This is a genomic window from Streptomyces sp. NPDC055955 (assembly GCF_042270245.1).
GTDB lineage: Bacteria > Actinomycetota > Actinomycetes > Streptomycetales > Streptomycetaceae > Streptomyces.
The window spans coordinates 115,344-229,900 of sequence record NZ_JBHJYS010000015.1; the positions used below are offsets into that span (position 1 = coordinate 115,344).

Here is a 114,557-nt window from a genome sequence, read left to right on the forward strand (position 1 = left end):
CGCTCGGCGGGGTCATCGCCGGCCAGCTCGGCGACAAGCGCGGCCGCAAGCCCATGCTGGTCCTCGCCCTGACCCTGATGGGCCTCGCCACCACGGGCATCGGCCTGCTCCCCACGTACGACACGATCGGCGTGGCCGCGCCGATCCTCCTCGTCGCCCTGCGGGTCGTGCAGGGCCTCGCCGTGGGCGCCCAGTGGGGCGGCGCGATGCTGATGGCCACCGAGTACGCCCCCGAGGGCAAGCGCGGCCTCTACGGCAGCCTCGTCCAACTCGGCGTCCCGATCGGCGTGGTGACCGCCAACACCGTCTTCCTCGTCGCCGGCGCCCTCACCAGCGACAGCGCCTTCACCGCGTGGGGCTGGCGGCTCCCGTTCCTGGTGGGCCTGCTCGTCCTGGCGCTGGCCTGGTACATCCACGCGAGGGTCGAGGAGACCCCCGAGTTCAAGGCGGCCGAAGCGGAACTGGCGAAGGCGGAGGCGGACCGCTCCCGCTCCCCGCTGCGCAGGATCCTGCGCGAACACCTCGGCACGGTGTTCCTGGCGGGCGGCTCCTTCGCCGTGAACACCGCGACGTTCTACATCATCATCACGGGAGTCCTCGACTACACGACCCGTGAACTCGGCATGAAGCGCGAGGCCGTCCTGACCGTCTCGCTGTGCATCAGCCTCACCCAGCTCGCCCTGATCCCCGCGTCGGCGGTCCTTTCGGACCGCATCGGCCGACTGCGGATCTACGCACTCGGCGCGGCGGGCCTCGTCGTGTGGGCCGTGCCGATGTTCCTGCTCATCGACACGGGCTCGCTGCTCTGGCTGGCCGTCGGAACGTTCGTCACCAGCTGCTTCCTGAGCATCATGTACGGGCCGCAGGCCGCCCTGTTCGCGGAGCTGTTCACCGCGGAGATGCGCTACACCGGCGCCTCGCTCGGCTACCAGATCGCCGCGGTGTTCGGTGGCGGACTCGCGCCGTTCGTAATGGTGCTGCTCCTGGAGGCGACCGGCACGTCGATGGCCGTCTCCGGCTACATCATCGGGCTCGGCGTGATCGCCCTGGTGTCCATCAAGGTGCTTGCGGGGCGGGCGGCTGCGCGCTGAGTGCCGCGATCGGCTCCGGCGCCGTGGGTGCCGGAGCCGATGTCCGCAGTCCGGGGAAGGACCGGGCCGCCGCCAGGAAGGCGAACGTCGTCAGGACGAACGGCCAGGTGAACGTGTGCCCGCCGGACGGCGCGAACAGCGCGGCCAGGGCCGGCGTCGCGGCCGTCGCGGTGAACGCGCCCACCACGGCGTACCCGAGCGTGCGCGGCCCCGCCTCCAGGAACACCCCGCACAGGGCCAGGGTCACGAGGATCGCGTTGTAGCCCATGGTCCCGTCCGCGATCTGGGCGGCGGGAGCGCCGAGCGCCCACGCCGAGAGGATTCCGACGAGGCTGCCCACGCACGCAACGGCGGCGGCCCTGCGGCTCGCGACGAGGAGCGCGGCGAGCACCAGCGCGCCGACGTACCACTGCGGCATGAAGAAGATCTCGGCGAAGCCGGTGAGGAACCCGTGCCACAGGTCGGAGAAGCCGACCGAGGTCGACCCGGTCGCCATGCTCGCCAGGGCCGCGAGGCTGTCGCCCTGGTGCCAGATCCGTTCGAATCCCGGTGCCGCGGTGGTCATCGCGCTCGCGAGGAGGCAGTAGGGGAGCGTCAGCGACGGCAGGTTCCACACGCCGAGCAGATTGACGACGGCCGCGGTGACGACGGTGACGACGACGCAGCCGGCCGCCGCGAGCAGCGCGGTCGACAGATGGTCGGCGCCCAGGAACACCGCGAAACACAGCGCCGTGAGGCAGGCGTTGAACCCTTCGAGCCCTGTCGACACGCGCTCGTGGTCCGCGCCGAGGAGCCGAGAGGTGGCCGTGCCGAGCGCCGTTCCGGCGATCGCGTAGAGCCCGAACTCCCACCCCGCCGCGAACAGCGCCACGGCGAAGAGCAGTCCGGCCGGGACGCTGGACAGAAAGGCGACCTGAGCCTGCCCCCGCATGACCTGAACGCCGAATCGCCTACAACCCGCACCCCAGGTAAGGGCTGATTCGCCAGGAGTTGGGCCGTTCTTGGCCTGCCGCATCCCGTGCTCCCGTGTTACGTCCCTGTTTCACCGAACAGAACGGAGGCACTTTACAGACATCCCCTGAAGTCCGGAAGAAGGGGCCTATCACGGCAGGAAGCCCCCTCCCGGCCGGAGCGGCGCCGGTGCCTCGATCTCCGGGTGTCGTCGGTGCAGTGGCTCTGTCCTGGTCTCCGGGTGTCGTTGGCGCAGTGATTCCGTCCTGGTCCCGAGGGTGTCGTTGGTGCAGCGATTCCGTCCCGATCTCCGGGTGTCGCCGGCGCAGTGACTCCGCCCTGATCCTCGGTCGCCGCTAGCGCAGTGACTCCGCCCCGATCCCCAGGGCGTCGCCGAACGCCCGCTCCCCGTCCGGCGTGACCATCACGGCCCGCTCGGACCCGATCCGCACGACCCAGCCCGCGTCGAACGCGTGGCTGCACAGCGCCGCGCCCGCCGTCCCCGCGAGATGCGGTCGGCGCTCGGTCCAGTCCAGGCACGCCCGTGCCATGGGGCGGCGCCCCGACCGCTCGAGCCCGATCCCCAACGTCCCGAACAGGTCCACCCCTTGTGCGGTCAGCGCAAACCCCGTATCGGTGCTCAGGTCCCCGCGCCGGACCAGCGCGTCCGTGAGCGCGATGCCGAGGCGGCCCGCGAGATGGTCGTAACAGGTGCGCCCGCGCGCCATCGCGTCCCGCGCGCTCACCGCCCGCAGCGTCGCCGGCCGCTCCCCGCCGTCCGGCGCCGCGTACGCCGCGAGTTCCTCGACGAGCCCGGCCACGCGCGCGTCCGCGAGCCGTACATAGCGGTGGCGCCCCTGACGCTCCTCGGCGAGCAGGCCCCCCGCGACGAGCTTGCCCAGATGCTCGCTCGCGGTCGAGGCGGCCACCCCCGAGTGCCGCGCCAGCTCACCGGCGGTCCACGCCCGCCCGTCGAGCAGGGCGAGCAGGCAGGCCGCGCGGGTCTCGTCGGCCATGAGTGCGGCGAGTGCGGCGAGGCGCGGTGCGCCGGGTTCCCTGGACTTCATGGGTCAAGCATGCGCCCGGCACGGTTCGGTGGCGGCCGAAACGTCAGCGCAGCGCCGCGACCTGCTCGTACTGCTGCGTGAGCCCGTCGAGGAGTGCCCGCAGGCCCGTCTCGAAGGCCCGCTCGTCGATCAGCTCCTGGCGGTCGGCGAGCAGGTGCGCCTGGCCGAGGTGCGGGTAGTCGGCGGGGTCGTACGCCGTCTCGTCGTCGACGAAGCCCCCCGCGAAGGAGCCGAGTGCGGAGCCCGTCACGAAGTACCGCATGAGCGCGCCGATCGACGTGGCCTGCGCCGGGGGCCAGCCCGCGTCCACCATCGAGCCGAACACGGCGTCGGCGAGCCGGAGTCCCGCGGGCCTGCGACCGGGCCCCTGGGCGAGCACGGGAACGATGTTCGGGTGCGCGAGGAGGGCCGCCCGGTAGGACACTGCCCAGTCGTGCAGGGAGGTGCGCCAGTCGCGCCCGTCCGCGGGGTCGAACATCGACAGGTCGACCTGCGCGCTCACCGCGTCGGCGACCGCCTCCAGGATCTGGTCCTTGGTGCGGAAGTGGTTGTAGAGCGAGGGGCCGCTCACGCCCAGCTCGGCGGCGAGCCGCCGTGTCGAGACGGCCGCGAGGCCCTCGGCGTCGACGAGAGAGAGCGCCGCCGTGACGATGCGGTCTCTGCTCAGGAGGGGCTTGCGCGGTCGGGCCATGCGGCACATAGTAGGGCTGTCAGTCGAAAACTAGCAGTGCTAATTTAGTGCTCATTCACTTATGCCTGAGGTGTGGTCCATGAATCTGGAGCTCAGCGAGGAGCAGGCCGCCGTGCGGCAGCTCGCCAGGGACTTCGTGGCGCGCGAGATCACCCCGAACGTCGTCGGCTGGGACCGTGCCGAGGAGGTCGACCGCGGCATCGTCAAGAAGCTCGGCGACGTCGGCTTCCTGGGCCTGACCATCGACGAGGAGTACGGCGGCTCGGGCGGCGACCACCTCGCGTACTGCCTGGTCACGGAGGAGCTGGGGCGCGGCGACTCGTCCGTGCGCGGCATCGTCTCCGTCTCGCTCGGCCTGGTCACCAAGACGATCCAGTCCTACGGGAGCGACGAGCAGAAGCGTCGGTGGCTGCCGCGCCTCACGGCCGGCGAGGCCCTCGGCTGCTTCGGGCTCACCGAGCCCGGCACCGGCTCCGACGCGGGCAACCTCACCACCCGGGCGGTGCGTGACGGCGACGACTACGTGATCAACGGCTCCAAGATGTTCATCACGAACGGCACCTGGGCCGACGTCGTCCTCCTCTTCGCCCGCTCCACCGACGCGCCCGGGCACAAGGGCGTCACCGCCTTCCTCGTTCCCACGGACGCCCCCGGCCTCACCCGCCGCACCATCCACGGCAAGCTCGGTCTGCGCGGCCAGGCCACCGCCGAGCTGGTCCTCGAGGACGTCCGCGTACCCGCCTCCGCGATGCTCGGTCCCGAGGGCAAGGGCTTCTCCGTCGCCATGTCGGCGCTCGCCAAGGGGCGTATGTCCGTGGCCGCGGGCTGCGTGGGCATCGCGCAGGCCGCGCTCGACGCCGCCGTGGGATTCGCGGCGGAGCGCGAGCAGTTCGGCAAGTCCATCGCCTCGTACCAGCTGGTGCAGGAGCTGATCAGCGACATCTCCGTCGACGTGGACGCCGCGCGCATGCTGACCTGGCGCGTCGCCGACCTCATCGACCGCGGCGAGGACTTCGCGACCGCCGCCTCCACGGCGAAGCTCTTCGCCTCCGAGGCCGCGGTGCGCTGTGCGAACAACGCCCTCCAGGTCTTCGGCGGCTACGGCTACATCGACGAGTACCCGGTCGGCAAACTCCTGCGCGACGCCCGCGTCATGACCCTCTACGAGGGCACCAGCCAGATCCAGAAGCTCATCATCGGCCGCGCGCTCACCGGCGTATCGGCCTTCTGAGGCCGGGCTGTCGAGCCGGACCTCCGGGCCCGGCTTCTGAGTACGTTTCTGAGTACGCGAGCGGATGGGGGTGCGCCCCCGTCCGCTCCATGCTGTCGCCCATGAGTGACACACCGGTCAAGCACAGGACCACCAACGCCTTCTACGGACAGGCCGTCGCCTCCTTCGCGCTCGCGCTCGTGGCGACCGCCGTCGGGGTCTACCGCATCGACGCCAGCGGCTGGGTGCGCGGCTTCCTCGCCATCGCCGTCCTCTATCTGACGACCTCCGCGTTCACCCTCGCCAAGGTCATCCGGGACCGTCAGGAGGTCGATCAGGTCGTCAGCCGTATCGACCAGGCCCGCATCGACAAGATCCTCGCCGAACACGACCCTTTCAAGCCCGTCGTCTGACGTACGGAGCTAAGCGCTCGCTCAGCTCTAGGGGTATGGTGTGCGTCCTGTCCACGGGAGGATGTGAGCGAGCGATGAGCGCGGAGCGGCACGGCCAGAACGAAGCTGCCACGGACGACATGTCCTGGGCCGAGGTCACCCCGGACGCGGCCAGGCGGCTGCTGATCGCCGCCGTCCAGGCGTTCGCGGAGCGCGGCTACCACGCGACCACCACCCGGGACATCGCCGGCCGGGCCGGCATGAGCCCGGCCGCGCTCTACATCCACTACCGGACCAAGGAGGACCTGCTCCTGCGCATCAGCCGCATCGGCCACGAGAAGGCCCTGGAGATCCTCAAGGACGCGGCCGCCGAGGACGGCACCGCCTCCGAGCGGCTTTCCGAGGCCGTACGGTCCTTCGTCCGCTGGCACGCGGCACGCCATCTGACGGCGCGCGTCGTGCAGTACGAGCTGGACTCGCTCGGCGAGGAGCACCGGCCGGAGATCGTGGCCCTGCGCCGCGAGAGCGACGCGACCGTGCGCGAGATCATCAACGACGGTGTGAAAGCGGGGGAGTTCGACGTCCCCGACGTCCCGGGCACCACGCTGGCCGTGCTGTCGCTCTGTATCGACGTGGCCCGCTGGTTCAACACGGAGGGCCGCCGGACGCCCGACGAGGTCGGCGCGCTGTACGCCGACCTCGTCCTGCGGATGGTGGGGGCCCGGGTTTCCTGACCCCGCGGGGCTCAGAGGTAGTAGCGGGACACCGACTCGGCGACGCACACGGGCTTGTCGCCCCCGTCACGCTCCACGGTGAAGGCGACCGAGACCTGGACGCCGCCGGGCACGTCGTCGACACCGGTGATCTTCGCGGTGGCGCGCAGCCGGGAGCCGACCGGCACCGGAGCGGGGAAACGGACCTTGTTCGTCCCGTAGTTCACGCCCATCTTCATGCCGTCGACCGTGATCAGCTGCGGCCCGAAGAGGGGGAGCAGCGACAGGGTCAGATAACCGTGCGCGATCGTCGTGCCGAACGGCCCGTCCTTGGCGCGCTCGGGGTCGACATGGATCCACTGGTGGTCACCCGTGGCGTCCGCGAACTGGTCGATCCGCTTCTGCTCGATCTCGACCCAGTCGCTGTACCCCAGCTGTTCGCCCACCGCCGAGCGCAGCTCGTCGACCGTCGCGAAAACCCTCGGCTCTGCCATGTCCTGGCCTCCCATGTACGCACCGTGTGCGGATGTCTCAGGTGGATGTCTAAGCGCTTGCTCAGCATGCTAGGGCGGGAGACCTCTGTCAACGACGGCGGCATCCGGCCAGTAGTCTCGGCACGGTGCCCCAGATTCCCGTGAAGATCCACGAACTCACCGTCGGTCAGCTGTCGGCGCGCAGCGGAGCCGCCGTCTCGGCCCTGCACTTCTACGAGGCCAAGGGTCTGATCAGCAGCCGCCGCACGACGGGCAACCAGCGCCGCTACCAGCGCGACACCCTGCGCAGGGTCGCGTTCATCCGCGCCGCGCAGCGCGTCGGCATCCCGCTCGCCACGATCCGTGACGCGCTGTCCGAGCTGCCCGAGGGGCGCACCCCGACCCGCGAGGACTGGGCACACCTCTCCGAGGCCTGGCGTTCCGAACTGGACCAGCGCATCACCCAGCTGGGGCGGCTGCGCGACCACCTGACCGACTGCATCGGATGCGGCTGTCTGTCCCTGGAGAACTGTGTCCTGTCGAACCCGGACGACGTGTTCGGCGAGCGTCTCACCGGATCCCGCCTCATGAAGGAGAACCGGGACGGCGCCTGAGGGCCCGCCGCTCAGCGGGGCGCGGAGACCAGCCCCGACTCGTAGGCGATGATCACCAGTTGGACCCGGTCCCGGGCGCCCAGTTTGGTGAACAGGCGCGCCACGTGCGACTTGGTCGTGGCCACGGTGATGTGGAGCTCGTCGGCGATCTCGCTGTTCGACCGGCCGAGCCCCACCAGGGTGAGCACCTCGCGCTCCCGCTCGGTGATGCCCTCGACCGCACGCGGCGCGCGGGCGGGGGACGGCTCGGGGCGGCCCACGAAGTCCGCGATCAGGCGGCGCGTGATCCCCGGCGCGATCAGCGCGTCCCCGGCGGCGACGACCCGGATCGCGGCGAGGATGTCGTCGAGCGCCATGTCCTTGACCGCGAAGCCGCTCGCGCCGGCGCGCAGCGCGCCGTAGACGTAGTCGTCCTCGTCGAAGGTCGTCAGCACCAGCACACGGGTCGCCCCCGGGCCCGAGGTGACCAGGCCCGTGGCCTCGATCCCGTCCATGCCCGGCATCCGGATGTCCATCACGATCACATCGGGGCTGACCTCCCGCGCCAGCCGGACGGCCTCCTCGCCGCTCGCGGCCTCCCCGACGACCTCCAGATCAGGGGTGTCGGCGATGAGGACGCGCAGCCCGGAGCGTACGAGCGGCTGGTCGTCGGCGAGCACCACGCGCACGGTCATCGGGCGTCCGCCCCGGCCACGGAGGCGTCGTCCGGCGTCGTGGACGTCGGTTCCGGCAGAGGCAGCCGTGCCGCCACCCGGAAGCCTCCCTCGGGCCGTGGCCCCGCGCTGAACTCCCCGTGCAGCAGCGCCACCCGCTCCCGCATCCCGGTGATCCCGAACCCCACGCCCGGCCCCGCGCCCCGCATCCCGCGCCCCTCGTCGACGATCTCCACGGACAGCTCATCCTCCCCGAATCCGACGGTCACCCGGCACCCCCCGGCGCCCGAGTGCCGCACCACGTTCGTCAGCGACTCCTGCACGATCCGGTACGCCGACAGGCCGATGTCGGGCGGCAGTTGACGCTGTCGGCCACTCCGGCGCAGGTCGACCTCGACGCCCGCGTCCGCGGTCGTGGCGGCCAGACGTTCCAGGTCGCCGAGATCCGGTGCGGGGCCGTAGGGCGCCGCGCCGGGCTCGGCCGAGGGGCCCGACCTGCGCAGCGCGACCAGCGTGCGCCGCAGTCCCGACAGGGTCTCCCTGCTGGTGGCCTCGATGGCGCTCAGGGCGGCCCGCGCCTCCAGCGGCTGCGTCTCGATGACGCGGCTGCCGACGCCGGCCTGGATCGCGATGATGCCGATGCTGTGCGCGACCTGGTCGTGCAACTCGCGGGCGATCCGCAGCCGTTCGGCCGTGATCGCCTCGGCCACCTCGTGCGAACGCAGCTCCGTCGCGTGCCGCCGGCGCTCGCGGCCGAGAAGGCCCACGACGCAGGCGGTGACCAGGGCCAGGAGGGCGATCGTCCCGATCACGACGAGATTGCCGGGCCCGCTCGTGAAGCCGAGGATCGTCAGGCACTGCGTGAGGAACGTGAGGGAGACGGCGACCACCGACGCCCGCAGGGTACGGGTCGCGACGACGTACCCGAGCGTGCTGTCCACGGCGGCGAACGGCACGAACCACTGAGGGCCGTGGAACTTGGCCGCCGGCGGCAGGAGGGCGGTGACGAGCAGCATCATGACCAGGGCGGCCAGGGGCCTGCGCCGGATCACGCCGACGAGCAGGACCGTCGCGAGCGCCGAGCCGCAGGCCGGGAGGACGCCGGGCGCCCGCGGGTCGGCGCTGACCGCGGGGAGCAGCGCCATGAACGGATACAGGCCCGCGCCGATCCAGGTCAGGACGGAGCGGGAGCGCCCGGACATGCGCTGGAGCGGCGAGGGTGTCGAGGTGGCGTCCACACCGGGATCGTAGGCGCGCCGCCCGCTGCGGGCATGGGCCCACGGGCTGCATCCCACGGGTGGACACCGCCTCCGGTGAGGGCCGCCCACGGGCCGATGCGCGCCCCGCCCCCGCACCGGCACCGTTGCCCTCGTGATCGAAGTCAGCGAACTCACCAAGCGGTACGGCGACAAGACCGCCGTCGACCACCTCTCCTTCACCGTCCGGCCGGGCCGGGTCACCGGCTTCCTCGGCCCCAACGGCGCGGGCAAGACGACCACCATGCGGATGCTCCTCGGCCTGGATTCGCCCACGGCCGGCACCGCGACCATCGGCGGCGTCCCCTTCCGCACCCACCCACGCGGCCTGCGCCACGTCGGCGCCCTGCTCGACGCCCAGCAGGTCCACGGCGGGCGCAGCGCCACCGCGCACCTCGGCGCCCTGGCCCGCGGCAACCGCATCCCGGCGAGCCGTGTGGGCGAGGTGCTCGCCGAGGTGGGCCTGACCGAGGCGGCCGGGCGCCGCATCGGCGGGTTCTCGCTCGGCATGAAGCAACGGCTCGGCATCGCTGCGGCACTGCTCGGCGACCCTCCTGTGCTGATGTTCGACGAGCCGATCAACGGCATGGACCCGGAGGGTGTGCTCTGGGTACGCGGGCTCTTTCGCCGCCTGGCCGCCGAGGGACGCACCGTCTTCCTCTCCAGCCATCTGATGACGGAGATGGAGAGCACCGCGGACCAGCTCGTCGTGATCGGACGGGGCCGTCTCGTCGCCGCCGAGTCCGTGAGGGAGTTCGCGGCCCGCAGCACGCGCTTCAGCGTGCTGGTCGCGACGCCGCGGGCCGACGAGCTGACGGCCGTCCTCACGGCGGCCGGCGCGTCCGTCGCGCCGCACGGGCCGCCGGACGCGGCCAGGCTCGCCGTGACCGGACTGCCCGCCGAGCGCATCGGAGCGCTCGCCCTCGAGCACCGGATCACGCTGCACGAGCTGACCAACCGGACGGCCTCGCTGGAGGAGGCGTTCATGGAACTCACCGCCGACAGCGTCGAGTACCTGTCGGGAGACGCGGGAAAGGCGGGCCGGTCCTGATGACGAGCACGACTCCCCACACCACTGCCCCCACGTGCGCCGCCGTCGCGGGCGCACCACCCGCCCGCTTCCTCGACCTCGTGGCCGCCGAGTGGATCAAGGTACGGTCGCTGCGCTCCACACCCTGGGTGATCGTCCTGGTCACGCTGGTCGTGACCGGTGTCGCCGCGGCCCGCGCACTCGCCGACTACAACAACTTCCCCTCCTACGACGCCCTTACCCGACGGGAGCACCCGTTCTCGCTGGGCGACGCCTTTCCGGCAGAGGCGTATCTGACGCTGATGCTCGCCGCCGTGGCCGTCGGCGCGATCGCCACGGTCAGTGAGTACGGCAGCGGCCTCATCCGCACCACCACGGTGGCCGTCCCCGCGCGCGGCGCCGTGGTCCTCGCCAAGGCCGTGGTGCAGGCCGTCCTGTGGACCGTGGTCGGTGCGCTCGTCGCCCTCTGCTCGTTCTTCGTCGCCCAGGCGATCCTCGGCGGGCGGGACGCCGCGATCCCGCTCAGCGACCCCGACGCGCTGCGGGCGTTCGCGGCCTCCGCGCTGCTCGCCCCGGTGTGCGCGCTCGTCGGCCTCGGCCTGGGCGTCCTGATCCGGCACAGCGCCACCACCGTGGTCGCGGGCTCCTTCGTCCTGCTCCTGCTGCCGGTGTTCTTCTCGTCCCGCAAGCCGCTGTCCGCCGCTTTCGCCAACGCGATGGTGCGCAACGCGTGGCAGCGCCTGGCCCAGATCTACGGAACGCCGGTCGAGGCGTACAACGGGGCCACGGTCGCCGGGAGTTGGACCGTGTTCGTCCTGTGGCCGCTGGTCGCGCTCGCCCTGGCGCTGGTCGTCGTGCGGCGCCGCGACGTGTGACCGTAGCCGTCCGCCACCGACTCCGGGCGTCCGCATGTCTTCACCCGCAGGGGAGTTGGGGATGAATGAGGCAGGACGGCAGGACGGATCACGGGGAGGCGCGTATGGGACTCGCCATCTGCTCGCTGAAGTACGAGGCGGCACGCTCGGGCCCGCAGAAGATCACCTATGACCGCGACGGCTACCACCTCGTCCGCTTTCCCTACGGGGCGGGCGAGGAGTCGTACGACCCCTGGAAGATGCACGACCCGCCGAAGGGGTCCACGTACCCGGACGCCCACTCGGGTCTGATCCGGCCGAGTCACGACGGGTGGGGCACCCTGTCCGCGCTGGTCTTCTGGGAGCCGGACTCCGGACCGCGCGAGTTCAGGGCACGCTTCGTGCGCGACCCGCTCGCCGGTTCGACGGGCTACGACTCGACCGCCACGACGGACTCCGCGCCGACCGGCGGCGGTCAGTACCGGTCGTACACCTGGCAGATGTTCGTGCACCCGGGAACCCCGGTCGGCCTGAAGATCTCGGTGCGCGGCGCGGGTGACGCGCTGATCCGTACGCCGCTGGTCCTCGCCGAGTTCAAGCTGGCCGTCCAGACGGACGTGATCACACCGAAGGGCTGAGCCAGGCGAGTGGACCGGGGGTGCGGCTCATGGGCGGCACCCCCGTGCTCACACAGTCGTGCTCGTGCCGATGCGCTTCACGCCGGGACAAGGGCCCGTGCCCGCCAGGCTCCGGCCAGGGACGCGGGGGTGAGGACGGGACGCGGCACCACGATGCCGCAGTGGGTGCAGACCGGTCCTGACGACGGTTCGTGCGCCAGGTCGTGCTCCCAGCGCAGTGCCGTGCCGGTGCAGACGGGACAGGTCGTGCCGGGCTCGCGCTCCAGGGCCGCGATCAGCCGGTTCAGAACCTCCGCGAGCGGCTCGGAGGGATGCACCATCGGGTCGTCGCACCAGGCGACTCCGAAGCCGCCCCAGGTCAGCCGGTGCCAGTCGTCGACCGTGCCCGGTCTGCGCAGCCCGTCGTGCTTCTCCTTGCGGCGGCGCTCCGCGAACTGCGTCTCGTACGCGAGCCAGACCGCCCGCGCCTCCTCGAGCTCGTCGAGCGCGGCCGTCAGCCGCGCCGGCTCGGGGGACCGGTCCTCGGGGTCGAACCCGGCCCGCGAGCACAGGTGGTCCCAGGTCGCCCGGTGCCCGTAAGGGGCAAATCGCTCCAGGCACTTGCGCAGCGAGTACCGCCGCAGTGCCAGATCATTGCGCGGGTCGCGCGCCTGTCTCGCCAGACTCCGGAATCCGGCCATCGCCCTGCACCTCCGTCACACGTACATGTACTTCGGCGTCGTCGTCGAACGGACGTCGCTGAATAGACGTATCGACACTCGATTCGGATCCATGCCACTCCATCCGATTTCCGATGGACTCCATCAGCGGCACCTCCTGGGGCCCGTTCGCCCCAGGGGGTCGCGTGTGGCGATTCCGAAAAGGTGACGCATGTTCATCTCCAGTCGGCTGTCTACCGCCGGTAACCTCCGGCGCACCATCGTCGGGAGGATCAGGCATGCGACGGCGCACCCCACGAACCACCCAGCACAGAAGCCTCCGTAGAACGCTCGGCAGTACGGCCGCCACCGCGGTGTTCGTCCTCACGGCCGGGCTCCTGTCCCCGGCCGGCGAGGCCTTGGCCGCGGAGCCGCCACCGGCGCCCGACTACTGCGCGGGCCGGTGCGCGGACATCCTGCCGCCCGGCGCGAACGGCAGCGCCACGCTGGCCGAGATACTCGGCCACCGGCTCCTCGGCACCCAGCCCGCCCACGCCGACGATCAACTCGGCCCCTACGACGCGCTCTCCGCCGGGTACCCGTCCCTGACGGACGACACCCTCACCCAGTTCTTCAACGACTCCTCCTTCGGGGTCCCCGATGGTCAGGTCGGTTCCGTCACGCGCCCCCGCGACGATGTGACGATCACCCGTGACAAGAAGAACGGTGTACCCCACGTCAAAGGTTCCACGCGCTACGGAACTGAGTTCGGCGCCGGTTACGCCGCAGGTCAGGACCGGCTCTGGCTGATCGACCTGTTCCGGCACATCGGCCGCGGCGAGCTCACGTCGTTCGCGGGCGGTGCCCTCGCCAACCAGGGACTCGAGCAGGAGTTCTGGCCGCAGGCCCCGTACACCGAGCAGGACCTGGAGAAGCAGGTCGAGTACATCAAGACCACCCAGGGGGCCCGTGGCGAGCAGGCCATGGACGACGCGCAGGCCTACATCGACGGGCTCAACGCCTATCGCGAGAAGGCGAAGAACGGCCGCTACTTCCCCGGCGAGTACGTCCTGACCGGCAAGATCGACGCGATCACGAACATGGGCGAGATCCAGCCGTTCAAGGTGACCGACATGATCGCGCTCGCCTCCGTGGTCGGCGGTCTCTTCGGAGGAGGCGGCGGGGGAGAGGTCGGCCAGGCCCTCTCGCTCCTGTCCGCGCAGCAGAAGTACGGCGTGGAGCGGGGCACCGAGGTCTGGGAGTCCTTCCGCGGACGCGACGACCCCGAGGCCGTGACGACCATCCACGACGGCACGAGCTTCCCCTACGGCGCCAAGCCCGAGAACCCGCGCGGCGAGGCGCTGCCCGACAAGGGCACCGTCGAGAGCGAACCCCTCGTCCACGACCGTGAGGGCTCGGCCGAGCCGGCCGAGGCGGGACGCAGGACCCCGGTCGAGGCACCGGCGAAGCTCAAGCCGCTCCAGGGTATGTACGACAAGGGCGTGCTGCCCGCGGACATGTTCAGGAACTCCGACTCGAAGAAGGGCATGTCCAACGCCCTCCTCGTCTCCGGCAAGCACACCGCGTCCGGCCACCCGGTCGCCGTGTTCGGCCCGCAGACCGGGTACTTCGCCCCGCAGCTGCTGATGATGCAGGAGCTCCAGGGCCCGGGCATCAGCGCGCGCGGCGTCTCGTTCGCGGGCGTCGGCATGTACATCCAGCTCGGCCGCGGCCAGGACTACGCCTGGTCGGCGACCTCGGCGGGCCAGGACATCACGGACACGTACGCCGTGGAGCTGTGCGAGCCGGACGGTGCGACGCCCACCCGGCGGTCCACGAACTACCTGTACCGCGGTACCTGCACCCCCATGGAGAAGCTGGAGAAGAAGAACGCCTGGAAGCCGACCCTCGCCGACTCCACGGCGGCCGGCTCCTACCGGATGCAGGTCTTCCGCACCAAGTACGGCATCGTCACGCACCGTGCGACGGTCGGCGGCAAGCCCGTCGCGTACACCTCACTGCGCTCGACGTACCGGCACGAGGCCGACTCCATCGTCGGGTTCCAGATGCTGAACGACCCCTCGTACGTGAAGGACGCGGCGACCTTCGAGAAGGCCGTGCAGCACATCAGCTACGCCTTCAACTGGTTCTACGCCGACTCGCGCGACATCGCGTACTACAACAGCGGCGCCAACCCGGTGCGCGCGGCCGGTGTCGACGCCTCCTTCCCGGTGAAGGCCGAAAAGGCCTACGAGTGGCGGGACTTCGATCCGACGGACAACACGGCCGCATACACGCCGCCCTCCCAGCACCCGAACTCCGTCGACCAGGACTACTACGTCTCCTGGAACAACAAGCAGGCCAAGGGGTTCGGCGCCGCCAACTTCAGCCTCGGCGCCGTGCACCGGGCCGACCTGCTCGACGGACGCGTGAAGCGGCTCGTCGCCGAGGGCGGCGTCACCAGGGCCTCGCTCACCCAGGCCATGGAGGAGGCCGCTCTCACGGATCTGCGGGGCGAGCAGGTGCTGCCCGAGATCCTCGAGGTCATGCGCAGCAAGCCCGTCGACGACCCCGCCCTGAACAAGGCCGTGCAGCAGTTGGAGGCCTGGCGCAAGGCAGGCGCCCAGCGCAATCAGACGTCGGCCGGTTCGCACGCCTACGCGCATCCGGACGCCGTACGCATCATGGACGCCTGGTGGCCGCTCCTGGTGAAGGCCGAGTTCGAGCCCGGCCTCGGCGGCGACCTGTACGGGGCGCTCACCGGCGAACTGACCGTCGACGAGTCGCCGTCCGCCGGCCACGGTCCGACCGGCGCGCACGCGGGATCGTCGTTCCAGTACGGCTGGTGGGGCTATGTGGACAAGGACCTGCGCACGGTCCTCGGGCAGCAGGTGAAGGGCAGGCTCGGCGCCGCCTACTGCGGCGGCGGCACGCTCGACGCCTGCCGCGACGTCCTGCTCGCCACGCTCGCGCAGGCGGCCGCGAAGCCCGCCGCCGAGGTCTACCCCGGCGACGACGCGTGCAAGGCCGGCGACCAGTGGTGCTCGGACACGATCATCCACCGGGCTCTCGGCGGCATCACGCACCGAGGCATCCAGTGGCAGAACCGTCCGACGTACCAGCAGGTCGTCGAATTCCCTGCGCACCGGCCGTAGTCCGGCCGCTTCCATGGGGCACGCACACGCGTGCCCCATGGAGGTCAGCCCAGTTCGCGCTCCCGCGTCTCCGGCAGGGCGAGGACGCAGAGCAGGGAGACGACGGCCATCGCGCTGACGTACCAGCCCACCGAGGCCGAGCCGAACTCGCCCTGGAGCCGCGTCGCCACGAGCGGCGACACCGCGCCGCCGAGCACCCCGCCCAGGTTGTAGGCGAAGGACGCCCCGGAGTAGCGCACGCGCACCCCGAACAGCTCCGGCAGATACGCGCCCATCGGGCCGTACACGACACCCATGCAGAACAGCGCGCCGCCCAGGGCGAGCGCGATCAGCACGGGCTGCTCGGTGTCCATGAGCGGGAAGAGGGCCAGGCCCCAGACCACCGCGAGCCCGGCGCCGGCCAGCACGAGTCGGCGGCGCCCGCCCGCGTCGGAGCGGGTCGCTGCCAGCCAGGTGCCCGCCGCGAGGAAGAGGCAGGCGACGAGCGAGACCGCGAGCATCGTGCTGCGCGGGACGCCGAGGGTCGTCGTGCCGTAGGCCAGGCAGTACGTGGTCGCGGTGTAGAAGAGCCCGTACGCGACGACCATGCCGCCCGCGCCGAGCAGGATCTCGCGGGGGTGCCGCCTGAAGACCTCCAGCGCAGGGGCCCTGCTCGCTTCCTGCTCCTTCATCACCTTGGCGAACACCGGCGTCTCACTGATCTTCAGCCGCACGAAGAGGCCGACGGCGACCAGCAGGAAGGAGAGCAGGAACGGCACGCGCCAGCCCCACGAGTGGAACGCCTCGTCGTCGAGCGTCGTCGACAGGATCCAGAAGATGCCGGTCGCCGCGAAGAAGCCGACGGACGGGCCGAGTTGGGGGAACGCCGCGAAGAGACCGCGCTTGCCGCGCGGCGCGTGTTCCACGGCGAGCAGCGCCGCCCCGCCCCACTCGCCGCCGAGGCCCACGCCTTGGAGGAAGCGCAGCAGCACGAGCAGCAGCGGCGCCCACACGCCCAGGGTGCCGTACCCGGGCAGCAGGCCGACGCACGCCGTCGACAGGCCCATCAGGAGCAGCGAGGCGACGAGGACGGACTTGCGGCCGACGCGGTCGCCGAAGTGGCCGAACAGGAGCGAGCCGATGGGCCGGGCCGCGAAGGCCACCGCGTAGGTCGAGAAGGACGCGAGGGTCGCGTTGAGGGAGGAGAGGTTCGGGAAGAACGCCTCGTTGAGGACGAGGGCGGCGGCCGTTCCGTAGACGTAGAAGTCGTAGAACTCGATCGCGGTCCCGATGAAACTGGCGACGGCCACGCGGCGCAGGCTCTCGGGGCTGTCCCCGTCAGAATCCGCGCCGGTGACCGTGTTCTGCCTGGTGGAGTCGTCTTTGAGCACGTACTGCACTGTGGTTGTACGTGTACATGGCAGTCAATACGTGGAATGGGTCGTCCCGTATCGCGAGACGTCACGGGACGACGGGTCCTACTTGTACGTCAGATAGCGGCTGCGCACCGCGCGGAACGCCGCGAGTTCGCCCTGCCAGGCCGCGACCACCTCGTCCGTGGACGCCCCCGCGTCGATCATCGTCCGGACCTGGGTGGACCCAGTGAGCTTGTCGATCCAGTTGTCCGAGCGCCAGGCGAAGTCGCTCCAGGACTTCTTTGCCGTCACCAGCAGGGCGATGCCGGTGCGTACGGGGTCGTACGCGGCCCGGTCCCTGACATGGACCTGCACGCCGCCGATCGTCTTGCCCTGGAACTTGGAGAAGGTCGGCGCGAAGTACGCCTCGCGGAAGTCCACGCCGGGCAGGCGCAGTTCATTGGCGGCGGCCGCCCACCGCCCGTCGAGGCCCTCGGCGCCGAGCAGTTCGAAGGGGCGGGTCGTGCCGCGGCCCTCGGAGAGGTTCGTGCCCTCGAACAGGCAGGTGCCCGAGTAGACGAGCGCGGTGTCGGGCGTCGGCATGTTCGGGCTCGGCGGCACCCAGGGCAGCCCCGACGCGTCGTAGAAGTCGCGCCGCTTCCAGCCCGTCATCAGGACCGTCTCCAGCTCGACGGGCTTCGCGAGGTACTCGCCGTTGAACAGGCGCGCCAGCTCGGTGACCGTCATCCCGTGGGCCTGGGAGATCTCGCGGCGGCCGACGAACGTCGCGAACTCCTTGTGCAGGACGGGTCCGTAGGCGTTCCGGCCGGTCACCGGGTTGGGGCGGTCGAGCACCACGAACCTCTTGCCCGCGAGCTGCGCGGCCTCCATGCAGTCGTAGAGCGTCCAGATGTATGTGTAGAAGCGGGCGCCCGCGTCCTGGATGTCGAAGACGACCGTGTCGACACCGGAGGCGGTGAAGACGTCCGCCAGCGCCTGACCACTCTTCAAATAGGTGTCGTAGACGGGCAGTCCGGTCGCCGGGTCGTCGTACCGTCCCTCCGATCCGCCCGCCTGCGCCGTGCCGCGGAAGCCGTGCTCGGGTCCGAACACCGCGGTCAGCTTCACGCGTTCGTCGGCGTGCATCACGTCGACGATGTGCTGGACGTTGCGCGTGACCCCGGTCGGGTTCGTCACGAAGCCGACCTTCTGCCCGGCGAGGATCCGGTATCCGTCGGCCGCGAGCCGTTCGAAACCGGTGCGGAGCTTGCCGCCGTCCTTCTCCGCGGCGAGCGCGGGGGACGCCGCTCCCGCCGTGGCGGCCACCGCCGAGGCGGTGGTGGCGGCGAGCAGGCTCCGTCTGGACACGTTCATGTGGTGACCTCCGAGATCGCGGAAGGTGGCATGTGCACGCACGCTAGCGTGCGCCGCGTCCCCGCGGAACGAAGCCGACAGCCGACACCTCTTCCGTTGAGCTGACCGACTGCTTAGTCTGTGACCGGAAGTCGAGTCAAGGGAGACCGATGGTGGACAGCCTGCACGGCACGGGGGTCGTCGTCACCGGCGCGGGAGGCGGCATCGGAGCCGCACTCGCCCGCCGCTTCGCCGCTTCGGGAGCGCGCGTCGTCGTGAACGACCTGGACGCGGGGAAGGCCAAGGCGGTCGCGGACGAGATCGGCGCCACGGCCGTCCCGGGCGACGCCTCCGAGATCGTGCCCGAGGCGCTGGACGCCCTGGACGGCACCGTGGACGTCTACTGCGCCAACGCGGGGCTCGCCTCCGGCGGCACCGAGGACGCCGACGAGCAGATCTGGGCCGACGCCTGGGACGTCAACGTCATGGCCCACGTCCGCGCCGCGAGGGCCCTGCTGCCCGGCTGGCTGGAGCGCGGCAGCGGCCGCTTCGTCTCCACCGTCTCCGCGGCCGGACTGCTCACGATGGTCGGCGCCGCGCCCTACAGCGTCACCAAGCACGGCGCGTACGCCTTCGCCGAGTGGCTCTCCCTCACCTACCGGCACCGCGGGATCAAGGTCCACGCGATCTGCCCGCAGGGCGTGCGTACGGACATGCTCACCGCCTCCGGATCGGCCGGGGAGCTCGTCCTCGCGCCGACCGCGATCGAGCCCGAGGACGTCGCCGACGCGCTCTTCGCGGGCATGGCGCAGGACCGTTTCCTGATCCTCCCGCACCCCGAGGTCGCCGGGTACTACGCGGCGCGGGCCGCGACGCCCGACCGCTGGCTGTCGAACATGAACCACATCCAGCAGAAGTGGGAGGCGGCACAGAAGTGAGCTCCTCGATCTATGCGGCCATGCCCTGGCTCGGGCAGCTCTCCGAGGCACAGCGGGCCCCGGTCACCCCGGCCGAGTCCGTGCTGCACGCATTCCGCGCCGCGGTCCGCACGGCCCCCGACCGCACCGCCGTCGCCTACTTCGACGGCCGCCTCAGCTACCGCGAGCTCGACGAACTCAGCGACTCCGTTGCCGGGCACCTCGCCGCGCGCGGCCTCGAACGCGGCGACCGCGCCGCCCTCATGCTGCAGAACTCCCCGCACTTCGTGATCGGCCTGCTCGCCGCCTACAAGGCCGGCGCCACCGTCGTCCCGGTCAACCCGATGTACAAGTCGGGCGAGGTCACCCACGTCCTGCACGACGCCGACGTGACCGCCCTCATCTGCTCGGACCGGGCCTGGGAGGCGTATCTGCGCGAGACCGCCGCGGACTCGCCGGTACGGATCGTGCTCACCGCCTGCGAGCTGGACCTCCAGACGCGGGGTGACGAACGGGTCCTGAAGTTCGAGCGCGTCGAACCGCAGGCCGAGGACGCCGACGACCTCCTGGCGGTCGCCCGCGCGGGCCATGCGGCGCCCGAGGGCCGCGACCCGGGCCCGGACGACATCGCGCTCATCAGCTACACCTCCGGCACCAGCGGCACGCCCAAGGGCGCCACGAACCTGCACCGCAACATCACGTACAACGCCGAGCGCCAGCGCACCGGACTCGGCATCCCCGAAGGCGGTACGTACTTCGGGCTCGCCCCGCTCTTCCACATCACGGGCATGGTCTGCGAGCTGGTCTCCTCCTTCGCGAACACCGGCACCCTCGTCCTCGCGTACCGCTTCGAGGCGGGCGTCGTCCTGGACGCGTTCGCCGAGCACCGGCCCGCCTACACCGTGGGTCCCTCGACCGCGTTCATGGCGCTCGCCGCGCACCCGGCCGCGACCCGCGAGCACTTCGCCTCCTTCCGGTCGATCTCGTCCGGCGGCGCGCCGGTGCCGCCCGCCCTCGTGGAGAAGTTCCGGGCCGGCTTCGGCCCCTACATCCACAACGGCTACGGCCTCACCGAGTGCACCGCGCCCTGCGCCTCCGTGCCGCCCGGCAAGGAAGCCCCCGTAGACCCCGTCTCGGGCACCCTCGCCGTCGGCGTCCCCGGTCCCGAGAGCGTCGTGCGGATCGTGGACGACCTCGGCCAGGAGGTGCCCTTCGGCGAGCAGGGCGAGATCGCCGTGCGCGGCCCCCAGGTCGTCCCCGGCTACTGGAAGCGCCCCGAGGCCACCGCCGAGTCGTTCCCGGACGGTGAACTGCGCACCGGGGACATCGGCTTCATGGACGCCGACGGCTGGCTCTACGTCGTCGACCGCAAGAAGGACATGATCAACGCCTCCGGCTTCAAGGTCTGGCCCCGCGAGGTGGAGGACGTCCTCTACACCCACGACGCCGTGCGCGAGGCCGCGGTCGTGGGTGTCCCCGACCCCTATCGCGGGGAGACGGTCAGGGCGTACGTGAGTCTGCGCCCGGGCGCCTCGGTGGGTCCGGACGACCTGTCCGCCTACTGCAAGGAGCGGCTCGCCGCGTACAAGTACCCGCGCGAGGTGGAGATCCTGCCCGAGCTGCCGAAGACGACAAGTGGGAAGATCCTCCGGCGGGAACTGCGTTCCCGTACACAGAACAGCTGATCGCAGGAGAAAGGCAGGTGGCGGCAGTGCCCAGGACGTCGGACGGAGACGGTACGCCCGTCCCTCAGAGGCTGCTCGCCGCCGCCACCCGGCTCTTCGCCGAGCGCGGTTACGACCGCACCTCGGTGCAGGAGATCGTCGAGGCGGCCGGCGTCACCAAGGGCGCGCTCTACCACTACTTCGGCTCGAAGGACGACCTGCTGCACGAGGTGTACGCGCGAGTGCTCCGCGTGCAGCAGGAGCGCCTCGACGCGTTCGCGGACGCCGACGCTCCTGTGGAGCAGCGGCTGCGCGACGCCGCCGCCGACGTGGTCGTCACGACCATCGAGAACCTCGACGACGCCTCGATCTTCTTCCGCTCCATGCAGCACCTCAGCCCGGAGAAGAACAAGCAGGTGCGGGCCGAGCGGCGGCGCTACCACGAGCGGTTCAGGGCCCTGATCGAGGAGGGGCAGCAGTCCGGCGTGTTCTCCACGGCCACGCCCGCCGACCTGGTGGTCGACTACCACTTCGGGTCGGTGCACCATCTCTCCACCTGGTACCGCCCGGGCGGCCCGCTCGCCCCGCAGGAGGTCGCGGACCACCTGGCGGACCTGCTGCTGCGCGCACTGCGTCCCTGACGCCGCTCGGGCCCGGACACACGGCCAGGGCCCCCGCACTCACGCCGAGTGCGGGGGCCCTTCGCCGTCCCGCGGTCACCGCGGCACTGCGCGCGGTCGTCAGTGGTCGTCCCAGTGGCCGTCGTGCCGCGCGTGCCGGTGACCGTCGTGGACGTAGTCGACGTGATCGCCGTGGGTGACGGCCTGGTGCCCGCAGTCCTTGCCGTGCTGGTGCTCGTGGCCCTGGTGCGTGGTGTGTGCGCCGGGCTCGCACTCGTCCCAGTGGCCGTTGTGCTCGGCGTGCAGATGCCCCTCGTGCGCGTAGTCGACGTGGTCGCCGTGCGGCACCGCCGTGTGGCCGCAGCCCTCGCCGTGGGTGTGCTCGTGGACAGGGTGTTCCTGGTGGAGAGTGGTCATGGAGCCAGGCTAGCCGGAAATGCCCGAATCATTATGATATGGAACCATTGCGCCTGTTCCTGTGACCTTCGCAAGGAGTACGTCGGATGAAGGCGATCACCTACAGCGGCTACGGCGGTCCCGAGGTGCTCGAGTACGGGGAGGCGCGCGATCCCAAGGTGGGGCCCGACTCCGTCCTGGTGAAGGTCAGGGCCGCGGCGGTGAACCCCGTCGACTGGAAGGCCCGCGAGGGATACCTCGACCCGGTGCTGGAGGCCGTCTTCCCGGTGATCCCCGGCTGGGACGTGTCCGGCGTCGTGGTCCAGCCCGGCGCCTCCGTCACCGAGTTCGTCCCCGGCGACGAGGTGATCGGCTACGTGAGGGAGGACTTCCTGTCCCGCGGGACGTTCGCCGAGTACGTGGCCGCGCCCGTGCGCACCCTGGCCCGCAAGCCCCGGAACCTGACCTACGAGGAGGCCGCCGGGCTGCCGCTCGCCGGGCTCACCGCCTACCAGGTCCTGACCGGCGCCCTCGCCGTGCAGGAGGGCGACGTGCTGCTCGTCCACGCGGCGGCCGGCGGCGTCGGGTCGATCGCGGTCCAGCTGGGCCGCCACCTCGGCGCCCGGGTCATCGGCACGGCGAGCGAGCGCAACCACGACTTCCTGCGGGAGCTGGGCGCCGAACCGATCACGTACGGGGAAGGCCTCGCCGAACGCGTGCGGGCTCTCGCGCCGGAGGGCGTGGACGCCGTGTTCGACACGGTGGGCGGGGAGGCCCTGAAGGTGTCCGCGGACCTGCTCGCGCCGGGCGGCCGGCTCGCGTCCATCGCGGACGCCTCGGTCGTCGACCTGGGCGGCCGCTACGCCTTCGTGCGCCCCGACGCCGCCGACCTCGCGCGCCTCGCGGACCTCGCGGAACAGGACGTGGTCACGGTGCACGTCGACGAGACGTTCCCGCTGGAGCGGGCCGCCGACGCCCAGCGGCTGAGCGCCGAGGGCCGCACCAGGGGCAAGATCGTGGTCACCGTGCCGTGGACCGACTGACCGACTGAGCGGTGGCGCGCGATCGGCGACCGTCCGGCACCGCGTACCGGCGTCACACCACCAGCGCCACGGCGAACGCGGCCAGCGCCACCGAGCAGGCCACCGCCACGACGGCCGCCCGCAGGGGCAGCACCGGCGGCCGGGCCTCGTGCAACGCCAGATCGCGGATACGGCGGTGCGCCACCGCCAGGAACCCCAGCCACGCCACGAAGCACAGGGCGGCGCCCAGCGCACCGAGGGCGTCGGCGCCGCCGCTCAGTGTCGCCTTGGCCGCGAGGATCGCCGCCACGGTGCACGACAGCGTCGTCCGCCGCCAGGCGAGCCGCGTCCGCGCGGGCTGGAGCCCCGGATCGCGGTCGGCGGCCGCCGCGCCGTCCGGCCCGTCGCCGGGAGGTTCCGACGGGCCGCTCACCCCGCCCACCCGGCCAGCACGACCACCACCATCGCGACGGCCACCAGCGCCACGAGCACGCTCAGCAGAGCCGGGAACCGTGAGACGGGCAGGTCCTCGCCCCGCCGCATCGCCCGCTCGCAGCGCACCCAGTGGCTGACCGCCCGCAGGGAGCACAGGGCGCCCGCCGCGAGCAGGGCGAGCGCGAGACCGGCCCGCCAGGCCCAGCGCAGGTCCGGCAGGAACTGGTCCACGGCGAACCCGCCGCCGATCAGCGCGAGCGCCGTGCGCAGCCAGGCCAGGAACGTGCGCTCGTTGGCCAGCGAGAACCGGTAGTCGGGCGTATCGCCGTCGTCCCGCACCCGCTCGGGCGCGAACCAGAGGCGGACACCGCGCACAAATTCGATCACGGGGCGACCCTATCCGGGCGGCCGCGGCAGGCCCGTGGCGCCTGCGCGGTAGGCCCGCAGCCGCTCGTACGCGTCGAGCCCGTCGGGCACCCACGGCCACTCGGGAAGCCGTCGCTCCAGCTCCTCGTCGGTCAGGAAGTCGTGCCAGGCCACCTCCTCGGCCTGCGGGTTCACGGGCAGCTCGCAGCGCACCTCGTACAGGTACGACCACCACGTCCGGCCCGCCCCGCCGTCGTACAGGAACTTGAACAGGGGCTCGGGGCGGGGCAGCCCGAAGACGCCGAGCTCCTCCTCCGCCTCGCGCAGCGCCGCGTCGTCGTAGGACTCCCCGGCGCCCACGACGCCGCCGACGAACATGTCGTACAGGGACGGGAACACCAGCTTCGTCGGCGTGCGGCGGTGCACGAAGATCCGGCCGGCGCCGTCCCTGGCCTGGATGAACACGCACCGGTGGCGCAGTCCGCGGGCGTAGGCCTCACCGCGCGGGGCCTGCCCGACGACCCGGTCGTGCTCGTCGACGATGTCGAGGACTTCCGCCGCCGGATCCGGGGTGTCGGCGGCGTGCGGGGGATCGGTGGGAGGGGTCATGCGCCCATGAGACCAGACCCGGCAGAATCCCGGCGGCTCAGACCCCGACGCCTGCCCGGTCTCCCTCCCGAGGGCCCGTGGTCGGCATCGCCGGATGCATCCCGAGCAGCACGATCCCCGCCACGATCGCCGTGAGCCCGGTCGCCTGCCAGGCGAGCGCCCCGGCGTCCGTGCGCAGTTGGTCGCCCATGAAGCCGACGCCGCACGCGATGCCCGCGAGCGGCTGCGCGGCCGTCAGCGCGGGCAGCGACATCCGCAGCGGCGCCATCTCGAAGGCGCTCTGCACCAGGATCAGCCCCGTGACGCCGAGCGCCAGGACCCCGTACGGCTGCCAGCTGGTGAGCAGCTCGCCCCAGCCGCCCGACGAGAACAGCTGCCCGCTCATCCGCGTCAGCGCGTCCTGCACCCCGTAGAGGAGCCCGGCCGCCACGCCCAGCAGGACCGGGGCCGCGCTCATCCGTGACTTCTTCGCGTACGCGGTGAGCAGCAGCGCGCCGCCCACCATCAGGCCGATGATCAGCCAGCGCCGCAGCGGGTCGGTGACCGCGTCGCCGCTGCGTGGCTCGCCCGCCACGATGAAGGCCGTCACCCCGCCCGCGAGCAGGGCCAGGCCTGACCAGCCCTGTTTGCCCAGGGGCTGGCGGGTCTGGTGGCGCGAGAGGGCGAGCGCGAAGAGGAGGTTGGTCGCGAGCAGCGGTTCGACGAGGGAGATCTCCCCGTTGCCCAGCGCGATCGCGCCGAGCACCATGCCGCACACCATGAAACCTATGCCGCCCAGCCAGCGGGGCACCCGTACGAGGTCGAGCAGCAGGCGCGGCGACAGGAAGTCGTTCAGCGGGGCGTGCTGCGCCGCGTTCTGCTGGAGCACGAATCCGATACCCAGACAGAAGGCCGCGGAGACGGCGAGGACGAGTACGAGAACCGACACGCTGCGCACCTCGAGAATGCAGGTATCAAGATCGGCCATGGGCGGGTCGTTGCACGGGTGTAAGGCCGACGATAGCGCCCCGCGGCACGGGCTGCCCCGCGAGTGACCCGGTCGACGAGGTTGACGCCGCCCACCCCCGTACCCAAGATCTGACCCACCGGTAACTTTCGAGAGGGACGGATCCCAATGACGACGTACGACGCGGACGTGATCGTGATCGGGGCGGGCCTCGCCGGGCTCGCCGCGGTGGCGGAACTCGTGGACGCGGGCCGCAAGGTGATCCTCCTGGACCAGGAGCCGGAGCAGTCCATCGGCGGGCAGGCGCACTGGTCCTTCGGCGGCCTCTTCTTCGTCGACTCGCCCGAGCAGCGCCGTCTGCGGATCAAGGACAGCCACGCGCTCGCGCTCCAGGACTGGATGGGTACCGCAGGCTTCGACCGCCCCGAGGACCACTGGCCGCGCAAGTGGGCCGAGGCGTACGTCGACTTCGCCGCGGGCGAGAAGCGGTCCTGGCTGCACCGGCAGGGCGTCCGGTTCTTCCCCGTGGTCGGCTGGGCGGAGCGCGGCGGCTACGACGCGAACGGGCACGGGAACTCGGTGCCGCGCTTCCACATCACCTGGGGAACCGGCCCCGGCCTCGTCGCGCCGTTCGAGCGCCGGGTCAGGGAGGGGGTGGCGCGCGGTCTGGTCGAGCTGAAGTTCCGCCACCGGGTGACCGGCCTGTCCCGCAGCGCCGGCGCCGTCGACACCGTCACCGGCGAGATCCTCGAACCGTCGTCCATCGAGCGCGGCCAGGGCAGCAGCCGTACGGTCACGGGCTCCTTCGAGCTCAGGGCGCAGGCGGTGATCGTCACCTCCGGCGGCATCGGCGGAAATCACGACCTCGTCCGCGCGAACTGGCCCGAGCGCCTCGGGACCCCGCCCGAGAAGATGCTCTCCGGCGTGCCCGCGCACGTCGACGGCCTGATGCTCGGGATCACGGAGAACGCCGGCGCGCACTTCATCAACCGCGACCGCATGTGGCACTACACCGAGGGCATCGAGAACTGGAACCCCATCTGGGACAAGCACGGCATCCGCATCCTGCCGGGCCCGTCCTCGCTCTGGCTCGACGCGCGCGGCGAGCGTCTGCCCGTGCCGCTCTTCCCCGGCTTCGACACCCTCGGCACCCTCGACCACATCATGAAGACCGGGTACGGCTACACGTGGTTCGTGCTCAACCAGCGCATCATCGGCAAGGAGTTCACCCTCAGTGGCTCCGAGCAGAACCCCGACCTGACCGGGAAGTCCGTGCGCGGAGTCGTCGACCGAGCCCGTGCCGACGTGCCGGCGCCCGTCAAGGCGTTCATGGAGCACGGCGCCGACTTCGTCATCGAGAAGGACCTCCCGGCCCTGGTGCGCGGCATGAACGCCCTCGCCGAGAAGGCGTCGGGTCCGCTGATCGACGAGGCCGCGCTGCGCAGCACCCTCGTCGCCCGTGACCGCGAGATCGCCAACCCCTTCACCAAGGACCTCCAGGTGACCGCCATCCGCGGCACCCGCAAGTTCCTCGGCGACCGGCTCATCCGCACCGCGGCGCCGCACCGCATCCTCGACCCGAAGGCGGGCCCGCTGGTCGCGGTGCGCCTCAACATACTCACCCGCAAGTCCCTCGGCGGCCTGGAGACCGACCTGTCCTCGCGCGTCCTGACCGAGGGCGGAGAGCCGCTGCCGGGCGTGTACGCGGCGGGGGAGGCGGCCGGGTTCGGCGGCGGGGGAGTGCACGGCTACCGCTCCCTCGAAGGGACCTTCCTCGGCGGCTGCCTCTTCTCGGGCCGCACGGCGGGCCGCGCCGCGGCCGCCGCGACCGGCTGAATCCCGCCTTGACGGCGCCCCGGACCCTGCTTCGCGGTGCGGGGCGCTGTCTCGTGTCACCCGTTCAACTGCCCAGTTCAGAACGGTAATTGGAGGATCGCGAGGGTGAACTCGGAGGATTGTGAAACGAGTTGGTGAAGACCATCCCTTGGTCGGCTCTTGACTCGGAGCGCCCGGTACCGCTTTGCTGTGCGTGATCACCTCAAGCAAGCCGCGTCGTAGAGGATTTCCTGCGGTGCCCCCACCCCCGCCACCACTCGGGCGTGCCCGTAAGCGGGCCGCTCCCCCGTTCGACTCCGCGCTCGACGACAGCGACCTCGTCGCCGCCCGCGCGGCCCTCGCTCAGGGGCGCTGGACCGAGGTCAGGGAACTGATCTCGGCCACCGGCGACGACTGGGACCGCCGCGGCCACCGCATCGTCGTCCTCGCCGAGGAACCGACGACCACCGCATGGGTCAGGGACTGGCGGCTCGCCGAGCCCGAGTCCGCGGACGCGGCTGTCCTCCTCGCCCTCGCCGCCGTGCAGCGCGCCCGGATCGGCAAGACGCGCCCCGACAAGGCCCGCGACGCCTGCCGCGACGCGGCGGCCCTCGTGCCCGCCGACCCCACGCCCTGGCTCGGACTCCTGCTCCTGGAAAGGGACATGGGCCGCGAGGAGGACGTCGTCCGCCTCTTCGACGAGATCCGCCACCGCCACGCCGAGCACCACCACGCCCACCACCTGATGGTCGCGAGGCTCGCCGAACGCCGCCCCGACGCGGGCCAGGACCCCCTGCACGAGGTGTACGACTTCGCGTCCTGGGCCGCCGAACAGGCGGGCCCCGGCTCACCGCTCGCCGTCCTCCCCGTGGTCGCGCACGCCGAGCGCTACCGGGTCCTCGCCGCCGCCGGCAGCGAACCGCCCGACCCCAAGGCGTCCGGACACTGGACGGGCCGCCGCGCCCGCCTCGTGATGAAGGCGGCCTTCGACTGGTGGCTCGAATGGGGCACTCCGGAGCGCCCCGCCCATCCACGCGGCCGCGTCGACCTGAACTTCCTCGCCCACGCCAAGTCCTGCGAGGGCAGGCCCGCGGAGGCCGCCGCGCTGTTCCACCGCATCGGCCGGCACGCCACCGCCGCCCCCTGGTCGTACCCGGACCGCGATCCGCACGAAGCCTTCCGTGCCGCGCGCGGTGCCGCGCTCGGCACGGCCTAGGGCGACGCCCCGGGAAACCCGGACACCCGCACCACCAGCGCTCATCCACAGGGAAGGGACAACCCCGCCATGACGACGGGCAGTTCGAGCACGAGCGAGACGGCACGACCCCCCGAGTCCGATGCGGGGATCAGCACCTTCAAGGGGCAGGACAGCGCCCTGCGCGCCGGCCGCCTCGGCACGGCGGGCCTGCTCCTGTCCGTGCTGGCCGCGACGGGCCCGCTCATGGTGGTCGCCGGCGTCATGCCCACCACGTTCGCCGTGATGGGCGTCGTCGGGCAGCCGCTGCTCTTCCTCATCCTGGGCGTCGTCCTCGCCCTGTTCAGCGTCGGCTACGCCGAGATGAGCCGGCACGTCCACAACGCCGGCGCCTTCTACGCGTACATATCCCGCGGCCTCGGCCCGACCGCCGGCGCGGGCGCCGCCCTGGTCGCGCTCGTCGCCTACAGCGTCCTCCAGGTCGGCATCTACGGGATGTTCGGCTTCGAGGTGTCCAACCTCTGCGCCACCTATCTCGACCTGAGCATCGCCTGGTGGATCCCGGCGCTGGTGGCCGTGCTCGCCGTCGGCGCGCTCGCCCTGCTGAAGATCGACGTGAACGCGCGCGTGCTCGGCGTCCTCCTGCTCGTCGAGGTCGCGCTCGTCGTCGTCTTCGACGTCGCGGCGATCGGCGACCCGGCGAAGGAGGGCCTGTCGCTGCACGCCTTCAACCCGCAGACCCTCACCGGCGCGGGCGTCGGCACCGCCCTGTGCTTCTGCATCGCCGCCTTCACCGGCTTCGAGCAGGCGCCCGTGTACGCGGAGGAGACCAGCCGCCCGCACATCCTCGTGCCGCGCGTGATGTTCATGGCCGTCGGCTTCGTCGCCGTCTTCTTCGCCATCAGCTCCTGGGCGCTCACCGTCGCCGCCGGACCCTCCGCGATCATCCCGACCGCGCAGAAGCAGAGCGCGGGGCTGATGTTCTTCCTGACGGAGAGCAGGCTCGGGGGCACGTTCACCGACATCGTCCATGTCCTGTTCGTCACCGGCATGTTCGCGGCGCTCCTCAGCTTCCACAACGTCGTCTCGCGCTACGCCTTCGCCATGGGCCGTGAGGGCCTGCTGCCCGCCGCCTTCGGCCGCACCAACAGCTCCAGCGGCGCGCCCGGCACCGGCTCCCTGCTCCAGACCGCCCTCTCCCTGATCGTCGTCGTGGCCTTCGCGGTCACCGACGACGGCAAGGCGGGCGACCCGACGGCGCCCGTGCTCAAGCTCTTCACCTGGGGCGGCAACGTCGGCGCGCTCGGCATCATCCTGCTGATGGCCGCCGCCTCGCTGGCCGTGATCGTCTTCTTCGTCAGGCGCGGTGCCGCGGGCGCCCAGATCTGGCGTCTGATCGCGTCGGGGATCGCCGGGATCGCGCTGCTCGTCATCGCGTTCTACACGGTCAAGGACTTCGACGTCCTCGTCGGCTCGGGCCCCGGCTCCTCCCTCAACTGGGTGCTGCCCGGCATCATCGCGCTCGCCGCCGTCATCGGCCTCGTCCACGGCGTCGTCCTGCGCGGGCGGAACCCCGAGGCACACGCCGGGATCGGCCTCGGCAACGAGGCCTTCCAGCTGGAGAAGGCGGCCGGCGTGCCCGCCGAGAAGTGACAGAACGCTGACGAACACCCGTGGCCTCTGGCCCCCGGAGGCCACGGGTGCTCGAATCAGTGTGTGAACCCGGAAGAACCCGTACCGCCCGAACGGGACGAGCAGCACGGCGCGCCCGTCGGCCGCCGCCTCGTCCTCGGCATGCTCGGACTCGGCGCCCTCGGCGTCGCCGCCGCGCCCACCCTCCAGCGCGGCCTCGAATCCTTCCTCGGCAGCGCCGCGGACAAGGACCCCACCGGCCTGACGGACCTCCTGCCGAACGGCGGCGGCTTCCGCTACTACTCGGTCGCCTCCTCCGTCCCGCACAGATCGGCCGCCGACTACCGTCTCACCGTCGACGGCCTCGTCGACCGGCCCACCACCTACACGCTCCCCGCGCTGCGGGCGCTCCCGCAGACCCGGCTCGTGCGCGACGTCCAGTGCGTCACCGGGTGGCGCGTGCCGGAGACCCCCTTCGAGGGCGTACGCCTGTCCAGCATCCTCGACGCGGCCGGGGTCCGGCCCTCGGCCAAGGCGCTGCGGCTCACCTGTTTCGACGGCACCTACAGCGAGAGCCTCACACTGCCGCAGGCCCGCCGCGCCGACGTGCTCGTCGCGCTGCGCATGCAGGACAAGCCCCTCGGCCACACCCACGGCGGGCCTGTGCGGCTCTACGTCGGCCCCATGTACTTCTACAAGTCGGCGAAATGGCTGTCCGGCATCACCGTCACCGACCGCGTCGAACCCGGCTACTGGGAGAACCGCGGCTACGACGTGGACGCGTGGGTCGGCCGCTCGAACGGACGCGACGATGAACCCACCCACTGAACTCCCGGCGCGGGTAAGGCGCTTCACCCGCTTTGAGACCTGGGTCCACTGGTCCATGGCGGCCCTCATGGGCCTGTGCGTCCTGACGGCGGCCTGCCTGTACGTACCCCGGTTCGCGGAGCTCGTCGGCCGCCGCGAACTCGTGGTCAGGCTCCACGAGTGGTCCGGTCTCCTGCTGCCCGCGCCCTACCTCGCCGGCCTCGCGTCCCGCGCCTTCCGCGCCGACCTGCGCCGCCTGAACCGCTTCGTCGCGCACGACCGCACCTGGCTGCGCTCCGCCCTGCGCCGCTCGGGCCCGAGGCCCGCGGGCAAGTTCAACGCGGGCCAGAAGCTGTACGCGGGCTGGCTCGCGGGCGCGGTCCTGGTGATGCTCGGCACCGGCCTGCTCATGTGGTTCACCTCCGTCGCGCCCCTGACCTGGCGCACGGGCAGCACCTTCGTGCACGACTGGCTGTCCCTCGCCCTCGGCATCGTGGTCGCCGGGCACATCGCGAAGGCGTGGGCGGATCCCGAGGCACGGCTCGGGATGCGGACCGGGTTCGTGGGGAGGGAGTGGGCCGAGCGCGAGCACGGCGAATGGCTGCCGTGACGGCGCCGTGTCACGCGCCCGCGCCGAAGTCCAGGAGGACCTTGCACGCTCGCGAGCGGTCCGCGGCCAGGGCGAACGCCGACTCCGCGGCCGCCACCGGGACCACCGCGCTGATCAGCTCCGCGAGCTCTGGCCGCTCGGCGAGCAGGCGCAGCGCGTCGTCGAACTCCGTGTCGAAGCGGAACGCCCCGCGCAGCTCGATCTCCCGGCCGACCACGAGGTTCCCCGCGAACGGGCTCTGCCCCGGCGGCAGCATCCCCAGCTGGACGACCACACCGCCGCGCCGCACATGGCGCAGGCAGCTGTCGAGCCCGGCGGCCACGCCCGACGCCTCGACAGCGGCGTCGGCCTCGTCGGGCCAGCCCTGATCGGCCGGGTCGTCGGCGCGTACGAGGGTGTCGGCGCCGGCGGCCCGCGCGTGACGGAGGGCTTCGGGGAGGAGGTCGGTGGCGGTCACATGGGCCGCCCCGGCGGCCTTGGCGGCTGCGACGACGAGGCAGCCGATCGGGCCCGCACCGGTCACCAGGACGTGCCGGCCCGCGACCGGGCCCGCCCGGCGCACCGCGTGCAGCGCCACCGCGAGGGGCTCGGCGAGGGCGGCCCGGTCGAGCGGAAGCCCGTCGGGCACGGCCCTCAACTGACCGGCGGGGACGGCGATCCGGGCGGCGAACCCGCCCTGGACGTGCGGGGTGCGGGCCGCGCTGCCCAGGTAGCGGGTGTCACGGCACACCTGACGCCTCCCGTCCGCGCACTCGGGGCAGGTCCCGCAGGGGGTGGCCGGGTGCACGGCGACGGCCGTGCCGGGCGCGGGACCGGTGGCAGCGTCCCCGTACGACAGGACCGTGCCCACGACCTCGTGGCCGAGCAGCATGGGTTCCTGGAGCCGGAAGTCGCCGACGCCGCCATGGCGCCAGTAGTGCAGGTCCGACCCGCACACCCCGCCGTAGCGGACGGCGACGAGCGCCTGGCCCGGGCCGGGTTCGGGAGAGGGCAGTTCGTCGACGCGCAGATCTCCCGCGCCGTGGATCACGCAGCCCAGCATCAGGTCTCCTCCAGCCATGGGGTCTTCTAGAGAACGCTCGTCATGCCGCCGTCGACGTAGAGGATCTGCCCGCTGACGAAGTCGGACGCGGGGGAGGCCAGGAACAGGGTGCCGCCGACGAGGTCGTCGGTGCGGCCCCAGCGGCCCGCCGGAGTCCTGCGGCGGACCCAGGCGCTGAACTCCTCGTCGCGGACGAGCGGTTCGGTCAGCTCGGTCTCGATGTAGCCGGGGCCGAGCCCGTTGACCTGGACCCCGGAAGGGCCCCAGTCGGCGCACATGCCCTTGGTGAGCATCTTCAGGGCGCCCTTGGTGGCGGCGTAGGGCGCGATGCCGGGCCGCACGACCTCGCTCTGCAGCGAGCAGATGTTGATGATCTTTCCGTGACCGCGTTCCACCATGCCGCGGGCCGCCTCACGGCCCACGAGGAACGCGCTCGTCAGATTGGTGTTCAGGACCCGGTGCCAGTCGGCGTCGGTGAACTCCAGGAGCGGGGCGCGCAGCTGCATGCCCGCGTTGTTGACGAGGATGTCGAGCGGACCCACCCGCTCTTCGACCCCGGCGACCCCGGCGGCGACGGACGGTCCGTCCGTGACGTCGAACGCCGCGGTGTGGACCGGGCCGAGCCCGGACAGCCGCTCGGCCGCGCCCGTGAGGGCGGACTCGTCACGTCCGTTGAGGACGACGGTCGCGCCGGCCTCCAGGAGGCCGCGGGCCAGGGCGAACCCGATCCCGCGGCTGGAACCGGTCACCAGGGCCGTGCGGCCGCCTATGTCGAAGAGGGGGTGGGTCATCGCTCAGTACTCCAGTCGCTCCGGAGGGAGTCAGATCATGAGGCGGTCGGACGACTGAGGCCGCTAGATGACCAGGGACAGCAGCAGCACCAGGCCACCGGCGACGACCGAGATGATCGTCTCCATGACGGACCAGGTCTTGATGGTCTGACCCACGTCCAGGCCGAAGTACTCCTTCACCAGCCAGAAGCCCGCGTCGTTCACGTGGCTGAAGAAGAGCGAGCCGGCGCCGATCGCGAGGACCAGCAGGGCCGTGTGCGCGGTCGACATGTCGGCCGCGAGCGGCGCCACGAGGCCGGCCGCCGAGATGGTCGCGACGGTGGCGGAGCCCGTGGCGAGGCGTATGACGACCGCGATCAGCCAGGCGAGCAGCAGGGCCGGGATCGCCCAGTCCTTGGAGATGTCGAGGACCATCTGGCCCACGCCCGAGTCGATGAGGGTCTGCTTGAAGCCGCCGCCCGCGCCGACGATGAGGAGGACGCCCGCGATCGGGGCGAGCGACTTCTCGACGGTGGAGGACAGCCGGTCCTTGGTGAACCCGGCCGCGCGGCCCAGCGTGAACATGCCGACGATCACGGCGGCGAGCAGGGCGATCAGCGGCGAACCGATGACGTCGAAGACGCGCTGCACAGTGTGCTCGGGCTTGTCCACGACGATGTCGACGAGTGCCTTGGCGAGCATCAGGACGACGGGGAGCAGGATCGTGGCGACGGCCGCGCGGAAGCTGGGACGCTTCTCCAGGTCGTCGCTGGCGCGCGCCGGGGTCATCTTGTCCGGGGCCTGGACGTCCACCCAGCGGGCGGCGACCTTCGAGAACAGCGGACCGGCGATGATCACCGTCGGGATGGCGATGAGGACACCCAGGGCGAGCGTGACGCCGAGGTTGGCATGGACGGCGTCGATCGCGACGAGCGGGCCGGGGTGCGGCGGGATCAGGCCGTGCATGACCGACAGGCCGGCGAGGGCCGGGATGCCGATGCGCATCACCGAGTAGTTGCCGCGCTTGGCGACCATCAGGACGACCGGGATCAGCAGCACGATGCCGACCTCGAAGAACAGCGGCAGCCCGATCACCGAGGCGATCAGGACCATCGCCCACGGCATGGCGCGCCCGCCCGCCTTGGCGAGGATCGTGTCGACGATCTGGTCGGCGCCGCCCGAGTCGGCGAGCAGCTTGCCCAGGATCGCGCCCAGCGCGATCAGCACACCCACACCGGCCACCGTGGAACCGAGGCCCGTGGTGAAGCTGACGATGGTCTTGTCGAGGGGGGCGCCCGCGAAGGCTCCCAGGGCCAGAGAACCGATGGTCAGCGCCAGGAAGGCGTGGACCCGGAACTTCGTGATGAGCACAACGATGACAGCGATGCCCGCGAGGACGGCGATCCCCAGCTGGGCGTGGCCCGCCGAGGTGATCGGTTCGACGGCATCCGCTGCCAGCGTCTCGACGCTGAGACTGGTCACGGTTCTTCCTTGGTGTGGGTGGGGACTTCTGGAACTGCTTCAGCGCCGGGCGCTGGGGGACTAGGACACGCCTTCGAGGTCGGCGAGGGCCGCGACGGCCCGCTGCGTGATCTCCTCGGGGCTGCCCGACACATCGACGTCGACGCCCGCCTCGTCCGCCGCGAGCGGCTGGAGCGTGGCGAACTGCGAGTCCAGCAGGGCCGTGGGCATGAAGTGCCCCTGGCGGTGCGACATCCGGTCCTCGATCAGGGCACGGTCACCCGTGAGGTGGACGAACACGACCCCGGGGGCCTCGGCCCTGAGCCGGTCGCGATAGCTGCGCTTGAGGGCGGAGCTGCTGACGACGCCGCCGAGTCCCGCCCGTCCGTGCGCCCACTCGCCGATGGCGTCGAGCCACGGCCAGCGGTCGTCGTCGGTCAGGGGGGTGCCGGCCGACATCTTGGCGATGTTCGCCGGCGGGTGGAAGTCGTCGCCCTCGGCGTACGGGACGCCAAGCTTGTCTGCGAGCAGGGGGCCGATCGTGGTCTTGCCGGTCCCTGCTACGCCCATGACTACGACGACGTGGGGGGTACGTCGTGTCTTCATCGCGTCCTCGCTGTCTTCTTCGACATCGCTGTGTCACGACACTGAAACCTGAATGGTCGGACAAATTCAAGAGACTGTGACATAAAAGTCTGACTTTTTATTCCGCCGACCCGCCTCGTACGCTGACGTCATGACCACACAGGGCCGGGGGCTGCACGCCCACGTACTGGAGAACCTCGGCCCCGCCATCACCGCCGGGGAGTACCCGCCGGGCAGCGTGCTGCGCACGGACGAGCTGGCCCAGCGGTACGAGGTGTCACGTTCGGTCATGCGGGAGGCCGTACGGGTGCTCGAGTCGATGCACCTCGTGGAGTCCCGGCGCCGGGTCGGCGTGACCGTCCGGCCCACGGAGGAGTGGAACGTCTACGACCCGCAGGTCATCCGCTGGCGGCTGGCCGGCGCGGACCGGCCGCGGCAGCTGCGCTCCCTCACGGTGCTGCGTTCCGCGGTCGAGCCGGTCGCGGCCGGACTCGCCGCGACGCACGCCACGGCCGAGCAGTGCGCGGCGCTCACCGAGTGCGCGCTCGGCATGGTCGCCACGTCACGCGGCCAGCAGCTGGAGGCGTACCTCGTCCACGACATCGAGTTCCACCGGGTCGTCCTGAACGCGTCGGGCAACGAGATGTTCGCCCGGCTCGGTGACGTGGTCGCGGAGGTCCTCGCGGGACGCACGCACCACCAGGTGATGTTCGAGGACCCGGACCCGGCGGCCGTGTCACTCCATGTGCAGGTCGCCGAGGCCGTCCGCGAGGGGGACGCGGCCCGCGCGGAGGCGCTCACGCGCGAGATCGCGGTGGGCGCGCTCGAGGAACTGGACATCCTCGCGCCCTGAGCGCGTGGGCGCGCCCCAGGGTCTCTCGTGCGGATCACGCCGGGCTCGCGGGTGCCGGCGCCGCGCCCCGCGGCGAGGCACGGCGCCGGCACCCGCTCCCTGATCCGCCCTGATCCGGACGCAGGGCCCTAGTCGATGAAGTCGCCGTCGACGTACACCCATGCGCCGTCGAGCCGTATGAACCTGCTGCGCTCGTGCAGCGAGCCGGGCCGTCCGCCGTCGGTGTAGCGGGCCCGGAACGTCACGGTGCCGGTGTTGTGGAAGGCCGAACCCTCGGTCGTCCCCAGGATCTCCAGACCGGTCCACTTCATGCCCGGCTCGAAGGTGACGGCAGGGGGCCGGGTGGCCGGGTGCCAGGTCCGCAGCAGATACGCGGCGTCCTTGACGGCGAAGGCGCAGTAGCGGGACCGCATCAGGGCCTCGGCGGTAGGCGCGTTCGCCCCTCCGGAGTGATACCGGCCGCAGCAGGCGTCGTACGCGGAGGGGAGCCCGCAGGGGCAGGTGGGGGCGGGGCGTGACATGCGGACGATTCAACCAGCTCCGCCGCCGGTCACCCGGCCCCCACCCCCGTCATGGCGTCACGGTCAGTGCCGCGCCCCGCGTGCGGTCCGACGAGGGTCCCGTCTCGATCGAGAACGCGCCGGGCTCCACGGCGAGGTCCAGGTCGCGGCCGACCGAGGCGAGCACCTCGGCGTCGACGGCGAACACGGCCTCGGCGCTCCCGCCGGGCTCCAGGTCGAGCCGTACGAAACCCCGCAGTTCCCGCACGCGCGGCCACGACGTACCGCCCGACACCCGGCGCACATACAGCTGCACCGTCTCGCGCACGGGCCGCGTCCCGGTGTTCGTCACCGTGACGGAGCACGTCGTGCCGGGTTCACCGGCCGTGACCGTGGAGTGCGCGAGGCGGGGTTCCGCGTACGCGACCGTCGAGTAGGACAGGCCGTGGCCGAAGGAATGCCGCGCGCAGACGCTCTGGTCCACGTAGCCGCGGTATCCGTGGTCCTTGGCGTTGTAGAAGACCGGCAGTTGCGCGGCGGACCGCGGCACCGACACCGGGAGCCGGCCCGCCGGCGACGCGGTCCCGAACAGGACGTCGGCCACCGCCCGTCCGCCCCACGGTCCCGGATACCAGGCGCACAGCACGCCCTTCACCTTCCCCGTGAGGTCGGGCAGCGCGTGCGGGCGGCCCTGGACGAGGACCACGACGACCGGGGTGCCCGTCGCCGCCACCGCGTCGAGCAGCGCCGACTGTCCCTCGGGCAGCCGCAGATCGGCCAGGTCGACGCCTTCGCCGCAGGTCATGCCGACCGGGTTCCCCGAGGCGACGACGGCCGCCCCGTTGGCCTCGAAGCGCGTGTCGGCCTCGCGGGCGCTCGAACCGCCGAGGACGAGCACGGCCACGTCCGACGACGCGGCCAGCGCGACCGCCTCCGGCACGCCGGAGAGATCGCCGCCGACGAGCTCGCAGCCGCGCGCGTAGGCCACTTCGGAGCCGGGAGCGGCCCCCGCCCGGATCCCGTCGAGCACGGTGACGCCCGAGCCGGGCCGCTGCGGCGCGGTGTAGTCCCCGATCTGGCCGGGAACGGAGTCCGCCCCGGGACCCACGACCGCGATGCGGCGCGGGGAAGGGCCGAGCGGCAGCGTCACCCCGTCGTGTTCCAGGAGCACGATCGACTCCCGGGCCACACGTTCGCTCAACTCCCTCACATCACAGGGCTGTTCCGGTTCCCCGGCGTAGGGCCGCTCGAAGAGGCCGAGGCGGAACTTGAGCGCGAGGACGCGCTCCACCGCCGTGTCGACGGTCTCCTCCGCCACGAGCCCCCGCTCGACGGCCTCCCCGAGTCGCGGGAAACAGCCGTCCCACAGGCTAAGATCCGTGCCCGCCGCCAGGGCGAGCGCGCCCGCCGCCGCGGGATCGCCGGCCAGCTGCGTCAGCCGGTCGAGCGCGCCCCCGTCCGCCATCACGATGCCGTCGAACCCCCAGCGCTCCCGCAGGAGTTCGGTCAGGAGGTACCGGCTCGCCGCGCACGGCAGGCCGTCGAACTCGTTGTACGCCGCCATCACGCCCGCGGCGCCCTCGCGGACCCCCGCCCGCGCCGCGGCCAGGTGGATCTCGTGCAGCTCGCGGGCGCCCAGCTCGGTCGCCGCGCTGTTGCGCCCGCCGATCGAGGAACCCTGGCCCGCGAAGTGCTTGAGCACCACCCCGATCCCGGCCCGCCGCATGCCCCGTACGAGTGCCTGTGTGAACCGGGCCGCCAGATAGGGGTCCTCGCCGAAGCACTCCTCGGCCCGGCCCCAGCGCGGGTCGCGGACGAGGTCGAGCGCCGACACCAGGGCCAGATGGCCGCCCCTGGCGCGCAGTTCGGCCGCCGCCGCGGCCGCCGCCTCCTCGTAGAGGTCCGGGTCCCACGTCGAGCCGACGGCCAGGTTGACCGGCAGGACGGTGCCGTCGAGAGCCTGGTGGCCGTGCGGGACCTCCTCGACCAGGAGCACCGGGATGCCGAGGCGCGTCCGCTCGACCATGTGCCGCTGGACCGCGTCCGCGACGCCCGCCGCGTCCGCCGCCGTGATCCCGTCGGCGAAGGTCACCCCGGACCACGGGTCCGCACGCTGCAACCCGTACAGGGCGCCCATGCCGTCGTACGCGGCGACCTCGGAGCGGAACGCGTCCGTGAGCCGGTGGCCCGAGCCGGTGCGCTCGTACGCGTGCCAGCCGTACATCCGCTGGTTGAGCTGCCCGACCTTCTCGGTGAGGGTCATCCGGCCCAGCAGGTCCCGCACGCGCTCGCGCACGGGGGCCGCGGGATCGCGGTACAGCGGCTCGCTCATCGCAGTTCCAGAACGCGCACGCCGTACGGGTCCAGGGTGACGTCCGTGACGGGCTCGCCCGTCCCCGTGTCGTGCAGTTTCCCGTCCGCCTGCGGACACACCGCCACCTCCTGTCCGGACTGGCTCACCAGCCACACGAACCGCCGCCCGTCCTCGTGGACCAGTACATCGGCCGACACGAACGGGCTCTCGACCGTCACGGGCCGTGCCACACCGGCGACCTCGGCCAGCGCCGCGTACAGCCGGTGCGTCTGCTCCGGGTTGACGTGCGCCGTGCGGGCCGCCATGTGCTCCAGCGGATACGTCGCGAGGACGGTGCGCCCGAGGCCCGTGGCCCGTGACAGCAGTGCGGGGCGGCCGTGCGCGTCGACGGCGACGACCTCCGCGTCGCGCGCCTCGACCGGCAGGTACGCCCGGCTGTCCTCGTTGCCCGCGACGGGGAAACGCAGGGTCTCACCGGCCCTGATGCCCCCGAAGTCCTTCGTGAACGTCATCTCCAGGACGTCGTCCTCGATCGGCTCGGCCACCCCGTACGACAGTTGCATCTCGACCCCGAACAGCCCGTCCAGGTCGTCGAACCACGGTCCGCGCGTCCCGGGGTGCTCGCCCGAGCAGAAGGACAGATAGACCGTCGCCCCCTCGGCGGCCCGCCGTGCCAGTGCGCGCCGGGCGCGCGTCGTCAACTGCCTTGTGGCGGGCAGGAGATAGAGCGCGACGTCCTCGCTGATGCCGTCCGCCTCCCGGGTGAGACCCACCGCCAGGTCCGCGGCGCGCGCCGCGACGTACCCCTGGTGGAGCGAGGTGAAGATGAGCGGGCGGTCTGCGGGGCGGCTGTACGGGTAGCCACGCTCCAGGAACGCGGGCACGACCAGCGCGGCCCCGGCGTCCGAGCGGCGGCAGCGCGCGAAGTCGACCTGCTCCAGCACCGTGGCGAAGGCGGCGAGTTCGACGAGGGGTGCCTTCGGGGCGCCCGCGCTGTCCGTGATGCCGAAGTGCATCTCGAAGGGGTGGTGGTCGTAGGGGGAACGGTCCCACAGGTCGTCGTAGTCCGTGTTGTTCCAGGCGACCCAGCCCGTCGCGCCGCCGAGCAGTGAGTTGTGCAGGGTCTGGCGGTAGTACACGCCCGCGTTCTCGGCGGAGACCGTGTCCGTCGACAGACCGAACTCCTCCAGGACCACCGGCTGCCCCGTGACGGACGCGAGCTCGCACTCGAACGCGGCCCGGTAGTGCTGGCGCGGCCGGTCCGTGTCGGAGCGGTAGACGTGCGGGCCCACGAAGTCGACGTACTCGGCGGTGTCCCGCAGCGAGAAGCCGTTGTCGCGGCCCGTCACCTCGATGCCCCACGCCCCGTCGCCCAGGGAGACCGGCTGGGTGCCGCCGGCCGCGCGCACCGCGTTGCACATGGCCTGCGCCCACGCCGTGACGACGTCGCTGGAGGGCGGGTCGACCTGGTAGATCCGCCCGTAGCCCGGCATCTCGTTGGTGATCAGCCAGCCCGTGACCGCCGGGTGGTCCTTGAAACGGCGCGTCATCTGCGACACGAACCACGCCTGCCGGCCGACCATCCACACGTCCTCGTACAGGTCCCGGTTCCCGCGCCAGGCCGGATCCCAGTTCTCGCCGGACATGTGACCGACGATGAACGTCGGTACGGTGCCCATGCCCGCCTCGGTGTGCGCGTCGAGGAAGTCGCGGAAGCGCTCGCACAACTCCTCGTCGATCCGGTGCGGTTCGGGGTGGAAGTCGGGCCAGTAGAAGAACGACCGGGTCATGTTCAGGCCGTGCTCGCGCAGCACCGCCAGTTCCTCGCGCACCGTCTTCGGCTCGTAGTCGCGCCACATCAGCGGGCCGCCCGTGCGGGACCAGAAGTTGGCGCCGAGCCAGGGCAGGACGGCGGAGTCGTGGGTGAGGTGGGCGCTGTGGCGTCGCATGGTGGTACCTAGCTCCGTTGAAATGCGGGATCTAACAGGGGGTCGCGGGGCCGGTCGACTCGCGGACGACCAGGTGCGGGCGCCCTTCGAGCGGTGTCTCGGGGACGTCCTCGCCGCACCGGGCGAGCAGCAGGCGCGCGGCGGCCGCGCCGACCCGCTGCACCTGCTGGTCGACGGTCGTCAGGCGCGGGTGCAGCCAGCGGCCGAGGGGAAGGTTGTCGTAGCCGACGACGGACAGGTCCCGGGGCACGGCGAGGCCGGCCCGCTGCGCGGTGCCGATGCCGCACACGGCCATCGAGTCGTTGGCGTACACGATCGCGGTCGGACGCTCGGCGCGCCCGATGAGATCCTCGGTCGCGGCGACGGCGGCCGACTCCGAGAAGTCGGTGCTCAGGACGGCGGCGGGACGGAGCCCGGCGAGTTCGAGTGTCTCCTCGAAGACCGTGCGGCGCAGCCAGGTGTGCTGGAGCTCGGCGGGTCCGGCGACGTACGCGATGCGCCGGTGGCCGAGCCCGAGCAGGTGGTCGACGGCCTCGTGGACGCCCGCCCCCTGGTTGCCGAGCCCGACGGTGGGCACGGACGCCTCCGGGTCGGGCGCGCCGAGCAGTACCGACGGGAGGCCGATACGGCGCAGCAGGGCCGGGCGCGGGTCGTCGGCCCGCGCGTCCGTCAGGACGGCGCCGTCGACCCGGCCCTCCGAGGCGAGCCGCTCGTAGAGCGCGCTCTCCTCGTCGACACCGGCGACGAGATGCAGGAGCAGACCGTAGCCGCGCGGCGCCAACTCGCCCTCTATACCGGTGATCAGCTCGCTGAAGTGCGGGTCGGCCCCGAGCACGTCGGTGGGCCTGCGCACGACGAGCGCGAGGGTGCGGGTACGCGCGCTGCGCAGCGCCGAGGCGGACGCGCTCGGCGACCAGCCGAGCTCCGCCGCCGCGTCGAGGATCCGCCGCCGGGTCGGCTCGGCGAGCCGGCCCTTCTCGTTGAAGGCCTGCGACACGGCGGCCGTCGACACCCCCGCCGCGGCCGCCACCGCCTTGATGGTCGGACGACCGGTCGGCCGTTTCGGTCGGGTCCCGCTCACATCTTCACCGCCCCACTGACGAGTGCCTGCTGCATCCGCTTCTGGAGCACCGTATAGACGATCCACACCGGCACGAGGGTGAGGACGGTTCCCGCGGTCAGGACCCCGTAGTCCGTCCCGGTGATGGACTTCAGCGTGGGCAGCGCCACCTGGACCGTGCGCTGCGCCGGGTCCGGGCCGATGATGACGAGCGAGTACAGGTACTCGTTCCAGAACGTCAGGAAGTTGAGGAGCAGCACCGTCGCGATGCCGGGCAGGCACATCGGCGTGTACACGTGCCGGAGCACCGCGAACGTCGAGGCGCCGTCCATGCGGGCCGCCTCCTCCATCTCCCTGGGGACGGTCCGCATGAACTGGACCAGGATCACCACGGAGAGCGGCATCGCCGTGGCCGGCAGGAAAAGGATCATGAACGTGCGCGTGTGGAACAGGCCGGTGGACGCGGCGAGCAGGAACGTCGGGAAGAGCGCCGCGAACGTCGGGATCAGGAACCCCAGGGAGAAGACGCTCTCGACCAGGGAGGCGAGCCGGCCCGTCGAACGGGCCAGCGCGAACGCCGCGGGGATCGCGAGCGCCAGCGTCAGCACGAGCGAGAACACCGTCACCAGGGCCGAGTTGACGACCGCGAGCCCGAGATCGGCGCTGTGGAAGGCGGTGTCGAAGTTGCCGAGGCCGAGGGACGACGGCAGCGCGAACGGACTGGCGAAGATCTCCTCGTTCGTCTTGAACGCCGAGGCGAGGAAGTAGTACAGCGGCACGACGAGGAGCACCGCGTAGAGCCAGACGAGGATGTGGGCGGGCAGCCAGGACCTGCCGAGGCGGCTGCGCTGGGCGGACTTCATGGCGACGGCTCCGATCAGTGGTTCCGGCGGAACGCGCGCCGGATGGCGAGCAGTCCGACGAGCCCGGTGAGGAAGAGGAAGACACCGACGGTCTGGCTGTAGCCGAGGTCGGCCGCGATGAACGCCTTCTGGTAGACGAGGAAGGACAGCGTGGTCGACGAGCTGCCGGGGCCGCCCTGTGTCAGCAGCAGTACGTGCTGGGCCGACCCGAAGAGCGTCCACAGGAACTGCAGCATCGTCACCACGCCCACGTAGTCGCGGATCACGGGGAAGTGGATGCGCCACATGGTCCGCCAGTGCCCGGCGCCGTCCAGCTGCGCCGCCTCGCCGATCTCCTCGGGGACACTCCCGAGCCGCGCCGCGAACAGCACCGCCGTGAAGCCGATCCCGGCCCAGATGTCCAGCGCGATCAGGCACGCGAGCGCGGTGGAGGGGGAGGCGAGCCACGCGTCGGCGAGCGAGCCGAGACCGACCGCCTTCAGGCCGCCGTTGACCAGGCCGTCGGGGGACAGTGCCGCGTAGAACACCATCGCCTTCGCCGGGGTCGAGATCAGCCCGGGGATGAACAGCAGATACCGGATGACCTTGTGGCCGGGCGGCTTCTGCGCGACGTAGTAGCCGAGCATGTAGGCGCACACGATCATCACCGGCACGGCGACGACGAGTTGGACCGCCGTGTTGCTCACCGCGTCCCAGAACACCGGGTCGTCGAGGACCGTGCGCACGTTGTCGAACCCGGCGAACGAGACGGGCTGCAGCATGCCCGGCCAGCGCAGGGCGGCGACCACGAAGATGGCGACCAGCGGGCCGACCATGAAGACCAGGTACCAGACGAGGGCGGGCAGGGCGAGGATCGTGCCGCCCTGGCGGCGCGGCCGCCGGGCGGCGTCGGGGGAAGGCGGGGTGGGGCGGCGGACCGCGGTCTCGCCCGCTGTCGACGTCATCGTCGTCATGAGCAACTCCCTTACGGATGAGGAGAGAGAGGGGGGCGTGCGGTTCAGACGCCGCGGTACGCGGCCTCGAGGACCGAGCGGACCCTGGCCGCGCTCGTGCCGCGTGTGAAGGAGGTACTCGTCGCCGTGATCAGCGGCTGCGTCGCGGCCGGCGGGACGAACAGGTCGGGCAGCAGCACCTGGCTCACGTCACCGCCGAGCCGCTGCGCCGCGGCCACCAGCGGGAAGTCCGAGCTGACCGTGTCGGACCGCAGCGCCATGTCGCGCCCGGCCTCCTCGATGAACCGCGAGACGGTGTCCGGGCGGTACATGAACCGCAGGAACTTCTCGACGGCGTCGATCTTCTTCGTGCCGTTCGGGCTGATCCAGAAGCCGATCAGCGTGTACGTCCGCAGGATCGTCGGCTTGTCGTGCGCCGCCCCCGGGGCCAGCGGCCAGCCACCCACGTCGGTGTGCCGCGCCACCTCGGCCGGCACCTTCGCGAGGGCCGACGACATGGCGGACTGCATCGCCGCGGCCTGCGTGTTGAACTGCGTGGTCATCGAGTCCGACGTCAGGCCCTGGGCCTTGTCGGCGAACACCCCGGCGTCGCGCAGCTCCACGAAGTACTCGAGGCCCTGCCGTGCGCCCCGGCTGCCGAAGTCCCCGGTCGCGTAGACGTGCCTGGCCTCGTCCTCGGTCAGAAACGTCTGGATGATCTGGGCGAGCAGCTTCTGGCCGGTCCAGTCGTTGCCGCCGACCGTGACGGGAGCGATGCCCTTCCTGCGCAGCTTGCCCGCCGCGGCGATCAGTTCGTCGCCGGTGGCCGGGACGCGGTCGACGCCCGCCTTGTCGAGGAGCGCCCGGTTGTAGGCGACGGGCCAGTTGGTGGCGAAGTAGGGGAAGGCCCGCACCCGGCCCTCGGCGTCGGTCCACGCGTCCAGGGCCACGGGCAGCACCCGCTCGCGCAGCCCCCAGTCGTCCAGGTAGCCCTTCACGTCGACGGTGGCGCCGACATCGGTCCAGGCCAGCGTCTTGTCGTAGAGGTTCACCATGACGACGTCCGGCTCCTTGCGGGCCAGCCGCGAGGTCTCGTAGACCTGCGCGAGGTCGTCGCCGTTGACGAGGTTCCTGACCTTGAGGCCGGGGTTCTCCTTGCGGAACCGGTCCAGGGAGGAGAGGTAGGTGGGGGAGCCGGGGGCGGTGGTGCCGAGCTGGCTGTGCACCACGAGGGTGTCGGGGTCGTCGTCGGCGGCGGCGAGGGCGGAGCAGCCGGACAGGGCGGAGGCGGCGGCGAGTCCGCCGCCGGCGGCGAGGAATCCGCGCCGACTCATCGTCGAGGGCACAGAGCGCACAGCGGTATGTCTCCAACCGGGGTTACGGGTAACGACGGAGTGGTTAATCGATATACCTGTGGGAGGTGCGAGCAACGTAAGGGGTGAGAGAGGAACGGTCAACCCCCCGTTGCGCATGGTGAAACGCGGCCGCCGCGGGCCCGTGCATCCCCGGGGGAAGCGGTGTGGGTCAGGCCTGTTCGGCCCGGAACGCCGCCGGTGTCACGCCCGTGTGCTGCTGGAAGTACTTCGAGAAGTTCGCCGAGTCCCCGATGCCGACGGCCACGCCGATCCGGCCCACCGGCAGGTCCGTGTGGGCCAGCAGGCGCTTCGCCTCCAGGGTCACCCGGCGGTCGATGAAGGCCTTCGGGGTCTGGCCGGTCGCCGCCCGCACCGCGCGGACGAGGGTGCGCCGGGAGTAGCCGAGCTCGTCGGCGTACGCGCTCACGCTGTGGTTCGTGGTGAACCCCTGCTCGACCGCCGTGCGGAAGCGGCTGAACGTCGTGTCCGGCTGCGGCCTGCACTCGTCCGCCGCCGCCTGCGCCGACACATGTGCGACCCGCAGCATGAAGGCCGTGAGCGAGTGCCGCAGCACGGAGGTGTGCAGGCTGAGCGGCAGCGTCGCCGTGTCCAGGTACTCGCGCTTCAGCTGCTCGAGGGAGGAGTCCAGGGCGGCGAGCTGGGCCTCGTCGGGGTGGAGGAGGGGCGGCCGGTCGTAGCGGTACAGGCCCGTCGCCTCGACGATCGCGCGCGGCAGGAAGCCGGGCTGCATGGTGAGCGCCGTGCCGACGTAGCGCTCGCTCGTCGAGAAGCCGTGCACCTGGCCGGGCCGGATCCACAGGATGTCGCCGGCTCCGACCTCGTACTCCGTGAAGTCGATCATGTGGTGGACCGGGCCCTCGCGGAAGAAGAGCAGGACGTGGAAGTCGATCCGGTGCACGCGGCGTGAGAGGCCGACGCCGCCCGCCCAGGGCCCCTCCGTGCCCATCGGGCCGATCTGTATCCCGACCCCGGACACGCTGGCGCTCGGGTCGAAGGGATACGTACGGATGTGCTCCGTCGCTCCCATATGTGCGCTCGGATGTGCGCCGCCCTGCTCCGTCATCCAATTTCCTTGACTCAAACCCGCTCGGCCTCTCGTAGGTGTCCCATTTTCACCGAACGCTGGCACGGGGGCACCTGCCGCGCCAAAAGTATGACCTTTAGATTCGTAGGTGGCTCGACCAGGGCTTTATCCCCGGTCGAGTGGTGCCTTTCGGTACCTCGGATGCACAACGGATGCGAAGGAAGTCGTACAGATGAGCACGCAGACACCGGACGCCCTCGGCCCCTTCGAGTGGAGTGACCTCGACCGGCGTGCCGTCGACACCGCGCGCCTGCTCGCGGCCGACGCCGTGCAGCAGGTCGGCAACGGACACCCGGGTACGGCGATGAGCCTGGCCCCCGCCGCGTACACCCTCTTCCAGAAGGTCATGCGCCACGACCCGGCCGACCCCGAGTGGACCGGCCGCGACCGCTTCGTCCTCTCCCCGGGTCACACCAGCCTCACCCTCTACACCCAGCTCTTCCTCTCCGGCTACGAGCTGGAGCTGGACGACCTGAAGGCGTTCCGCACCCACGGCTCCAAGACCCCCGGCCACCCCGAGTACGGCCACACCGCCGGTGTCGAGACGACGACCGGCCCGCTCGGCCAGGGCGTCGCCAACGCCGTCGGCATGGCGATGGCAGCCCGTTACGAGCGCGGCCTCTTCGACCCCGAGGCCCCCGAAGGCGAGTCCCCCTTCGACCACACCATCTGGGCGATCGTCTCCGACGGCGACCTGGAGGAGGGCATCTCCGCCGAGGCCTCCTCCCTCGCCGGCCACCAGAAGCTCGGCAACCTCGTCTTCGTCTACGACGACAACCACATCTCCATCGAGGGCGACACCGCCACCGCGTTCTCCGAGGACGTCCTGAAGCGGTACGAGGCCTACGGCTGGCACGTCCAGCGCATCGAGCCCAAGGCCGACGGCGACACCGACGTGCGGGCCCTGTACGAGGCCCTGGCCGCGGCGAAGGCCGAGACCGGCCGCCCGTCCATCATCGCGATGCGCACGATCATCGCCTGGCCGGCCCCGAACGCCCAGAACACCGAGGCGTCCCACGGCTCCGCCCTCGGCGCCGAGGAGATCGCCGCCACCAAGCGCGTCCTCGGCTTCGACCCGGAGCAGACCTTCGAGGTCGCCGACGACGTCCTCGCCCACACCCGCGGGGCCCTCGACCGCGGCGCCGACGCGCACACCGAGTGGGACAAGCGGCTCGGCGAGTGGCGCACGGCCGAGCCCGAGCGCTCCGCCCTCCTCGACCGCGTGGTCGCCGGCCGCCTCCCCGAGGGCTGGGAGCAGGCGCTCCCGACCTTCGACGAGGGCACGAAGGTCGCGACGCGCGCCGCGTCCGGCAAGGTCCTCCAGGCGCTCGGCCCGGTCATCCCCGAGCTGTGGGGCGGCTCCGCCGACCTCGCGGGCTCGAACAACACCACCATCGACAAGGCCAGTTCGTTCCTGCCCAAGGGCAACCCGCTGCCGGAAGCGGACCCGTACGGCCGCACGATCCACTTCGGCATCCGCGAGCACTCGATGGCCGCCGAGATGAACGGCATCGCGCTGCACGGCAACACCCGCATCTACGGCGGCACCTTCCTCGTCTTCTCGGACTACATGCGCAACGCCGTCCGCCTCTCCGCGCTGATGCAGCTCCCCGTCACGTACGTGTGGACCCACGACTCCATCGGCCTGGGCGAGGACGGCCCCACGCACCAGCCCGTCGAGCACCTCGCCTCCCTGCGCGCCATCCCGGGTCTGAACATCGTCCGCCCGGCCGACGCCAACGAGACCGCCGTCGCCTGGCGCGAGATCCTGCGCCGCGGCACGGCCAAGCCCGCCCCGCACGGCCTCGCGCTGACCCGCCAGGGCGTGCCCACGTACGCGCTCGACGAGCGGGCGGCGAAGGGCGGTTACGTGCTGCGCGAGGCCTCCACCGAGACGCCGGACCTCATCCTGATCGCGACCGGCTCCGAGGTGCACCTCGCCGTGGCCGCCCGCGAGCAGCTGGAGGCCGAGGGGATCGGCACACGCGTCGTGTCGATGCCGTCCGTCGAGTGGTTCGAGGAGCAGCCGCAGGACTACAAGGACAGCGTCCTGCCGTCGTCCGTGAAGGCGCGCGTCGCCGTCGAGGCCGGCATCGGACTGACCTGGTACCGCTACGTCGGCGACGCCGGACGCATCGTCTCCCTGGAGCACTTCGGCGCCTCCGCCGACGCCGCCACGCTCTTCGCCGAGTACGGCTTCACCGCCGACAACATCGCCGCGCAGGCGCGCGAGTCCCTCACCGCCGCCCGCGCCTGACCCGTACGCGCCCGTACACCCGAAAGAAGATGAAGCACATGAGCAACGCCGACTCCACCGTCACGCCCCTCAAGTCCCTTGCCGGCGAAGGCGTTTCCATCTGGCTGGACGACCTGTCCCGCAAGCGCATCGAGTCCGGCAACCTCGCCGAACTGATCGAGAACAGCCACGTCGTGGGCGTCACGACGAACCCCTCGATCTTCCAGGCGGCCATCGGCTCCGGTGAGGGCTACGAGGAGCAGCTCGCCGACCTCGCCACCCGCGGCGTCACCGTCGACGAGGCGGTCCGCATGATGACCACCGCCGACGTCCGCGCCGCCGCCGACATCCTGCGCCCCGTGTACGACGCGACGCAGGGCCGCGACGGCCGCGTCTCCATCGAGGTCGACCCGCGCCTCGCCCACGACACGGCGGCCACCGTCGCCGAGGCCAAGCAGCTGTCCTGGCTGGTCGACCGCCCGAACGTCATGATCAAGATCCCGGCGACGAAGGCGGGCCTCCCGGCCATCACCGAGGTCATCGGCCTCGGCATCAGCGTCAACGTCACGCTGATCTTCTCCCTGGAGCGCTACCGCGCCGTCATGGACGCCTACCTCGCGGGCCTGGAGAAGGCGCAGGCCGCGGGCATCGACCTGGCGGGCATCCACTCCGTCGCCTCCTTCTTCGTCTCGCGCGTCGACGCCGAGATCGACAAGCGCCTCGACCAGGTAGGCACCGACGAGGCCAAGTCCCTCAAGGGCAAGGCCGCCCTCGCCAACGCCCGCCTCGCGTACGAGGCGTACGAAGAGGTCTTCGCCTCCGAGCGCGCCACGAGGCTGGAGACCGCCGGCGCCAACGAGCAGCGCCCGCTGTGGGCCTCCACCGGCGTCAAGGACCCCGCCTACAAGGACACCCTGTACGTCGACGAGCTCGTCGCTCCCGGCACGGTCAACACGATGCCGGAGGGCACCCTGAAGGCCACCGCCGACCATGGCGAGATCACCGGTGACACGGTGACGGGCGGCTACGAGCAGGCCCGCGCCGACCTCAAGGCCGTCGACGCGCTCGGCATCTCCTACGACGAGGTCGTCCAGCAGCTCGAGGACGAGGGCGTCGCCAAGTTCGACGTCGCGTGGAACGACCTGCTCGGCACCGTCGCGAACCGCCTCGCCGGCAAGGAGGCGCAGGCCAAGTGAGCACCACTGCTTGGCAGAACCCGCTGAGGGACCCCCGCGACCGCCGCCTGCCGCGCATCGCGGGCCCCTCCGGGCTCGTCATCTTCGGCGTCACCGGCGACCTGTCCCGCAAGAAGCTGATGCCGGCCGTCTACGACCTCGCCAACCGCGGACTGCTGCCGCCGGGCTTCTCGCTCGTCGGCTTCGCCCGCCGCGAGTGGGAGGACCAGGACTTCGCCCAGGTCGTCCACGACGCGGTGCGCGAGCACTCCCGCACCGAGTTCCGTGAGGAGGTCTGGCAGCAGCTCGTCGAAGGCATGCGCTTCATCCCCGGCGACTTCGACGACGACACGGCGTTCAAGCAACTGCGTGAGGCCGTCGACGACCTCGACGAGAAGCGCGGCACCAGCGGCAACTACGCCTTCTACCTCTCCGTGCCGCCGAAGTTCTTCCCGCAGGTCGTGCAGCAACTCAAGAAGCACGGCCTGGCCGACGGACCCCAGGGCTCCTGGCGCCGCGCCGTCATCGAGAAGCCGTTCGGCCACGACCTCGCCAGCGCCCGCGAACTCAACGCGATCGTGCACGACGTCTTCGCCCCCGACCAGGTCTTCCGCATCGACCACTACCTCGGCAAGGAGACCGTCCAGAACATCCTGGCCCTCCGGTTCGCCAACCAGATGTACGAGCCGATCTGGAACCGGAGTTACGTCGACCACGTGCAGATCACGATGGCCGAGGACATCGGGATCGGCGGCCGCGCGGGCTACTACGACGGCATCGGCGCCGCCCGTGACGTCATCCAGAACCACCTCCTCCAGCTCATGGCCCTCACCGCCATGGAGGAACCCGCCTCCTTCGACGCCGAGTCGCTCCTGACCGAGAAGCTCAAGGTCCTCAAGTCGGTGCGGCTGCCGGAGAATCTCGGCGAGCACACCGTCCGCGCCCAGTACGCGGCCGGGTGGCAGGGCGGCGAGAAGGTCCCCGGCTACCTCCAGGAAGACGGCATCGACCCCAAGTCGAAGACCGACACCTACGCGGCCATCAAGCTGTCGGTCGACAACCGCCGCTGGGCGGGCGTCCCGTTCTACCTGCGCACCGGCAAGCGCCTCGGCCGCCGCGTCACCGAGATCGCCGTCGTCTTCCAGCGCGCCCCGCACTCCCCGTTCGACTCGACCGCCACGGAGGAACTCGGCCAGAACGCCGTGGTCATCCGCGTCCAGCCCGACGAGGGCATGACCGTACGCTTCGGCTCGAAGGTCCCGGGTACCTCGATGGAGATCCGGGACGTGTCGATGGACTTCGCCTACGGCGAGTCCTTCACCGAGTCCAGCCCGGAGGCGTACGAACGGCTCATCCTGGACGTCCTGCTCGGCGACGCCAACCTCTTCCCCCGCACGGAGGAGGTGGAGGAGTCCTGGAAGATCCTCGACCCGATCGAGGACCACTGGGACACCCACGGCCGGCCCGCGCAGTACGCCTCGGGAAGCTGGGGCCCGAAGGAAGCGGACGAGATGCTCGCACGAGACGGACGGAGCTGGCGCAGGCCATGAAGATCGACCTCACCGACACGACGGCAAGCAAGATCAACAAAGCCCTGGTGGAAGGCCGCAGGGCGATTGGCACCCCGGCCGTGGGCATGGTCCTCACGATGGTCATCGTGACCGACGAGGAGAACGCCTACGACTCCATCAAGGCCGCCGAGGAAGCCTCCCGCGAGCACCCCTCGCGCACCCTCGTCGTGATCAAGCGACACGCCCGCTCGCCCCGCGACCGCCAGGGCAACCGCCTCGACGCCGAGGTGCGCGTCGGCGCGGACGCCGGAACCGGCGAGACCGTCCTGCTGCGCCTGTACGGAGAGGTCGGCCAGCACGCCGACTCCGTCGTCCTGCCGCTGCTGCTCCCGGACGCGCCCGTCGTCGTCTGGTGGCCCGTCGACGCCCCCGAGGTTCCCGCCAAGGACCCCCTGGGTGCGCTCGCCCAGCGCCGCATCACCGACACGTACGCGGTCGAGGACCCGCTGTCCGCGCTGGCCGCCCGTGCCGCCTCGTACGCCCCCGGCGACACCGATCTGGCCTGGACCCGCCTCACCCCGTGGCGTTCCATGCTCGCCGCCGCCCTCGACCAGGCCGGCGCCGAGATCACCTCGGCGGCCGTCGAGAGCGAGGCCGAGAACCCCAGCGCCGAACTGCTCGCCCGCTGGCTGGGCGCCCGCCTCGGCGTGCCCGTCGAGCGCGTCACCACCGCGGGCCCCGTCGTCACCGCCGTCCGCCTCGGCACGGCCGGCGGCGAGATCCGCATCGACCGCCCCGAGGGCCCGCTCGCCCAGCTCACCCTGCCCGGCCAGCCGCAGCGCACCCTGGCCCTCAAGGTCCGCACCACCTCCGAGCTGATCGCCGAAGAACTCCGCCGCCTCGACGCGGACGAGATGTACGCCGTCGCCCTGCGCGGCGACGGCACCAAGGAGCGCGTTCAACATGCCTGACACCACCCCGCATCTCACGGTCCGCCCCCGGTGGACGGCCCTTTCGGACCACCGCGCGAAGCAGCGCCAGGTCCATCTGCGGGATCTGTTCACCACCGACCCGGACCGCGCCGGGCGCTACACCGTCCAGGTCGGCGACCTGCACATCGACTACTCCAAGCACCTGATCACGGACGAGACGCTCGCCCTGCTCCAGGAACTGGCCACCGCCACCGACGTGTTCGGGCAGCGGGACGCCATGTTCCGCGGCGAGAAGATCAATACGACCGAGGACCGGGCGGTGCTGCACACGGCGCTGCGGGCTCCGCGTGACGCGGTGGTCGAGGTCGACGGTGAGAATGTCGTCCCGCAGGTGCATGCCGTCCTCGACAAGATGGCTGCTTTCGCGGGCAGGGTCCGTTCGGGCGAGTGGACGGGTCACACCGGCAGGCGGATCAGGAACGTCGTGAACATCGGCATCGGCGGTTCCGATCTCGGTCCCGCGATGGCGTACGAGGTGCTTCGCTCGTTCACCGACCGGGATCTGACGGTCCGTTTCGTGTCGAACGTGGACGGTGCGGATCTGCACGAGGCCGTGCGTGATCTCGACCCGGCCGAGACGTTGTTCATCATCGCCTCGAAGACGTTCACGACGATCGAGACGATCACCAACGCGACCTCCGCGCGTCATTGGCTCCTCACGGGTCTGAGGGCCGGTCAGGATGCCGTGGCGAAGCACTTCGTGGCCCTGTCGACGAACGCCGAGAAGGTGTCCGACTTCGGTATCGACACGGCCAACATGTTCGAGTTCTGGGACTGGGTCGGCGGCCGTTACTCGTACGACTCGGCCATCGGCCTCTCGCTGATGATCGCGATCGGCCCGGACGCGTTCCGGGAGATGCTCGACGGGTTCCACCTCGTCGACGAGCACTTCCGTACCGCGCCCGCCGAGTCGAACGCCCCGCTCCTGATGGGTCTGCTGGGCGTCTGGTACGGCAACTTCCACGACGCGCAGTCGCACGCGGTGCTGCCGTACTCGCACTACCTGTCCAAGTTCACGGCGTACCTCCAGCAGCTCGACATGGAGTCCAACGGCAAGTCCGTGGACCGTGCGGGCCGTCCGGTGGACTGGCAGACGGGTCCCGTCGTCTGGGGCACCCCCGGCACCAACGGGCAGCACGCCTACTACCAGCTCATCCACCAGGGAACGAAGTTGATCCCGGCCGACCTGATCGGCTTCGCCCGCCCGGTCGGCGAGCTCTCGGCCCAACTGGCCGACCAGCACGACCTGTTGATGGCGAACCTGTTCGCGCAGGGGCAGGCCCTCGCCTTCGGCAAGACCGCGGACGAGGTACGCGCCGAAGGCGTCGCCGAGGCGCAGGTGCCCCACCGCACGTTCCAGGGCAACCACCCCACGACCACCATCCTGGCGAAGGAACTGACGCCCTCCGTCCTGGGCCAGCTCATCGCCCTCTACGAGCACAAGGTGTTCGTCCAGGGCGCCGTCTGGAACATCGACTCCTTCGACCAGTGGGGCGTCGAACTCGGCAAGGTCCTCGCCAAGCGCGTCGAGCCCGCCCTCACCGAGGGCGCCGACGTCCCCGGCCTCGACGCCTCCACCCAGGCGCTCGTCGCCACCTACCGCACGCTCCGGAAGAAGTGAAGACAGACATGACCGCGATACAGCTCGGACTCATCGGCCTCGGCAAGATGGGCGGCAACATGCGCGAGCGCATCCGCCGCGCCGGCCACACCGTCATCGGCTACGACCGCAACCCCGAGGTCTCCGACGTCGAATCCCTCGCCGAGCTCGTCGAGAAGCTCGAAGGCCCGCGCGTGGTCTGGGTGATGGTCCCCGCGGGCGCCGCCACCCAGTCGACGATCGACGAGCTGAAGGAGCTGCTCTCGCCCGGCGACATCGTCGTGGACGGCGGCAACTCCCGCTGGACGGACGACGAGAAGCACGCCGCCGAACTCGCCCTCAAGGGCATCGGCTTCGTCGACGCCGGTGTCTCCGGCGGCGTGTGGGGCCTGGAGAACGGCTACGCCCTCATGGTCGGCGGCGACAAGGAGCACATCGCCCGCGTCCAGCCCGTCTTCGACGCCCTCAAGCCCGAAGGCGACTTCGGCTACGTCCACGCCGGCAAGGTCGGCGCCGGGCACTTCTCCAAGATGGTCCACAACGGCATCGAGTACGCCATGATGCAGGCCTACGCCGAGGGCTGGGAGCTCCTGGAGAAGGTCGACTCCGTCACCGACGTGCGTGAGGTCTTCCGCTCCTGGCAGGAGGGCACGGTCATCCGTTCCTGGCTGCTCGACCTGGCGGTCAACGCGCTGGACGACGACGAGCACCTGGAGAAGCTGCGCGGCTTCGCCGCCGACTCCGGAGAGGGCCGCTGGACGGTCGAGGCGGCCATCGACAACGCGGTTCCGCTGCCCGCGATCACCGCGTCCCTCTTCGCGCGCTTCGCCTCGCGCCAGGACGACTCGCCGCAGATGAAGATGATCGCCGCCCTGCGCAACCAGTTCGGCGGCCACGCCGTCGAGAAGAAGTAACCAGGGGGAGACGACTGCCATGGGCGACCTCCTGCTGGTACGCCACGGCGAGACGGAGTGGAGCCTGTCCGGACAGCACACCAGCTGGACGGACAAGCCCCTCACCCAGCACGGCGAGGAACAGGCCAAGTCCCTCGCCCCGCTCCTCGCCGGACGTCCCTACGCACTTGTCCTCACGAGTCCGCTCGGCCGCGCGGTCCGCACCGCCGACCTCGCGGGCCTGAGCGGGGCCAGGGCCGAGGCGGATCTTCACGAGTGGCACTACGGCGCCTACGAAGGCGTCACCACACGCGAGATCCACCGCACCCGCCCCGACTGGGACCTGTGGACCCAGGGCGTCCCGCAGGGTCCTGAGGGCGGGCCCGGCGAGTCCCCGGAGGCCGTCGGCGAGCGGGCCGACCGCGTCCTGGCCCGTGTGGCGCCCGCGCTCACGCAGGGCGATGTGGTCCTCGTGGCCCACGCCCACGTCCTGCGTGTGCTGACGGCCCGCCGTCTGGGCCTCGCCCCGGCGGACGGCCGGCTGTTCCGGCTGGCGACCGCAACGGTGAGCCGCCTTTCGACGGAGCACGGGCGACCGGTGATCGCGGAGTGGAACGTGCGGGCGCCCGGACACGAGTGAGCCGAGTGAACGCGGGGTCTTGACAAGGGGATTGGTCCATACCAACTTGGTGGTCGCGCTCAGCGCGCCGCTGGCGTTGTGTGCGGTCCAATCCCCTTGCCCCCACCGGGAGTTCATGTGTTCTCCAGACGCAAGAGACGCTCCGCAAGGCCCCGCCTTCTCGCCCTCGTCGGATCCGCCGCACTCGCCGTGGCCGGCGCGGTCGCCCTCCCCACCACCGCACAGGCGGCGAACGTGCTGTCCAACGCGGGCTTCGAAAGCGGCAGCACGAGTCCGTGGACCTGCTCCGGCGGGCTCGGCTCGGTCGTGTCCGGCCCGGTCCACGGCGGCACCAAAGCCCTGTCGGGGGCGGCGAGTTCCAGCGACAACGCGAAGTGCAGCCAGACCGTCTCCGTCCAGCCGAACACCGCGTACACCCTCTCGGGCTGGGTGCGTGGCAACTACGTCTACCTCGGCGTGGACGGCGGGGCGTCGACCTGGACCCAGTCCCCGACGGCCTACAGTCAGCTCACGGTGCAGTTCACGACCGGCGCCTCCCAGACCAGCGCCACCGTCTACACCCAGGGCTGGTACGCGCAAGGCACCTACTACGCCGACGACATCAGCCTCGACGGGCCCGGCGGCGGAGGCGGCGACACCCAGGCGCCCACCGCCCCGACGGCCCTGAAGTCCACCGGCAAGACCTCGACGAGCGTCTCCCTGTCCTGGACCGGGGCGACCGACAACGTCGGCGTCACCGGCTACGACATCTACAGCGGCGGCAGCAACAAGCTCCTGACGGTCTCCGGCACCAGTGCCACCGTCAGCGGCCTCTCCCCGAGCACCGCGTACGCCTTCACGGTCAAGGCGCACGACGCGGCCGGCAACTCCTCCGCCGCCTCCAACTCGGTCTCGGTGACCACCGATCAGGGCTCCGGCGGCGGCACCGGCTTCAAGCAGGCGGCCCCGTACTTCTACACCGGCTGGGGCGACCCGCCCAGCCCGGCCACGGTCATGAACGCGACCGGTGTCAAGTGGTTCACGATGGCGTTCGTCCTCTCCTCCGGCGGCTGCAACCCCGCCTGGGACGGCCAGCGCGCCCTCACCGGCGGCCAGGACCAGACCGCGATCAACGCCATCCGCTCCGCGGGCGGCGACATCGTCCCGTCCATCGGCGGCTGGAGCGGCAACAAGCTCGGCCCCAACTGCTCGACCCCCGAAGCCCTCGCGGGCGCCTACCAGAAGGTCATCGACGCCTACGGGCTCAAGGCCGTCGACGTCGACATCGAGAATTCCGACGAGTTCGAGAACGAAGCCGTCCAGGACCGCATCCTGGGCGCCCTGAAGATCGTCAAGGCCAACAATCCGGGCCTGCGCACGATCCTCACCTTCGGCACCTCGACGACCGGGCCGACGTACTACGGCAACCGCCTCATCGAGCAGTCCAAGGCCCTGAACGCGGACATCGACGTCTTCACGATCATGCCGTTCGACTTCGGCGGCGGTTCCGACATGTACGGCAACACGGTGAACGCCGCCGAGGGCCTCAAGACCAAGCTCAAGTCGGTCTTCGGCTGGGACGACACGACGGCGTACGCGCACATCGGGATCTCCGGCATGAACGGCCTCAGCGACCAGCAGGAGACCACGACGCCGGCGATCTGGACCCAGGTCAAGGACTGGGCCGACAGCCACCACATCGCACGCCTCGCCTTCTGGTCGGTCAATCGTGACCGGCCGTGCGCGGGCGGGGGAGTGGCGGAGAACTGCTCCGGCATCAGCCAGGACAACTGGCAGTTCACGAAGATCACCGCCGGGTTCACCGGCTGAGCACGCGCGCACCGGACAAGGCCCCCGGGACTCCCGGGGGCCTTGTTGTCGCCGAATGTCCCGAGGGCCCTGGCGGATCCTCAACTCCCGAGTGGCCGCGAGGACTTACGCAGGAGACACATCGCGCGTACAGTCCCGGTCAACCTCGTTTAGTTACGTAACTTTACTGGCGCCTCCCACCCGTGTGAGGAGCTCCATGTGAACGTGCCTCCCTCCACGCCAGTCGTCCTCGCCCTCGATTTCGGCGGCACCAAGACGGCCCTGACCGTCGCGGACCGGCACGGCACCCGGTTGTGCGACCTCACCGTCGAGACCGCGGCGGAGCGCGGCGCGCGAGCGGGTCTCCATAGGGCCGTGGGTGCCGCCCGGACGCTTCTCGACGGCCGCGAACCCGTCGCCGTCGGGGTGTCCACCGCCGGCATCCCCGGCGCCGAGGGCGTCGCCCTCGCCCCCAACATCCCCGGCTGGGAAGACCTCGCCCTCGGTCATGAACTCACCCTGGAATTCCCGGAGTCGGAGATCCGCCTGGCCACCGACGTGAAGGCCGCGGCCCGCCACGAGTGCGACGCGGGGGCGCTGAAGGGCTGCGACCCCGGCCTGTACGTCAACCTCGGCACCGGCCTCGCCGTCGCCGTCGTGGCCGGCGGCAGGGTCCTGACCGGACGGCACGGCGCGTCCGGCGAGATCGGCTACAACCTGCGCACCGTCGCCGACGTCGGACGGGGCTCCGGGGAGCGGATCCCGCTGGAGGACGTCGTCAGCGGCAAGGCGCTGAGCCGGGCCGCGCACACGACAGGCTCGACCGAACTGGCGGACCACATCAAGGAGTTCATCGACGAGCTGGCCTTCCATCTCGTCAACCTCGCCATCGCCGTCGACCCCCAGCGGATCGCCGTCGGCGGCGGCATGGTCCGTTCCTGGGACGCGCTGCACGCACCGCTGCGCACCGCCCTGGACGCGGCCGTGCCCTACCCGCCCGACCTCGTACCCGCGGCGCACCCGTACGACGCGCCCCTGCTCGGGGCACTCGCGCTGGCCGTCGAGGCCGCGCGCACCGGAACCTGACGCACCCGGCCCACGAAGGGACTGGCACGACATGAGGCCCACGCGCATCCTCGCCGCAGCGGTCATCGGCGCGCTCGCCGTGACGGCGACGGCCTGTTCGGAGACCAAGCACAAAGGCGGCTCCGACGGCAACAACGCCACCGAGAGCAGCGGCCCGAAGAAGAAGGGCGGCACGGTCACCATCGCCAACACGGCGGGGCAGACCTGGACCTGCAACTTCAACCCGTTCAACCCGGCCGTCTACAACACCTCCATCGGCTTCGTCTACGAACCCCTGATCCACGTCAACACCCTCAAGGACCAGACCGAGACGCCGATGCTCGCCAAGAGCTACCGGTGGAACGCCGACAAGACGCAGATCGACTTCACGATCCGCTCCGGCGTGAAGTGGAACGACGGCAAGCCCTTCACCGCCAAGGACGTCGCCTTCACCTTCAACCTCATGAAGCGCGTCAAGTCCACCGACCTGTACGCCCTGTGGACCACGGCCGGACTCCGGTCGGCGACCGCCTCGGGCGACAAGGTCACCCTGAAGTTCGAGAAGGCGGCGCAGCCCTACTTCTACGCGTTCGCCCACCAGGTCGCCATCGTGCCCGAGCACGTCTTCGGTACGGGTGCGGCCGCCGCCCACCCCGACACCTGGGTGGACAAGAAGCCCGTCGGCACCGGGCCCTTCGAGGTCAACCCCTGCTCGCCCAACAACATCCAGTACACGGCCAACCCCGACTACTGGCAGCCGGGCAGGCCGTACATCCAGAAGGTCGAGTACCCGGCCTACCTGGACAACGGCCCCGCCAACCTCGACCTCGCCAACGGCAAGGCGCAGTGGGGCAGTCAGTTCATCCCCGGCATCAAGCAGTTCTACCTGGACAAGTCGCCCGACAACCACACCTGGTCGCCACCCGTCCAGAACGTCAGCATCCACCCGAACCTCGACCCGTCCCACAAGATGACCAGCAACCTCAAGGTCCGGCAGGCGATCTCGTACGCCATCGACCGCGACAAGGTCTCCAAGATCGGTGTGGGCGGGCAGGAGCCGGCCGCCAACCAGTCGGGAATCGTCACCCCGACCTTCGACAAGTACTACGACAAGGCGGCCGTCGAGAAGGCGGGCTTCGACAAGCCGGACCCGGCCCGCGCCAAGAAGCTGATGGCCGGGCTCGGCTACTCCCCGTCCAAGCCGCTCAAGCTGAAGATCATCACGATCACCGGCTACACCGACTGGGACGCCTCCCTCAACGTCATCAAGCAGAACCTGAAGGCCGTCGGCATCGACCTCACCGTCCAGGACCTCGCGCAGCAGACCATGGTGGGCAAGCTCTACACCGGCGACTACGACCTGGCCTACTACAGCCAGCAGACCAGCGGCCCCACCCCGTACTACGAGCTGCGCCAGATGCTGCACTCCGCGAACACCGCGCCGCTCGGCAAGAACGCCGCCAGCAACTGGGAGCGCTACAGGAACCCGAAGGTCGACCAGCTCCTCAACGACTACGCGTCGGCGGACGAGACCCAGCAGGTCGAGATCGTCAAGCAGGTCGCCCAGTACATGATCGACGACGTGCCGCTGATCCCGGTCGTCGAGTCGGTCGACTGGTTCCAGTACAACACCAAGGACATCGGCGGCTGGCCCACCGAGGACAACCCCTACGCCCAGCCCGCGGCCTACAACTTCCCCGACACGGGCCAGGTGCTCACCCACCTGTACTCCAAGTCGGCCCAGTAGGCGGTGGCCGGTGCGCTTCATACTGCGCCGCCTGGGGTTCTTTCTCCTCACGCTCTGGGCGGCCCTCACCCTGAACTTCTTCATCCCGCGCTTCATGCCGGGCGACCCGGTCGACGCGCTCGTCGTACGCACCCGTGGCCGGGTCTCCCGCGACGCGCTCGAGCAGATGCTGACGTCGTTCGGCTTCAAGCCCGACCAGAACGTGGCGGTCCAGTACGTCGACTATCTGGGCCACATGTTCACCGGGAACTGGGGCCGTTCCATCGGCCAGACGCTGGGCGAGCCGGTCACCAAGCTGATCGGCGGCGCCCTGCCCTGGACCCTGGGCCTCGTCGGCATCACCACGGTCCTCGCGTTCGTGCTGGGCACGCTCATCGGCACGGTCTCGGGCTGGCGGCGCGGCGGCGCCCTCGACGCGATCCTCCCGCCGATCTTCGTGATCACCTCGGCGCTGCCGTACTTCTGGGTGGGCCTGCTGCTGATCCTGGTCTTCTCTCAGGGCACCGGCGGTTGGCTGCCCGCCAACTTCAACTACGACACCACGATCGTGCCCGGCTTCTCCCCGGGCTTCGTGGGCAGCGTCCTGTCCCACGCGGTCCTGCCCGCGGCGACGCTGCTCATCACGACGATCGGCGGCTGGATCCTCACGATGCGCAACAACATGATCACCACGCTGGCCGAGGACTACGTCCGCATGGCCCGCGCCAAGGGCCTCGGCTCCCGCCGCATCATGTACGGCTACGCGGCCCGCAACGCGATCCTGCCCAACCTCGCCGGCTTCGCCATGTCCCTCGGCTTCGTCATCTCGGGCGCGATCCTCATCGAGTACGTCTTCAACTACCCCGGCATCGGCTACCTCCTCTACAACGCCGTCCAGAACGTCGACTACCCGCTGATGCAGGCCCTGTTCATGCTGTTCACGGTCGCGGTCCTGGTGGCGCTGCTCGCGGTGGACATCGCGACCGTGTGGCTGGATCCGCGCGCCAGGGCGAAGGGGTGAGCGCCCGATGACCACCACCGCCGTCACCGCACCGCCCCCGGAGAAGGCCCCTGCCCGCACCCGGGCGGGCGGCGGCCTCTGGCGGGCCGTTTCGGGCAACCGGAAAGCCATGGCGGGCGCGGTGATCCTGCTCGTGTTCACCGTCGTCGCCGCGTTCCCGGGCCTGTTCACCTCCGTCGACCACCCCGACGAGGCGAACTTCGCCCCCCGCCTCGCCCCGTCGACCGCCCATCTCCTCGGCACCACGGCGCTCGGCCAGGACATCTACTCGCAGCTCGTGTACGGCACCCGGGAGTCGCTCGTCATCGCCGTCGTCGCCGGCGCCCTCGCCACCGTCCTGTCCGTGATCATCGGCGTCTCCGCCGCGTACCTCGGCGGCCTCGCCGACGACCTGCTGTCCCTGTTGACGAATGTCGTCCTCGTCATCCCGGCGTTCCCCCTGGTGATCATCCTGGCCAAGTACGCCGGCAAGGGCTCGCTCACCGTGATCCTCGCGGTCCTCGTCTTCACGGGCTGGTCCTACGGCGCCAACCAACTGCGCGCCCAGGCCCTGTCGTTGCGCAACCGGGACTTCCTGGAATCGGCCCGCGTGCGCGGTGAGCGGCGCTCGTACATCATCGTCTGCGAAGTCCTGCCGACGATGACGTCCCTCATCGTCGCCAACTTCCTCGGCGCCGCGCTCTATTCGGTGCTGAGCGCGGCCGGCCTGCAGTTCCTCGGCCTCGGCGACCCGAACTCGCAGAGCTGGGGCACCATGCTCTACTGGGCCCAGAACCAGCAGGCCCTGCAGACCGGCACCCCGCTGTGGTCCATCGCCCCCGGCCTGTGCGTCGCCCTGCTCGGCGTCGCGTTCGCCCTCGTCAACTACGCCTTCGACGAGATCGGCAACCCGGCCCTGCGTCCCGTACGAAGGAGGCGCAAAGGTGCCTGAACCCCTGCTGAGCGTCACCGACCTGACCGTCGTCCACGACACCGCACGCGGCCCGGTCACAGCCGTCGACCATGTCGAACTCACCGTGGAGAAGGGGCAGTTCACCGCCGTCGTCGGGGAATCCGGCTGCGGCAAGTCCACCCTGATGTTCGCCGTCGCGCAGCTGCTCAACCCGCCCGCCCGCATCGCCGGCGGCGCCGTCCGCTTCCGCGGCGAGAACCTCGTCACCCTCGGCGAACGCGAACTCAACGCCCTGCGCTGGCGCGACTACTCCGTCGTCCTGCAGTCCGCCATGAACGCCCTGAACCCGGTGGCCACCCTCGCCGCCCAGTACAAGGACGCCATGGCCGCCCACGGGACGTACCCGAACGAGGAGATCCGCGCCCGCTCCAGCGAGGTACTCGACCTCGTCGGCATCGACCCGGTCCATCTGCACAGCTACCCGCACCAGCTCTCCGGCGGCATGCGTCAACGCGCCATGATCGCCATGGCGCTGCTGCTCACCCCGGACCTGGTCATCATGGACGAGCCGACCTCCGCGCTCGATGTCGTCGCCCAGCGCTCCCTCATGGTCCAGATCAAGGAACTCCAGCAACTCCTGGGCTTCGCCGTCGTGTTCGTCACCCACGACATGTCCCTCGTGAGCCACTTCTCCGACCAGCTCCTCGTCATGTACGCGGGCCAGGTCGTCGAACAGGGCCCCACCCGCACCGTCTTCGACCACCCCTCCCACCCCTACAGCCGGGGCCTGCTCGAAGCGTTTCCCTCGATCCGCGGCCCCCGCGTCCCGCTGCACGGCATCCCGGGCAGCCCGCCCGACCTCGCCGCACCCCCGGCCGGCTGCCGCTTCACCCCGCGCTGCCCCCTCGTCCACGAGCGGTGCCACGTCAGCGAGCCCGCCCTGTACGACGTGGGCGAGGTCCGCTCCCGCTGCCTGCTGCACCTCACGGAGGCCGCCTCATGAGCCCTCTCCTCGAAACGATCGGCCTCACCCGCCACTTCAAGGTCGGCACCGGGCTCACCCGCGGCGTCCTGCACGCCGTGGACGACGTCGACCTCGCCATCGGCGAGCGGGAGATCGTCGCCCTCGTCGGCGAGAGCGGCAGCGGCAAGTCCACGCTCGCCCGTCTCGTCGCCCAGGTCCACAAGCCCACCCGCGGTGAGATCCGCTACCAGGGGCAGCCGTTGACCACCCAGCGCGGCCGCCGGGCCAAACTCGCCTACCGCGGCGACGTCCCCATGGTCTTCCAGGACCCCTTCGCCTCCCTCAACCCGGCCTACCGCGTCTCCCACGGCATCCTGCGCGGCCTCAAGCTGCACCGCCCCGAACTGAGCGGCACCGAGCGCCAGGCGGAGGCCGAGCGGGTCGTCGAGGCGGTCGGCCTCACCCCCGCCGCCGAGGTCCTGTCCCGCTTCCCGTACGAACTCTCCGGCGGCCAGCGCCAGCGCATCGGCTTCGCCCAGGCACTCGCCCACCGCCCCAAGCTGATCCTCGCCGACGAACCCGTCTCCATGCTCGACGTCTCCATCCGCATCGGCCTGCTCAACGTCATGGCCGACCTGCGCGAGACCGAGGGCGTGTCCATCCTCTACATCACCCACGACATCGCCGGCGCCCGCTACCTCTCCGACCGGATCGCCGTCATGTACGGCGGTCACGTCGTCGAGACCGGCCCCACCGAGGACGTCCTGGCCCACCCCCGCCACCCCTACACCGAGCTGCTCCTGTCCGCCGTGCCCGATCCGCGCGCCCCGCTCGACGTCGACGCGGCCGCCGCCAAGACCGACCCGCCCGTCGTGATCGACCCCACCCCCAGCTGCCGCTTCCGCACCCGCTGCCCGCTCGCCGTCGACCAGTGCCACCACGTCACCCCGCGCCTGCGCCCCGTCGCCGAGGGCCACACGGCGGCCTGCCACGTCACGGCCCCGCCCGAGGGCGCCCGGTGACCACACCCCCCTGGAACCGCCTGCGCCTGCGCAGCAACAACGAGTGGCTGCTCCTCGAACGCCTGCGCCTCGAAGGCCCCGCCTCCCGCGCCCAACTCGCCCGCGACAGCGGCCTGTCCAAACCCACCGTCTCCTCCGCCCTCGCCGCCCTGGAACGCGCGGGCCTGGTCCGCGAGGCCGGCATCCACGCCCAGAGCAGGGGACGCGTCGCCGTCCTCTACGAACCCGACCCGCGTGCCGGACACGTCCTCGGCATCGACATCGGCCGCGCCCGGCTGCGCACGGCGGTGGCCGACCTGAGGGGCGAGATCGTCTCCCGCACGGAGTTACGCAACCGGGGCCGCAGCGCGGGAGCGGTCGCCGACGCCGCCGTCGCCTGCGCCGAACAGGCCCTCGCGGACGCGGGGTTGAGCCAGGCCGACATCGAGCACACCGCCGTCGCCACCCCCGGAGTCTTCGACCGCCACACCGGCCGGGTCCGCTACGCCGTCAACCTGCCCGGCTGGGGGCGCCCCGGCCTCATCGAGCGCATGCGCGACAGGCTCGGCACCCCGCTCTCCGTCCACAACGACGCCAACCTCGCCGCGCTCGGCGAGTACACCTTCGGCGCGGGCGCGGACAGCCATCTGTTCGTGTACGTCCTGATCGGCACCGGCCTCGGCATGGGCGTCGTCGCCGACGGCGAACTCTTCCTCGGCGCGCACGGCGCCGCGGGCGAGATCGGCTACCTGCCGCTGGACGGCGTACCGGCGTCGGGCGCGGTCCCCCGGCGCGGGATGCTCGAGGACGCGGTCTCCGCCGACGCCGTCGTGCGGGCCGCCCGCGCCCTGGGCATGACCGGGCCGCTCACCGCCAAGCGTGTTTTCGACGCCGCCCGCATCGGCGACCGCGCCGCTCTCGCCGCCGTGCGTCAGGAGGGCGAGCGCCTCGCCCTCGCCGTCGCCTCCGTGACCGCCGTCCTCGACCCCGACCTGGTGGTCCTCGGCGGCGGCGTCGGCCGGGGCGCGGACCTGCTGCTCACCACGGTCGGCGAGACCCTGTACCGCCTCACCCCGCTGCGCCCCCGCGTCGAGCCCAGCAGGACGGGAGCGGACGCGGTCCTGTTCGGAGCGATCACCACGGCTCTGCGCGCCGCCCGACCGCTGCTCTTCGAGCGTCTGACGGGGAGAGGGCCGACAGAGAGGCGGGAAATGCAAAAAACCCCAGATTGACTGGGGTTCCTGCTGGTGTCCGAGGGGGGACTTGAACCCCCACGCCCGATAAAGGGCACTAGCACCTCAAGCTAGCGCGTCTGCCATTCCGCCACCCGGACAAGGTGTCTGTCTTCGCGGGGTGTTCCCCGCGGCGACAGAGAGAACATTACCAGGCCCGAAGGGGTGCCCGATCCCGCCGCCCGTTCGCTGTGAACGGCGGATGACGACCCCCGCCCGCCCTTGGGCCGCGGCCCCCGGGGAGAGAGGATGAGGGGGACCACCAGCAACGACAGTGGGAGGAACAGGCGTGAGCGAGTCGAGCACGGGCAGGACGGTCTCGGGCGAGGACGAGGTCGTCGACCTCTGTCGTGAGCTGATCCAGATCGACACCAGCAACTACGGCGACCACTCGGGCCCCGGCGAGCGCAAGGCCGCCGAATACGTGGCGGAGAAGCTCGCCGAGGTGGGCCTCGAGCCCAAGATCTTCGAGTCGCACCCGGGCCGGGCCTCCACGGTCGCCCGCATCCAGGGCGAGGACCCCTCGCGGCCCGCGCTCCTGATCCACGGCCACACCGACGTCGTACCGGCCAACGCGGCGGACTGGACCCACCACCCGTTCTCCGGCGAGATCGCCGACGGGTGCGTGTGGGGCCGCGGCGCCGTCGACATGAAGGACATGGACGCGATGACCCTCGCGGTCGTCCGCGACCGGCTGCGCAGCGGCCGCAAGCCTCCGCGCGACATCGTCCTGGCCTTCCTGGCCGACGAGGAGGCGGGCGGCACGTACGGCGCGCGCCACCTCGTCGACAAGCACCCGGACCTCTTCGAGGGGTGCACGGAGGCGATCAGCGAGGTCGGCGGGTTCTCCTTCACGGTCAACGAGAAGCTGCGGCTCTACCTCGTGGAGACGGCCCAGAAGGGCATGCACTGGATGAAGCTGACCGTGGACGGCACCGCCGGCCACGGTTCGATGATCCACAGGGACAACGCGATCACCGAGCTGTCCGAGGCCGTCGGGCGCCTGGGGCGGCACAAGTTCCCGGTGCGGGTCACCAAGACGCTGCGGCACTTCCTCGACGAGCTCGGCGACGCGCTCGGCACCGAGCTCGACCCGGAGAACATGGACGAGACGCTCGCCAAGCTCGGCGGCATCGCCAAGCTGATCGGCGCCTCGCTGCAGAACACCGCCAACCCGACGCAGCTCGGCGCGGGCTACAAGGTGAACGTGATCCCCGGGCAGGCCACCGCGCACGTCGACGGCCGCTATCTGCCGGGCTACGAGGAGGAGTTCCTCGCCGACCTGGACCGCATCCTCGGCCCGAACGTGAAGCGCGAGGACGTGCACGCGGACAAGGCCCTGGAGACCACCTTCGACGGCGCGCTCGTGGACGCCATGCAGACGGCGCTCCAGGCCGAGGACCCGATCGCCCGCGCGGTGCCGTACATGCTCTCCGCCGGCACCGACGCCAAGTCCTTCGACGACCTCGGCATCCGCGGGTTCGGCTTCGCCCCCCTGAAGCTGCCGCCGGAGCTGGACTTCGCGGGCATGTTCCACGGTGTCGACGAGCGGGTTCCGGTCGACGGGCTCAAGTTCGGTGTGCGCGTGCTCGACCGGTTCATCGACGCGTCCTGACCCGGCGACCGCGCCGGGTATTCGACTGCGCGTACGCACGGACTGGAAAGAGTGAAAGGAAACATAGGCTCGTAGCCTCATCAGTCCCTCCTCGTTACAGGGAGTGCAGTCCGCGGCTGGGGCTGCATTGCCAACAAGGAGGAATAATGATCAAGAAGGTCGTCGCTGCTGCGGCTGCCACGGGTGGTCTCGTGCTCGCTGGTGCGGGCATCGCCGCTGCCGACGCCGGTGCCCAGGCTGCTGCCGTGAACTCTCCCGGTGTGATCTCGGGCAACGTCATCGAGGTTCCGGTCCACGTCCCGGTGAACGCCTGTGGCAACACGGTGTCCGTGATCGGGCTGCTGAACCCCACCTTCGGCAACGCCTGCGTCAACAAGTGACGCCGTTGTGCATCGCCCCTTGAGGGCCTGAGTCCGTCGGCCCCGGAGTGCGCGCCATGCGCTCCGGGGCCGATTGGCCATTCCGCGCACGCGTATGGATGCCCGTGCGCATTCCGCAAGGCATAAGGCAGGTTAAAGCTATGCGACAGGTCACGCGCAAAGGCCTGATCACCGTGGCGGCCGCGACCGGCGTTCTCGCCGTGTCCGGTGGCTACGCACACGCAGACTCCGGTGCCGAGGGGGGCTCGTCGGGATCGCCCGGCGTCCTCTCCGGCAACACGATCCAGCTTCCCGTGGACATCCCGGTCAACGCGTGCGGCAACACAGTGAACGTCGTCGGGTTGCTCAATCCCACGTCGGGCAACGACTGCGCCAACACGTCGAAGCCGCGAGGGGGCAGCCATTCCGGTGGAGGCCACCACCATGGTGGCGGCGCCACGGCCGAGGGGGGCACGAGCGGTTCGCCCGGTGTCGGCTCCGGCAACCATGTGCAGGTCCCGGTCCACGTGCCGGTCAACGCCTGCGGCAACAGCGTCTCGGTCATCGGGCTGCTCAACCCCGCGGGCGGCGACGACTGCGAGAACTCGTCGGGAGGCCACACGCCGACGACCCCGACGACGCCGCCGACCAAGCCGCCGACGAGGCACGTGCCGGTCACGCCCCACCACCCCGGCACGCCGTCGAAGCCGAGCCACCCCGTCACCCCGAACCAGCCGGGGACGCAGACGGTCACCCAGCCCAAGGGGTCGGAGCAGCTCGCCGAGACCGGCAGCTCGATGCCGCTGGGTACCGTCCTGCCGGCCAGTGCGGGCGCCCTGCTCGGGGGTGCGCTCCTCTACCGGCGGGCGCGGGCAGGCGTGTGACCGCCGTGTGACGCGGCGTGACTGAGAAGGTGCGGAACGGAGCGGGCCCAGTAGCGACGGGGCCCGCTCCGTTCACTCACCACGTGGCGCGCAGCTGGCGGATGATCCGTCGGCGCAACCGCACTCTGCGGCTGCCGTCGCGCAGCAGGCTCAGGCGGTCCAACTCCCAGTGTCCGTACTCGGCATGGTCGGTCAGCAGGCGTGTGGCGTCCTTGCGGGAGACCCCGCGAGGGACGTACACGTCGACAAATTCGTATTCCGGCATCGCATCTATTGTGCGGGCACGGGCCGTGTACGGATAGCGTCTGCTCTATGTCTGATGCTGCGCAGCCCACCGCTGCCGAGGTACGCGCCGCCGCCGAGGCGGTCAAGGCTGCGCTCGACCGCCACCTGGCGGCTGTCGAGCGCAGGTCGGGTGAGGACGATCCGGCCGTCTACGAAGCGTTCAACGAACTGGCCGCGGCGGCCGAGGAGTACGACGAGCTCCTCTACGACCGCTACGACGAGGTCACCCCCTTCGAGATCCCCGGTACGGAGGACTCGCTGCCCCCGTACACCGGCCCCGAGGAACCGAACGCCCTGAGCGTGCTCATCCGCCGCGACTACGCCGTGGTGGAGCCGCAGCGACTGCTCGCACAGGCCCAGCGGGTCGCCGACGTGGAGGCCGACTCGGACCTCGGCGACGGCGCCGCGGCGGCCGTCGGGGCCATCGGGAACAGCGTGCACGCCGCGCTCGGTGTCCTCTTCGGGGAGTTCGAACCCGACGAAATCGCCTCCCGGCACAAGGAGTTCGGCCTGGAGGAAGGCGACTCCACGCTGTGGGTGACGGCCTCGGACGAACCGTCGGAGCCGGGGGAGTGGCTGGACGCGCCGTTCGACCAGGCCGATCCGCAGCGGGTCGTGTGCCGCTTCGACGTCAGCTCCGTCTTCGACGACGAGCTGGACGGCGACCTCGCGGACGACGGGCCCGACCCTGCCGCGGGCACCGCGCAGGACGAGCTGGAACCGACCTGACACGGCCGGTGACGGCGTGAGCGGGTGAGGGCGGGCGGACTCCGGTCCGGCCCGCCCTCCCGCCTGCCGTCGTGTGCTTACTGCGTCGGCGGGACCTGCGCGCGCAGCAAGGTCTGCAGACGCGTCGTACGCGGCTTGGCCGGGACCTCGGCCACGGCGCGCGGCAGGGCCGCGTCCGCGCCGTGCACCACCGAGAGGTGCCGCTCACCGCGGCCGAACGCCGTGTACACCCACGGGCGGCTCAGCGCCTGCGTGGCGTCGCCCGGCAGCACGACCACCGCCGCGGGCCACCGCAGCCCCACCGCCTGGTGCGCGGTCAGCGCCCACCCGTGCCGCACGGTCCGCTCCACCGCGTCCTGCGGTACGACGACCGGGGTCCCGGCGCAGTCCAGGTGCAGGCCGTCCGCGTCGGCCCGCACCACCCGGCCGGGCGCCGTGCGGCCAGGGGCCGGTACGTACGCGATCCGGTCGCCCGGGTCGAAGCCGCCGAAGCGGCCGGGGCCGGGGTTGAGGCGCTCCTTGAGGGCCGCGTTCAGCGCGCGTGTCCCGGCGGCACCCCCGTGGCCGGGGGTGATGACCTGGGTCTGCTCGGAGGGCACGCCGATCGCCCGCGGCACCGAGTCCGCGACCAGCTGTACGGCCCGGTGGATCGCCTCGGCGGCGTCGCGCACCGGCACGATCACCACTTCCTTGCCGGGCGCCGCGACCTCGTTCAGCTCGCCCACGCCGATGCCGGAGACCAGCTCGCCGACCGGGCCGGGGTCCGGGGTGCGGGAGGCGATCTGGGGGCACACGCGGGCCGCGAGGAGATCCGCGAAGACCCGGCCGGGGCCCGCGGACCACAGGACGGACGGGTCGCCGCTGAGGACGAGCCGCGCGCCGTCCGGGAGCGACTCGGCGAGCATCGCGGCCGTCTCCACGTCGAGCTGCGGCGCGTCCAGGACCACCAGCAGGTCCACCGCGAGCGCGCCGTCCCGGTCCCGGCCCGGGCCCTCGGTGCCGGACAGCAGGCCGGACACGGTGACCGCGGTGCCCTCCGGGGCGCCGGGGCCGAAGTGCTCGGCGAGGCGGCGCCGCCCGTCGACGCTGTGCGCCGCCGCGCACACGCGCAGTCCGAGGCGGGCCGCGGCCTGGACGAGTGCCGCGGGCTCGGCGCGCGCCGCCTCGGCGCCCGTGTGCAGGACGAGGCCGTGTCCGGCGGCCGCCCTGATCAGCTCGGCGGTGGAACCGGCGGCCGCCGCGGCGGCCGGCTCCCAGTCCGCGAGGGCCTGCGAACTGTCCTCCTTGGAAAGGGAGTTGACCAGTCGGGCGAGCCCGTCGGCGAGGCTCTCCTCGGCCAGCGCGTACCGCTCGAGGCCGACGAGCACCCGGACCGGCCGCTCGGCTTCGTCACCGTCCTGCGAACCGTCCTGTGAGGCGTCTTGCGAGCCGTCCTGCGCTGAGGTCCCTCGGCTGCTCTCCGGGGCGCGCGCGGGCCCGCCGGGCGGCTCTTCGAGCGCGTCCTGGAAGACGAGCGCGTCGCCCTCCGCGATGGCGCTCTGCAGCGCCTCGTCCGGGTCGGGCACGGCGCGCTTGCCCAGCGCCTCCGCGAGCAGCGGAGCGTCCAGGGCGGTGTGCCCCGCGACCGCGGCCTGTTCCAGCAGCCATACGGTCACGGCACGGCCCCTGCGCTCGTCGTCGGGGGCGCACTCGGAGCCGAGCAGCGCGCGGGCGAAGCCGTCCGCCTGCTCGGGGCGCACGCCCGGGATCCGCAGCAGCTGCCAGGGGTCGTCCCGGAGCGCGCTGTCCGCGCCCTCGCCGAGCGTCGCGGCGGCGGGGGCGGCGAGCGAGACTGGGGCGCCGCCCTCGGCCAGGAGGGCCCGCACGGCGTCGACGGCTTCCGCGGCCGGTTCGGCAGGCCCCGCGGGCGCGGCGGCCGGCGCACGGCGGACGGGCTCCGCGACGACCTTGCGGGGAGCCGCCGCCGGCTCGCTGAACACGGCGGCGGGCCGCTCACCGCTCTCGACGGCCCGCACCGCGGCGAGGAGATCGGCGGCCGTGCCGCTCAGCTTCCCCCCGGCCGCGATGGGGCCTTCCTTGGCGGCCTTCCGCTGGGCGATCCGCTCCTGCAACTCCCGCTGCGCGGCGATCTCGGCAGCGGCCTCGGACACGCCTTCGCCCTCGGCGGCGGGCTCCGCGGCGGGGGCGCCGGCATCGGGTTCTGCATCGGCGCCGTCGTCCGTCTCAGCCGTATCAGGGGCGCCGGCCCCTTCCTCGGGGCCGGTTTCCTCGGGGCCGGTGGCCTCCGCGCCTTGGCCGGCGCGGGGCGCGTCGGTGTCGGCCGGGCCCGGGTGGCCCTCCGCGGCAGCGGGCTCCGTACTCACAGCGTGCTCCAGTCCTGATCGGGATAGCGGTGCACGGGCGCCGACACGTCGTCGAGCGCCTGGCAGATCTCGTCAGGAAGACTAAGGGCCTCCACTGACAATGCCGCCGTGAGCTGCTGCGCGTTGCGCGCGCCGATGATCGGGGCGGCCACCCCGGGCCGGTCGCGGATCCAGGCGAGGGCGACCTGGAGCGGTGTCACCGCGAGGCCGTCCGCCGCCGTGGTGACCGCGTCGACGATGCGGGTCGCCGCGTCGTCGAGGTAGGGCGCGACGAAGGGTGCCATGTGGTCGGACGCGCCCCGCGAGTCGGCGGGCGTGGCGTTGCGGTACTTGCCGGTGAGGACCCCGCGGCCGAGCGGCGACGACGGGAGCAGGCCGATGCCGAGGTCGAGCGCCGCGGGCAGGACCTCCCGTTCGACCCCGCGCTGGAGCAGTGAGTACTCCATCTGCGTACTGGCGAGCCGGGTGCGTATCCCCGGTGCGGCCAGCTGCCACGTGGCTGCCTTGGCCAGCTGCCAGCCGCAGAAGTTGGAGACGCCCGCGTACCGGGCGCGGCCGCTGCTCACCGCGATGTCGAGGGCCTGGAGCGTCTCGTCGAGCGGGGTGGCCGGGTCGAAGGCGTGGACCTGCCACAGGTCGACGTAGTCCGTGCCGAGGCGGGCGAGGGACGCGTCGAGGGCGGAGAGGAGATGGGCGCGCGAGCCGTCGAAGCGGTGGTCCGGGTCGGGCACGCTGCCGGCCTTCGTCGCGATGACCAGATCCCGTCGTGGCACGAGGCCCTCGACGAGCTGCCCGAGGAGGTACTCGGCCTCCCCGCCCCCGTAGACATCGGCCGTGTCGACGAGTGTGCCGCCCGCTTCCCAGAAGGTCTTCAACAGGTCCGCGGCGTCGTGCTCGTCGGTGTCGCGGCCCCATGTCAGGGTGCCGAGCCCGATCCGGGACACGCGCAGGCCGGTGCGGCCGAGATGCCTCTGCTCCATGGGCGCTGAGATTACTGGCCGGAAGTCGGTTGGTGGGGGCCTGTGGACAACCGGCCCCTGCCGACCCCCGAACCGGCGCGCTAGGGTGCCCGGACAAAGGACGTTACTGATCAGTAAGGGGATCGGCCATGGAGCTCGGCATCAACCTCGGTTACTGGGGCGCCGGAATGGACGCGGACAACCTGGCCGTCGCGCGGGAGGCCGACAAACTCGGCTACGCCGTCTGCTGGGCCGCGGAGGCCTACGGCTCCGACGCGCCCACGGTGCTCTCCTACGTCGCCGCACAGACCGAGCGCATCGACATCGGCTCCGCCATCATGCAGATCCCCGCCCGCCAGCCCGCGATGACCGCCATGACGGCCGCGACCCTCGACTCCCTGTCCGGCGGCCGCTTCCGCCTCGGCCTCGGCGTCTCCGGCCCGCAGGTCTCCGAGGGCTGGTACGGCGTGAAGTTCGACAAGCCCCTGGCCCGCACCCGCGAATACGTCGACATCGTGCGCCGCGCGATGAGCCGCGAGCGGCTGTCGTACGAGGGCGAGCACTGGACGCTGCCGCTGCCGGGCGGCCCGGGCAAGCCGCTCAAGATGACCGTGCACCCGCAACGCGAGCACATCCCGCTCTACATCGCGGCGATCGGCCCGAAGAACCTGGAGCAGACCGGCGAGATCGCCGACGGCGCCCTGCTGATCTTCCCGGCCGCCGAGCACCTGGAGGAGACCGCCCTGACGCACCTGCGGGCGGGGCGCGAGAAGGCCGGCAAGACCCTGGAGGGCTTCGACGTCGTCCCGACGCTGCCCCTCGCGCTCGGCGCCGACAAGGACGTGCCCGCGCTCGCCGACATGTTCCGCCCGTACACCGCCCTGTACGTCGGCGGCATGGGCAGCCGGAAGCAGAACTTCTACAACCAGCTCGCCCGGCGCATGGGCTACGAGAAGGAAGCCGCCGAGATCCAGGACAAGTACCTGGGCGGTGACAAGGAGGGCGCGGGGGCCGCGGTGCCGCATCAACTGATCGACTCGACGACGCTGCTCGGTTCCGTGGACCGGATCGCCGAGCGGATGCAGGCCTACGCGGCTGCCGGGGTGACGACCCTGACGCTGGCCCCCGCCGGCTTCACGCTCGACGAGCGGATCGCGGCCCTGCGGGCCGGCACGGAGGCTCTGGAGCGGGCCGGACTGGCGTAACGCGGGGAGAGGGAAAGTTCTGCGGCCGTGGTGGGGGCTCGGGGGTCTTCCCCGCCACGGCCGTCACGGGTAACAACGTCCCACCGGGCACCTGGTTACGCCCGGGGACCCTCTCGCGGGGTCCTTCCTTCGGCCGAGTGGCCGCACACAGCTGTTGCTCGGTCCGGCATGCCGTATTTGACTCGGTTTCGGCGGAACCCCGCACGGAACGCGCGGCGCGCACGGAGGTGCCAGAGATGCTGTCGGCCAAGAGTCTGTTCCAGGAGATCCTCGACGACGACGAGTCTTTCCGGCTGTTCTGCTCCATCGCGGCGAGCGGGGAGGCGCAGGGAGGCTGGGAGAACGGCCGCATCGCCGCGCTCGTTCCCCTCAGCGAGCGGCACCTCGCGCCGAAGGTGGCGCGGCACGGCGCCGACGAGGACAAGCACGGGCGGATCTTCAACGCACTGATGAAGAAGCGCGGCCTGCAACCCGTGGACGTACCCCCGGAGACCGACTACACGATGCTCCTGGAGAAGCACGGCATCGGCCTCGCCCACCAGCAGCTCAAGGCCGACGAACCGCTCACCGTGCGCGACATCGTCACATATCTCGCCCACAGCCGGGTCACCGAGCAGCGGGCCTCCGAGCAGATGGACCTGCTGCGCAAGCACTTCGCGGACGACCCCGACATCGGCCGCGCGGTGAAGATGATCTCGGCCGACGAGGACAACCACCTCGCGTACTGCCACGAGGAACTGCTGCGCTTCGCGTACGCGGGCCACGGCCGCGCCATCCAGCGCATCCTGCGCGAGTGCGCCCTGGAGGAGATCCGCGTCTACCGCGACGTCAGCCTCGCCGTCATGGAGCACATGGGGCACATCCTGCGCTGGCCGAAGCCCAAGGCGGCCCTGCTCGCGGCGGGCATCCACGCCGTGTACGCGTACGAACGCATGGTCGGCTGGCGGCGGATGGTGTCCCTGCACATGCCGGAGCGGCGCGACGCGCTGGGCGGGCCCGCGACGAGTGCGGTCGAGTTCGCCTAGGCGCCCGGCCGGAGGTGCGCGCTACAGCCAGCCGCGCCGCTTGAACGTGCGGAACAGCACAAGTTCCAGGCAGACCATCGCGAGGATCACGATCGGATACGACCACAGCCAGTGCAGCTCCGGCATGTGGTCGAAGTTCATGCCGTAGATGCCCGCGATCAGGGTCGGGACCGCCGCCATGGCGGCGTACGCCGAGATCTTGCGCATGTCGTCGTTCTGCCGCACACCCATCTGCGCCAGGTGCGCCGCCAGGATGTCCGAGACGAGCCGGTCGAGGGCGTCCACCGACTCGTTGACGCGCAGGAGGTGGTCGCTGACGTCGCGGAAGAACGGCCGCGCCGAGTCGTTCACGAAGGGCACGGATCCCATGAACTGGCCGGTCCCGGAGAGCCGGGCGAGCGGGAGCAACAGCGGGCCCGTGGCCCTGCGGAACTCCAGGATCTGGCGCTTGAACGTGTAGATCCTGGACGCCGTGTTGCGCGAGCCGCCCCCCTCCGGCGAGAACACCTCGGCCTCCAGCTCCTCCATGTCGGTCTGGAGCTCGGTCGCGACCTCCAGGTAGTGGTCGACGGTCGCGTCGGCGATCGAGTACAGGACCGCGGTGGGCCCGTGCCGCAGCACCTCGGGATCGGCCTCCAGCCGCTTGCGTACGACCTTCAAGGGCGAGCCCTCGCCGTGCCGGACGGTCACCACGAACGAGTCGCCCATGAAGAGCATGACCTCCCCGGAGGAGACCCTGTCGCTGTCCGGCTCGTACACGACCGGCTTGAGCACCACGAACACCGAGTCGTCGTACACCTCGAGCTTCGGGCGCTGATGCGCCTTGAGCGCGTCCTCGACGGCCAGCGGGTGCAGCCCGAACTCGGCGCTGACCCGCTCGAACTCGTCCTCCGTCGGCTCGTACAGGCCGATCCAGACGAAGGAGTGGCCCTGCGCCCTGGCCTCGGCGAGCGCGTCGGAGAAGTCCGCGGGCCCCTCCGTCCTGCGCCCGTCGCGATAGATGCCGCAGTCGACGATCACGCTTCGTATTCTTCCCAGGGGGTGCCCGGGCCGCACGTCGCACTGGGCCTAGGCTGGCCCGCATGCCCACGCTGATCCTCGTCCGGCACGGACGCTCCACCGCCAACACCGCGGGCCTGCTCGCCGGGTGGACCCCCGGTGTGTCCCTCGACGAGCGCGGCGCCGCGCAGGCCGCCGCGCTGCCGGAGCGGCTGGCCGCGGTGCCCCTCGCCGAGATCGTCACTAGCCCCCTCCAGCGCTGCCGGGAGACCCTGGCCCCGCTGCTCGCCGCCCGCCCGGACCTCACCCCGCACACCGACGACCGCATCGGCGAGTGCCACTACGGCGACTGGTCGGGCCGCAAACTCGCCGAGCTCGTCGACGACCCGCTCATGGAGGTCGTGCAGCAGCACCCGTCGGCCGCCGCGTTCCCCGGCGGCGAATCCATGCGGGCCATGCAGCACCGGGCCGCGGAGGCCGTACGCGAGTGGAACGCGCGCGTGGAGCGGGACCACGGCCCGGACGCCGTCTATCTGATGTGCTCCCACGGCGACATCATCAAGTCGCTCGTCGCGGACGCCCTGGGGCTCCATCTGGACCTCTTCCAGCGCATCTCCGTGGAGCCCTGCTCGGTCACGGCGATCCGTTACACCCGGCTCCGCCCCTATCTCGTCCGCCTCGGCGACACCGGCGACTTCGCGTCGCTCGCCCCGCGCGAGAAGCCCGCCGAGGGGGACGCCCCGGTCGGGGGCGGTGCGGGCGCCCCGTGATCGTCCGCCGCAGTAGGGTGAAGCCGTCGCAGTAGCTGCAGTTGTTGCCGCGCCCGATCAAGCAGTCGGTCCCAGCCGTCGATTCCAATGGAGACAGGACGTGTCCCGTCAGGTGTTCCTCTATGACCCCCCGGAGCGCTTCGTGGCCGGCACGGTCGGGCTCCCCGGGCGCCGCACCTTCTTCCTCCAGGCCTCGGCCGGCGCCCGTGTGACGAGTGTGGCCCTGGAGAAGACCCAGGTCGCCGCCCTCGCCGAGCGCATGGACGAACTCCTCGACGAGGTCGTGCGCCGCAGCGGCGGGAACGCGCCGGTGCCCGCCGTCGTGCCCACGGAGATCCACGACACGGCGCCTCTCGAGGCGCCCGTCGACGAGGAGTTCCGGGTCGGCACGATGGCCCTCGCCTGGGACGGCGAGGAGGAGCGGATGATCGTCGAGGCGCAGGCGCTCGTCGAGCTCGACGCGGACTCCGACGAGGACCTCGCGGAGGCCGAGGAACGGCTGCTCCAGGACGAGGAGAACGGCCCCCCGATGCTGCGGGTCCGGCTCACCGGCGTACAGGCGCGCGCGTTCGCCAAGCGCGCCCTGGACGTCGTGAACGCGGGGCGTCCGCCGTGCCCCCTGTGCAGTCTGCCGCTCGACCCGGAGGGACACGTATGCCCGCGTCAGAACGGATACCGGCGAGGAGCGTGACCGTCTCGGACACGGACCTCCTCACCAGGGGCGAGCTGGCGGTCCAGGGGCGCATCCGCGAGGCGTCCAACGCGGTTCTCCTGTGCACCGTCACCCACGCGGGCCGCGAGGCGTCGTGCGTGTACAAGCCCGTCGCCGGCGAGCGCCCCCTGTGGGACTTCCCCGACGGCAACCTCGCCCGGCGCGAGGTCGCCGCCTACGAGGTCTCCGAGGCCCTCGGGTGGAGCCTCGTACCGCCGACCGTGCTGCGCGACGGGCCGTACGGCGAAGGCATGTGCCAGCTCTGGATCGACCAGCCCGAGGAGCCCACCGAGGGTGCCGAGCTGCTCGCTCTCGTGGAGGGCGAGGAGCCGGGCGACGGATGGAAGGCCGTCGGGTTCGCGGAGGTCGGCGAGGGGCGCACGGCGCTGCTCGTGCACGCCGACGACGTACGGCTGCGGCGCCTCGCCGTGCTGGACGCGGTGATCAACAACGGCGACCGCAAGGGCGGCCACCTTCTGGTCGACGCAGAGGGGCGCCTGTTCGGCATCGACCACGGCGTCTCCTTCAACACCGAGGACAAGCTGCGCACGCTCCTGTGGGGCTGGGCGGGGGAGCCCCTGACCGGAGAGGCGACCGAGGCCCTGAAGGCGCTCACGGGCGCCCTGGGGGCCGGGAAGCCCCTCGCGCTGCGGCTCGCGGAGCTGATCACGGGGGCCGAGCTGGACGCCGTACGCTCACGGGTCGACGCGATGCTCACGACCGGGAAGCACCGGGAGCCGAGCGGGGAGTGGCCGGCCATCCCGTGGCCGCCCGTCTGAGCCCGTCCCGTTTGAGCCGTCCCGTCTGAGCTCGTCCCGTTTGAGTCGTCCCGTCCGAGTCGGCCTGGTCGAGCGCTGCGGGTGCGCTTCGTCCGGGGGCGGATGTCAGTGGCTGCGGCTACGTTCGAAGAGATCCCTCAGGGGATCCCTGAACGGAGGCCCCGTCGTGAAACTGATCGTCGAGGACCGGATCGACCGGCCGGTCAAGGACGTGTTCAACTCCATCGTGAGCCCGGAGGGGCTGTCCAGCTTCTTCACGGCTGACGCATCCGCCCCGATGATCCCCGACACCACGGTGACCTGGCGTTTCGGCCATGTCGACGCGACCTTCGACGTCGAGATCGGGCCCGTCGAGACGGACCGGCTGATCTCCTGGCGCTGGCCCGGCGGAGTCGTGACCATCGAGCTGGAGCGGGCCGACGACGGAGCGGCCACGCTGCTCACGATCACCGAGCAGCCCATGGGGGAGGACCTGGCGGGCGCGGCGCGGGCCGTCGGGCAGACCCAGGGGTGGACGTACTTCGTGACGGGGCTCAGAGCCCATCTGCTGCACGGCATCCGCCACTTCGGACTCTCGGGCGCCATCCGGGCCACCGTCGAGGCCTGACATGGCACCCGGACGGACCGCAAGAGGGCCTTCCCGGCCATCGGACCCGGTCCGGTTCGTATGCGGAAGCTCCGTCCGGTTAGGCTCATGGCATGCATGCCTGGCCCGCTTCTGAGGTCCCCGCCCTGCCTGGCAAGGGCCGCGACCTGAGGATCCACGACACCGCGACCGATGGCCTCGTCACCCTCGAGCCCGGTCCCGTCGCCCGTATCTACGTCTGCGGGATCACCCCGTACGACGCGACCCATATGGGTCACGCGGCGACCTACAACGCGTTCGACCTCGTTCAGCGCGTGTGGCTCGACACCAAGCGGCAGGTTCACTACGTCCAGAACGTGACGGACGTCGACGATCCGCTGCTCGAGCGCGCGATCCGTGACGGCGTCGACTGGACCGGACTCGCGGAGCGCGAGACCGCCCTCTTCCGCGAGGACATGACCGCCCTGCGGATGCTGCCGCCGCAGCACTACATCGGAGCCGTCGAGGCGATACCCGGCATCGTGCCGCTCGTCGAACGGCTCCGGGACATGGGCGCCGCCTACGAGCTCGAGGGCGACGTCTACTTCTCCGTCGAGTCCGACCCCCACTTCGGCCAGGTCTCCCGCCTGGACGCCGCGGCGATGCGGCTGCTGTCCGCCGAGCGGGGCGGTGACCCGGACCGCCCGGGCAAGAAGAACCCGCTCGACCCGATGCTGTGGATGGCCGCCCGCGAGGGCGAGCCGAGCTGGGACGGCGGCTCGCTGGGCCGCGGCCGGCCCGGCTGGCACATCGAGTGCGTCGCCATCGCCCTCGACCACCTGGGCATGGGCTTCGACGTGCAGGGCGGGGGGGCCGACCTGGCCTTCCCGCACCACGAGATGGGCGCCTCGCACGCGCAGGTCCTCACCGGCGAGTTCCCGATGGCCAAGGCGTACGTCCACGCCGGCATGGTCGCGCTCGACGGCGAGAAGATGTCCAAGTCCAGGGGCAACCTCGTCTTCGTCTCGAAGCTGCGGCGCGACGGGGTCGACCCGGCCGCGATCCGTCTCGCGCTCCTCGCGCACCACTACCGGGCCGACTGGGAGTGGACCGACCAGGTCCTGAGCGACGCCGTCGAGCGGCTGGGCCGCTGGCGTGCCGCCGTGTCCCGCCCCGACGGTCCGTCCGCCGCGGCACTCGTCGAGGAGATCCGCGAGGCGCTGTCGAACGACCTCGACGCACCGTCCGCGCTCGTCGCGGTGGACCGCTGGGCCGCCCTCCAGGCGGAACAGGGCGGTACGGACGAGGGGGCGCCCGGCGTGGTGTCCCGCGCGGTCGACGCGCTGCTCGGAGTCGCGCTCTAGCGCAATCTCGGCCCCGGGCCCGGTCCCGGGGCACACATCCCTCAACCGCCCCCGAACTCGACGGAGTTCGGGGGCGGTCACGCGTGCCCGTGTGACGGCGGGCGCACGGCGAAGGGGCGGTGCGCACCCGGTGCGCACCGCCCCTTTTGAGTCGTCCTTCGCCCTACTCCGGAGAGTCCTCGGAGGAATCGTCCCCGGAGTCCGCGGACGTGCCCGTGTCACCCGTCCCGCCGGGGGTCTCCGTGCCCGGATCGGGGCGCTGGGGCCGCGGCGGCCGGGTGCGCTCGCTCGGGGTGTCCCGCAGGTACGACGCCGTGTCGCCGGCGTCCGTCGCGTGGCCGGCCGGACCGCCCCCGGGGCCGCCGCCGTCCCTGCGCCGCAGATAGCGCTCGAACTCGCGGGCGATCGCCTCGCCGGACGCCTCGGGAAGCTCCGCGGTGTCCCGGGCCTCCTCCAGCGACTGCACGTACTCGGCGACCTCGCTGTCCTCCGCCGCGAGCTGGTCCACGCCCAGCTGCCACGCCCGGGAGTCCTCGGCCAGCTCGCCCAGCGGGATGCGCAGGTCGATCAGGTCCTCCAGCCGGTTGAGCAGCGCCAGCGTCGCCTTCGGGTTCGGCGGCTGCGACACGTAGTGCGGCACCGCCGCCCACAGGGAGACCGCGGGGACGCCCGCGTGCGTGCAGGCCTCCTGGAGGATGCCGACGATGCCCGTCGGACCCTCGTACTTGGTCTCTTCCAGGTCCATGGTGCGCGCCAGGTCGGCGTCGGACGTGACGCCGCTGACCGGCACGGGCCGCGTGTGCGGGGTGTCGCCGAGCAGCGCGCCCAGGATGACGACGAGCTCGACGCCCAGCTCGTGCGCGAAGCCGAGCAGCTCGTTGCAGAACGAACGCCACCGCATCGACGGTTCGATGCCCCGGACCAGGACCAGGTCGCGCGGCTTGTCGCCGCCGACTCTGACCACGGAGAGCCGGGTCGTCGGCCAGGTGATCTTGCGCACGCCGCCGTCGAGCCACACCGTCGGCCGGTTGACCTGGAAGTCGTAGTAGTCCTCGGCGTCGAGCGCCGCGAACACCTCGCCCTTCCACTCCTTGTCGAGATGCGCGACCGCGGCGGAGGCGGCGTCACCGGCATCGTTCCAGCCCTCGAACGCGGCCACCATGACCGGGTCGACCAGCTCGGGAACCCCCTCGAGCTCGATCACCCAGCGCCTCCTTCCGACGTTCCCCCAGTGCCCTCATGGCCTGGGAGGGACCCCCATCGCGTACCTGCCCACCTTACGGCGTCCGCGAGAGCCATCCGCAGCCCCCTTTGTACGGCGGAGTGACCGGATCACTGCCCCGCGATCCGCCCTCGCACTCCCCCTTCACGCCCGTAGCGGAACCCGCCTCAGAGCGTGGAGCGCAGCCACTGCTCCACGCTCGCGATGTGCACGGTCGCCCAGGACCGCGCCGCCTCCGCGTCACCGTCGCGCAGCGCCGCCAGGATCGCCCGGTGTTCGTGCAGGGTCCGGCTGACCGCGTCCTCCTGGGTCAGACCGCGCCAGACCCGGGCCCGGGTCGTCGGTCCGGACAGCCCGTCGAGGAGCGAGCACAGGACCGAGTTGCCCGAGCTCTGCACGATGCCGCGGTGGAACTCGAGGTCGGAGGCGACGAGTTCCTCCACCGAGGGCGCGGCGCCGAGCGCGTCCAGCTGGGCCGCGAGCGCGTCGAGCCGCGCCTCGTCGATCCGGGTGGCGGCCATCGCGGTCGCGGCCGGCTCCAGGATGCGACGCACCGCGAGGAATTCGAGGACGGTGTCGTCGCGGTGGAAGTCGACGACGAAACTCAGGGCTTCGAGCAGGAGTTGGGGGTCGAGGCTGGTGACGTACGTCCCGTCGCCCTGCCGCACGTCGAGGATGCGGATGAGGGACAGGGCGCGGACGGCCTCGCGCAGGGAGTTGCGGGACAGGCCGAGGTCGGCGGCGAGTTCGCTCTCCTTGGGGAGCCGGTCGCCCGGGCGCAGGGCGCCGGAGACGATCATGCCCTTGATCTTCTCGATGGCCTCGTCGGTGACAGCCATGGCGGCCTCCCTGTCCTCGGTTGGAGCGCCACTGTCTGGAGCGCCAATACCTCCGATGTATCGGCCCATTATGTGTGCAGGGATGCGGTGGGCGGGGCGGAGTCCCGCAACAGACGACCTGATCGTGCGGGTGCGGGTGCGGGAACGGAACACCCGGACGCCGAACGGCGCAGGCCCGGCCGGGATCTCCCCGGCCGGGCGGTCTCAACTCGCCCGGCTGTGCTCCAGGTCGGAGCACTCCGCCGAGGACGTCGCACCCGCGCCCGACGGACCCCGAACCGGCCGCGCGAGCAGCCAGGCCCCGCACGCCAGTGTGATCAACTGCGCCCCGGCCAGCAGCGTGAAGCCGGCGCCGAAGCCGTGCCCGCCGCTCGCCGCGATGGCCACGCCCATCAGCATCGGCATGAACGCCGAGACCAGGTTGCCGACCCCGTTGACCACCCCGTACGCGCTGCCCACGAAACGGGCCGGCGCGCAGTGCTGGACCAGCGTGGGGATCGCCGGACCCTGCAGGCCCCAGAAGGCGCCCGCGAGGATCAGGCCCGTCGCCACCGCCCCGTCGCTGTCCGCCCCGGCGACGAGGAGGACACAGACCGCCGTGCCGGCCGAGCCGACGACGAACGGCAGCGCGAGCAGCCGCCGCGGCAGCCGGTCGAGCAGCAGCCCGCCGAGGAACCCGGACGCCAGCGACATCAGGAACGGCAGCGACGACACGGCGCCCATGGCGGCCAGGGAGAAGTGCCGCTCCTGGATCAGATACGACGGCAGCCAGGCGCTCGAACCCCACAGATACGCGAGCGTGGCGATCTCGATGAGCAGGATCGGCGTCAGGCGCGGCATGCTCAGGGCGCCCTTGAGGGTGGCACCGAACCCGGACCGGCGGGCCTGCGCCACACCCCGGCCACGGACGAACAGGGCCGTCAGCGGCAGGCCGATCACCGCGTTGAGCGCGGCAAGGGCGAGGAACGACGTATGCCAGTCGAAGTGGTAGACGAGATACGTGATCAGGGGGAGACCCGCGGCCGTGCCCAGGGACACCCCCATCGAGCTGACCGCGTTCGGCCGTCCCGCCTCGTGCGGCGGGAAGTGCTCGCGCACGTACATCGTCTTGAGTGAGAACAGCGGCCCCTCCGCCGCGCCCAGCAGGGCACGCAGGACGGTGAGCGTGAGCGCGCCCAGGGCGTACGGCGACAGCAGCGTCATCACCGACCACAGGGCCACGCTCACGAACAGGCCGCGCCGCACCCCGAGCGTCGTCTCGTAGAACGGGGTGAGGAAGAAGGCCGCGATGCCGTACCCCACGAGGAAGACGGTCGACAGGGCGCCCTGAGCCACCCGGTCACCGGTGATGCCGAAGTGGTCGGTGAACGCCTCGTCGGTGATGAGGACGGAGACGTTCACCCGGTCCACGTAGCTGATCAGGACGATGACCAGGAGGCTCAGGACGCCGGCCCAGCGGGCTCTCGATCTCATACGGACGACTGCTCCGCGGCGGCCGCCCGGTACATGCGGCGCAGGCGCACCACGCCCAGGTCGTGCTGGTAGAGGTTCTCGCGCTGATCGGCGTCCGCCGGCATGGCCTCCAGCATCACGCGGTCCTGTTCGAGCACCTCCCAGTGGCGCTTCTCGATGAGGGTCTTGTAGAGGAAGCGCCAGGTGTCGCGCTGCCAGCCCTCGACCCGGCGGTAGCGCCAGAAGAAGACACCGCAGCGCTGCTCGTCGACCGGGCAGACCATGCCGACGATCCCGAACGGGCCGCCGGGACCGGCCGACGGAGGGTACGGGATCGACAGGTCGACCCAGTCGACGCCGGTGTGACACAGCTCGACCCAGTCGAAGTTGACGCCCCGCTGGTCGGTCTTCTCGAAGAAGTAGCCCCGGTCCGTCTCACGGATGCGGAACTTGGCCGTCGTGTCACCGTCGAACATGGTGTGCGAGTCGTGGTGCAGGAAGGCGCCGTGCATCGGGTCGAGGAGGTTCTCGACGGCGTAGCGCCACGGAACCTCCCACTCCGCGTAGCACAGGATCGCGTCCGTGCCGGGGTCGGTGAGCGGCTCGGGGATCGTCAACTCGGCCGGCTCCGGGTGCTGTTCGTCGCCGAAGTACGCGAGGATCGCGCCGCCGGCCTCGCGCACGGGCAGCGACCTGACGAGCTTCTTGCCCTCCAGGTTGCAGCCGGGCAGGCCGGGCACCGAGGAGACGGTGCCGTCGCCCTCGACCTCGACGCCGTGGTACCAGCACGCCACCCGGTCGCCCAGGTGTTTACCGAGCGACAGCGGAGCGCCACGGTGCGGGCAGCGGTCCGCGAGCATGGACAGCGTGCCGTCGGAGCGGCGGAACAGGAGCCACTGTTCGCCGAGGGCGGTCACCTTGCGCATGGCGCCGGGCGCGACGAAGGAGGACGGGACGACGGGGTGCCACTGGTTGCGCAGGCCCGTCGCGTAGATGTGGTCGGCGGTCATCGGGGTCACGCTCCCAGTCGGTGCATCTCGGCGCGGAACGAGTCCTCGGTCCACGGGGCGCCGTCGGGGGCGTGGACCTGGCGGGCGTTCAGCCCACGGATGACGTCGGCGAGTTCGTGGCCCTCCTTGGTGAAGACCTCTTCGAGGGTGGCGGCCAGCTTGTACTCGTAGGGGGTGGGTTCGTGCGTACGGGACTGGTGGACGTCCAGGTACGGCCAGGTGGTGGTCACACGTGCCTCCAGGGAAGGGGTTACAGGTCGAGGGCCAGACGGCCGGAGGCGCAGCGCGAGACGCAGATCATCATCGAGGCGCCCGCGGCCCGTTCGGCGTCGGAGAGCAGGAAGTCGCGGTGGTCGGGTGTGCCGTCGAGCACCCGGGTCTCGCAGGACCCGCAGATCCCGTCGCGGCAGGAACTGGCCACGTCCAGGCCGGCCGCCTCCGCCGCCTCCAGGATCGACGTGTCGGCGCCGACGGTCAGCGTGAGCCCGGAGGCGCGGCACTCGACCTCGAAGCCCTCGTCGTCCGCGGACCGCTCGACGACCGGGGCCGCGAACCGCTCGACGCGCAGCCGGTCCGCCGGGCACAGGGCCTCGACGGCGGCGAGCAGCGGCTCGGGACCGCAGCAGTAGACGAGCGTCCCGTCCGGCAGCCCGGCGAGCGTGGACGCGAGGTCGATATGACCCTGCTCGTCCTGCGGCACCACCGTCAGGTCGCCGCCCAGCGCGGCGAGTTCGTCGACGAAGGCCATCGACGCACGGCTGCGACCGCCGTACACCATGCGCCACGCGACGTCCCGGCGCGCGGCCTCGCGGGCCATCGCGAGGATCGGCGTCACACCGATGCCGCCCGCGACGAAGACGTAGCCCGGCGCGTCCTGAAGCGCGAAGTGGTTGCGCGGCGCCGACACGGTGACCCGCCCGCCGGGGCGCAGCTTCGTGTGCACATGGCGCGAACCCCCGCGTGACGACGGCTCGTTGAGGACGCCGATGCGGTACGACTGCGGGGTGCGCGGGTCCGAGCACAGGCTGTACTGGCGGATCTGCCCGCCCACGTGGACGTCGAGGTGCGCACCGGGCTCCCAGGCGGGCAGGGGCTTGCCGTCCGGGTGGGTCAGTTCGACGGAGAGGACGCCGTCGGCCTCCCAGGTCATGCGGTGTACGAGGAGGTCCAGGAGGGTCTCGTCGGTTGCGGTCATGGCTGCGGGGCCTCCCTACGCGGTGGGGATCTTCACGGGCGGGGTGAACGGGTTCTTCATCGGGCCGAGCGCGGCGAGGTCGACCTCGACGAGCGTCGGCCCGTCGGAGGCGACGGCCTCGCCGATGACGGGCTCCGCGTGCTCGACGGCGGCGATCCGCAGATACGGCAGGCCGCAGGCCCGGGCGAGGAGCTCGAAGTCGGGCGTGGCGAGGTCGACGCCCGAGCGCCGGTCGCTGTGCCGGTCCTGCATGTTGCGCAGGACGCCGTAGCCGCCGTCGTTGAACACGAGGAGGGTCAGGCGGGGGCGCTCCTGGGCGAGGGTGAGCAGCTCGCCGAGGTGCACGGCCAGCCCGCCGTCACCGGCGATGACGACCGTCGGCGCGTCGGGCCTGGCGAGCGCGGCCCCGATGCCCATGCCGAGGCCCTGCCCGATGCCGCCGCCGCGCGGGAAGACGTTGTCGCGCGGGTCGTACATGTCGAGAAGGCGGTTGCCCCAGCTGCTCGACGGGATGGTGACGTCGCGGGCGACGACGGCCTCGCGGGGGAGCGCGGCCCGGATCGCGTCGCAGATGGCGGCCTGCGGACCGATGTTGTCGTGCAGGGTGGCGCGCACCTCGTCGCGGACCGCGGCGACCCGGGCGCTCCAGCCCGGCCCGGCGGGCTGCGCGTACGGGAGCAGCCGCTCCAGCACACCGGCGGCGTCGCCGTGCAGCGCGTGCGGGGCCGCGTACACACGGCCGAGCGCGTCCGCGTCCAGGTCGATCTGGATGTGGGCGGCCGGGAGTTCGAGGCCGTAGTCGGCGGTCTCGTTGGACCGGAAGTGGGTGCCGATCGTGAGCAGGACGTCGGCGTCGGCGAGCAGGGCCCGCCCGGCGGGCGTCGTCGCGAAGTTGCCGACGACCTGCGGGTGGTCCTCGGGGACGGCGCCGCGCCCGGAGTTGGACGTCAGGAGAGCGGCCCCGGTCGCGGCGAGCAGGTCCGCGAGCTGGGTACGGGCGCGGGTCGCGCCGCCACCGGCCCAGATCACCGGACGTTCGGCCGAGGCCAGCAGGGCGCCCGCGGCGGCGAGTTCGTCGTCACCGGGCACGGGCACGGCGGCCTCCGTGAACTCCTCGGCGGCGTCCGTCTGCGCCGCGTACTGGAGGTCGACCGGCCATTCCACGCTCGCGGGGCCACCCGGGGCGGTGAGCGCGGCACGGGCGGCCTCGCGCAGGACGCGGCCCGCCGCGTCGGTGGACGGCACGGTCGCGGCGTGCTTGGAGACCGCCGTCAGCATGCCCAGCTGGTCCTTTGTCTCGTGGATGAAACCGCGGCCGCTGCCCAGGAACTCCGACTCGACCTGCCCGGTGATGTGCAGGACGGAGGTGCCGGAGGCCAGGGCCTCGATCAGGGAGCCGGCCGCGTTGCCCGCGCCCGTGCCGGTCGAGGTGAGGGCGCAGCCGAGCGTGCCGCGGGCCCTGCCGTAGGCGTCGGCCGCGTTGACGGCGGACGCCTCGTGACGCACGGGCACGAACCGCAGCTCGCGGTCGACGGCCTCGACGAGCGGCAGGTTGTGCACGCTGACGATCCCGAAGACCGTGTCGATGCCCAGTTCCCGCAGGACGGCGACGAGGAGATCGCCTCCGGTGTCGTAACGCATGGTGATCTCCTCAGAGGATGGAGCGGCCGACTCCGCCGCAGACGTCGATGCTGGTTCCGGTGATGTACGAGGCACGCGGCGAGAGCAGCGCGACGATCGCGTACGCGACCTCCTCGGCCCGGCCGAGCCGCCCGAGCGCGATCCCGCGGTCGGCGGCGAGCTCCGCCTGCCAGTCCTCGTAGGAGAGCCCGGACTCGGCGGCGGCGTGCCGGCGGGTCCACTGGCCGGTGTCGACGAGGCCGAGGCAGACCGAGTTGACGCGGATCCCCTCGGGGGCGAGCTCGGTGGCGAGGGACTTGGAGAGGTTGAGGATGCCGGCGCGGGCGGCGCTCGTCGTGATCAGCCGGGTCTCCGGCTGCTTGGCGAGGACCGCGTTGACGTTCACGACGGACGCGGCGTCGGACGCGGTGAGATGCGCGCGGGCGGCGTGCAGCGGGTTGAGGACGCCGGAGAACTTGAGCTCCAGCTCGTCGCGCCAGTCCTCGGCGGTCGACTCGTCGAGACTCTTCATACGGGACTGGCCCGCGTTGTTGACGAGCCCGTCGAGGCCCCCGAAGGTGTCGACGGCATGCCGGACGAAGTCCCGCACGGCCGTCGCGTCGCGCACGTCGCAGACGCCGGTCAGGAGGCGGTCGCTGCCGAGGCGCGCCGCCGCCTTCGCGAGACGGACGGCGTCACGGCCGCAGGTCGCGACGCGCGCGCCCTCGTCCAGAAGGGCGCGGACCGTGGCCAGGCCGACGCCCGAGCTGCCGCCGGTGACCAGGACGGTCCGGTCGGCGAGGCCCAGATCCATGATGGTGCACTCCTGTGGGTCAGTTCATCGTGAAGCCGCCGTTGACGGCGATCACTTGTCCGGTGAGATAGCGGGACTCCTCGCCGAGCAGGAAGGCGACGAGACCGATGAGGTCGCCGGGCTCCTGCGGCCGCGAGATGGCCCGGCCCGAGCGGTACAGCTCGTGCCGTTCCTCGGGGACGGTCTCGGTGGCCTCGCACTCGGTGAGGCCGGGCGCGACCGCGTTGACGGTGATGCCCCTGTCGCCGAGCTCCCTGGCCATCGCCCGGGTCAGCGCGATGACCGCGCCCTTCGAGGCGATGTAGTGGGCGAGGCGGGGCGAGCCGTAGAGCGCGGCGTCCGAGGCGACGTTCACGATCCGGCCCGGCGAGCCGAAGAGCGGGTACAGGGCCTTCGACACCAGCCAGGGGCTGCGGGCGTTGACCGTCATCAGGCGGTCCCACACCTCGACGTCGATGTCCTGGAACTCCTTGCCGCCGACGCCGTTGGCGAGTGCCGCGTTGTTGATCAGGCCGTACAGCGGACCCAGTTCCCGTACGCGAGCGGCGAGTTCGTCGACCGACTCGGGGTCGGCCACGTCGCAGCGCACGAAGTGGGCGTCGAGCCCGTCACCGCGCAGGCCCTCGACCGCGTGGGTCCCGCGCTCGGTGTCGAGCTCGGCGACGACGACGCGGAAGCCGTCCTCGGCGGCCCGGCGGGCCATGGCCAGTCCCAGGCCACGGCCCGCCCCGGTGACGACGACGGTGCCGGCGCCCCCCGAGGGGTCAGTCACGGGTGACACCGTGCATCGGCGAGTGCTCCGGGTACGTCGGGACCTGCGGCTTCTGCGTGCCGATGACGACGCAGAACAGGGCGTCGGTGTCGCCCTCGTTCTTCAGGGACCGGGCCACGCCCGCCGGGACGACGATCATGTCGCGGTAGCCGAGGGTGCGGTACTCGACCTCGTCGGCGCCGCGGTGGATGCCGACGCGGACCTGGCCCTCCAGGACGAAGAAGGCCTCCTCGACGTCGTGGTGGGTGTGCTCGGGGCCCTCGGCGCCGGGCGGCAGCAGCATGTTGGAGAAGGTGAAGCCGCCGGACGGGAGGATCCGCGAGTCGTTCTCGTGGTTGCCGGTGGCGCCGGAGCCGACGTAGCGGATCTGGCCGCGGCGGTACTGCGGGCCCGCCTTCTCCTGGAAGGAGAGCGTGTTGAAGTCCGCGACACGGGACTCCTTGGTGGCGATGAGCGAGTCGGTGTACTTGCCGAGGTCGCTGCCGTTGTCGTAGTCGGTGGTGGTCAGAGGCATGGCGGGACTCCTACTCGGGGATGCGGGCGGTGATGCGGAGGTGGGACAGGACCCACGCGTCGAAGCGCGCGGGCTGTTCCTGGTTGGCCAGGTGACCGGCGTCCTTGACGATCACGTAGGCGGTCTTGTGGAGGGCGCCGGCGAGGACCTGCGAGGCCTCGACGCCGGTGACCTGGTCCTGGTCGCCGCACAGGACGAGCGTGGGCGCGGTGATCCCGGGCAGCTCGGCCCGCAGGTCGGCGCAGGCCATGGACTCGGCGGCGTAGGCGTAGCCGGGCAGCCGCACGGAGGCGGCCATGGTGTCGACGACGCGCTGTACGAGTGCCTCGGGCGCCTCGCCGGACACGAGCCGCGGTCCGCGCTTCTCGGCGAAGGCGCGCGGTCCGAGCTCGGCCAGCTCGGCTGCCCGCGCCCGCATGCCCTCGGCCTTGGCGGGGTCGGTGCCGGAGCCCGCGCTGGAGTCGGCGACGACGAGGGACTCGACCAGGTCCGGGTGGCGGGCCGCGAGCCGCAGCGCGATCACCCCGCCCCAGGAGACACCGAGGACGTGCGCGCGTCCGCCGCGCTCCCGGATGACCTCGGCTGCCGCGTCCGCGAACCCGTCCAGGTCCAACGGCCCCTCCGGGTCGGGCGACTTGGCGTAGCCGGGCGCGTCCCAGGCCACGACCCGCGCGTACGCGGACAGCTCGGCGAGCTGCGGGGCGAACGCCGCCGACGAGGAGCCGATGCCGTGCAGGCACAGCAGCAGGGGGCCGTGGTCGCCCGCCTCCTCGACATGGACGGCGCTCACAGGATCTGGCCCGTCCGACCGGCCAGCGCCGCCAGGCTGCGCAGCACCGCGTACGGCACGACCTGGCTGGTCGCGGGGTTGCCCGGATCCGGCAGGTGCGCGACGTCGAAGCGGTACGCGCCGTGCGCGCCGGACGCCTCGACGACGTGCCGCGTGTGGCGGGCGCCGGGGTCGGCGACGACCCGGACCCGCACAGCGTCCAGGTCACCGACGGCGAGGGCGACCGAGGCGGCCACGTTCGTCGACTTGGGGAACTTCACGGGGATGTCGCGCGCCGTGCCGGACATGACCTCGACGGGCCCGGTCGCCGTCCGCAGCCTGGACAGCAACTCCTCGTCCATCCAGGGCTGTTCGAGGGTGGACGGCAGCTTGGTGGTGGTGAGCCGTACCTCGTCGAGGGGGCCGAGGGAGCGCACCGCCTGGAGGAGGTCGAGGCCGCCGACCGCGCCGCCGGTGAAGTACACCCGGCCGGGGCCCGCCGCGAGCAGCCGCTTGGACAGCTCGTCGTCGGTCAGCGCCCCGGTCGACGCGACGAGCAGATCCGTGCCGGAGGCGAGGACCCGCTCACCCCACTCCCGTACGACACCCTGCCCGGCCGCCTCGACGATCAGGTCGCAGCACTCCAGGGCCTCGTCGAAGGTCCGCTGGGGTGCGGGCGCCGTGTCGCCGAGGGGGCGGTTGTCGATGATGCACGTCAACTCGGCCCCGGGGACCTGCTGTTCGGCGAGTGCGGTGCCGACGACGCGGCCGATCGCGCCCCAGCCGACGAGGCCTACCTTGCGTACCGTGCTCATGCGGGGACCTCCTGGGAGACGGATGTGTGCGGGCCGGGGTCCGGGGAACCGGCCATGTGACAGCGGATCTCCTTCGACGGCGGGCCCGCCGTGCCCCACAGGTCGGACAGCTCGGGCACGCGCCGCCACACCCGCGCGATCCACGCGTCCTCGACGATCTGCGCGACCTCGGACGTGTACTCGCACACGAGCCCGGACGGGTCGGTGAAGTAGGAGAAGGTGTTGTTGCCGGGGCCGTGGCGGCCCGGCCCCCACTGCGGGTCGATGCCGTGGTGCTTGAGCCGGCCGAGGCCCCGCATGAAGTGGTCGACCGAACTCATCTCGTACGCCACGTGGTTGAGGGAAGCCCACTCGGCCTGGTTGAACGCGATGCAGTGGTGGTCGGCGTTGCAGCGCAGGAACGCCATCTGGTGCTCGGACCAGTCGGAGACGCGCAGGCCGAGGACGTCGCAGTAGAACGCGACGGAGGCGTCGATGTCGGCGGTGTTCAGGACTGCGTGCGTGACGCCGACGGGGACGGCGGCGTCCCTGCCGCGCGGCGCGACCGCCTCGACCTGCGCGCTGATCTCCACGAGCCGCCGCTCGGGGTCGGTGAAGCGCAGGCCGTAGCCGCCGCCCACCTGGTCGAGCGGTCCGGGACCGAAGACCGGGGTGATCCCGCGGGCCTCCAGGCGCCGGGCCGCCTCGTCGACCTCGGCGGGCGTGGCTACGGCGAACGCGAGCCGGCCGAGTCCCGTGCGGTCCGCGCGGGTGAGGTGCAGGACGTGGTGTTCCTCGCCGGTGCCGCGCAGCCAGGCCGCCGCGCCGCGCTCCGCCTCGACGGTCCGCAGGCCCCAGACCTCCTCGTAGAAGTCGGCGGCCTCGGTGAAGGCGGGGGTGAGCAGCTCGACGTAGCGCAGGGAGCGCAGGCGGGCGACGGGTCCGGGCGATGGGTGGGGCATGAGTGTCTCCAGACGACGGGGCGCGGTCAGTTGGCCCAGGGCAGGGGCGCGTCCGAAGTGCCCCAGTACAGGGACTTCTGGCGCTGGTAGGCGCGGATGGCGTCGCGGCCCTTCTCCGTGCCGAGACCGCTGTCCTTCATCCCGCTGAACGGGGTGGAGGCGCTGAACTGCTTGTACGTGTTGATCCAGACCGTCCCCGCCTCGATCCGGCGGGCCAGGCGCCACGCCGCCCGGTGGTCGCGGGTCCAGATCCCGCAGGCGAGCCCGTAGACGGAGTCGTTGGCCTGGCGGACCAGGTCGTCCTCGTCGTCGTAGGGCAGGGCGACCAGGACGGGCCCGAAGATCTCCTCCTGGCAGGTCCGTGAGGTGTTGGGGAGCCCGTCGAGCACGGTGGGCAGGTAGTACGCGCCGTCCCGGAAGGTGTCGCCCTCGGGCGCCCGGCCGCCGCACAACACCCGGGCGCCCTCGGAGCGGGCCAGATCGACATAGGCGGCGACGGAGTCCCGGTGCCGGTGGTGGACCAGCGGTCCGACCTGGGTACCGGGGTCCGTGCCGGGACCGACGCGCAACTTGCGCACCCGTTCGACGAGTTCGCCGACGAAGCCGTCGTAGATCTCGCGTGCGACGAAGAGCCGCGAACCGGCGATGCACGACTGGCCGCTGGACGAGAAGATCCCGAACATCACGCCCGCCAGGGCCTGCTCGACGTCCGCGTCCGCGCGCACGATCGTCGGCGACTTGCCGCCGAGTTCGAGGGAGGCGGGGATCAGCTTCGAGGCCGCCACCGCCGCGATGGACCGCCCGGTCTCCGTGCCGCCGGTGAAGCCGATCCGGGTCACCAGGGGGTGGTGCACGATCGCGTCCCCGACGATCCGGCCGCTGCCGGGCAGGACCGACAGCAGGGCGGTGGGCAGGCCGAACTCGGTGAGCGCCTGGTGGATGAGGCGCCCGAGCGCGAGCGAGACCAGCGGGGTCCAGGCGGCGGGCTTCAGCAGGACGGCGTTGCCGCCGGCGAGGGCGGGCGCGATCTTCTGCGCGTCGCTGGCGACCGGCGAGTTCCAGGGGTTGATCGCGCCGACGACACCGATCGGCTCGTACACGCTCATCGTCACGTACGGGCCGCGGGACGGGGTGAGGGTCTCCTCGGCCGTCTCCAGGGCCGCCGCCATGTACCGGAAGGTGCCGGCCGCGCTGAGCGCGAGGGCCTTCGTCTCGGTGAGGGTCTTGCCGGTGTCGGCGGTCTGGAGGGCCGCGAGCTCACCGGCGGCCTGTTCGGTCAACTCGGCGATGCGGTGGAGAAGCCGGGCCCGCTGGTGGGGGAGGAGGTCGCGCCAGGCCGGGTCGGCCACGGCGAGCGCGGCGGCCCGGGCGGCTTCGTCGACCTCGTCCGCGGAGGCGCTGTGGACGGTGGCGAGCACCTCTCCGGTCGCCGGGTCGACGGTCTCGACCGGTTCGCCCGCGCCGCGTCGCCACTGGCCCGCGATCAGGATGTCGGTGGGGTGGTGAGGCACGGGCGGGACCTCCAGGCGGTCTACGGCCAACGGGTGCGGGGGAGTTGGGCTCACCGGGGCGCTCGCTCACGTTGGCTGCGCCTCTCGGCTTGCTCAGTGCTAGAAATCTAAGCGCTTAAATATTTTCCCGCAAGACCCTGCGGCGAAGTCGTCGCGCGACGGTGTCCGAGGTGGGTCACGTGCGGGTGACGGTGAGGTCTCTTCCGATGTATCTAAGTCATTAATCATTGACCGCTTAGATAAGTCCTCTTAGTGTCTGCGCAACTCCTCTGTTCGCGTTGTCGCGGAAGGACCCCCTCATGACGACTGTGGCCGGCAAGCCAGGCCTCGGCTCGATAGCAGCCCGGCTCGAACGACTCCCGCAATCCCGCTGGCACGTGAAGGTCCGGTTCCTGATCGGCGCCGTCACGTTCTTCGAGGCGTTCGACCAGCTCCTTGCCGCGTCCGCGCTGCCCGTCCTGATCAAGGACTGGCACCTGACCACGGGCCAGGCCACCTTCGCGGTCACCACCGGCTCCGTGGGCATGCTCCTGGGCGCCCTGGTCGCCGGATGGCTGGGCGACCGGATCGGCCGGGTGCGGACCGTGGCCCTCGGTGTCGCCGTCACCGCGCTCGGGAGCCTCGCCGTGGCCTTCTCGAACGGCATCGAGCTCTTCTCGCTCTTCCGCTTCGTCCAGGGCCTCGGTATCGGCGGGGTCGTCCCCGTGGCGGCCACGTACATCAACGAGATCGCCCGCTCCGACAAACGCGGACGCTTCGTCCTGATCTACGAGATGATCTTCCCGGCCGGTCTGGCCGCGGCCACCCTCGTCGCCGTATGGGTGGTGCCGAACCTCGGCTGGCGCGCGATGTTCGTGATCGGCGCACTGCCCGTCCTGCTCGCCGCCGCCCTGCCCAAGCACGTCACCGAGTCGCCCCGGTGGCTGCTCTCCCAGGGCCGTGCCGAGGAGGCCGAGCGGGCCATCGCGCAGATCGAGGCGGAGGTCGCCGCCGCCACCGGAGAACCTCTGCCGCAACCGGCCGCGGACCGGGTGGAGGAGACCTCCCGGGGGCGCCTGCGCGAACTGTTCACCGGCCGCTACCTGCGCCGCACGACTGTCGTCTCCGGGCTCTGGTTCGTCGCGTACTACGTCAACCACGGCATCTCGACCTGGCTGCCGTCGCTCTACACCAAGAACTTCGGGCTCGACCTGACCACCGCGCTCGTCTACACCCTGCTCAGCAACGTGACGGGACTCCTCGGCACCCTCGCCGTCGCCCTTGTCATCGACCGCGTGGGCCGGCGTCCCGCCCTCGTGGCCGCGCTCGGCGGCACCACGTTCACCCTCGCGACACTCGCTCTGGTCGGCGTGACGTCGGGCAGCCAGGTAGCGATCTTCGCCTCCTGCACGACGTTCTTCGTGTACGCCATCAACGCGGGCCTCTATCTCTACTCGCCCGAGCTGTACCCGACCCGCAACCGCGCCAAGGGTGCCGCGTTCGGCGGCCTGTGGAACCGCCTCGGCGTCATTCTGGGCCCCGTCACGGTCGGCGCGATCATCGGCGGGGGCGGCAGCCTCACGCTCGTCTTCGCCCAGCTCGCCGGGGTCGCCGCGGTGGGTGCGGTGATCGCGCTGTTCGCGGTGGAGACGAAGGGCAAGACGCTGGAGGAGCTCAACTCCTGACGGCGGTCCGGGTGTTCGGCGCCGGTCTCTCGCGCGGGGGGTGCGAGGGGCCGGCGCCTTCGCGTGTCCGTGGTGCGGGCTCAGCTCTGTCCGTCGGTGCGGGCCCAGCTGTGTCCGTCGGTGAGGGCTGAGAGCTCCGTCCCTCCGCGTGGGCTCAGCCCTGTCCCTCTGTCATCGACCGTCCCAAACCGCTCAGCAGCGCCGCGAGTTGCCGCTGCTCGCCCGGTACGAGCCCAGCGAGCAGTTGCCGTTCGTGTGAACGGCGCTCCTCGGCCACCCGGCCGACCAGGTCGGCCCCGGCCGGGGTGAGGCGGAGGCGGACGACGCGGCGGTCCTGGCCGTCACGTTCGCGTTCGATGAGGCCCGCCTCCACCAGGCGGTCGGCGTGCTGGGTGACACCGCCCGCGCTGACCGCGCCGGCCGCGGCGATCTCGCCCATCGTGCGCCGGTAGGGGGCGCCGGTCGCGTGCAGCGCGGACAGCACCTCGAAGGCGGCCAGGCTGATGCCGTGCCGCTTCACGACGCGGCCGATCAGGGTCCGGTAGCGCGCGGTGCAGGCGTTGAGCGCGGCGAACACGGCGGGGCCGGACGCGCCGGGGGCCTCGCGCGCGGGAGGGCCGGCGGCCGGCCCCGGGGCCGGCCACTCGGCGACGTGCCGCTCCGGGACCGGCCCCTCCGGGATCCGTCCGGTCAGCGCCGCCGTCAGGACGTCCGTGAGGACGGGCTCCAGGGTGTCCGTCGGCACCGACGCGGCCGGTTCGTGAGCGAAGAGGTAGCGCTCCATGATCACGCCGAAGAGGATGCTGCGGATCACGGCGATGCGCGCGTCCGCCGCGTCGCTGTCGCCGAGCAGCCGGCGCAGGGGCTCGCTCACCTGCCGGTCGAGGATCGTGGACAGCAGCTCCGCGCTGGGGGGATGGCTGAGCCCCGAGCGGATCAGCGCGGGCCAGGGGTCGTGCGCGGGCAGCCGGTCCCAGCGGTCGAGGTAGTCGTGGGCGAGCGCGTGCGGCAGCTGCTCCCGGCCGACCGAGGGGTCGTCGAGCACGCCCTCGGTGACTCCGGTCCCGCCGCCGACGACCTCGCGGAACAGTCCGTCCTTCGAGCCGAAGTACGCCATGACCAGGCCGGGGGTGACGCCCGCCTCGGCGGCGATGGCCCGGATGCCGACGCCCTTGTAGCCCTGGGCCGCGAACAGCCGACGGGCCGCCTCCAGCACGGCGCTGCGCCGCCCCTCGGGGTCGTGGGAGCGGCCGCGACGGGGCTCGGGGGCGGTCCGGTCCGGGGTGCTGTGCTCTGCGTCCACGTGCCTCAGATTAAACGAGCGTTCAGAAGGGGGTGTTCGGGTCGGCCACGGGGGTCGGGCCGCCCCTGGCCGTCGTCGCCGACACGCGCCCGGGGCGCCGTCATCGGCCGGCCTGCCCGGGGCGCCCTCGCGGGACGGGTCCGAAACAGCCGTTCAAAAACGCCCGTTCAAAAGGAGCTCACGACGCGTGCACCGGCCCCGTGAGGCCGCTCAGTGCCCGCCCGCTGCCGCCCCGCCGCACCGCGATGAGCTCCGCAGCGATGGACACGGCCGTCTCCTCCGGTCCGCGCCCGCCGAGATCGAGGCCGATCGGCGAGCGCAGCCGCGCCAGTTCGCTCTCGCCGAGCCCGGCGGCCCGCAGCCGTGCCAGCCGGTCCTCGTGGGTGCGCCGGCTGCCCATGGCGCCCACGTAACCGGCCCTGCTGCGCAGCGCCAGTTCGAGGACGGGCACGTCGAAGCGGGCGTCATGGGTCAGCACGCACACGGCGGTGGCCGCGTCCACCTGGTCCTCGTGGGCCGCGAACCAGCGGTGCGGCCAGTCCACGACGACCTCGTGCGCGTCCGGGAAACGGGCGGCCGTCGCGAAGGCCGGGCGGGCGTCGCACACGGTCACCCGGTGTCCGAGCAGCGCTCCGATCCGTACGAGGGGGCGCGCGAACTCGACCGCGCCGCACACCAGGAGGTGCGGCGGCATCCCGAAGGCCTGCACGAACAGTTCCCGCTCGGGGGTGCACGACGGGGCCGGGCCCGGCTCGCCGACGCGCACGAGGCCGCTCGCGCCGCGGGTGAGCAGCGCTTCGGCGGCCTGAGCCGCGGCCCGGTCGAGCCGTGCGTCGCCGAGTGTGCCGCTCACCCCGCGGGCGCCCGTGGCGAGGCTTCCCGGCCCGCCCTCGACCGGCGTCACCAGTGCCACCGGGACCTGGGCCGCGAGGTCGGCGGCCACCCGGGCGAGCGGCGCGTCGGCGGTGACCTCGCGGATCAGCACCTCTATGGTTCCGCCGCAGGTCAGGCCCACCGAGAAGGCGTCGTCGTCGCTGACCCCGTACGTCTCGCGGGCGGGCCCCGCACCGGCGAGGACGTCCTCCGCGACCGCGCACACCGCGGCCTCCACGCAGCCGCCGGAGACGCTGCCGACGACGCGGCCGTCCTCGGCGACCAGCATCGACGTGCCCGCGGCGTGCGGGGCGGAGCCCCAGGTGCGGACGACCGTCGCCATCGCGAAGCGGGTCGTGGAGGCCTGCCACGCGGCTGCCTGGTCGATCACGTGTCGCATGTCGCTCACCTCGAGCACATCGAATCGGCTGCACCCTCTTGCCAAGAAGAAACTTTAGTGTAAATCATTTTAGGCATTAGATAGATGCGTCGACCCGAGAGGCCTGGTGGAAGCCGGTTGAAACCGACACCCTTTGACTACAGCGCTCCAGGCAGCGTCGGCGAGGTGCTGGCCCTCCTCGCCGACGAGGAGCGGGAGGCCAAGGTCCTGGCCGGCGGCCAGTCCCTGATCCCCATGCTCAGCATGCGCCTCGCCCGCCCGGGGCTGCTCGTCGACATCACCCGGGTCCCCGGCCTCGACCGCCTGTACGCCGACGCCTCGGGAGCCCTGCACATCGGCGCCGCCGTCCGCCAGTCCCGGGCCGCGGACGACCCGGTGGTGCGCGCCGGGTGGCCCCTGCTCGCGGCGGCGATCGGGCGCATCGGGCACCCGCAGATCCGCCACCGCGGCACGGTCTGCGGCAGCCTCGCGCACCACGACCCCGCGGCCGAACTGCCGACCGCCGCGCTCGCCCTCGACGCCCGCTTCGTGATCGCCGGACCCGGCGGCAGCCGTACCGTCGGCGCCGCCGACTTCTTCGTGGCCACCTTCCAGACCGCCGTGGCACCGGACGAGCTCCTCACCGAGGTCGTCCTGCCACCGCGGTCCGGTGACGGCTGGGCCTTCGAGGAACTCGCCCGCAGACATGGCGACTTCGCCACCGTCGGCGTCGCGGTCACCCTGCGCCGCGCGCCGGACCGGCGCACGGTCGCCGCCGCCCGCGCGGTCTTCTGCGGCGCGGGCCCCGTCCCCGTGCGCCTGCCCGCCGTCGAGGAGGCGCTGACCGGGACCGACGCGGGAGCGGCGGCCCTCGACGCGGCCGCGTCCGCCGCGCTCGCCGGACTCACCCCCGCCGACGACGTCCACGCCACGGCCACCTACCGCCGCGAGGCCGCCGCCCACCTCCTCGTCCGTGCCTGCACCCTCGCCTGGGAGCGCTGCTCATGACCACAGACCTCGTCACCTCCGACCCGGCGACGGCCACCCGCGCCGCCCCGCCGCCGCTCGCCGAACCCTCCGGCTGGCACGAGATCCGCCTGACCGTCAACGGCGCGCCCGTGACCGCCCAGGTGGAGTCCCGGCTGCTGCTCAGCGACTTCCTGCGGGACCGGCTGCGCCTGACCGGCACCCACGTCGGCTGCGAGCACGGCGTCTGCGGCGCCTGCACCGTCCTCGTCGACGGCGAGCCGGCCCGCTCCTGCCTGACCCTGGCCGTGCAGTGCGCCGGAGCCGAGCTGCGCACGGTCGAGGGCCTCGCCCCCGGTGACGCCCCGCTCACCCCCGTGCAGCGGGCGTTCCACGAGTGCCACGGGATGCAGTGCGGCTTCTGCACCCCCGGATTCGTGATGACCGCGACCGCGCTGACCGAACGGCCCGAGCGGCCCGACGCGGCCGAAGTCGCCGACGCCCTCAGCGGACACCTGTGCCGCTGCACGGGTTACCGCAACATCCGTCGCGCCGTGTTCCAGGCGCTGGACGAACGATTCGCCGATGGCCCCGCCGGGCCGGGGGAGTGACCCGTATGTCCCACGGACCGTCCCACGCTCCCCAGCAGCCCGCGCCGGACGGCGGCCCCTGGACCGGCCGCCCCGTTCCTCGTGTCGAGGACGACCGCCTCCTGCGGGGCGACGGCCGCTACGTCGACGACGTCGCCCTGCCCGGCGCGGCCGAGGCCGCCTTCCTGCGCAGCCCGCACGCCCACGCCCGCATCCGGTCGGTCGACGTCACCGCCGCGCTCGCCGCCCCCGGGGTCGTCGCCGTCTGGACCGGCGCCGACGTGGCCCATCTGCCCGCCATGCTCAACAGGGAGGAGCTGCGCACCCCGCCCGGCCTCGCCGAGCTCCTCGACCCGTACGTCGCGATCACCCCGATGCCGCTCCTCGCCACGGACCGGGTCCTCTACGTCGGCCAGCCCGTCGCGGTCGTCGTGGCCGAGAACCGCTACCTCGCCGAGGACGCCCTCGAACTCGTCGACGTCCGCTACGCGCCCCTGCCCGTCCTCGTCGACCCCGACCGCGCACTGGCCGAAGGCGCCCCGCAGCTCCACGACGACCTCCGCGACAACACCGCCGTCGCCGTGGCCACCAAGGTGGGCGACCCCGACGCGGCGTTCGCCTCGGCCCACACCGTCGTCAGCGAGGAGTTCCGGGCCCACCGGTACGTCGCCTCGCCCATCGAGACCCGCGCGGTCTCGGCCCAGGTCGACCCGTACAGCGGCGTGCTGACCGTCTGGTCCAACACCCAGACCCCGCACCGGGTGCGGGAGGCGACGGCGCACACGCTCGGCCTCGACCCGGAACGCGTCCGCGTCATCGCCACCGACGTCGGCGGCGGCTTCGGACAGAAGGGCATCCTCTACGTCGAGGAGATGCTCGTCCCGTACGCGGCCCGCGTCCTGGGCCGCCCGGTGCTCTGGCGCGAGGACCGCAACGAGAACCTGACGGCCGCCTCGCACGCCCGCGAGCAGATTCACCGCATCGAACTCGCCGCGGACGCACAGGGCCACCTCCTGGCCGTACGCGACCGCATCACCGTCAACTTCGGCGCGTACAACATGACCGGCCTGGTCGTGCCCTACAACTCGGTGTGCCACCTCCTCGGCCCCTACCGCGTCCCGCACGTGGACATCGACGTCGTCGGAGTCCTCACCAACACCACGTTCGCCACGCCCTACCGGGGAGCGGGCCGCCCCGAGACCGTCTTCGCGATGGAGCGCGCGATGGACCGCCTCGCCTGCGCACTCGGCCTCGAACCGGCCGAGTTGAGGGCGCGCAACCTCGTGGGTCCCGACGAGATGCCGTACGCGACGGGTCTCGTGGACCGCTCCGGCAAGCCGCAGTCGTACGACTCCGGGGACTTCCCCGAGCTGCTGCGGCGCGCCGTCGCCAAGGCCGACCTCGAAGGGGTGCGCGCCCGGCAGCGCGAGGGCGCCCGCGACGGCAGGCGCGTCGGGATCGGCTTCGCGATGTACATCGAGGCGACCGGACTCGGCCCGTTCGAGACCGCGCGCATCGACATCGCGCCCAGCGGCCGGGTCAAGCTCGCGATCGGGGCGCCCTCCCAGGGGCAGGGACATCGCACATCCATGGCGCAGATCGCCGCCGACGCGATCGGAGTGCCCTTCGACGCCGTCGACGTGGTGGGCGGGGACACCTCCGCGACCCCGTTCGGTGTCGGCACCATCGCGAGCCGGGCCCTCGTCAACGCGGGCAACGCCACGCACCGGGCCGGCCGCCTCGTCCGCGAGAAGATCATCGAGGCCGCGGCGCGCCGGCTCGGCGTCCCCGCCGACGGTCTCGACCTGCGTGAGGGCGTCATCACGTCCAAGGCCGCGGAGGGCCCGGCCCTCACCCTGGCCGAACTCGCCGGACGGGCCCCGCTTCCCGGCACCCCCGAGCCCACCGACGGCCGGCACGGCACCGAGCTCAGCGAGACGGTGCACTTCCGCCCGCCCGGCTTCGCCGTGTCGAGCGGCGCGCACGCCGCCGTCGTCGAGGTCGACGAACGCACCGGCGAGACGGAGATCCTGCACTACGTGGCCGTCCACGACGCGGGCGTCATCGTCAACCCGATGATCGCCGAGGGCCAGGTCACCGGCGGTATCGCCCAGGGCATCGGCGGCGCGCTCCACGAGGAGATGATCTACGGCCCCGACGGCCAGCCGCGCACCGGCACCTACATGGACTACCTGGTGCCGACCTCGTCCGAGATACCCGACCTCGACCTCGACGAGATCCACTCCCCGAGCCCCATGAACGACCTCGGCGTCAAGGGCCTCGGTGAGGGCGGCGCCATCGCCCCGCAGGCCGTCCTGGCGAACGCCGTCGAGGACGCGCTGCGCCCCTTCGGCGTGGTCGTCCGGCGCGGCCCCCTCTCACCCAGCCGCGTACGCGACCTGCTCCGCGCGGCCGGCCGGCCCACGGCCGCCGGCTGACCCGGCGCCGCTCCACCCCGACGATTGGACACCCACCCATGCGACTCGACCACTCCTTCACCGTCCCGGCCACGCCCGACGACGCGTGGAAACTCTTCCTCGACCTCGGCCGTGTGGCCCCCTGCATGCCGGGCGCCGTGCTCGACACCCTCGACGGCGACGCGTTCACCGGACGCGTCAAGGTGAAGGTCGGCGCCGTGCAGATGAGCTACCGCGGTGAGGGCACCGTGACCCGCGACGAGAGCGGCCGCTCGATGGTCCTCGACCTCACCGGCAGCGAGACCCGGGGCGCGGGCACCGCGTCCGCCACCGTCACCGCGTCGCTCGCCGCGGACCCGGCGGGCACCCGGGTCCGCGTCGGCACCGACCTCGACATCACCGGCCGCCCCGCCCAGTTCGGCCGCGGCATCATGACCGAGGTCGGCGACCGCATCGTGCGCCAATTCGCCGAGCGGCTGGAGGAGTTGCTGAGGGAACCGGCCACCGCGGAACCTGCGGCGGCACTCCCGTCCCGGGACCGCGAGCCCGAGGCGGTGGACCTCGGCGCGGCCGCCCTGCCCGTCCTCCTTCGGAAGGCCGCCGTCCCGGCCGCGGCCGTGCTCGTGACGATCGCCGTGATCCGCCTCGTCGCCCGACGCGCGTCCGGCCCCCGATCGCTTCAGGGGTAGGATTTTCAGGGGCGTAGGACATCGCGTCGCGCCCGGCAGAGGCCGAGGGGACGGGGATGGCTGAACGGAAGGCGGCACGGCGTGATGCCGTGGCGGAGGTCATCGAGGACTGGGCGCGTGAGCGGCCCGAGCTGGACACGACCCCACTGGAGGTCCTCGCCCGGCTGCACCGCTCGTTCCTGCGGTACAACACCAAGCTCATCGCCTCGATAGAGCGGCACGGGCTCTCCGTCGCCGGATTCGACGTGCTGACCGCGCTGCGCCGCTCCGGCGAACCGTACCGCCTGACCGCTGGGCAGCTCGCCGACCAGGGTCTCGTCTCGTCCGCCGGGGTCACCCTGCGCATAGACCGCCTGGAGAAGGACGGCCTGATCGTCAGGGAGCGCGACGCCGGCGACCGCAGGGTCGTCTACTCGCGGCTCACGGACGAGGGGCTCGCCAAGGTCGACGAGGTCTTCACCGAGCACCTCGACAACGAACGCCGGATGCTCGGCGAGCTCTCCCCGGCGGAGCGCCGCCAGCTCGCGCGGCTCCTGCGCAAGCTGGAGAACTCCATCCTCGCGTCCGACACCCCGGACGAAGCGGCTTCGTAGAGACACGGCGGTTCCGGGCGACGAAGCGGTTCCGTTCCCGGGCGACGACGCGGCCTCCCGGAGACGGGGGGGGGGGCTCACTCCCACAGGGAGCTGGGCGCCTCCCTCCTGATCACCGGCGCGATCTCCTCGGCGAACCGCTGGAGCGTCTCGACCTGCTCGCCCGTCCCCTGACCGAAGGCGTCGACGGTGACCGACTGGAGATCGTGCCGGTACACCTCGTGATAGCCGAGGATCTTGTCGATGATCTGCTGCGGTGAACCGATCAGCTGGGGCCCGTCCGCGATGGCGTCCTCGATCGTGCGGAACGGCGTGTTGTAGCCCGCCCTGCCCTCCAGATGCGGCTTGAAGGACTGCGCCACCTTCGCCTCGTACAGCTCCTTGAAGCGCGCCACCGCCCGTTCGTGCGAGTCCGCGATGAGCAGGCCGCCCGAGCCCGCCGCGACATGTGCCCGCGCCGGATCGTGCCCGTACGCCTCGAACCGCTCCCGGTAGTGGTCGATGAACTTCGCGTAGGCCGCCCGCGGCTGGACGGCGTTGGCCGTGAACAGCGGATCACCGTGCCGGGCCGCCAGCTCGGGGGAGTTGAGCGAGGTCGCCGAGCCGTGCCAGACGCGCGGCAGTCCGTCGTACGGACGCGGCACCGTCGTCACGTTCTTCAGGGCGGGCCTGAACTCGCCCTCCCAGTCGACGCCTTCCTCGCCCCACAGCCGCCGAAGGAGCTCGTACTTCTCCTTCTGGAGGTCCCACTGCCGCTCCTCGTCGAGCCCGAAGAGGTCGAAGTGGCCGGCCTCCGCGCCCTTGCCGATGACCAACTCGATGCGCCCGCGGGAGAGCTGGTCGAGGGTCGCGTAGTCCTCGGCGACCCGTACCGGATCGAGGATCGCGACGACCGTCACGCCGGTCAGCAGTTTGATGCGGGACGTACGGGCGGCCAGCGCGCCGAGGACCACCGTCGGGCTCGACGACAGGAACGCCCCCGCGTGCCGCTCGCCGACCGCGTACGCGTCGAAGCCGAACTCCTCCGCCGCGACACCGACGTCGACGACCTGCGTCAACCGGTCGGCGGCGGAGGGGAGTTCACCGGTGAGGGGGTGCGGCGCATGGCCGATGATGGACAGGACCTGGAACTTCATGCCCCCCACTCTCGTGCCCGGGCGTTGCGGGCGTGTGTACGCGGCATGGCAGCGTGCCGGGGCATGCGAGAGGGGCGGCTCCCCCCGTGGGAGCCGCCCCTCGGATCATGGGTTCCAGGGGTGCCTACTTCTTGTCGAGCACGTCCTGGACCTTGGCCCGCACGTCGTCCGTGGCCAGACCGCGGATCGTCAGAGTGGTGCGGCGGCGCAGCACGTCGTCCGCCGTCTCGGCCCACTCGTGGTCGCGGGCGTAGGCGACCTGCGCCCAGATCTCCGGGGCGTCCGGGTGGACCCGCTCGCCGAGTTCCGGGTTCTCGTTGGCCATCCGCGCGATGTCGAAGGCTAGCGAACCGTAGTGCGTGGCCAGGTGCCTGGCCGTGTCGGCCGCCATGCGCGGCCCCGGGGCCGGGTGGTCGACCAGGAGGCGGTGCGCGACGGCGCGCGGGTTGGCGACACCCGGCAGCGGCATCCGCTTCGGCAGCTCCTTGACCGGCTCGAAGTCCTCGCCCAGCGGGTGGCCCGGCAGCGACTCCAGCTTCTTCATGACCGTGCGGCCGATGTGGCGGAACGTCGTCCACTTGCCGCCGGCGACGGACAGCATCCCGCCGCGGCCCTCGGTGACGACCGTCTCGCGCTTGGCCTTCGACGTGTCGCCGGGCCCGCCCGGCAGCACGCGCAGACCCGCGAACGAGTAGGTGATCAGATCCCGCTTCAGCTGCTGGTCCCGTACGGAGAAGGCCGCCTCGTCCAGGATCTGGTCGGTGTCCTTCTCGGTGACCGAGACGTCGCGCGGGTCACCCTCGTACTCCTCGTCGGTCGTGCCGAGGAGCAGCATGTCCTCCCACGGGAGGGCGAACGTGATGCGGTACTTGTCGATCGGCGTCGCGAGCGCGGCCTTCCACGGGGAGGTGCGCTTGAGGACGAGGTGGGCGCCCTTGGACAGGCGTATGGAGGGCGCCGCGTTCGGGTCCTCCATGGCGCGCAGGTGGTCGACCCAGGGACCGGTCGCGTTCAGCACGAGCCGGGCGTTCACGCCGAACTCCTCGCCGTCGACGCGGTCCGTGAGGTCCGCGCCCGTGACCCGGCCCCGGGTGAAGCGCAGGCCCGTGACCTCGGCGTGGTTGAGGACGACGGCCCCGGAGTCGACGGCCGCGCGGACGGTCATCAGCGCCATGCGCGCGTCGTTCATCTGGTCGTCGCCGTACACGGCCACGGCCTTGAGGTTCTCCGTCCTCAGCTCGGGCACGTCCTGCTGCGCCTTCGCGGGGGAGAGCAGGTGCCCGACACCGTCACCGAACGCCGACAGGGCGCTGTACGCGAACACGCCCGCGCCCAGCTTCGCGGCGCCGTGCGGGCCGCCCTTGTAGACGGGCAGGTAGAAGGTCAGCGGGTTGGCGAGGTGCGGTGCCACCTGACGCGACACCGCACGCCGCTCGAAGTGGTTCTCCGCCACCAGCTTCACCGCGCCGGTCTGCAGGTAGCGCAGACCGCCGTGGAGCAGCTTGGAGGAGGCGGAGGAGGTGGCGCCGGCGAAGTCACCGGCGTCCACCAGGGCCACCCGCAGTCCCGACTGCGCGGCATGCCAGGCGGTGGAGATGCCCAGGATTCCGCCGCCGATCACCAGGAGGTCGTACTGAGCCTTGGAGAGCTGCTCCCGGGTCTCGGCGCGGCTCGCTGCTTTGAACGACGCAGTCGAGCCGGCGGCCGGATGCGTCCCGAGGGCAGGGACGCTCTGCAGGGTGGTCATGTCTTACTCCTCGCCACTTTCGTCGAGCCAGCCCATGGAGCGTTCAACGGCCTTGAGCCAGCTCTTGTACTCACGGTCGCGCTTCTCCGCGGCCATGTTGGGGGTCCATTCGGCGGCCCGGCGCCAGTTGGCGCGCAGGTCGTCGGTGCTGGTCCAGAAGCCGACGGCGAGACCGGCGGCGTAGGCGGCACCGAGGCAGGTGGTCTCGGCGACCATCGGGCGCACCACGGGGGCGTCCACGAAGTCCGAGAGCGTCTGCATCAGAAGGTTGTTGGAGGTCATGCCGCCGTCGACCTTGATCGCCGCGAGCTCGACGCCGGAGTCCTTCGTCATGGCGTCGGTGATCTCACGGGTCTGCCAGGCGGTGGCCTCCAGGACGGCACGCGCCAGGTGCGCCTTGGTGACGTACCGGGTCAGGCCGGCGATCACACCGCGGGCGTCGGAGCGCCAGTACGGGGCGAACAGACCGGAGAAGGCCGGTACGAAGTACGCGCCGCCGTTGTCCTCGACCGACGACGCGAGGGTCTCGATCTCGGCGGCGGTGGAGATCAGGCCCATCTGGTCGCGCATCCACTGCACCAGCGAACCGGTGACGGCGATCGAGCCCTCCAGGGCGTAGACCGCCTTCTGGTCGCCGATGCGGTAGCCGACGGTGGTCAGCAGGCCGTTGTACGAGTTGACCGGCTTGTCGCCGGTGTTCATCAGCAGGAAGGTGCCGGTGCCGTACGTCGACTTGGCCTCACCCTCGGAGAAACAGGTCTGGCCGAACAGGGCCGCCTGCTGGTCGCCGAGCGCGGACGCGACGGGGATGCCGCCGAGGAGGTCGCCGAGGCGGCCGCCGCTGACCTCGCCGTACACCTCGGCGGAGGAACGGATCTCCGGGAGCATGGCCAGCGGGACGCCGATGGACTCGGAGATCTTCGCGTCCCACTCCATGGTGTGGAGGTTCATCAGCATGGTGCGGGAGGCGTTGGTCACGTCGGTGACGTGCTTGCCGCCGTCGACACCACCGGTCAGGTTCCAGATGACCCAGCTGTCCATGGTGCCGAAGAGGATGTCGCCCGCCTCGGCGCGCTCGCGCAGCCCCTCGACGTTGTCGAGCAGCCAGCGGGCCTTGGGGCCGGCGAAGTAGGAGGCCAGCGGGAGGCCCGTCTCGCGGCGGAAGCGGTCCTGGCCCACATTGCGCCCGAGCTCCTTGCACAGGGCGTCGGTGCGGGTGTCCTGCCAGACGATGGCGTTGTGGACGGGCTCACCCGTGTTCTTGTCCCACAGCAGCGTCGTCTCGCGCTGGTTGGTGATGCCGATGGCCTTGATGTCGTCGCGGGTGATGCCGGCCTTGGTGACGGCCCCGGCGACGACCTCCTGGACGTTGGTCCAGATCTCGGTCGCGTTGTGCTCGACCCAGCCCGGCTTCGGGAAGATCTGCTCGTGCTCCTTCTGGTCGACGGAGACGATCCGGCCGTCCTTGTCGAAGACGATGCAACGGCTGGAGGTGGTGCCCTGGTCGATCGCTGCGATGAACGGGCCCGCGGTGTGTGCGTCGGTCACGGTCTGCTCCTGGAAGTTCTCGGTGCGGCTCTGGCGGGGGTGCGGAGGGGGTCGGTCGCCTACTTGAAGGCGATGTTGTAGAGACCGCCCGCTATGGCGCCGCCGATGAGAGGGCCGGCGACCGGGATCCAGGCGTACGTCCAGTCGGAGCCGCCCTTGTTCGGCAGGGGCAGCAGGGAGTGCACGATGCGGGGTCCGAGGTCGCGGACCGGGTTGATCGCGTAGCCCGTGGGCCCGCCGAGGGAGAGGCCGATGCCGACCACGACGAACGCGGTGACCATGGCGCCGAGGACGCCCAGGCCGTTGCCTCCGTCGTTGAGGCCCTGCGTGAGGATGGCCAGGACGAGCACGACCGTGGCGATGATCTCCGTGACGAGGTTCTGCGCCACGTTCCGGATCTCGGGGCCGGTCGAGAAGATGCCGAGCACCGGTCCGGCCTTGGGCGCGGACTTCTCGGTGATCATGCCCTCCTCGGCCGGCGGGGCCTCGAGGATCTCCGGGTCGGTCAGATGCGCCTGGAACTGGCCGTAGTACGTGGCCCAGACCAGCAGGGCGCCGATCATCGCGCCCAGGAGCTGCGAGCCCAGGTAGAGCGGAACGTCGCTCCACTTGGTGCCGCCCTCGATGGCGAGGCCGATGGTGACCGCCGGGTTCAGGTGGGCGCCTGACACGCCTCCTGCCAGGTAGGCACCGGTCAGTACCGCGAAGCCCCACCCGAAGGTGATCGCGAGCCAGCCGGCGTTGCGCGCCTTGGAGCGCTTCAGCGTGACGGCGGCGCACACGCCACCGCCCAGCAGGATGAGCACGGCGGTACCGATGGTCTCGCCGATGAAGATGTCGGAGCTGGACACCCGCGACTCCTTTGTCCTTCGTCCAGGGGAAGCCGAACCCCGGGTCCCTCTCCGGTGGTTCGCGCCCTCAGGTGAGAGCGTTTTCGGCCCTGGCTTGCCACACTCTAACGCCTATTGCCGGTAGGTGTTCGACAATGCCGACCGATGGACGCGAGTCTCACCCCGGGGTTACTCGCTAGTCAAGGGTTCTGTTATCGAAAACTCGATCGTTATTGATCGCTTCGGGCTATCGGTTCCGTGTCTGGACTGCGCGTTCGTCGATGGTGTCCCGGAAAGGTGTGGCCTGCACGCTGAAACGGCGAAGGCCCCGCCGGGAAGCGGGGCCTTCGGCCCGTACGGGGGCACCGGCGGGCGGCGCGGGGCACTCAGAAGCGGCTGGCGCCCAGGTCCCGGGAGACCGCGCGGGCGCAGTCCCGCACGGCGGCGACGAGCTCGGGACGCAGCTCCCCGTCGACACACACACGCTCCACGGCGCCGGTGACGCCGACCGCGCCGACCGGCATGCGCCGCCGGTCGTGGATCGGGGCCGCGACGGACGCGACGCCCTCCCAGGTCTCCTCGACGTCGTCCGCGTACCCGCGCGCGCGGGTCAGGTCCAGCAGGGTCTCGAACTCCGCCATGTCGCTCACGGTCCGCCCGGTGAACGTCTTGCGTTCCACCTCGACCACCTCGCTGTGCGCCACCGGGTCGTACGCCGACAGGACCTTGCCGAGCGCCGTGGAGTGCAGCGGCTGCATCGCGCCGACCTCCAGGACCTGACGGCTGTCGTCGGGCCGGAACACGTGGTGCACGATCAGTACGCCCTGCTGGTGCAGGACGCCGAGATAGACGCTCTCGCCGCTGGAGCGCGCCAGGTCGTCCGTCCACACCAGCGCGCGCGCCCGCAGCTCGTGCACGTCGAGATAGCTGTTGCCGAGGCGCAGCAGCTCCGCGCCCAGCTGGTAGCGGCCCGACGCGGCGTCCTGCTCGACGAAGCCCTCGTGCTGCAACGTGCGCAGAATGCCGTGCGCCGTGCCCTTGGCCAGGTCCAGCGCCGAGGCGATGTCCGAGAGGCCGAGCCGGCGCTCACCGCCCGCAAGGAGCCGCAGCATGGCGGCTGCCCGCTCGAGTGACTGGATGTTCCGTGCCATCCCAGCCCTTCCTCCCTCGATCCTCTCGCCGAGCAACGTTCGACAATGCTGAACAGTATCGGTCGTTGCCGACCTCGTGCGAATACGCGAGGAGCCTATATTTCGCCCCGTTTGGCTCGGCGCCCCGGTTCGGAGAGCGCCCGCACACACCCGCACCCCGCGCCACATGGCCGTTCCGGCCCGTGGACGCCTCCGCGGAGAAACCACCGGCCCGGCTACCCTGGCCGGGTGCGCCTCCTCCATGGGAGCCGCAAAGCCGACAGCCGTCGCACCTCAGGGAGCACTTTCATGGCCTCGTTGCCAACGCCCGTTCCGTCCACCGACCCCGCCGGCCGGACCCGAGCCGACGCCCTCCGCGAAGCCCTGGCCACCCGTGTGGTCGTGGCCGACGGCGCGATGGGCACGATGCTCCAGGCACAGGACCCGACCCTCGAGGACTTCGAGAACCTCGAGGGCTGCAACGAGATCCTGAACGTCACCCGCCCCGACATCGTCCGCTCGGTCCACGCGGAGTACTTCTCGGTCGGCGTCGACTGCGTCGAGACCAACACGTTCGGCGCGAATCTCGCGGCCCTGGGGGAGTACGACATCCCCGAGCGCGTCTTCGAGCTCTCCGAGGCCGGCGCGCGCATCGCCCGCGAGGTCGCCGACGAGTTCACCACGAGCACCGGACAGCAGCGCTGGGTCCTCGGCTCCATGGGTCCCGGCACCAAGCTGCCCACCCTCGGTCACGCCGCGTACACGGCACTGCGCGACGCCTACCAGCAGAACGCCGAGGGCATGATCGCCGGTGGCGCCGACGCGCTGCTCGTCGAGACGACGCAGGACCTGCTCCAGACCAAGGCCTCGATCATCGGCGCCCGCCGCGCCCTCGACGCCACGGGTACGAACCTCCCGCTGATCTGCTCGGTCACGGTCGAGACCACCGGCACGATGCTCCTCGGCTCCGAGATCGGCGCGGCGCTGACCGCCCTGGAGCCCCTCGGCATCGACATGATCGGCCTGAACTGCGCCACCGGCCCGGCCGAGATGAGCGAGCACCTGCGCTACCTCGCCCGCCACTCCCGTGTCCCGCTGTCCTGCATGCCCAACGCCGGCCTGCCCGTCCTCGGCAAGAACGGCGCGCACTACCCGCTGACCGCCCCCGAGCTGGCCGACGCCCAGGAGACGTTCGTCCGCGAATACGGGCTCTCCCTCGTCGGCGGCTGCTGCGGCACCACTCCCGAGCACCTGCGCCAGGTCGTCGAGCGCGTCCGCGGCCTCACCCCCACCGTCCGCGAGCCGCGCCCCGAGCCGGGCGCCGCCTCGCTCTACCAGACGGTCCCGTTCCGCCAGGACATCTCGTACATGGCGATCGGCGAGCGCACCAACGCCAACGGTTCCAAGAAGTTCCGCGAGGCCATGCTGGACGGCCGCTGGGACGACTGCGTCGAGATGGCCCGCGACCAGATCCGCGAGGGCGCGCACATGCTCGACCTCTGCGTCGACTACGTGGGCCGTGACGGCGTCGCCGACATGGAGGAGCTGGCCGGCCGCTTCGCCACCGCCTCCACCCTGCCGATCGTCCTGGACTCCACCGAGGTCGAGGTCCTGCGGGCCGGCCTGGAGAAGCTCGGCGGCCGCGCGGTCATCAACTCGGTCAACTACGAGGACGGCGACGGCGCCGAGTCCCGCTTCGCGAAGGTCACCCGCCTCGCGCAGGAGCACGGCGCCGCCCTGATCGCGCTGACCATCGACGAGGAGGGCCAGGCCCGCACCGTCGAGCACAAGGTCGCCATCGCCGAGCGCCTCATCGACGACCTGACCGGCAACTGGGGCATCCATGAGTCGGACATCCTCATCGACTGCCTCACCTTCACCATCTGCACCGGCCAGGAGGAGTCGCGCAAGGACGGCATCGCCACCATCGAGGCGATCCGTGAGCTGAAGCGCCGTCACCCCGACGTGCAGACCACGCTCGGCCTGTCGAACATCTCCTTCGGCCTCAACCCGGCCGCCCGCATCCTCCTCAACTCGGTCTTCCTCGACGAGTGCGTGAAGGCGGGCCTCGACTCGGCGATCGTGCACGCGTCGAAGATCCTGCCGATCGCCCGGTTCGACGACGAGCAGGTCACCACGGCCCTCGACCTGATCTACGACCGCCGCTCCGAGGGCTACGACCCGCTGCAGAAGCTGATGGCGCTGTTCGAGGGCGCCACCGCGAAGTCCCTCAAGGCCGGCAAGGCCGAGGAGCTGGCCGCGCTGCCCCTGGACGAGCGGCTCAAGCGCCGCATCATCGACGGCGAGAAGAACGGCCTGGAGGCCGACCTCGACGAGGCGCTGCAGGCCCGCCCCGCCCTCGACATCGTCAACGAGACGCTCCTGGACGGCATGAAGGTCGTCGGTGAACTCTTCGGCTCCGGCCAGATGCAGCTGCCGTTCGTCCTCCAGTCCGCCGAGGTCATGAAGAACGCGGTGGCCTATCTGGAGCCGCACATGGAGAAGTCCGACGCCGAGGGCAAGGGCACGATCGTCCTGGCCACGGTGCGCGGCGACGTCCACGACATCGGCAAGAACCTCGTCGACATCATCCTGTCGAACAACGGCTACAACGTCGTCAACCTCGGCATCAAGCAGCCCGTCTCCGCGATCCTGGAAGCCGCCGAGGAGCACAAGGCCGACGTCATCGGCATGTCCGGACTCCTCGTCAAGTCCACGGTGATCATGAAGGAGAACCTGGAGGAGCTCAACCAGCGCAAGATGGCCGCCGACTTCCCCGTGATCCTCGGCGGCGCAGCGCTGACGAGGGCGTACGTCGAGCAGGACCTCCACGAGATCTACGAGGGCGAAGTCCGTTACGCGCGCGACGCGTTCGAGGGCCTGCGCCTCATGGACGCCCTCATCGCCGTCAAGCGGGGCGTCCCCGGCGCCACGCTCCCCGAGCTGAAGCAGCGCCGGGTCAAGGCGGGCGCCGTACAGGTCGAGGAGCGGCCCGACGAGGGGCCGGCGCGCTCCGACACGGCCACCGACAACCCGGTCCCCGAGCCCCCCTTCTGGGGCACCCGCGTCATCAAGGGCATCCAGCTCAAGGAGTACGCGTCCTGGCTGGACGAGGGCGCCCTGTTCAAGGGCCAGTGGGGCCTCAAGCAGGCGCGCACCGGCGACGGGCCCACGTACGAGGAGCTGGTGGAGACCGAGGGCCGCCCGCGGCTGCGCGGCTGGCTGGACGAACTGCACACCAAGAACCTCCTGGAAGCGGCCGTCGTCTACGGCTACTTCCCGTGTGTGTCCAAGGGCGAGGACCTGATCATCCTCGACGACCAGGGCAACGAGCGCACCCGCTTCACGTTCCCGCGCCAGCGCCGCGGCCGACGGCTGTGTCTCGCGGACTTCTTCCGTCCCGAGGAGACGGGCGAGACCGACGTCGTCGGCCTCCAGGTCGTCACCGTCGGCTCCCGGATCGGCGAGGAGACCGCCAAGCTCTTCGAGTCCAACTCGTACCGCGACTACCTGGAACTGCACGGCCTGTCCGTCCAGTTGGCCGAGGCGCTCGCCGAGTACTGGCACGCACGCGTCCGTTCGGAGCTGGGCTTCTCCGGCGAGGACCCCGCCGAGATGGAGGACATGTTCGCGCTCAAGTACCGCGGCGCCCGCTTCTCGCTCGGTTACGGAGCGTGCCCGGACCTCGAGGACCGCGCCAAGATCGCTCAGCTCCTGGAGCCCGAGCGCATCGGCGTCCATCTCTCCGAGGAGTTCCAGCTCCACCCGGAGCAGTCCACGGACGCGATCGTCATCCACCACCCCGAGGCGAAGTACTTCAACGCGCGCTAGCGCGGCGCGCAGACCGCCCGCGGGACGTCATCGCGCGCATTGATCCGCAGAAGTCGTACACTGGTCGGTCCAGTGCAGGCCGGTTGCCTTCCTGTCAAAAGGAGGCAGCCGGCCTTCTCGTCCCTCACGGAGGTGTGCCCGGATGACCAGTACGGTCCCCGCTCTCGGTACCCGAACGGCCGAAGGCTCCGCCCTGCAGGCCGTGCTCCTCGACATGGACGGCACTCTGGTGGACACCGAAGGCTTCTGGTGGGACGCCGAGGTCGCCGTCTTCGGCTCGCTGGGGCACGCGCTCGACGAGGCGTGGCGCGAAGTGGTCGTCGGCGGCCCCATGACCCGCAGTGCCGGCTTCCTCATCGAGGCGACCGGCGCGGACATCACGCTCCCCGAGCTGACCGTGCTGCTCAACGACGGCTTCGAGGAGCGCATCAGCAGCGCCCTGCCGCTCATGCCGGGAGCCGCGCGGCTCCTGGCCGAACTGGCCGCCCACGAGGTGCCCACGGCCCTCGTGTCCGCCTCGCACCGCCGCATCATCGACCGGGTCCTGACCTCCCTCGGCCCCGAGCACTTCGCGCTCACGGTCGCAGGTGACGAGGTCGAGCGGACGAAGCCGTACCCCGACCCGTATCTGCTCGCCGCCGCGGGACTGGGTGCGGATCCGGCCAGATGCGCCGTCATCGAGGACACCGCCACCGGTGTCGCCGCCGCCGAGGCGGCCGGCTGCCACGTCGTCGCCGTACCCTCCGTGGCCCCCATCCCACCCGCCTACCGGCGCACCGTCGTCCCCTCGCTCGAACACGTCAACCTGCCTTTTCTACATGGCCTGATGGGCTACTGAACCTTCGGTAACACCGCTCGCGCGTGGCCGAAATGCTGTGCTCATCAACCCAGTTGAACGTGTGACCTTTCCCACTCGAAGTGGGGTCGACAGGTATACGGACCTGTGCTGCGACCCCACCCCCCGCTCCATCCCGAGTGACCTTGTGTCCCGATTGGTCGGACCCTGAGCCGAAGCGACCCCTGTGGGGTTATCGGTGTGTCCGCGCCCGGTTTCGCAGCGTGATGAAGCGGTGGCTCCGGCCCCTTCGGGACGCTTCGCCATGCGCATTAATGTCGTGGCGAGAACATCGCCGTAACCCCTCGTGTCCCGTCGACACCACCCCCGTTGCCGGGCCCACGGGATCGACAGCTCTGGAGAACTTCGAGCATGAACCGCAAGACTTTGGTGTTGCCGGCCGTCATCGGCCTGCTCGCGCCTGTGCTCGCCGCCTGCGGCGGGTCCGACAGCGGGGGCAAGGACGGCAACCCGATCGCCGTCGGTACCACCGACCGGTTCGTTGCCTCGAAGGCGGTCCCGGCCCCGTTCGACCCCGCGTACGCCTACGACGCGGGCTCCTGGAACGTGCTGCGCCAGACCATCCAGACCCTGATGGCCATGCCCCGCGGCGGCGGCGACCCGGTGCCCGAGGCCGCCCAGACCTGCGGCTTCACCGACACCGGCAACGAGCGCTTCTCCTGCACCCTGCGCAAGGGTCTCGCGTTCGCCGACGGTACCCCCGTCACCGCCTCGGACGTGAAGTTCTCCATCGACCGCGTGCTCCACATCAAGAGCGACAGCGGCTCCTCCGCGCTGCTCTCCAGCGTCGACACGATCGAGACCAAGGGCCGCAGCGAGGTCATCTTCCACCTGAAGAGCCCCGACGCCACCTTCCCGTACAAGCTGGCCACACCCACCGCCGGCATCGTGAACCCCGAGGACTACACGAAGGGGAAGCTGCGCAACGGCTTCGCGGTCGACGGCTCCGGCCCGTACACCCTGGACGCCAAGGTCAAGAACAACACCCTCGTCAAGGCCGTCTTCACCAAGAACCCCCACTACAAGGGGCAGTTGAAGCCGAAGAACGACAAGGTGGAGCTGGTCTCCTTCGCGGACGCCGACGCCATGGGCAAGGCCCTCGAAAAGGGCGACGTCGACATGATGACGCGCACCATGTCGCCGGAGCAGATCAAGCAGCTCTCGGACAACCCGAGCAAGAACATCAACCTGGTCGAGATGCCGGGCATGGAAATCCGTTACCTCGGGTTCGACACCAGCGCCCCGG

Annotated in this window: 105 protein-coding genes and 1 tRNA gene (2 of these 106 cut by a window edge); 54 read left to right on the forward strand and 52 right to left on the reverse strand. The window is 71.5% G+C overall.

Annotated elements, in window-relative coordinates; genetic code table 11:
- Positions 1-1,091, forward strand: the 3' portion of a protein-coding gene (locus ACFC96_RS28025; protein WP_376614717.1) for an MFS transporter. The gene continues 238 nt to the left of window position 1, outside the view; only the last 1,091 of its 1,329 coding nucleotides appear in the window; the start codon falls outside the window, past its left edge; the stop codon is at positions 1,089-1,091.
- Here ACFC96_RS28025 and ACFC96_RS28030 read toward each other — a convergent pair.
- The 3 genes from ACFC96_RS28030 to ACFC96_RS28040 form a co-directional block, all read right to left on the reverse strand.
- Positions 1,057-2,022: an urea transporter gene (locus tag ACFC96_RS28030; protein WP_376614719.1), complete on the reverse strand. Its 966-nt coding sequence runs from the start codon at positions 2,020-2,022 to the stop codon at positions 1,057-1,059. The two genes, ACFC96_RS28025 and ACFC96_RS28030, sit on opposite strands and share 35 nt — an antisense overlap.
- A gap of 376 nt (positions 2,023-2,398) precedes the next feature.
- The gene (locus ACFC96_RS28035; RefSeq protein WP_376257033.1) at positions 2,399-3,109 is read right to left on the reverse strand and encodes an ArsR/SmtB family transcription factor; all 711 of its coding nucleotides are present in this window, start codon (positions 3,107-3,109) and stop codon (positions 2,399-2,401) included.
- 43 nt (positions 3,110-3,152) lie between these two features.
- On the reverse strand, positions 3,153-3,800 hold the full coding sequence (locus ACFC96_RS28040) for a TetR/AcrR family transcriptional regulator (RefSeq protein WP_340460208.1): 648 nt from the start codon (positions 3,798-3,800) through the stop codon (positions 3,153-3,155).
- Positions 3,801-3,879: 79 nt separating this feature from the next.
- On the opposite strand from ACFC96_RS28040, the gene ACFC96_RS28045 reads away from it, so the two are divergent.
- The 3 genes from ACFC96_RS28045 to ACFC96_RS28055 all read left to right on the forward strand — a co-directional run bounded on the left by ACFC96_RS28045 (position 3,880) and on the right by ACFC96_RS28055 (position 6,136).
- Positions 3,880-5,031 carry an acyl-CoA dehydrogenase family protein gene (locus tag ACFC96_RS28045; RefSeq protein WP_376614721.1) on the forward strand — a complete coding sequence of 384 codons (1,152 nt, stop codon included), beginning with the start codon at positions 3,880-3,882 and terminating at the stop codon, positions 5,029-5,031.
- A gap of 101 nt (positions 5,032-5,132) precedes the next feature.
- A complete protein-coding gene (locus tag ACFC96_RS28050) occupies positions 5,133-5,423 on the forward strand; it encodes a YiaA/YiaB family inner membrane protein (RefSeq protein WP_376257037.1) in 291 nt (96 codons plus the stop codon).
- 74 nt (positions 5,424-5,497) lie between these two features.
- Positions 5,498-6,136, forward strand: coding sequence for a TetR/AcrR family transcriptional regulator (locus tag ACFC96_RS28055; RefSeq protein ID WP_376614723.1), 639 nt, complete (start codon positions 5,498-5,500; stop codon positions 6,134-6,136).
- An 11-nt stretch (positions 6,137-6,147) separates the two neighbouring features.
- Here the strand turns inward: ACFC96_RS28055 and ACFC96_RS28060 are convergent, their stop codons facing one another.
- On the reverse strand, positions 6,148-6,609 hold the full coding sequence (locus ACFC96_RS28060) for a MaoC family dehydratase (RefSeq protein WP_376257041.1): 462 nt from the start codon (positions 6,607-6,609) through the stop codon (positions 6,148-6,150).
- A 125-nt stretch (positions 6,610-6,734) separates the two neighbouring features.
- Between ACFC96_RS28060 and soxR the strand changes: the two genes are divergently transcribed.
- On the forward strand, positions 6,735-7,202 hold the full coding sequence (soxR, locus tag ACFC96_RS28065; protein WP_376257042.1) for a redox-sensitive transcriptional activator SoxR: 468 nt from the start codon (positions 6,735-6,737) through the stop codon (positions 7,200-7,202).
- Between the two features lie 11 nt (positions 7,203-7,213).
- Here the strand turns inward: soxR and ACFC96_RS28070 are convergent, their stop codons facing one another.
- Both ACFC96_RS28070 and ACFC96_RS28075 read right to left on the reverse strand, forming a co-directional pair.
- Positions 7,214-7,876: a response regulator gene (locus tag ACFC96_RS28070; RefSeq protein ID WP_376614725.1), complete on the reverse strand. Its 663-nt coding sequence runs from the start codon at positions 7,874-7,876 to the stop codon at positions 7,214-7,216.
- Positions 7,873-9,093: a sensor histidine kinase gene (locus ACFC96_RS28075; protein WP_376614727.1), complete on the reverse strand. Its 1,221-nt coding sequence runs from the start codon at positions 9,091-9,093 to the stop codon at positions 7,873-7,875. The genes ACFC96_RS28070 and ACFC96_RS28075 overlap by 4 nt, the downstream gene beginning before the upstream one ends.
- 133 nt (positions 9,094-9,226) lie before the next feature.
- Between ACFC96_RS28075 and ACFC96_RS28080 the strand changes: the two genes are divergently transcribed.
- The 3 genes from ACFC96_RS28080 to ACFC96_RS28090 all read left to right on the forward strand — a co-directional run bounded on the left by ACFC96_RS28080 (position 9,227) and on the right by ACFC96_RS28090 (position 11,633).
- The gene (locus ACFC96_RS28080; protein WP_376614729.1) at positions 9,227-10,162 is read left to right on the forward strand and encodes an ABC transporter ATP-binding protein; all 936 of its coding nucleotides are present in this window, start codon (positions 9,227-9,229) and stop codon (positions 10,160-10,162) included.
- Complete coding sequence (locus tag ACFC96_RS28085) at positions 10,162-11,016, forward strand: ABC transporter permease (protein ID WP_376257048.1); 855 nt, start codon at positions 10,162-10,164, stop codon at positions 11,014-11,016. Before ACFC96_RS28080 ends, ACFC96_RS28085 begins: the two co-directional genes overlap by 1 nt.
- A gap of 104 nt (positions 11,017-11,120) precedes the next feature.
- A complete protein-coding gene (locus ACFC96_RS28090) occupies positions 11,121-11,633 on the forward strand; it encodes a hypothetical protein (protein ID WP_376614731.1) in 513 nt (170 codons plus the stop codon).
- 77 nt (positions 11,634-11,710) lie between these two features.
- Here the strand turns inward: ACFC96_RS28090 and ACFC96_RS28095 are convergent, their stop codons facing one another.
- A complete protein-coding gene (locus ACFC96_RS28095) occupies positions 11,711-12,313 on the reverse strand; it encodes a hypothetical protein (protein ID WP_376257051.1) in 603 nt (200 codons plus the stop codon).
- Between the two features lie 257 nt (positions 12,314-12,570).
- Here ACFC96_RS28095 and ACFC96_RS28100 point away from each other — a divergent pair, with 257 nt between their 5' ends.
- Entirely contained in the window at positions 12,571-15,426 is a 2,856-nt protein-coding gene (locus tag ACFC96_RS28100) for a penicillin acylase family protein (RefSeq protein ID WP_376614732.1), read from the forward strand.
- A 44-nt stretch (positions 15,427-15,470) separates the two neighbouring features.
- On the opposite strand, the gene ACFC96_RS28105 is transcribed toward ACFC96_RS28100, so the two are convergent.
- Both ACFC96_RS28105 and ACFC96_RS28110 read right to left on the reverse strand, forming a co-directional pair.
- Positions 15,471-16,796, reverse strand: coding sequence for an MFS transporter (locus tag ACFC96_RS28105; RefSeq protein ID WP_376614734.1), 1,326 nt, complete (start codon positions 16,794-16,796; stop codon positions 15,471-15,473).
- Positions 16,797-16,883: 87 nt separating this feature from the next.
- Complete coding sequence (locus tag ACFC96_RS28110) at positions 16,884-18,134, reverse strand: exo-beta-N-acetylmuramidase NamZ domain-containing protein (protein WP_376614736.1); 1,251 nt, start codon at positions 18,132-18,134, stop codon at positions 16,884-16,886.
- Positions 18,135-18,283: 149 nt separating this feature from the next.
- Between ACFC96_RS28110 and ACFC96_RS28115 the strand changes: the two genes are divergently transcribed.
- The 3 genes from ACFC96_RS28115 to ACFC96_RS28125 are packed head-to-tail and all read left to right on the forward strand — an operon-like array spanning position 18,284 to position 21,335.
- Entirely contained in the window at positions 18,284-19,051 is a 768-nt protein-coding gene (locus ACFC96_RS28115; protein ID WP_376614737.1) for an SDR family oxidoreductase, read from the forward strand.
- Positions 19,048-20,715 (forward strand): class I adenylate-forming enzyme family protein, encoded by a 1,668-nt coding sequence (locus ACFC96_RS28120; RefSeq protein WP_376257060.1) that lies wholly within the window; start codon positions 19,048-19,050, stop codon positions 20,713-20,715. The genes ACFC96_RS28115 and ACFC96_RS28120 overlap by 4 nt, the downstream gene beginning before the upstream one ends.
- A gap of 26 nt (positions 20,716-20,741) precedes the next feature.
- Complete coding sequence (locus tag ACFC96_RS28125) at positions 20,742-21,335, forward strand: TetR/AcrR family transcriptional regulator (protein ID WP_329437991.1); 594 nt, start codon at positions 20,742-20,744, stop codon at positions 21,333-21,335.
- Positions 21,336-21,434: 99 nt separating this feature from the next.
- Here the strand turns inward: ACFC96_RS28125 and ACFC96_RS28130 are convergent, their stop codons facing one another.
- Positions 21,435-21,731 carry a hypothetical protein gene (locus ACFC96_RS28130; RefSeq protein ID WP_376257062.1) on the reverse strand — a complete coding sequence of 99 codons (297 nt, stop codon included), beginning with the start codon at positions 21,729-21,731 and terminating at the stop codon, positions 21,435-21,437.
- 86 nt (positions 21,732-21,817) lie between these two features.
- Between ACFC96_RS28130 and ACFC96_RS28135 the strand changes: the two genes are divergently transcribed.
- A complete protein-coding gene (locus tag ACFC96_RS28135) occupies positions 21,818-22,753 on the forward strand; it encodes an NADP-dependent oxidoreductase (protein WP_376614739.1) in 936 nt (311 codons plus the stop codon).
- Between the two features lie 52 nt (positions 22,754-22,805).
- Here the strand turns inward: ACFC96_RS28135 and ACFC96_RS28140 are convergent, their stop codons facing one another.
- The 4 genes from ACFC96_RS28140 to ACFC96_RS28155 are packed head-to-tail and all read right to left on the reverse strand — an operon-like array spanning position 22,806 to position 25,070.
- Entirely contained in the window at positions 22,806-23,165 is a 360-nt protein-coding gene (locus tag ACFC96_RS28140) for a DUF202 domain-containing protein (protein WP_340459821.1), read from the reverse strand.
- Positions 23,162-23,554 (reverse strand): DUF202 domain-containing protein, encoded by a 393-nt coding sequence (locus ACFC96_RS28145; RefSeq protein WP_340459822.1) that lies wholly within the window; start codon positions 23,552-23,554, stop codon positions 23,162-23,164. The genes ACFC96_RS28140 and ACFC96_RS28145 overlap by 4 nt, the downstream gene beginning before the upstream one ends.
- A 9-nt stretch (positions 23,555-23,563) precedes the next feature.
- On the reverse strand, positions 23,564-24,142 hold the full coding sequence (locus ACFC96_RS28150) for an NUDIX hydrolase (RefSeq protein WP_376614741.1): 579 nt from the start codon (positions 24,140-24,142) through the stop codon (positions 23,564-23,566).
- Positions 24,143-24,179: 37 nt separating this feature from the next.
- Positions 24,180-25,070, reverse strand: coding sequence for a DMT family transporter (locus ACFC96_RS28155; protein WP_376257067.1), 891 nt, complete (start codon positions 25,068-25,070; stop codon positions 24,180-24,182).
- A 186-nt stretch (positions 25,071-25,256) separates the two neighbouring features.
- On the opposite strand from ACFC96_RS28155, the gene ACFC96_RS28160 reads away from it, so the two are divergent.
- From ACFC96_RS28160 to ACFC96_RS28180, 5 genes are all read left to right on the forward strand, one after another.
- A complete protein-coding gene (locus tag ACFC96_RS28160) occupies positions 25,257-26,924 on the forward strand; it encodes an FAD-binding dehydrogenase (RefSeq protein ID WP_376614743.1) in 1,668 nt (555 codons plus the stop codon).
- A gap of 235 nt (positions 26,925-27,159) precedes the next feature.
- Entirely contained in the window at positions 27,160-28,119 is a 960-nt protein-coding gene (locus ACFC96_RS28165; protein ID WP_376257070.1) for a hypothetical protein, read from the forward strand.
- A 69-nt stretch (positions 28,120-28,188) separates the two neighbouring features.
- Positions 28,189-29,751 carry an APC family permease gene (locus ACFC96_RS28170; protein WP_376257072.1) on the forward strand — a complete coding sequence of 521 codons (1,563 nt, stop codon included), beginning with the start codon at positions 28,189-28,191 and terminating at the stop codon, positions 29,749-29,751.
- Between the two features lie 141 nt (positions 29,752-29,892).
- A complete protein-coding gene (locus tag ACFC96_RS28175; RefSeq protein ID WP_266742132.1) occupies positions 29,893-30,558 on the forward strand; it encodes a molybdopterin-dependent oxidoreductase in 666 nt (221 codons plus the stop codon).
- On the forward strand, positions 30,542-31,147 hold the full coding sequence (locus ACFC96_RS28180) for a cytochrome b/b6 domain-containing protein (protein WP_376257073.1): 606 nt from the start codon (positions 30,542-30,544) through the stop codon (positions 31,145-31,147). Before ACFC96_RS28175 ends, ACFC96_RS28180 begins: the two co-directional genes overlap by 17 nt.
- Before the next feature lie 10 nt (positions 31,148-31,157).
- Here ACFC96_RS28180 and ACFC96_RS28185 read toward each other — a convergent pair whose 3' ends face one another.
- From ACFC96_RS28185 to ACFC96_RS28200, 4 genes are all read right to left on the reverse strand, one after another.
- A complete protein-coding gene (locus ACFC96_RS28185; protein ID WP_376614817.1) occupies positions 31,158-32,189 on the reverse strand; it encodes an L-idonate 5-dehydrogenase in 1,032 nt (343 codons plus the stop codon).
- Positions 32,190-32,215: 26 nt separating this feature from the next.
- Complete coding sequence (locus ACFC96_RS28190; RefSeq protein ID WP_376614745.1) at positions 32,216-32,980, reverse strand: SDR family oxidoreductase; 765 nt, start codon at positions 32,978-32,980, stop codon at positions 32,216-32,218.
- A 63-nt stretch (positions 32,981-33,043) separates the two neighbouring features.
- Positions 33,044-34,441, reverse strand: coding sequence for a gluconate:H+ symporter (locus tag ACFC96_RS28195; protein WP_376257077.1), 1,398 nt, complete (start codon positions 34,439-34,441; stop codon positions 33,044-33,046).
- 60 nt (positions 34,442-34,501) lie between these two features.
- Positions 34,502-35,026 carry a gluconokinase gene (locus ACFC96_RS28200; protein WP_376257079.1) on the reverse strand — a complete coding sequence of 175 codons (525 nt, stop codon included), beginning with the start codon at positions 35,024-35,026 and terminating at the stop codon, positions 34,502-34,504.
- Between the two features lie 130 nt (positions 35,027-35,156).
- On the opposite strand from ACFC96_RS28200, the gene ACFC96_RS28205 reads away from it, so the two are divergent.
- On the forward strand, positions 35,157-35,858 hold the full coding sequence (locus tag ACFC96_RS28205) for an FCD domain-containing protein (protein WP_330280232.1): 702 nt from the start codon (positions 35,157-35,159) through the stop codon (positions 35,856-35,858).
- A 128-nt stretch (positions 35,859-35,986) separates the two neighbouring features.
- Here ACFC96_RS28205 and ACFC96_RS28210 read toward each other — a convergent pair whose 3' ends face one another.
- From ACFC96_RS28210 to ACFC96_RS28245, 8 genes are all read right to left on the reverse strand, one after another.
- The gene (locus ACFC96_RS28210) at positions 35,987-36,379 is read right to left on the reverse strand and encodes a YchJ family protein (RefSeq protein WP_376614747.1); all 393 of its coding nucleotides are present in this window, start codon (positions 36,377-36,379) and stop codon (positions 35,987-35,989) included.
- Between the two features lie 49 nt (positions 36,380-36,428).
- A complete protein-coding gene (locus ACFC96_RS28215) occupies positions 36,429-38,690 on the reverse strand; it encodes a glycoside hydrolase family 3 N-terminal domain-containing protein (protein ID WP_376614749.1) in 2,262 nt (753 codons plus the stop codon).
- Entirely contained in the window at positions 38,687-40,621 is a 1,935-nt protein-coding gene (locus ACFC96_RS28220) for a cellulase family glycosylhydrolase (RefSeq protein ID WP_376614750.1), read from the reverse strand. The genes ACFC96_RS28215 and ACFC96_RS28220 overlap by 4 nt, the downstream gene beginning before the upstream one ends.
- A gap of 31 nt (positions 40,622-40,652) precedes the next feature.
- The gene (locus ACFC96_RS28225; RefSeq protein WP_376614752.1) at positions 40,653-41,651 is read right to left on the reverse strand and encodes a LacI family DNA-binding transcriptional regulator; all 999 of its coding nucleotides are present in this window, start codon (positions 41,649-41,651) and stop codon (positions 40,653-40,655) included.
- Between the two features lie 47 nt (positions 41,652-41,698).
- The gene (locus ACFC96_RS28230; RefSeq protein WP_376257090.1) at positions 41,699-42,544 is read right to left on the reverse strand and encodes a carbohydrate ABC transporter permease; all 846 of its coding nucleotides are present in this window, start codon (positions 42,542-42,544) and stop codon (positions 41,699-41,701) included.
- A 14-nt stretch (positions 42,545-42,558) separates the two neighbouring features.
- On the reverse strand, positions 42,559-43,497 hold the full coding sequence (locus ACFC96_RS28235; protein ID WP_376614753.1) for a carbohydrate ABC transporter permease: 939 nt from the start codon (positions 43,495-43,497) through the stop codon (positions 42,559-42,561).
- A gap of 44 nt (positions 43,498-43,541) precedes the next feature.
- Positions 43,542-44,822 carry an ABC transporter substrate-binding protein gene (locus tag ACFC96_RS28240; RefSeq protein ID WP_376257601.1) on the reverse strand — a complete coding sequence of 427 codons (1,281 nt, stop codon included), beginning with the start codon at positions 44,820-44,822 and terminating at the stop codon, positions 43,542-43,544.
- Positions 44,823-45,000: 178 nt separating this feature from the next.
- Positions 45,001-45,915, reverse strand: a complete 915-nt coding sequence (locus ACFC96_RS28245) for an AraC family transcriptional regulator (RefSeq protein WP_376257094.1) — start codon at positions 45,913-45,915, stop codon at positions 45,001-45,003.
- Positions 45,916-46,108: 193 nt separating this feature from the next.
- On the opposite strand from ACFC96_RS28245, the gene tkt reads away from it, so the two are divergent.
- From tkt to ACFC96_RS28320, 15 genes are all read left to right on the forward strand, one after another.
- Entirely contained in the window at positions 46,109-48,193 is a 2,085-nt protein-coding gene (gene tkt, locus ACFC96_RS28250) for a transketolase (protein ID WP_376614755.1), read from the forward strand.
- A 38-nt stretch (positions 48,194-48,231) separates the two neighbouring features.
- The gene (tal, locus tag ACFC96_RS28255; RefSeq protein ID WP_376257098.1) at positions 48,232-49,368 is read left to right on the forward strand and encodes a transaldolase; all 1,137 of its coding nucleotides are present in this window, start codon (positions 48,232-48,234) and stop codon (positions 49,366-49,368) included.
- Complete coding sequence (gene zwf, locus ACFC96_RS28260) at positions 49,365-50,897, forward strand: glucose-6-phosphate dehydrogenase (RefSeq protein WP_376614757.1); 1,533 nt, start codon at positions 49,365-49,367, stop codon at positions 50,895-50,897. The genes tal and zwf overlap by 4 nt, the downstream gene beginning before the upstream one ends.
- Positions 50,894-51,829, forward strand: coding sequence for a glucose-6-phosphate dehydrogenase assembly protein OpcA (opcA, locus tag ACFC96_RS28265; RefSeq protein ID WP_376257101.1), 936 nt, complete (start codon positions 50,894-50,896; stop codon positions 51,827-51,829). Before zwf ends, opcA begins: the two co-directional genes overlap by 4 nt.
- Positions 51,822-53,471, forward strand: coding sequence for a glucose-6-phosphate isomerase (gene pgi / locus ACFC96_RS28270; protein WP_376614759.1), 1,650 nt, complete (start codon positions 51,822-51,824; stop codon positions 53,469-53,471). Before opcA ends, pgi begins: the two co-directional genes overlap by 8 nt.
- A gap of 17 nt (positions 53,472-53,488) precedes the next feature.
- A complete protein-coding gene (gene gnd, locus ACFC96_RS28275) occupies positions 53,489-54,364 on the forward strand; it encodes a phosphogluconate dehydrogenase (NAD(+)-dependent, decarboxylating) (RefSeq protein ID WP_376257603.1) in 876 nt (291 codons plus the stop codon).
- A gap of 19 nt (positions 54,365-54,383) precedes the next feature.
- Positions 54,384-54,983, forward strand: a complete 600-nt coding sequence (locus tag ACFC96_RS28280) for a histidine phosphatase family protein (RefSeq protein ID WP_376614761.1) — start codon at positions 54,384-54,386, stop codon at positions 54,981-54,983.
- A gap of 117 nt (positions 54,984-55,100) precedes the next feature.
- Positions 55,101-56,792, forward strand: coding sequence for a carbohydrate binding domain-containing protein (locus tag ACFC96_RS28285; RefSeq protein WP_376614763.1), 1,692 nt, complete (start codon positions 55,101-55,103; stop codon positions 56,790-56,792).
- Positions 56,793-56,990: 198 nt separating this feature from the next.
- Entirely contained in the window at positions 56,991-57,857 is an 867-nt protein-coding gene (locus tag ACFC96_RS28290; RefSeq protein ID WP_376614765.1) for an ROK family protein, read from the forward strand.
- Positions 57,858-57,888: 31 nt separating this feature from the next.
- Positions 57,889-59,583: an ABC transporter substrate-binding protein gene (locus ACFC96_RS28295; RefSeq protein WP_376614766.1), complete on the forward strand. Its 1,695-nt coding sequence runs from the start codon at positions 57,889-57,891 to the stop codon at positions 59,581-59,583.
- 10 nt (positions 59,584-59,593) lie between these two features.
- Positions 59,594-60,583, forward strand: a complete 990-nt coding sequence (locus ACFC96_RS28300; RefSeq protein ID WP_116503022.1) for an ABC transporter permease — start codon at positions 59,594-59,596, stop codon at positions 60,581-60,583.
- A gap of 7 nt (positions 60,584-60,590) precedes the next feature.
- Positions 60,591-61,514, forward strand: a complete 924-nt coding sequence (locus tag ACFC96_RS28305) for an ABC transporter permease (protein WP_340459945.1) — start codon at positions 60,591-60,593, stop codon at positions 61,512-61,514.
- Positions 61,507-62,478: an ABC transporter ATP-binding protein gene (locus ACFC96_RS28310; protein ID WP_340459946.1), complete on the forward strand. Its 972-nt coding sequence runs from the start codon at positions 61,507-61,509 to the stop codon at positions 62,476-62,478. The genes ACFC96_RS28305 and ACFC96_RS28310 overlap by 8 nt, the downstream gene beginning before the upstream one ends.
- Positions 62,475-63,461: an ABC transporter ATP-binding protein gene (locus ACFC96_RS28315; protein WP_376614768.1), complete on the forward strand. Its 987-nt coding sequence runs from the start codon at positions 62,475-62,477 to the stop codon at positions 63,459-63,461. Before ACFC96_RS28310 ends, ACFC96_RS28315 begins: the two co-directional genes overlap by 4 nt.
- Entirely contained in the window at positions 63,458-64,672 is a 1,215-nt protein-coding gene (locus ACFC96_RS28320; protein WP_376614770.1) for an ROK family protein, read from the forward strand. The genes ACFC96_RS28315 and ACFC96_RS28320 overlap by 4 nt, the downstream gene beginning before the upstream one ends.
- Before the next feature lie 13 nt (positions 64,673-64,685).
- On the opposite strand, the gene ACFC96_RS28325 is transcribed toward ACFC96_RS28320, so the two are convergent.
- Positions 64,686-64,773: transfer RNA gene (locus ACFC96_RS28325), tRNA-Leu, on the reverse strand.
- 188 nt (positions 64,774-64,961) lie between these two features.
- Between ACFC96_RS28325 and ACFC96_RS28330 the strand changes: the two genes are divergently transcribed.
- The 3 genes from ACFC96_RS28330 to ACFC96_RS28340 all read left to right on the forward strand — a co-directional run bounded on the left by ACFC96_RS28330 (position 64,962) and on the right by ACFC96_RS28340 (position 67,530).
- The gene (locus ACFC96_RS28330; RefSeq protein ID WP_376257120.1) at positions 64,962-66,287 is read left to right on the forward strand and encodes a M20/M25/M40 family metallo-hydrolase; all 1,326 of its coding nucleotides are present in this window, start codon (positions 64,962-64,964) and stop codon (positions 66,285-66,287) included.
- A gap of 146 nt (positions 66,288-66,433) precedes the next feature.
- Positions 66,434-66,667: a chaplin gene (locus ACFC96_RS28335; protein ID WP_376257122.1), complete on the forward strand. Its 234-nt coding sequence runs from the start codon at positions 66,434-66,436 to the stop codon at positions 66,665-66,667.
- Positions 66,668-66,807: 140 nt separating this feature from the next.
- Positions 66,808-67,530 (forward strand): chaplin, encoded by a 723-nt coding sequence (locus ACFC96_RS28340; protein ID WP_376614772.1) that lies wholly within the window; start codon positions 66,808-66,810, stop codon positions 67,528-67,530.
- A 76-nt stretch (positions 67,531-67,606) separates the two neighbouring features.
- Here ACFC96_RS28340 and ACFC96_RS28345 read toward each other — a convergent pair whose 3' ends face one another.
- The gene (locus ACFC96_RS28345) at positions 67,607-67,795 is read right to left on the reverse strand and encodes a DUF5703 family protein (RefSeq protein ID WP_067429589.1); all 189 of its coding nucleotides are present in this window, start codon (positions 67,793-67,795) and stop codon (positions 67,607-67,609) included.
- Positions 67,796-67,842: 47 nt separating this feature from the next.
- On the opposite strand from ACFC96_RS28345, the gene ACFC96_RS28350 reads away from it, so the two are divergent.
- Positions 67,843-68,544: a hypothetical protein gene (locus ACFC96_RS28350; RefSeq protein WP_376257124.1), complete on the forward strand. Its 702-nt coding sequence runs from the start codon at positions 67,843-67,845 to the stop codon at positions 68,542-68,544.
- 77 nt (positions 68,545-68,621) lie between these two features.
- On the opposite strand, the gene ACFC96_RS28355 is transcribed toward ACFC96_RS28350, so the two are convergent.
- Together ACFC96_RS28355 and ACFC96_RS28360 are read right to left on the reverse strand one after the other, a co-directional pair.
- Positions 68,622-70,907, reverse strand: coding sequence for a helix-hairpin-helix domain-containing protein (locus ACFC96_RS28355; RefSeq protein WP_376614774.1), 2,286 nt, complete (start codon positions 70,905-70,907; stop codon positions 68,622-68,624).
- Positions 70,904-71,887, reverse strand: coding sequence for an aldo/keto reductase (locus tag ACFC96_RS28360; RefSeq protein WP_376614776.1), 984 nt, complete (start codon positions 71,885-71,887; stop codon positions 70,904-70,906). Before ACFC96_RS28360 ends, ACFC96_RS28355 begins: the two co-directional genes overlap by 4 nt.
- A gap of 128 nt (positions 71,888-72,015) precedes the next feature.
- Here ACFC96_RS28360 and ACFC96_RS28365 point away from each other — a divergent pair, with 128 nt between their 5' ends.
- Together ACFC96_RS28365 and ACFC96_RS28370 are read left to right on the forward strand one after the other, a co-directional pair.
- Positions 72,016-73,071 carry an LLM class F420-dependent oxidoreductase gene (locus tag ACFC96_RS28365; RefSeq protein ID WP_376257128.1) on the forward strand — a complete coding sequence of 352 codons (1,056 nt, stop codon included), beginning with the start codon at positions 72,016-72,018 and terminating at the stop codon, positions 73,069-73,071.
- 236 nt (positions 73,072-73,307) lie between these two features.
- Positions 73,308-74,096 carry a ferritin-like domain-containing protein gene (locus tag ACFC96_RS28370; protein ID WP_376614778.1) on the forward strand — a complete coding sequence of 263 codons (789 nt, stop codon included), beginning with the start codon at positions 73,308-73,310 and terminating at the stop codon, positions 74,094-74,096.
- 21 nt (positions 74,097-74,117) lie between these two features.
- Here ACFC96_RS28370 and corA read toward each other — a convergent pair whose 3' ends face one another.
- Positions 74,118-75,116, reverse strand: a complete 999-nt coding sequence (corA, locus tag ACFC96_RS28375; RefSeq protein WP_376257132.1) for a magnesium/cobalt transporter CorA — start codon at positions 75,114-75,116, stop codon at positions 74,118-74,120.
- A gap of 62 nt (positions 75,117-75,178) precedes the next feature.
- On the opposite strand from corA, the gene ACFC96_RS28380 reads away from it, so the two are divergent.
- The 5 genes from ACFC96_RS28380 (at position 75,179) to mshC (ending at position 79,285) form a co-directional block, all read left to right on the forward strand.
- On the forward strand, positions 75,179-75,865 hold the full coding sequence (locus ACFC96_RS28380; protein ID WP_376257134.1) for a histidine phosphatase family protein: 687 nt from the start codon (positions 75,179-75,181) through the stop codon (positions 75,863-75,865).
- Positions 75,866-75,965: 100 nt separating this feature from the next.
- Positions 75,966-76,556 carry a DUF3090 domain-containing protein gene (locus ACFC96_RS28385; protein WP_266566185.1) on the forward strand — a complete coding sequence of 197 codons (591 nt, stop codon included), beginning with the start codon at positions 75,966-75,968 and terminating at the stop codon, positions 76,554-76,556.
- Positions 76,520-77,356, forward strand: a complete 837-nt coding sequence (locus tag ACFC96_RS28390; protein ID WP_376614780.1) for an SCO1664 family protein — start codon at positions 76,520-76,522, stop codon at positions 77,354-77,356. The genes ACFC96_RS28385 and ACFC96_RS28390 overlap by 37 nt, the downstream gene beginning before the upstream one ends.
- 166 nt (positions 77,357-77,522) lie before the next feature.
- On the forward strand, positions 77,523-77,963 hold the full coding sequence (locus tag ACFC96_RS28395) for an SRPBCC domain-containing protein (RefSeq protein WP_376614782.1): 441 nt from the start codon (positions 77,523-77,525) through the stop codon (positions 77,961-77,963).
- 92 nt (positions 77,964-78,055) lie between these two features.
- Entirely contained in the window at positions 78,056-79,285 is a 1,230-nt protein-coding gene (mshC, locus tag ACFC96_RS28400; RefSeq protein WP_376614784.1) for a cysteine--1-D-myo-inosityl 2-amino-2-deoxy-alpha-D-glucopyranoside ligase, read from the forward strand.
- A gap of 163 nt (positions 79,286-79,448) precedes the next feature.
- On the opposite strand, the gene ACFC96_RS28405 is transcribed toward mshC, so the two are convergent.
- The 14 genes from ACFC96_RS28405 to ACFC96_RS28470 form a co-directional block, all read right to left on the reverse strand.
- A complete protein-coding gene (locus ACFC96_RS28405; RefSeq protein WP_376257141.1) occupies positions 79,449-80,489 on the reverse strand; it encodes a PAC2 family protein in 1,041 nt (346 codons plus the stop codon).
- 185 nt (positions 80,490-80,674) lie between these two features.
- Positions 80,675-81,346 (reverse strand): FadR/GntR family transcriptional regulator, encoded by a 672-nt coding sequence (locus tag ACFC96_RS28410; protein WP_116503058.1) that lies wholly within the window; start codon positions 81,344-81,346, stop codon positions 80,675-80,677.
- A 204-nt stretch (positions 81,347-81,550) separates the two neighbouring features.
- A complete protein-coding gene (locus tag ACFC96_RS28415) occupies positions 81,551-82,819 on the reverse strand; it encodes an MFS transporter (RefSeq protein WP_376614786.1) in 1,269 nt (422 codons plus the stop codon).
- Entirely contained in the window at positions 82,816-83,808 is a 993-nt protein-coding gene (locus ACFC96_RS28420; protein WP_376257145.1) for a Rieske 2Fe-2S domain-containing protein, read from the reverse strand. The genes ACFC96_RS28415 and ACFC96_RS28420 overlap by 4 nt, the downstream gene beginning before the upstream one ends.
- Positions 83,809-83,813: 5 nt before the next feature.
- Positions 83,814-84,038, reverse strand: coding sequence for a recombinase-like helix-turn-helix domain-containing protein (locus ACFC96_RS28425; RefSeq protein WP_376257147.1), 225 nt, complete (start codon positions 84,036-84,038; stop codon positions 83,814-83,816).
- A gap of 20 nt (positions 84,039-84,058) precedes the next feature.
- Entirely contained in the window at positions 84,059-85,003 is a 945-nt protein-coding gene (locus ACFC96_RS28430; protein ID WP_376614788.1) for a PDR/VanB family oxidoreductase, read from the reverse strand.
- A 15-nt stretch (positions 85,004-85,018) separates the two neighbouring features.
- Entirely contained in the window at positions 85,019-86,644 is a 1,626-nt protein-coding gene (locus tag ACFC96_RS28435) for a thiamine pyrophosphate-binding protein (RefSeq protein WP_376614790.1), read from the reverse strand.
- A 10-nt stretch (positions 86,645-86,654) separates the two neighbouring features.
- Positions 86,655-87,437 carry an SDR family oxidoreductase gene (locus ACFC96_RS28440; RefSeq protein ID WP_376614792.1) on the reverse strand — a complete coding sequence of 261 codons (783 nt, stop codon included), beginning with the start codon at positions 87,435-87,437 and terminating at the stop codon, positions 86,655-86,657.
- A 19-nt stretch (positions 87,438-87,456) separates the two neighbouring features.
- Positions 87,457-88,209, reverse strand: coding sequence for an SDR family oxidoreductase (locus ACFC96_RS28445; RefSeq protein WP_376614793.1), 753 nt, complete (start codon positions 88,207-88,209; stop codon positions 87,457-87,459).
- Positions 88,202-88,723 carry a cupin domain-containing protein gene (locus ACFC96_RS28450; RefSeq protein ID WP_100599053.1) on the reverse strand — a complete coding sequence of 174 codons (522 nt, stop codon included), beginning with the start codon at positions 88,721-88,723 and terminating at the stop codon, positions 88,202-88,204. The genes ACFC96_RS28445 and ACFC96_RS28450 overlap by 8 nt, the downstream gene beginning before the upstream one ends.
- Positions 88,724-88,733: 10 nt before the next feature.
- Positions 88,734-89,513 carry an alpha/beta fold hydrolase gene (locus ACFC96_RS28455; protein ID WP_376257156.1) on the reverse strand — a complete coding sequence of 260 codons (780 nt, stop codon included), beginning with the start codon at positions 89,511-89,513 and terminating at the stop codon, positions 88,734-88,736.
- Positions 89,510-90,307: an aspartate dehydrogenase domain-containing protein gene (locus tag ACFC96_RS28460; protein ID WP_266739654.1), complete on the reverse strand. Its 798-nt coding sequence runs from the start codon at positions 90,305-90,307 to the stop codon at positions 89,510-89,512. Before ACFC96_RS28460 ends, ACFC96_RS28455 begins: the two co-directional genes overlap by 4 nt.
- Positions 90,304-91,248, reverse strand: a complete 945-nt coding sequence (locus ACFC96_RS28465) for a VOC family protein (RefSeq protein ID WP_376257158.1) — start codon at positions 91,246-91,248, stop codon at positions 90,304-90,306. The genes ACFC96_RS28460 and ACFC96_RS28465 overlap by 4 nt, the downstream gene beginning before the upstream one ends.
- A gap of 26 nt (positions 91,249-91,274) precedes the next feature.
- A complete protein-coding gene (locus ACFC96_RS28470; protein WP_376614795.1) occupies positions 91,275-92,759 on the reverse strand; it encodes an aldehyde dehydrogenase in 1,485 nt (494 codons plus the stop codon).
- A gap of 299 nt (positions 92,760-93,058) precedes the next feature.
- Between ACFC96_RS28470 and ACFC96_RS28475 the strand changes: the two genes are divergently transcribed.
- On the forward strand, positions 93,059-94,423 hold the full coding sequence (locus ACFC96_RS28475; RefSeq protein ID WP_340460994.1) for an MFS transporter: 1,365 nt from the start codon (positions 93,059-93,061) through the stop codon (positions 94,421-94,423).
- Between the two features lie 154 nt (positions 94,424-94,577).
- Here the strand turns inward: ACFC96_RS28475 and ACFC96_RS28480 are convergent, their stop codons facing one another.
- Together ACFC96_RS28480 and ACFC96_RS28485 are read right to left on the reverse strand one after the other, a co-directional pair.
- The gene (locus ACFC96_RS28480) at positions 94,578-95,726 is read right to left on the reverse strand and encodes a TetR family transcriptional regulator (RefSeq protein ID WP_376614797.1); all 1,149 of its coding nucleotides are present in this window, start codon (positions 95,724-95,726) and stop codon (positions 94,578-94,580) included.
- Positions 95,727-95,904: 178 nt separating this feature from the next.
- Positions 95,905-96,999, reverse strand: a complete 1,095-nt coding sequence (locus tag ACFC96_RS28485) for an XdhC family protein (protein WP_376614799.1) — start codon at positions 96,997-96,999, stop codon at positions 95,905-95,907.
- Positions 97,000-97,116: 117 nt separating this feature from the next.
- Between ACFC96_RS28485 and ACFC96_RS28490 the strand changes: the two genes are divergently transcribed.
- The 5 genes from ACFC96_RS28490 to ACFC96_RS28510 are packed head-to-tail and all read left to right on the forward strand — an operon-like array spanning position 97,117 to position 102,233.
- Positions 97,117-97,986 (forward strand): FAD binding domain-containing protein, encoded by an 870-nt coding sequence (locus tag ACFC96_RS28490; RefSeq protein ID WP_376614801.1) that lies wholly within the window; start codon positions 97,117-97,119, stop codon positions 97,984-97,986.
- Positions 97,983-98,555, forward strand: a complete 573-nt coding sequence (locus ACFC96_RS28495; RefSeq protein ID WP_376614803.1) for a (2Fe-2S)-binding protein — start codon at positions 97,983-97,985, stop codon at positions 98,553-98,555. Before ACFC96_RS28490 ends, ACFC96_RS28495 begins: the two co-directional genes overlap by 4 nt.
- Positions 98,556-98,560: 5 nt before the next feature.
- The gene (locus ACFC96_RS28500; RefSeq protein WP_376257169.1) at positions 98,561-100,972 is read left to right on the forward strand and encodes a xanthine dehydrogenase family protein molybdopterin-binding subunit; all 2,412 of its coding nucleotides are present in this window, start codon (positions 98,561-98,563) and stop codon (positions 100,970-100,972) included.
- Between the two features lie 38 nt (positions 100,973-101,010).
- The gene (locus tag ACFC96_RS28505; protein ID WP_376257171.1) at positions 101,011-101,640 is read left to right on the forward strand and encodes an SRPBCC family protein; all 630 of its coding nucleotides are present in this window, start codon (positions 101,011-101,013) and stop codon (positions 101,638-101,640) included.
- A gap of 56 nt (positions 101,641-101,696) precedes the next feature.
- Positions 101,697-102,233 carry a MarR family winged helix-turn-helix transcriptional regulator gene (locus tag ACFC96_RS28510; RefSeq protein WP_376257173.1) on the forward strand — a complete coding sequence of 179 codons (537 nt, stop codon included), beginning with the start codon at positions 101,697-101,699 and terminating at the stop codon, positions 102,231-102,233.
- A 77-nt stretch (positions 102,234-102,310) separates the two neighbouring features.
- Here ACFC96_RS28510 and ACFC96_RS28515 read toward each other — a convergent pair whose 3' ends face one another.
- From ACFC96_RS28515 to ACFC96_RS28535, 5 genes are all read right to left on the reverse strand, one after another.
- Positions 102,311-103,369 carry an LLM class flavin-dependent oxidoreductase gene (locus tag ACFC96_RS28515; protein WP_376614805.1) on the reverse strand — a complete coding sequence of 353 codons (1,059 nt, stop codon included), beginning with the start codon at positions 103,367-103,369 and terminating at the stop codon, positions 102,311-102,313.
- A 124-nt stretch (positions 103,370-103,493) separates the two neighbouring features.
- Positions 103,494-105,116 carry an FAD-dependent oxidoreductase gene (locus ACFC96_RS28520; RefSeq protein WP_376257177.1) on the reverse strand — a complete coding sequence of 541 codons (1,623 nt, stop codon included), beginning with the start codon at positions 105,114-105,116 and terminating at the stop codon, positions 103,494-103,496.
- A 3-nt stretch (positions 105,117-105,119) separates the two neighbouring features.
- Complete coding sequence (gene glpK / locus ACFC96_RS28525; RefSeq protein WP_376257179.1) at positions 105,120-106,664, reverse strand: glycerol kinase GlpK; 1,545 nt, start codon at positions 106,662-106,664, stop codon at positions 105,120-105,122.
- A gap of 59 nt (positions 106,665-106,723) precedes the next feature.
- Complete coding sequence (locus ACFC96_RS28530) at positions 106,724-107,515, reverse strand: MIP/aquaporin family protein (RefSeq protein WP_376257181.1); 792 nt, start codon at positions 107,513-107,515, stop codon at positions 106,724-106,726.
- A 365-nt stretch (positions 107,516-107,880) separates the two neighbouring features.
- Entirely contained in the window at positions 107,881-108,645 is a 765-nt protein-coding gene (locus ACFC96_RS28535; RefSeq protein ID WP_376257183.1) for an IclR family transcriptional regulator, read from the reverse strand.
- Positions 108,646-108,933: 288 nt separating this feature from the next.
- Between ACFC96_RS28535 and metH the strand changes: the two genes are divergently transcribed.
- From metH to ACFC96_RS28550, 3 genes are all read left to right on the forward strand, one after another.
- Positions 108,934-112,455 (forward strand): methionine synthase, encoded by a 3,522-nt coding sequence (gene metH, locus ACFC96_RS28540; protein WP_376614807.1) that lies wholly within the window; start codon positions 108,934-108,936, stop codon positions 112,453-112,455.
- Positions 112,456-112,597: 142 nt separating this feature from the next.
- A complete protein-coding gene (locus ACFC96_RS28545; RefSeq protein WP_376614809.1) occupies positions 112,598-113,293 on the forward strand; it encodes an HAD family hydrolase in 696 nt (231 codons plus the stop codon).
- A 369-nt stretch (positions 113,294-113,662) separates the two neighbouring features.
- Positions 113,663-114,557 carry the 5' portion of an ABC transporter substrate-binding protein gene (locus ACFC96_RS28550; protein ID WP_376257189.1) on the forward strand. 710 nt of this gene lie beyond the right edge of the window, so 895 of the gene's 1,605 nt are visible here — the first part of the coding sequence; it begins with the start codon at positions 113,663-113,665; its stop codon lies off the right edge, out of view.

Coding starts and splice junctions, on each gene's coding strand:
- ACFC96_RS28030 (WP_376614719.1), bottom strand. CDS start 2,022: ATGCGGGGGCAGGCTCAGGTCGCCTTTCTGTCCAGCGTCCCGGCCGGA.
- ACFC96_RS28035 (WP_376257033.1), bottom strand. CDS start 3,109: ATGAAGTCCAGGGAACCCGGCGCACCGCGCCTCGCCGCACTCGCCGCA.
- ACFC96_RS28040 (WP_340460208.1), bottom strand. CDS start 3,800: ATGGCCCGACCGCGCAAGCCCCTCCTGAGCAGAGACCGCATCGTCACG.
- ACFC96_RS28045 (WP_376614721.1), top strand. CDS start 3,880: ATGAATCTGGAGCTCAGCGAGGAGCAGGCCGCCGTGCGGCAGCTCGCC.
- ACFC96_RS28050 (WP_376257037.1), top strand. CDS start 5,133: ATGAGTGACACACCGGTCAAGCACAGGACCACCAACGCCTTCTACGGA.
- ACFC96_RS28055 (WP_376614723.1), top strand. CDS start 5,498: ATGAGCGCGGAGCGGCACGGCCAGAACGAAGCTGCCACGGACGACATG.
- ACFC96_RS28060 (WP_376257041.1), bottom strand. CDS start 6,609: ATGGCAGAGCCGAGGGTTTTCGCGACGGTCGACGAGCTGCGCTCGGCG.
- ACFC96_RS28070 (WP_376614725.1), bottom strand. CDS start 7,876: ATGACCGTGCGCGTGGTGCTCGCCGACGACCAGCCGCTCGTACGCTCC.
- ACFC96_RS28085 (WP_376257048.1), top strand. CDS start 10,162: ATGACGAGCACGACTCCCCACACCACTGCCCCCACGTGCGCCGCCGTC.
- ACFC96_RS28090 (WP_376614731.1), top strand. CDS start 11,121: ATGGGACTCGCCATCTGCTCGCTGAAGTACGAGGCGGCACGCTCGGGC.
- ACFC96_RS28095 (WP_376257051.1), bottom strand. CDS start 12,313: ATGGCCGGATTCCGGAGTCTGGCGAGACAGGCGCGCGACCCGCGCAAT.
- ACFC96_RS28100 (WP_376614732.1), top strand. CDS start 12,571: ATGCGACGGCGCACCCCACGAACCACCCAGCACAGAAGCCTCCGTAGA.
- ACFC96_RS28110 (WP_376614736.1), bottom strand. CDS start 18,134: ATGAACGTGTCCAGACGGAGCCTGCTCGCCGCCACCACCGCCTCGGCG.
- ACFC96_RS28115 (WP_376614737.1), top strand. CDS start 18,284: ATGGTGGACAGCCTGCACGGCACGGGGGTCGTCGTCACCGGCGCGGGA.
- ACFC96_RS28130 (WP_376257062.1), bottom strand. CDS start 21,731: ATGACCACTCTCCACCAGGAACACCCTGTCCACGAGCACACCCACGGC.
- ACFC96_RS28135 (WP_376614739.1), top strand. CDS start 21,818: ATGAAGGCGATCACCTACAGCGGCTACGGCGGTCCCGAGGTGCTCGAG.
- ACFC96_RS28150 (WP_376614741.1), bottom strand. CDS start 24,142: ATGACCCCTCCCACCGATCCCCCGCACGCCGCCGACACCCCGGATCCG.
- ACFC96_RS28160 (WP_376614743.1), top strand. CDS start 25,257: ATGACGACGTACGACGCGGACGTGATCGTGATCGGGGCGGGCCTCGCC.
- ACFC96_RS28170 (WP_376257072.1), top strand. CDS start 28,189: ATGACGACGGGCAGTTCGAGCACGAGCGAGACGGCACGACCCCCCGAG.
- ACFC96_RS28175 (WP_266742132.1), top strand. CDS start 29,893: ATGCTCGGACTCGGCGCCCTCGGCGTCGCCGCCGCGCCCACCCTCCAG.
- ACFC96_RS28180 (WP_376257073.1), top strand. CDS start 30,542: ATGAACCCACCCACTGAACTCCCGGCGCGGGTAAGGCGCTTCACCCGC.
- ACFC96_RS28185 (WP_376614817.1), bottom strand. CDS start 32,189: ATGCTGGGCTGCGTGATCCACGGCGCGGGAGATCTGCGCGTCGACGAA.
- ACFC96_RS28190 (WP_376614745.1), bottom strand. CDS start 32,980: ATGACCCACCCCCTCTTCGACATAGGCGGCCGCACGGCCCTGGTGACC.
- ACFC96_RS28200 (WP_376257079.1), bottom strand. CDS start 35,026: ATGAAGACACGACGTACCCCCCACGTCGTCGTAGTCATGGGCGTAGCA.
- ACFC96_RS28205 (WP_330280232.1), top strand. CDS start 35,157: ATGACCACACAGGGCCGGGGGCTGCACGCCCACGTACTGGAGAACCTC.
- ACFC96_RS28210 (WP_376614747.1), bottom strand. CDS start 36,379: ATGTCACGCCCCGCCCCCACCTGCCCCTGCGGGCTCCCCTCCGCGTAC.
- ACFC96_RS28215 (WP_376614749.1), bottom strand. CDS start 38,690: ATGAGCGAGCCGCTGTACCGCGATCCCGCGGCCCCCGTGCGCGAGCGC.
- ACFC96_RS28220 (WP_376614750.1), bottom strand. CDS start 40,621: ATGCGACGCCACAGCGCCCACCTCACCCACGACTCCGCCGTCCTGCCC.
- ACFC96_RS28230 (WP_376257090.1), bottom strand. CDS start 42,544: ATGAAGTCCGCCCAGCGCAGCCGCCTCGGCAGGTCCTGGCTGCCCGCC.
- ACFC96_RS28235 (WP_376614753.1), bottom strand. CDS start 43,497: ATGACGACGATGACGTCGACAGCGGGCGAGACCGCGGTCCGCCGCCCC.
- ACFC96_RS28245 (WP_376257094.1), bottom strand. CDS start 45,915: ATGACGGAGCAGGGCGGCGCACATCCGAGCGCACATATGGGAGCGACG.
- tkt (WP_376614755.1), top strand. CDS start 46,109: ATGAGCACGCAGACACCGGACGCCCTCGGCCCCTTCGAGTGGAGTGAC.
- tal (WP_376257098.1), top strand. CDS start 48,232: ATGAGCAACGCCGACTCCACCGTCACGCCCCTCAAGTCCCTTGCCGGC.
- opcA (WP_376257101.1), top strand. CDS start 50,894: ATGAAGATCGACCTCACCGACACGACGGCAAGCAAGATCAACAAAGCC.
- pgi (WP_376614759.1), top strand. CDS start 51,822: ATGCCTGACACCACCCCGCATCTCACGGTCCGCCCCCGGTGGACGGCC.
- ACFC96_RS28280 (WP_376614761.1), top strand. CDS start 54,384: ATGGGCGACCTCCTGCTGGTACGCCACGGCGAGACGGAGTGGAGCCTG.
- ACFC96_RS28295 (WP_376614766.1), top strand. CDS start 57,889: ATGAGGCCCACGCGCATCCTCGCCGCAGCGGTCATCGGCGCGCTCGCC.
- ACFC96_RS28305 (WP_340459945.1), top strand. CDS start 60,591: ATGACCACCACCGCCGTCACCGCACCGCCCCCGGAGAAGGCCCCTGCC.
- ACFC96_RS28315 (WP_376614768.1), top strand. CDS start 62,475: ATGAGCCCTCTCCTCGAAACGATCGGCCTCACCCGCCACTTCAAGGTC.
- ACFC96_RS28335 (WP_376257122.1), top strand. CDS start 66,434: ATGATCAAGAAGGTCGTCGCTGCTGCGGCTGCCACGGGTGGTCTCGTG.
- ACFC96_RS28340 (WP_376614772.1), top strand. CDS start 66,808: ATGCGACAGGTCACGCGCAAAGGCCTGATCACCGTGGCGGCCGCGACC.
- ACFC96_RS28345 (WP_067429589.1), bottom strand. CDS start 67,795: ATGCCGGAATACGAATTTGTCGACGTGTACGTCCCTCGCGGGGTCTCC.
- ACFC96_RS28350 (WP_376257124.1), top strand. CDS start 67,843: ATGTCTGATGCTGCGCAGCCCACCGCTGCCGAGGTACGCGCCGCCGCC.
- ACFC96_RS28360 (WP_376614776.1), bottom strand. CDS start 71,887: ATGGAGCAGAGGCATCTCGGCCGCACCGGCCTGCGCGTGTCCCGGATC.
- ACFC96_RS28365 (WP_376257128.1), top strand. CDS start 72,016: ATGGAGCTCGGCATCAACCTCGGTTACTGGGGCGCCGGAATGGACGCG.
- ACFC96_RS28370 (WP_376614778.1), top strand. CDS start 73,308: ATGCTGTCGGCCAAGAGTCTGTTCCAGGAGATCCTCGACGACGACGAG.
- ACFC96_RS28380 (WP_376257134.1), top strand. CDS start 75,179: ATGCCCACGCTGATCCTCGTCCGGCACGGACGCTCCACCGCCAACACC.
- ACFC96_RS28390 (WP_376614780.1), top strand. CDS start 76,520: ATGCCCGCGTCAGAACGGATACCGGCGAGGAGCGTGACCGTCTCGGAC.
- mshC (WP_376614784.1), top strand. CDS start 78,056: ATGCATGCCTGGCCCGCTTCTGAGGTCCCCGCCCTGCCTGGCAAGGGC.
- ACFC96_RS28410 (WP_116503058.1), bottom strand. CDS start 81,346: ATGGCTGTCACCGACGAGGCCATCGAGAAGATCAAGGGCATGATCGTC.
- ACFC96_RS28415 (WP_376614786.1), bottom strand. CDS start 82,819: ATGAGATCGAGAGCCCGCTGGGCCGGCGTCCTGAGCCTCCTGGTCATC.
- ACFC96_RS28420 (WP_376257145.1), bottom strand. CDS start 83,808: ATGACCGCCGACCACATCTACGCGACGGGCCTGCGCAACCAGTGGCAC.
- ACFC96_RS28430 (WP_376614788.1), bottom strand. CDS start 85,003: ATGACCGCAACCGACGAGACCCTCCTGGACCTCCTCGTACACCGCATG.
- ACFC96_RS28435 (WP_376614790.1), bottom strand. CDS start 86,644: ATGCGTTACGACACCGGAGGCGATCTCCTCGTCGCCGTCCTGCGGGAA.
- ACFC96_RS28440 (WP_376614792.1), bottom strand. CDS start 87,437: ATGGATCTGGGCCTCGCCGACCGGACCGTCCTGGTCACCGGCGGCAGC.
- ACFC96_RS28450 (WP_100599053.1), bottom strand. CDS start 88,723: ATGCCTCTGACCACCACCGACTACGACAACGGCAGCGACCTCGGCAAG.
- ACFC96_RS28460 (WP_266739654.1), bottom strand. CDS start 90,307: ATGAGCACGGTACGCAAGGTAGGCCTCGTCGGCTGGGGCGCGATCGGC.
- ACFC96_RS28465 (WP_376257158.1), bottom strand. CDS start 91,248: ATGCCCCACCCATCGCCCGGACCCGTCGCCCGCCTGCGCTCCCTGCGC.
- ACFC96_RS28475 (WP_340460994.1), top strand. CDS start 93,059: ATGACGACTGTGGCCGGCAAGCCAGGCCTCGGCTCGATAGCAGCCCGG.
- ACFC96_RS28485 (WP_376614799.1), bottom strand. CDS start 96,999: ATGCGACACGTGATCGACCAGGCAGCCGCGTGGCAGGCCTCCACGACC.
- ACFC96_RS28495 (WP_376614803.1), top strand. CDS start 97,983: ATGACCACAGACCTCGTCACCTCCGACCCGGCGACGGCCACCCGCGCC.
- ACFC96_RS28500 (WP_376257169.1), top strand. CDS start 98,561: ATGTCCCACGGACCGTCCCACGCTCCCCAGCAGCCCGCGCCGGACGGC.
- ACFC96_RS28505 (WP_376257171.1), top strand. CDS start 101,011: ATGCGACTCGACCACTCCTTCACCGTCCCGGCCACGCCCGACGACGCG.
- ACFC96_RS28510 (WP_376257173.1), top strand. CDS start 101,697: ATGGCTGAACGGAAGGCGGCACGGCGTGATGCCGTGGCGGAGGTCATC.
- ACFC96_RS28515 (WP_376614805.1), bottom strand. CDS start 103,369: ATGAAGTTCCAGGTCCTGTCCATCATCGGCCATGCGCCGCACCCCCTC.
- ACFC96_RS28520 (WP_376257177.1), bottom strand. CDS start 105,116: ATGACCACCCTGCAGAGCGTCCCTGCCCTCGGGACGCATCCGGCCGCC.
- ACFC96_RS28535 (WP_376257183.1), bottom strand. CDS start 108,645: ATGGCACGGAACATCCAGTCACTCGAGCGGGCAGCCGCCATGCTGCGG.
- metH (WP_376614807.1), top strand. CDS start 108,934: ATGGCCTCGTTGCCAACGCCCGTTCCGTCCACCGACCCCGCCGGCCGG.
- ACFC96_RS28545 (WP_376614809.1), top strand. CDS start 112,598: ATGACCAGTACGGTCCCCGCTCTCGGTACCCGAACGGCCGAAGGCTCC.